We start from the raw sequence: 115343 nt of genomic DNA on the forward strand, positions 1-115343 counted from the left end.
CATTTTCTTTATCCCTCGTATCGTGTGATTTTCAAAACCAAGCACCTGATCTATGCGGCTATTTACTCGTTCAACTGCTGTTCTTTTGTTGTATTCTCTTTTCCATTTGTAGCTGGCACGGTCAATTGGCGTAAATATTCTCCGGTCTTCTGAAAGCGGAATTCAAACGCCATTTACCACCGGGCACTTTCCCATCCCCTCACAATTCATGCCATATTGTTTGGCGGGACAAAGTTTTCTTATGGTATTTCGATCTTTATCAAATCCACCACATGCCATTTCTCGTTCGATTCCTGTTGATGGACAATGACAAAATACATTCCCTTTATAATTATAGGTTACATTTTGTTTGTTATTTAACAAACGGGTACTTTCTCCATCTTTCCACATGTTCCGAATATCAATAACCGGTTTAATGGCATGCTGATCCCAACAGTTGATGATTAGCTTCGAATCATCATATCCTCGATCTCCCGTTAGTATTTCAGCTTTTTTCAGTATTTCAGGTTGGCGTTCTTCCATTTTTTCGAGTAGATGATGTGCTTCGTTTATATCCGGTACAGATGCTTTTGTTACCGAGAACATAATCGGTAACTCATAGCTGGCATCAACGATGAGATGAAGTTTATACCCAAACCATTTTACAATTTTCTCCCATCGTGTACCATCTTCCCTCGTCCCACGATATACTTTTTTCCCATAATCTGCATCTAGGTCCCGACGACCATCCTCTTTTTCGTTTTTATTTTTATTTGCTGCATAGGATTTAATGGCCTTACTATCTATAGCCAAGCGTTTCCCAAAATCCAGTACTATCTTTTTGAGCTCTCTGACTAAATCGTCAAACATCTCTTCTACCTCTGCTTGGTGCATCAACACTTTATGTAAAAATCGGCTGAATGCCCAAGGCGTAGGCACTTTTCCATTAAATCCGCAAAGGGAACGCAATTGCCCATTTCTGGCTAATTCTCTTAGGAGTTTTGCATCACGATCATGTTGGAACACAATTTGGTATAGCCTGTTATACCAAATTTCATTTGGAACAGGCTCTCCGAGGGTGTGTTGTCGATGGTATCGACAAGAGAAAACGTGCTGAATCGCACATTGTTTTCTCAAAGAAAAGAGCAAAAAAATAGTGCTAGTTGCGGAAGAAAATCATTTCCGCAGCTCGCACATTTTTCTCAATATCAAAACCTTTAAAACCATGCCTTTTTTGAAAAAAAGGCAAACCCAAAAAACTAACCATTTAACTCCCCCAACTCCCTCAATTTTGAGGGGGCTCCCTCGTCGGTAGGCAGCCTCAAAAGGTGAACTTTTGAGGGAACAAGAGGGTGTAAATCATTGCACGTGTCAACTCCTTAAATTCTCACTCCATGATCGGCAAGACCAGCCGATCCTTTCGTTGCGATTTACCGTTGACACTAATCAAAATATTATTATTTATATCTATCACATGCTGCTTTTTTAAACGCATAACTACAAGCAAGATTACATAAGAATTTTGCTGGACCACAAGCAAGTGTTGCAGTTTGACATGCTAGAAATCCAGAAAATCGACAAGCCCAATAAATATATTTATCTGGTACAGCTCTTGGCGAAATTTTATTTGAATCTACTGGAATACCAGTTTCAACAAACTCAATTTCTCCATTTTCAACTTCCTCTAGTGTACCTTTAGCTTTTACTCGTAAATTTCCATCTTCATCGTAATCATAGTATGAAAGTACATCCTTAGAAGTTTCTCCCGTAAGTTTACTAACTAATAATCTTACCACTTCATTTGTCTCTGGATTAATAAAAATTTGAAATTCATTAAGTTTATTATTTTTTTCCGTTGCTGAAATAATAACTAATTTAGAGTAAATTTCATTTTGTGTAGTAGTTACTTCTTGAACCAAACTATCTTTACCTAATTTTACAGGCTTATTATTAAAATTATTTTTTATTACATTTTTAAATACATTAGATTTTTCAGCAATCTTAATATAATTTGATCTTTCTTTACCTGCTAATATTTTAGTATTAGATAGTTCATCACCACTATCAGAAACATATGGAGCACTAGCTAAAGCAGGATTTACTAGTGAAGAAAATACCATAACTAATAAAAAAGCGAAAATTGAAGCTTTTAAAAACCCTTTTTTATTAAATTTCAACTCAATCATCTCCTTAAATAACGTTTAATCTACTTTCAAAGATTACTTGTTTTTTAATTTATAATTGTACAAACTAAATTGAATCAAAGTTAAAATGATTACAAGAATACTAACTAAGACATAGTTAACAGTAATGCCATTTTTGAAGAATCCAAAAAGAATTACTAGAAGCCCTACACTCCAAACACCATGTTTAGCAAAAAATAATTCCTTTTTTTCAGAATCTAAATTAATTTTTCTTTTTAAAAGCCAAAAATTAGATATAGCTAATAAAAGTATTGAAATAAAAATCCAAATTAATGAGAATTCTTTATCTAGAAAAGATATAAAAAGATTTACTGTACTAGCAATTCCTAAAATCAATCCCATTTGAAATTTATAATTACTCCCCTTGTCATTCTGATAAATTTTATCTTTCAACACTTCATCACCTCCTTTAACAGCTCCTCATTTTGTGTCTAGTTTTATGGGTCCATTATACTTTTTTCTTTCCTGTTTTAATCTTTCACCAAAAAACATTTTTCATCGCCTTTCTAATTCAAATATTAGTAATCTTAAATATTTAAGTAGGGCTTGCTGAACGAATCAAATTTGGTCAGATACAAGCCAAATTCCGATTATCAAAATATAAAATAGTGTTGTGTAAAAATTTCAAAAAAAGAACCCTGAGCTTGCGCTCCAGATTCAGTATGAGGAATTGAAGGGCTACTACTGTTTCGCTGGTCTCCTGAAGGCGTGCTCGAATAAGGCCCAGCCCATACTTGCGCTTGCCTTCGCCAAATTTGCCTTCAACGGCATTACGTTTAGAGGCATCCTGCCTTGCGACATGTTCTAAGGTTTTGTCTTCCGTTTTGGATGGGCGTCCTAACCTAGGCCCATTCAGACGAATGCCAAGAGATTTGCAGTATGCCAGATTATTAAGGCTTCGGTAAATTTTATCTGCCAAGATCGCTTCCGGATAAAATCCGAACCGGTTGTAGTAGTTTTCAACAAATTCCTTGAGAGTGGTCCCTTCATTGTAATTTTCCCAGTCGAGGTGCTCAATCAAGGCATAACCATCTACGACACTGATGGCGACTTTTGAACCGAACTCCACGTTCGCTTTTGCCTTGCCGCGCACAATTGGACGGACATGTGGCTGGGAAATGCTTACAATCCGGTGGTCAACCCGGTGTGTTTTCTTTTTGTACATTTCTGCCTGTTGGCGGTAAAGTTCATGAATCACGAGAAGTTGCCTGTATTCATCTTTGCTTAAAAGAGACAGAGAGCTTTGGGAAACAAGATTTTTAATGATCTCCAGATCTCGTTTCACATATCCGAGCTGTTTGCCTACAGCTTTCCGGATTTTCCGGGCGCCAGCTTTACGTTGCTTAGCGACAGAAAGATAGTCCTTGCGGGCTCTTTTTCTGTAGGTCCGTGGCTTACGTAATTTCCCTTTGTGTGGTTCATGCAGGACATCAATGATATGTTCCAATTTCTCACGGGCTTCGTTCAACAACCCGAGGTCTGTAGGGTAAGCAATATCAGCCGGTGCACAGGTTGCGTCCAAAATGAGCTTTCCTCTGTTCTTCGTTTTGGGAGAAGCCGATTCAGTTGAATGCTTTTCTGAATCGGAACCGGAAGGCTGAAGATCGCCACGATCATGATCATGATCATTACGATCTTCATCATCATGATCGTCATCGTCGTGATCCTGATCATCATTGTTGTCGTTTTCCTTAGATGCTTCTTCCAATTGGCGTTTTTGTTCTTCCAGAACGATCCATTCATTCAGTTCGTTGATGATATTTGCGCCCAAACGTTTTCTAAAACGAGTCATCAGAGAATGGTCGAATGGGGCTTTTTCCTGGAATTCAGGCAAGCCGATAAAATACTGAAGATACGGGTTTTCTGTGATCTGTTCGACTGTTTCCCGGTCAGACAGCCCAAGCCGTTCTTTGATATAAAGAGCCCCAAGAGCGATTCTGACAGAATAAGCCTTTTCGCCTTTGAATTTCTTCTTGAAGGACTTGGCATACTTTTCTTCGGCCATCCACCAAGGAATCATTTCAGCAAGACGGACCCAGCGATTTTCTTTATTTCATTTCCCACCGAATGGTAGAAAAAAATCATCTACAAAAGTTAATTGATGTTCGGTCTTTTTGTACATCGTAACAGCCTCCAAGTGCAAGGTTTTTTACGTGTTTCCTTTGAAATCCTTACACTTTATATTCGACAAAAGTAGCCAAAATCCTTGTCAAATCTGGAATTTTTGCTTATTCAGCAAGCCCTAAATAGAAAACAGCAATTTCAGCCCGAACACAACCAGGATCGTTCCCCCGAGCACTTCGCCGTACGCCCCGATCCAGCCTTGGAATTTCCTGCCGATCAATAGACCGAGCCAGGTTAAAAGTGCAGCAGCCACGCCGAAGCAAATCATGACGGCAACAGTCCGCACGCCGAAAATGCCGAGTGACAGCCCGGCAGAAAAACTGTCCAGGCTTACGCTCAACGCAAACAGCATCGTTCCCCATCCGGACGGGCTGACAGCTTGTGCCCCCTCCTTTCTGAAGACCCATACAATCATCTGTATCCCCATGATAACAAGCAATATGCCGCCAATATACTGGGCAAACAGGCCAAAAGTATGGGAGAGAAGATGGCCCACAAAAACACCGAGAACCGGCATCAACACATGAAAAATGCCGACCGTTAAACCTATGTAAAAGATTTGCCTCAGTCTGGGCTGCATCATGCCCACGCCGAGGCTTACCGAAAAAGCATCCATGCTGAGCGCCAGAGCCATGATCGCCAAAGTTACCATTTCTGCGAGGACTGCCATTCTTTTTCCCCCTTTGGACGTGCCTATTCCAACTTATGCACGTCCGGGGTGTTTTAGAAGCCGCAGATCTCCCGGCACCCCCCCTCCCGCGCACACAATCCGTAATGAAGCAAGACCAAGTGATAAGGGTGGTTTGGAAACGTCCGGGGTTACTGAACATCCTTTTCTTTTACATAACGATGCCCCGCTGCTTTTTCAAGCCGGTTCATAATCGCCCGGCCGATGCCTTCACGCGGGAAAATTTCAGAAAATATCACGTCCACTTTTTGCGCATCAAATGATCGGAGTGTATCATACAAGTGCCGGGCAACGGTCTCAAGGGATGACCGCCTGCCGCACACCGCGACCACATCAGCACGGATTTCACCGGATGTTTCTTCCGTCACAATCGCCCCTGTTACTTCCCCTTTTTTCCGGTGTGCATCGATCATTTGCTGCATAAAAGCCGCGCTGCCGTCCACAAGATAAACCGGCGCATTCGGCGCATAATGCGTATATTTCATGCCGGGCGCTTTCGGCCGGGCGCCGGTCCCCTTAAGCCCCGGATCAAGACTGACCTTTCCGATCCGTTCTTCGAGCTGTTCTTTCGTAACACCGCCCGGGCGCAAAATCACAGGCACTTTCGCGGTCACATCGAGCACGGTCGATTCCACTCCGACACCCGTTTCTCCCCCGTCCACAATCCCGGCAATTTTACCGGCAAGATCTTCCCGGACATGGCGGGCCAATGTTGGGCTCGGCTTGCCGGACCGGTTGGCGCTCGGGGCGGCAATCGGCAGCCCGGCCAGGCGGATGAGCGCCAGTGCAACCGGATGCCGGGGCATGCGGATCCCGACCGTGTCCAGCCCGGCCGTCACCTTTTTGGACAATGCCCCCTTCTTCACCTTTACAACGAGCGTAAGCGGGCCCGGCCAAAAAGCTTTCATCAGCACTTTCGCCGTTTCCGGTATTTCTTCCGCCAATTCTTCCAGCTGCTTTTCCTCCGCAATGTGGACAATCAGCGGATTATCGGATGGCCTTCCTTTTGCCTTGAAAATCTTATCCACCGCTTCATCGCTTGTTGCATCGGCTCCTAAACCGTATACCGTTTCAGTCGGAAAAGCGACTGTCTGCTTCTCTTTCAGTAACTGTGCTGCTTCTGCAAGTTGTGGATAAGACCCGGAATTCTCCACAGTTTTATCCACAACCCAGTATTTTGTTTCCATCCTTTTCACCTTTCTTCATCCAATCATCGGCCCTGCCAGGATATTTATTTATCAAGTTTTCTCCAGGCAAGGATACAAAAGTTTGAAAAATGAAACAAGTATTATCCACATCTTGTGGATAATACTTTGCATTTTGTTGATAACCCGACTTCGTTCCAGCCCGTTTGTCCGGCTTTTCCACAAACCGGGCGAAAAATGTTAAAACAGTTCCTTGATCACTTTCACAATCAGCAGCTTTTTCTCCACCCCGCCATCATCGCCGGCGTAAACAGAGCCGTTGCGGTTTGCTGTTTCACCGGCTGGCTGCTTGGTTCCGTGGTCTTGTGCCCCTGCCTGGTTTTCGTGCGGTTTCCGGTTCACTTTTTCAGCTGCCTCTTCCGCAGGTTTTGTGCCGGCATTGGAAGCCGCAACCTTCTTTGTTTCCGGTTTCTTTTCTTCACCCCCGCTACTTGTTGCAATGCCGTTGGAAAAATCGAGAAAACAGAGGGGCGGATACAGGACGCACCACCAATTGGCGCCCTTGCCTTCCCCAAGCGTAATCAGAACTGCTTCATACTTCCCGGCCGGATATAAGTACTGGCCGTATAATTTTGTCGGAAAGGCGACCTTTCCAAGTTCTGCCTTGACCGGTTCGTTCAGGTGTTCTTCCGCCATCACCCTTCTTGCAATGTTTTCAATTTCCGGCAAGCGGGAGCGGATGACTTTTTCCGCTTCTTTTTTGGACGTTAAGTGGCCCACCCATTTGGTAATGTTCGCATTCACTTCATCGCGGATTTTCCGTTTTACCCCCTGGTCTTCCGGCTTGTCGCTGTTTGCCAGAATCCGCAGCCGGATCGCGTCTTTCGGAATGACGATGGTTTCAGCCTCCGCCGCTTTTTGTTTCGGTGCATATAAACTGATGATCGTTGCGATCGATAACATGAAAATATACAATGATACCACTGTTTTTCTTTTCATTTTCTTCTCCCCGTCCCTTCGTATTCTCATTGTGGGCAGGAACAGGGGATTTTAAACTATGAATCTGAAAAAAATCTAATTTTTTTCGCAAAATACCATCCGCTCATGGCCGTTGAGATCGCGGACCACTTCCACAACGCTTTCCGGGAACGTATCCCGCAGCAGGCAGGAAACGCGTTCCCCCTGGCCTGAACCAATTTCAAAACCGACGAGCGCCCGCTTATTTAAAACATACGGCAAGGTTTCCACCAAGCGCCGGTAAAATGCAAGGCCGTCTTCTCCGCCAAACAGGGCCGTTTCAGGATCATGATCGCGCACCACAACGGATAACGAGCTGCGGTCCGTTTCCGGGATATACGGCGGATTGGATAACACAATGTCCAATTTTTTGCTGCCCATGAACGGCTGGAGCAGATCCCCGTGCACAAACCGAATATCCGCATGCAGGGCTTCAGCATTTTTTTCAGCGACGGCAAGCGCTTTTTCCGAAATATCGGATGCGTACACAAAAAGCTTTGGCAACTCCAATTTAATTGTGGTTGCGATAATGCCGCTGCCTGTCCCGATATCTGCCAATGTAAGCCCTTTTGTTTCCCCGAAATGGCGGCGGATCCGTCCGATTGCGCCCTGCACCAGCTCTTCCGTTTCCGGGCGCGGAATGAGCACATCCCGGTTGACAAGAAATTTCCGGCCGTAAAAGTATTCGTAGCCTGTGATATGCTGGACCGGAACCCCTTTTGCATGGGCTTCTACCGCTTGCCGGAACTTCACCCCCGCATCCGGGGGCAAAGCCATCCGCAAGTTGGAAAGCAGGCGGGTTCTGTCCATATCCAGAAAATGCCCGAGCAAAAGTTCACCCGCATTCGCGTCACGGCCGTTTTCCGTTAAAAAAGAAGAAGCCCACTTTAAGGCTTCATACACTTTTATGTTCCTTTCCATCAGCCATTCACACTCTCCAGTTTTTTTGACTGGTCTTCAAGGATAAGGGCATCAATGATTTCATCGAGTTTGCCATCAAGCACCTGGTCAAGCTTTTGGATCGTTAATCCGATCCTGTGGTCTGTCACACGGTTTTGCGGAAAATTGTACGTACGGATCCGCTCGGAACGGTCCCCCGTTCCAACAGCGGATTTCCGGTTGGCATCATATTCCGCCTGCGCTTCCTGCTGAAATTTATCATAAATGCGGGCACGCAGCACTTTCATCGCTTTTTCTTTATTTTTGATCTGCGATTTTTCATCCTGGCAGGACACAACAATCCCGGTCGGAATGTGGGTCAGGCGCACAGCCGACATCGTCGTGTTGACGCTTTGCCCGCCCGGCCCGCTTGATGCAAACGTATCGACGCGGATATCTTTTTCATTGATATCCACTTCGACTTCCTCCGCTTCCGGCAAAACCGCAACCGTTGCCGTAGACGTATGGATACGCCCGCCCGATTCCGTTTCCGGCACACGCTGCACCCGGTGGGCCCCGTTTTCAAACTTCAATCTTGAATACGCGCCCTTGCCGTTCACCATGAAAACAATTTCTTTGTACCCGCCGATCCCCGTGACATTGGCTTCAATCACATCGATTTTCCAGCCTTGCGATTCGGCATAACGCGTGTACATACGGTACAGGTCGCCTGCAAACAACGCGGCCTCATCCCCGCCGGCAGCCCCGCGGATTTCCACAATGACGTTTTTTTCGTCATTCGGGTCTTTCGGCAGAAGCAAAATTTTCAGGCGTTCTTCATATTCCGGGATTTTTGACTCGAGTTCATGGATCTCTTCTTTCACCATGTCCTTCATTTCAGGATCGAGTTTTTCCGACAGAAGCGACTTTGCATCCCGGAGCTGTTTCTGCACTTCTTTATATTCACGGTACACCTGCACGGTTTCCTGCAAATCCGACTGCTCCTTCGAATACTCCCGCAGTTTTTTCGGATCATTGACGATCTCAGGATCACTTAACAACTCATTCAGCTTTTCGTACCGGTCTTCCACGGCCTGCAACCGATCGAACATCGAACCCCACCTCATTTCACAACGTATTCCCATTCCGGTAACAGCAAAACCCGCCCTTCAGACATAACAAATTTATTATAGTATACGCACGGGGAAACTTAAAGCGGAACATGGGAGCAGCGCTTTTGAAACGCCTTTTCCTATTTCACGTCTATTCGGACATGAATATCGTAGCGGGGCGCCACTTTCAAAAGCCGGCTGCGGATGTCCGCCGCTTTTTTCATTCTTTCCCTGTGGTTCAGCTGTTCCTCCGTATGGACATTGACCCACATATCTTTCCCGTTCACATATACCGAATGGGGGACAGCACTGTCCATTTTCCAAACCGCTTCCCGCACCCTCTCGATATCCGCATTTACAGCAGCTGCCCCGCCAGCATTCCCGTTTCTTTGCCCTGCCTTTTGCGTATCCGCCGTGCTTAACGGCTTCGTTTCAATGTGATCCGGCGCAGCTTCACGGGTCCGGCTTTGGGCCATGCAACCTGAAAGCACCATCATTAAGCAGAGGAAAATCAGCTGTTTTGCCATAAAAAAAACCTCCTTTTCCAGTAGGTTTCCCTTCGGATGGAGGTTTATTTATGCATCACATGCCGTCACAGCGGCGGATGGTCGTGGCATTTGCGGCAAACAGGATAATACGTGTCGTTCCCGCCAATCTGGATCTGGTCCCCTGTATACACCGGCTTCCCGTTCTCGTCGACGCGCAAATTCATCGTCGCCTTCCGTTCGCAAAACCAGCAGATCGTTTTCATTTCTTCGATTTTATCGGCATACAAAAGCATGTACTTGCTGCCCTCAAAAAGCTCATTTTGAAAATCATTTTTAAGGCCGAACCCCATTACCGGGATATGCAAATCATCAACAATGCGAGCAAGCTGCAGCACATGCCTTTTTTTCAAAAACTGGACTTCGTCGATCAGGACGCAGTATGGCGTGGGATTGTACCCTTTCACCATTTCAAAAATATCCGTATCATCGTAAATCGGGATCGCTTTCCTGCGCAAGCCGATTCTGCTCGAAATATAGCCTTCTTCATCGCGCGTATCGATGCCCGATGTAAAGATGAGAACCGGTTTATTCTGCTCTTCATAGTTATGGGCGACTTTCAAGATTTCAATCGATTTGCCGCTGTTCATTGCGCCGTATCTGAAAAATAGCTGTGCCATCATCCCCGCTCCTTATTTCAACAAATATGGTTTTTAGACCCGAAAAATCCGTCCGGGCAAACCGGCATCCCATAAAAAAAACAGGCAAACGCATCGCCTGTTTTTCATGGATTCTTTTATTTAAGTCCGTATTTTTTATTAAAGCGATCAACACGTCCGTCAGCAGTCGCGAATTTTTGGCGTCCTGTATAGAATGGATGGCATTCGGAACATACTTCCACGCGCAGTTCATCTTTTACGGAACCACTTTCGAATTCGTTGCCGCACGCACATTTGACCATTACTTTTTTGTATTCCGGATGAATTCCTGGTTTCATGCTTTTCATCTCCTTCAGCCCTGAGTCATTGCGAAACAGAGTTCTATTGTTTTACAGGACACGCCCTGTAAAATTTCATAAACACACTGTCATTATTATAACAAGTCCGGAGTGGAAATGCAACATCACTGCCTGAAAAAAAGTTCTTCCTTATTTTTCCTTATACTACACGCCTTGACGATGATACTTTCAAGTCTGCTTTGATCATTTCCACAAACTCGTCGTTTGTTTTGGATTGTTTCAGCTTGCGCAAGAATTTTTCGACAAAATCCGGAGAATCGGACATCGATTTGCGGATCGCCCACAGTACTTCGAGATGGTCTTTCGAAAGCAGCAGTTCTTCTTTCCTTGTACCGGAACGGCGGATGTCGATGGCCGGGAAAACGCGCTTTTCGGCGAGGGAGCGGTCAAGATGGAGCTCCATGTTCCCGGTGCCTTTAAATTCTTCATAAATCACATCATCCATGCGTGAACCGGTATCGACCAGCGCGGTGGCCAAAATCGTCAGGCTGCCGCCTTCTTCAATATTACGTGCCGCCCCGAAAAACCGTTTCGGACGATGGAACGCAGCCGGGTCAATCCCGCCTGAAAGCGTTCTCCCACTCGGCGGAATCACAAGGTTATAGGCGCGTGCGAGGCGCGTAATGCTGTCCATTAAAATGACGACATCGCGCTTATGCTCGACAAGGCGCATCGCTCTTTCCAATACGAGTTCCGCAACCTTGATATGGTTTTCCGGCACTTCGTCAAAGGTCGAGCTGACGACATCCGCATGCACGGAACGTTCAATATCTGTTACTTCTTCCGGCCGTTCATCAATCAACAGAACGATCAATTCCGCATCAGGATGGTTCACGGTAATAGAGTTGGCAATTTCTTTCAGCAGCATCGTTTTACCGGCTTTCGGCGGCGCCACAATCAAACCGCGCTGTCCGAAACCAACCGGGGTGATTAAATCCATAATCCGGGTGGACAGTTTTTCGGGAGCCGTTTCAAGGATAATCTGCCGGTTCGGATAAAGCGGCGTCAGAGCCGGAAAATGAACCCGTTCCTTAGCGGTTTCCGGGTTTTGGCCGTTTACCGCTTCCACATGCAGCAAGCCGTAATAACGTTCGTTTTCTTTCGGCGGCCGGACTTTGCCGGAAACCTTATCGCCGTTTCTTAAATCAAAGCGGCGGATTTGCGAAGCAGAAATATAAATGTCCTCCGAACTTGGGGAGTAGTTGATCGGGCGCAGGAATCCGAATCCTTCCGACTGGATGATTTCGAGCACGCCTTCCATAAAGAAATACCCTTCTTGCTCTGCCCGTGCTTTTAAAATCGCAAAAATTAACTCTTTTTTCGTCAGTTTGCTGTAGTAGGATACTTTATACTCTCTTGCAAGGGCATAAAGCTCTTTTAACGTCATATTTTCCAGACTTGATATTGATAAACTTTCCATAAAAACACCACACTTTTTCAATTTACAGTCGGGTAGAGCAGGCTGTTTCTTCCGTTACATCAAAATTTTCCATTTGTTCCCGGCGCTTAAAACTATACCGGTATACCAATGGAACAGAACAGGCTAAAAATAAAGGAATGTGAAGGCAAGATATGAACATCCACAGTTTTGCTTTGCGCATAGATAGAAAACATGAGCTGTCTGCAAAGAGGCAATGTTGCAGCACGTGCATCTATGGAGCCGCACCATGTACGGAAGAAAAAGAAGACAAACAATTGAATATTTATAAACAAAACCATAATCATTTTAACCCTGAAACAGAAGAGAAATCAACTAAAAATAGCATAAGAGGTAAAAAACTTTGTTGAAAATGGGAGGAAAGGCGGCACTTCCGCCCTTCCCCCGCCGCTATAGCTGCATGTTCCCCCGGAGATTTACGCTTTGATCACAAGGTTCGGCTTTTTCTTCAGACTGTGCTGCCCTTCAATAAAGCGGACCGTCCCCGACTTTGCACGCATGACGACAGAATGGGTGGATCCGTACTGGCCCTTAAATTGGACACCGCGCAAAAGTTCCCCGTCGGTTACGCCGGTCGCAGCAAAAATAGCGTCATCCCCGCTCACAAGGTCGTCCATCATCAGCACTTTATTGATGTCAACCCCCATGCTCAGGCAGCGTTCTTGCTCCGCGTCGTTTTGCGGCAGGAGGCGTCCCTGGATCTCGCCGCCGAGGCATTTCAGCGCAACTGCTGAAATAACCCCTTCCGGCGCGCCGCCCGATCCGAACAAAATATCTACACCGGTATGGTCGAATGCCGTGTTAATGGCAGCTGCCACATCCCCGTCATTGATCAGTTTGATCCGGGCGCCTGCAGCACGGAGCTGCGCAATAATTTCTTCATGGCGCGGACGGTTCAGAACTGTTGCCACCACATCCTCGATATCTTTATTTTTCGCCTTTGCCACAGCCTTTAAATTATCGATAATCGGTGCATTAATATCAATCATGCCGACTGCTTCAGGGCCGACAGCAATTTTATCCATGTACATATCCGGCGCATGGAGCAAATGTCCGTGATCTGCTATCGCCAGCACACTGAGCGCATTCCAGCCGCCGGATGCCAGGATATTCGTTCCTTCCAGCGGGTCAACTGCAATGTCAACGCGCGGGCCGTATCCGTTCCCGAGTTTTTCCCCGATATACAGCATCGGCGCTTCATCCATTTCCCCTTCGCCAATGACGACAGTGCCTTTCATCGGAATGGTGTCGAACACATCACGCATCGCGGACGTTGCCGCATCATCCGCTTCATCTTTCAATCCGCGCCCCATCCATCTTGCGGATGCAAGTGCTGCTGCTTCCGTGACACGGACCAATTCCATTGACAAGCTTCTTTCCAATTTTACTACCCCCATAAATAGATTTTTAATTAGTATAACACATTTAAAAAATTATTGTGTCATAATTTATTCGTTTTTTTCTATTTATGGGGGAGCCGGCAATTGCCCGCTAGGAATGGTTCAGGTGTTCCATCTCCTTTTCGGACATGCCTTCCCGCCAAACAGCGGCACCAAGACCGGTTAATTTTTCCACGAGGCAGCTGTATCCGCGGTCGATATGTTCGACCCCTGTCACTTCTGTCACCCCTTCTGCCATCAGGCCGGCAATGACAAGGGCGGCACCCGCACGCAAATCACTCGCTTTTACCTTTGCCCCCTGAAGCCGGGCCGGGCCGTTGACAATCGCAGACCGTCCTTCCACTTTAATATTGGCGCTCATTCTCCGCAACTCGTCAATATGTTTAAAGCGGGCGGAATAGATTGTATCGGTTACGATAGACGTGCCTTCTGCCCTTGTCAAAAGCGTGGTGAACGGTTGTTGCAGATCTGTCGGAAACCCCGGATAAACGAGTGTTTTAATATCAACCGGTTTCAGCTTGTCTGCTTTTCCGATAAAAATCTGTTCATCCCCGGTTTCCACCGGTATGCCCATTTCCCTGAGCTTTGCGGTCAGCGACTCGAGATGATGAGGAATGACATTGTCAACCAGTACCCCTTCACCCGCCGCCGCCGCCAGGATCATAAACGTACCAGCTTCAATTCTGTCCGGGATAATCGTATGCCGGCAGCCGCTCAAATGGTCCACGCCTTCAATCCGGATGACATCTGTTCCCGCGCCTTTAATTTTTGCGCCCATATTCGTCAAAAGTGTGGCTACGTCAATGATTTCCGGTTCTTTTGCAGCGTTTTCAATGACTGTCTTTCCCTTTGCTTTGACGGCAGCCAGCATAATATTGATCGTTGCTCCGACACTGACAACGTCCAGATAAATACGGGCACCTTTCAATTCATCCGCCCTTAAATAGATGGCACCCTGCTCATTTGTCACTTTTGCGCCCAATGCTTCAAAGCCTTTAATATGCTGGTCGATCGGCCGCGGTCCGAGATGGCACCCGCCCGGCAGCCCGATGACAGCTTTTTTGAACCTTCCGAGCATCGCGCCCATCAAGTAATATGAGGCACGCAGTTTCTTCACCCTGCCATTGGGCAGCGGCATCGAGATCATATGGCGGGGATCCACCGTAATTTCCCCGTCCTCTGACGTAACCGTTGCCCCGATCTCTTCCAGCAAGCCGGTCAATGTCCGGACATCGGAAATTTCAGGCAAGCCTTCTATTGTTACAGGAGATTCCGCGAGGATGGTCGCAGGTATTAAAGCGACAGCGCTATTTTTTGCGCCGCTCACTTTAATGGTGCCTTTCAAAGGATATCCCCCGGCAATTTTTAGCTTTTCCATATTAAGCTCCCTTCTTTAGCGGGTATGGATGTACATTCCGGTTGTAAATGGCCGTTCGCAAACTGGTCCGAAAGCTCCGTAAAACAATATGAATCCCAGCAACAGGATTGCCGAACAGGCGGAAAATCAAACTGCCCCGGAGAAAGCAAGAAATAAAGAGCAATTTTAAATATTTCCGTTATTTTTCTGTACGGCTGTTCCAGTCGCGTGTAAATTGTTCAATCCCTTTATCCGTTAACGGATGTTTGAACAGCTGTGTGAGCACTTTAAACGGGACGGTTGCGATATGCGCCCCTGCGAGCGCCGCTTGTGTAATATGCTGCGGGTGGCGGATCGAAGCTGCGATGATTTCCGTATCAATTTGATGAATGGAAAAAATTTCGGCAATCTCGGAAATAAGATGAATGCCGTCATGCCCGATATCATCCAGCCTGCCAAGGAACGGCGAAACATAAGTTGCACCTGCTCTTGCTGCCAAAAGCGCCTGGTTGCTGCTGAAAACCAGGGTGACATTTGTGCGGATGCCTTCCTGTGCCAATTGATGGACAGCTTTCATTCCTTCCGGCGTCATCGGCACTTTGACCGTAATATTCGGGGCAATAGCCGCGAGTTCCTTTCCTTCTTTTACCATGCCTTCCGCATCTTCGGACACGACTTCGGCACTGACAGAACCGGGCACGAGCGCCGTAATTTCTTTTAACCGGTCATGGAATGAAACATTTTCCTTGGCCACGAGCGACGGATTTGTCGTTACACCGGACAAAATCCCCCATTCATTTGCAGTTTTAATTTCCTCGAAATTGGCAGTATCAATAAAAAATTTCATTCTGCTTCCATCTCCTTTTATGGTTCCTATGTATCCATTTCCACTATACCACGGAACGAAAAGAAAGTTCAGAAAAACAACCATTTTTTTCACAGGCGCCTACCCAAAAAACGGCCGCAAACCCTCTTGTTCCCCGGGCGTTTGAACCGGTTTCCCGAAAAAAAGCACAAAGGTAAAACGCTTAAAGCCGCCCGTATTTTAAAGCAACCAAAAAAGCCCGGCACGCACGGGGCAGCGCCAGACTTTTTTATCGTGAACACCCATCCTTAAGGCATTGCGTGTTCACGGTTAATCTAAAACAATCATGCTTTTTGGTTAGAACCGAACTCGCGGATTTTGCCGATAACGGTTTGTTTAATCGTTTCGCGTGCAGGCCCAAGGTATTTGCGCGGATCGTATACATCCGGATCAGCGGCCAATACTTCACGAACCGTTTTTGCGGAAGCAATTTGGTTTTCCGTATTCACGTTAATTTTTGCAGTACCTAAAGAAATGGCTTTTTTGATGTCAGCTTCAGGAATGCCTGTCCCGCCGTGGAGCACAAGCGGAATGCCGGTAATTTTGCTGATTTCTTCCATTTCTTTGAAGCCAAGGTTTGGTTCGCCGTGGTAAGGGCCGTGAACTGAACCAAGAGCCGGCGCCAAAGCATCGATTTTGGTTGCGTCAACCAGTTTTTTGCATTCTTCCGGGTCCGCATAAATGATGCCTTTTCCGACAACATCGTCTTCCTGGCCGCCGACAGTGCCGAGTTCTGCTTCCACAGATACGCCGCGGGCATGGGCATATTCCACCACTTTAGAAGTAATTTCCACGTTTTCGTCAAACGGATGGTGGGAAGCATCGATCATTACAGAAGTAAAGCCTGCATCGATAGCTTTCTTTGCATTTTCAAAGCTTGAACCATGGTCAAGATGGATCGCGACCGGAACCGTGACATTCAAGTCTTCCATTAATCCTTCAACCATTTTTACAACGGTTTTAAAACCGCTCATGTAACGGCCTGCTCCTTCGGAAACACCGAGGATGACCGGGGATTTTTCTTCTTCTGCAGCCATCAGGATGGCCTGGGCGTATTCAAGGTTATTGACGTTGAATTGCCCTACCGCATATTTCCCTTCTTTTGCTTTATTCAGCATTTCAGTCATGGAAACTAAAGGCATGAATTTTCCTCCTTATCATTTGTGTTAAAAAGATTGCCCGAGGTTATCATTTTTATGATATACAATCTTGATAACATCATACTAGCCTATTGATCATTCCTTAACAATCATAACAAACAAAACCGGGATTTACCAATGAACTTTATTTGTCGGTAAAAAGAAATAAAATTATCAAAATTTTACGGTTTAGCACTTTTTTCACTTCATGCGCTTACATCGCCAAATATTTTTTCACTGCCTTGCGGATGTCGTCAATATCAAACGGCTTTGCAAAATGGGTCAGCGCCCCGAGCTCCTTCGCTTTCTCAATCAGATCCAGTTCGCCGTAAGCGGTCATAATGATGGCCCGGATATCCGGTTTCATTTCTTTCAGCTTTTTTAAAATTTCAATGCCGTCCATGCCGGGAATTTTCATATCCAGCAGGACAAGGTCGATTTCATGGTTTGCAGCCAGGGAAAGCGCCTGGGGGCCGTTTGCCGCCTGAAAGGTTTCATAGCCTTCTTTCTGCAGCACTTCCGTAAGCAGAACCCGGATGCCAAACTGGTCGTCAACAATTAAAATATTCGGCTCTCTCATTTTTCCCCTCCGTCACATGATCATTTTTACCAAAATTTGTATGTACTTTTGGTAACTCCCACTTGCCTTTATGATATGTAAAACTATTTCTACTCCCGGTTGCTTTTTTCCTGCTTATGCAAGTGGCAAATTCAATGATCACAGACGGATTCCGAAAGACGCGGAAAAGCGGTGATAAAATAAGGGGGAGGGCCCCTTTATTTTATCGTCAACTCAACTCCCTCCACATACCGGGCTTTCACTCCTTTCCCTTTTTGAACCACTTTTCCGCTGTACAACTGCTTGCCGCTTGAAATGTCGAACACATACAGGAGACACGCTTTTTCCCGGGAATCGTTCGGGATAAGGAAGTACAACCTGCCGTTTTTGATTTCAGGGATGGGGTTGCCCGTACTCTGGTACTTGATAGCAAATGTCTTGTCTGCTTTCAGCTTTCCGTTCCCGTCAAAGGTTAAAAGGCGCGCGCCTCCGTTCTTTTTTGTGATTGCCATATAAACCGTCTTCCCGTTGTAAACAAACTTCCAGTTATCGCTGTCCCGCAACGAAATGTCTTTTGGCAACCTGAGTTTTTTCGTTTCATTTGTATGGTAATTGTAAATAAAGGTAGTCATTTCCTTTACTGTACCGTCGTCGTCCACTTTCTCTTCTTGATATGCCAGTATATGGTTGGGCTTGTTCACGTCGGTTTCTGCGAGCTGGGTATATTGAGCCATTCTCCCCGTCTGTCCTCTTTGTGTAATCCATTTGCCTCCGGTTATTTTCTTATCCGGCAGGCTGACACGATATACGCGGATATCTCCATCTGTGGCTGCCGCTACTTTCAGCTCATTCCCAGTTTTTTGCACATCCCAAACCGATGGAAAAGATTGTTTTGAAAAACCTTGCACCTTCCTCTTCATTGTTTCTGTTTTTCTTGTTTTCTTATCCAGCACCTCGACATACAGTTCTTTATCGAACCGGTGAAGCGGCTGCGGAATGATGTCCGCATAAGCAATCATTTGTCTATCCTCATAAAAGCCGCCATGATTGGTCTTTCCCCTCATAAATCGGGGATACTGCTTGACATACTGCTTGTACCAATCCGGGTCTTCATCTAGTAGCGAAAAAGAAGATTCCCTTCCTAAATAGCGGCTTCCAGATGAAGTAATCGAAAACATGCGATTCAAAAGGTTATCTTCCTGGTTATCCAGAGCAGTAATTTTAACATTCCGGATTTCTTTTTCATTTCCGCTTATCTTTTTCAGCACAAGCCCCGGATCCTTGTCAGCAGCCAATGCGGTATAAAAAAGGGGGATCGCTGCCACAACCGCAACCAAAATCACCAATAAATTTATATAACGTCTCATCGTATCTCTCCCTTACACCGTTACTTTGTATTTGATCAAGTATCCCCCCAGCAGGATAGAATACCCCGCAATGATGGCCGTCATGGCCACTTCCATCCATAATACTTCCGTTTCGTATAAAACACCGGGCAGCAATATATCAAAGAGCAATTCCGGCGTCCAAAATAAAACGAACGAGAGAAAACCGAAAAGCAGGCCGAGCAAGACCCCCTTCATGCGGAAACTTCTTTCCAATAAGATGGCCGTAAAGATCACAAGGACCACTGTAAACCCTAACCCGTAATGTAAGAGAAAGTCTATCACTGTACTAGGAAGGAGCAGGTTAAACAAGGGAAAACTTAAGACAGCATCTATGACCGTCATATCCATCCTGTAAATGCCCGGTGTAATGGCATTAAAAAAGAAATGTTCAACCGGCAGTAAAACAATCTGAACAGCAACAAATCCAAACACCAACAGCAAAATGCTCGCCGCTTTCGCCAAATAGAGATTCCATCTTTCAACAGGAAGCATCAAAAGCCGGTAAATGAACGTATGCTTGCCGTACCAGTCCCTGTACCAAATCAGAAATATATAAAACATCATGGCCGCCGCACAAAGCGCGATTGGTCCCAAGAACCAAATCGAACCAAAGCAGTCGATAAAGCCGATCGAACCATAATGCTTTACGTATGCGAGCTTTGGCAGTGACTGGTGATACATGGTCTCATTTGCTTGCGTGATGTAACGATGCACCGTCAAAAAAACGGACGTAAATTGTGAAAGGATGGTGATTGCAACCAAAGACCAGTAGATTTTCGCAAAACGGTTAATTTCGAAGTTGACGAGTTTTACAAAACTTTTCATTGCCGGTATACCTCCCTCATTATATCGACAACGGATTTCCCTTCGCTTTGGCGAATGTCTTCCGTGTAAAATTCCTTTAAAACCTTCCCATCCCCGAGCAGCACCACTTTGTCCAATAGATGCTCAATATCATTGATTTCATGTGTGGTAATCAGCACCCCGCGGTTTTCTACCAGGCCGCTTGCGAACACATCTGCAATTTGTTCCCGGCTGAAAATATCAATGCCCGAAAAAGGTTCATCCATCAGCACATAATCGACATCGAGCGATAGCCCGAGCAGCAAATTCACTTTTGCCATGTTTCCTTTTGAAAGGTCGCCGATCCGGTCATTTTCATTCAGTTTGAAAAAATAAAGCAAGTCTTTTGCGCGCAATGCATTCCAGTCCGGATAATAATCTCGCATAAAAAGAATGGCATCTTTGATTTTCATCCGCGGCAGCATGATGGGCGCATCCGGAATGAATGCCAGCTTCTCGTAAATATGTTTGTTGTACGGTTCCCCGTCGATCAGAATCTTTCCTTTGCTGACCGGGACAAGCCCTGCAATCGCTTTTAGAGTGGTCGTTTTGCCCGTCCCGTTCACCCCGATCAAACAGGTAATTTCCCCTTTTTCTGCTGTAAAAGAAAGCGAATCGAGCACTTTTTTTCGCCCGTATTTTTTCGTCACTTCCATAACTTCAATCATGCCCGGCCCCCCCTTTGCCCCTGTATTGCCTTTTTACCAGCTCCAACAGCTCCTCCAGCGGAATATCCATCGGGCGGATCGAATCCAGAAAATCAGCCAATGCTGACTGGATCAGTTCTTCCCGTACCCCGGCAAGCACATCCCGGTCTGTTGTAATCCGGCTCGGAAGATTGCGTTCTGTGTGGATCAAACCTTGCTCCTCCATTTCTTTATACGCTCTTTGCGCGGTATTCGGATTGATTTTTAACATGGCTGCAAGTTCGCGCCGCGATGGAATTTCCTGTCCCGCCTCAAGGCTCCCTGACGCAATCCGGGTTTTAAAATAACGGATAACCTGAATGTAGACAGGATCGCGGTTATTCCATTTAATCTCTGCGATGATCTGAATCGCCCCCATCCTTTTTCATCTCTCCATGTGTATGAAGCCCTTCATACACAAACGCCAAAATGATCGTATTAATACATTGATACAGCTGATATGTGTATCATACCGTTCATACACTTCTCCGTCAATGGATTTTTATAAAAAAGCCTGGAAAAATTTCCGGGCTTTTGCATTCAAAGAAAACGGGATGCAAAAAAGCGGCGGGAAACCAAATACAATGGCTTCCCGCCGCTTTTTTATCAGTACCTCCGGAAAAAACGGGGCATTTTCCGAAGGGTACAGGTTTATTGTTTACCCTTGATCGACGCTTCAATAAATCCTTTAAACAAAGGCTGCGGGCGTGTCGGGCGCGAGGTAAATTCCGGGTGGAACTGGGAAGCAACGAACCACGGATGGTCCTTCAGCTCCACAATTTCAATGAGCCGGCCGTCCGGGCTTGTTCCCGAGAACGTGAACCCGGCATTTTCCATGCGTTCACGGAATTGATTGTTAAATTCATAACGGTGGCGGTGGCGCTCATAAATGACTTCATCCTGATAAGCTTCATACGCTTTCGTGCCTTTCACAAGCCGGCAAGGATAAAGCCCGAGGCGGAGCGTACCGCCGAGGTCTTCAATTTCTTTTTGTTCCGGCAAAAGGTCAATCACCGGATAAGGCGTATCCGGGTTGATCTCCGAGGAGTGCGCATCTTTCAATCCGAGGACATGGCGGGCAAATTCGACCGATGCAAGCTGCATGCCAAGGCAGATGCCAAGAAACGGAATCTTAAGTTCCCGGGCATACTGGATGGCAAGAATTTTCCCTTCGATGCCGCGGTCGCCGAAACCGCCCGGCACTAAAATGCCGTCCGCATCTTTCAGCAGGTCCGCCACATTTTCCCCGTCCACCTCTTCGGCATTGATCATGTCAATATCAATATCTGCATCAAACTGGTAGCCGGCATGTTTGAGTGCTTCTGCAACGGAAAGATAGGCATCTTGGAGTGCCACATATTTGCCGACAAGCGCAATTTTCACCGTCTTTTTCAAATTGCGCACCCGGTCAACAAGCCCTCTCCATTCGGCCATATCTGCTTCCGGGCACTGCAGTTTTAAATGGTCGCAAACAAGCTGGTCCAGTTTTTGTTCCTGCAGCATGAGCGGAATGGCATATAACGTATCGGCATCGATGCATTCGACTACTTCACGCGGCTGGATATCGCAGAACAATGCAATCTTGTCCTTCATATCCTGCGAGATCGGCATTTCCGTCCGGACGACAATGATATTCGGCTGGATCCCGAGGCCGCGCAACTCTTTTACGCTATGCTGGGTCGGCTTCGTCTTCATCTCGCCCGATGCTTTTAAATAAGGAATTAAGGTACAATGGATGTACATGACATTGTCAATGCCGACATCCGTTTTGATTTGCCGGATTGCTTCAAGGAACGGAAGTGATTCAATATCACCGACCGTCCCGCCAATTTCCGTGATGACGACATCTGCATTGGTTACTTTTCCGGCACGAAAGACGCGTTCTTTGATTTCATTGGTAATATGCGGGATGACCTGTACGGTGCCGCCGAGATATTCGCCGCGGCGTTCTTTCCGGATGACTTCGGAATAAACTTTGCCGGTCGTAACGCTGCTGTATTTTGTTAAGTTAATATCAATAAAACGCTCATAATGGCCGAGGTCAAGGTCGGTTTCCGCGCCGTCGTCCGTTACAAACACTTCCCCGTGCTGGTACGGGCTCATCGTACCCGGATCAACATTAATATACGGATCAAATTTCTGGATCGTAATATTCAGCCCTCGGTTTTTCAACAACCGCCCGAGCGATGCTGCAGTAATCCCTTTTCCCAGCGAGGAAACGACCCCGCCAGTTACAAAGATATATTTTGTCACGTGTTGTCCCCTCCTGTAATGTAACATTATTGTTGCCCCAATACATGGCTTCATCCATTTTTAAGAGCCGGATCTGTTCCGGGCCGTTCTCCGGATCTGCCCCGTAAAAAACAAAAAGCCCCTCTTGCAATACGGGTTGCAAGGGGGAGCTTGATTTATTTTGCGATATTCCGTCCTTCTCAAAGGAGCCCAAACATAATACTACCGTTGTCCCGGAAAGAAGTCAAGACTAATCTTCTTTGTCGTTAACGTCTTCCTCGTCTTCGTCTTCGGTAACGTCGAAATCATCCGTGAGCAGTTCTTCGTCTTCGAAAGTTTCATCATCATCATCTTCGTCGATATCAGAAAACTCATCGTCAGCCAAATCTTCGTCCTCGGCCAAATCTTCATCTTCCTCGTCTTCGTCGGCGAAGTCCTCTTCTTCATCTTCGGCGACATCATCGATATCCTCAAGGTCAAGGTCTTCATCATCTATAAAGTCCTCTTCTTCCTCGACAACTTTCGCTTTTTTCCGCTTCGTTTTCACGGTGTGGGTCACTTCTTCGTCAATCTGGTCAACCGGGTACCAGGCACGGAGACCCCAAGTGTTGTCCCCCAGGCTGATAAATCTCCCGTCAATATTTAAGTCCGTATAGAACTGGATCATTTTGCTTTCGGTTTCTTCTTTCGGCAACCCCAAAATGGCGCCGATTTCCGCAAGCAAGTCCTGGAAGGAAGTCACTTGTTTTTTTTCCTCCAATATTTGTTCCGCCAACTCGATAAAAGACATTTCCTTCAGCTCTTCTTTCGGCAACTGTCGCAAGCTCACGCGTCGCACACCCTTTCTCATTGATCAAAACTGCTATATGGCAGGCAAATGCTAAACTTTGCATGATTTAATAGAAAACATATTTACCATTATATACAAAAAGCAAACGTTTATGCTAGCCCCGCGGCCTTTTCCGGCTGTTTTTATCCCGGGTTTTTAGGCGGCCCGGCGTCCTCATCAGCCGGTATGCAAGATAAAACAGAAAAAACGAGAGGAGCAGAAAAGGGATGGCACCGAGTTCTTTACTGTATAAATAATACCCGGCCAGCAAAAAAACGATCATACCGCTGCATGATAGTAAAATTTTGATAAAAGAATACAAACAGTCCACATCCCTTGAAAAAATAAGCGATTGACGAGTCCTACTCCCACCTTCTGCCTATTCAAGCACATCTCCTATATCCTTGTCCATTTTACATCCATCTGGCAGAAAGAAACAACAGAATTCTATGTGGAGTATGTGTCAAGTTTTTCTCGACAAGGTTTAAATATCGGGTATTCCAAGACACTCTTTTTGTACACTTTCGGCTACCGTGCTTTACTTGCTCGGTGTAATTTTCGGAAAAGATGTAATATTTCCGTATAAAGATGGATAACGGGGATGTTGAGGCGCGCGAAATTCACTCGCTTTCCGCGGGCGGCCGGCGAGCCTCCTCGCTCGTACCTCGCTGCGGGGTCTCTCCTGGCTCGCTTTTCCCGCAGGAGTCTCGTAAATTTCGCGCGCCTCAACGATCAGTCCCCACTGAGCCAAGCTTAAAACGAAAGCTCTAATATTTTGCTTAAATGTCCCATTGCCGATGAACTGCTTGAATGCAGGGCAACTGATCCGTGCTTTACGCCCACTGACGGGCGTACAGGCTGCTTGAGTAGTTGAGACATCCTGATTAATTGTTTCAAGTTCCGTTGCTTTCTCTCGCTTCTTGAACGGTGTTTCAGATAGACTTCTCTCAATGTCCCATTGAGTATGCCTTGTTTGATTTTCACCATGGCTTCTGCGCCAAGTTCACTCCAATGCATGCCCCTTTTTTTCATCCTGAAGGAGATATGCCTTTGATTCGATTCCATCGCTCCTAGGCCTCTCGCACCTTCCGGCACGTTTTTCACCCTGTCTCTCCAGTCAAAAATGCGGTCCCAGTTTTTCAAGATATACGAACGGAATTCCTTGATTTTCTTGAGAGCCTTTTTATCCGTCAAGGTGCTTTCGTGCGTATCCAAATATAACGTGAATTGGTCCAGGTCATGCGTTCTAATCGCTTTTCTAATTTGCTCCTTGATCTCGCTCTTTCCGCCCCCAAATGTCCTTATGATGGCTTGTGCAACGTGGTAGGTATCCAGCTGGTTGAGCACCGGAAATTCCGACTGTGAGAAAGCTGTTTGAAACCGTTCAGCTGTGTATCCCGCACCTCCATCACTGTTTGTAATGACATGCGTTTTTTCGAGGGAGTAGGTGTTGGCAGCTGTGGCTTGGACTTCATCCCAAAATGTCTGGATGGCTTCCGTTGTCATGATGACTGTGGGCTGACGCAGGGAGACCCTTTTACCATTGGTTTGCCATCCCTCATAGAGAATGGCGTGGTGGACTTCCATACTCTGTTTCTTTTTTAGTCCCCGAACGAATACACCATCTGCTTCAGAAAACAGGTAGTCTACCTTCTTCCCCTCAGGCAGGGAAACAGCTATTTCTAGCTCTTCTACAAGTGCCTTATCGGCTTCCGCCTGAGTTTTCCCTACGTGTTTTACCATGTTCCCTACAGTTGTGTGACTAAGACTCACTGCTGTCCACTCTTTTAAAATATCAGCTACTTCCCGATAGGTGTTCTCACTTGCCAACTCTGCCACCTTTAATTCCACTAACGGGCTGTATCGTTGGTATGGTAAAAGCCCTAACCATTCATCCAGAGGATAATGTGAATTCCCTTTCTGGTCATGCATTAGTGAACGTTTAAAGGTCACATTTCCAAATAAAAACTGAATGCTTCTGTTATCACTCCGGCAGTACTCCCAGCCATCCTCCAGCTTTTTCTGCTTAATTGTTTTATCTAACGTCTCAAATATTTCCCCAACCCATTGCGTAAAGGCATTCTGAATCAGAATTTTAACTTGTTCTTCAAATTCAATAAGACTTTTTGTATCCTTTAATAATCTAGCAATTATTGATATAATATCCATAGGAAGACCTCTTTCTAAATGTATTCGCCCACAAGCGTACATTTAAATGATAGAGCGTCTTCCCATTTTTTTCCACTCATCTGCCCTTCGAGTAAAATTTTACACATACCTATGTGGAAAGAAAATTTATTTTCGTACTTGCCATTGAGCGAAAGCAAAAAGCCGGCATTTAGCTGCCGGTTTTTTGCTTTTGGAAGCACACGCTGCATTTTTGTCCAGCGGCGACTCCTAGCGGAAAATGCTATTTGGGTCGTTCAGCTTAGCATCCCGATTTTCCATTGTCGTTGATAATAAGGTGGATTTTTTTAAAGCTCGGATTTTCCACCAGAGTTACTGTCGCCTTTTAGAATATAACCGCCTTTTGAAGATGTTTACAAGAAAATAGCCTAAGATATACCCTATGAAATTAAGAATTACATCGTCTATATCTACAGATCTAGTACCAAATTTGAGCAAGTATAGAATAAACTGTCCACCTTCTATTACTATTGGAATCATCACACCTAACATGATAATTTTTTTAATCGATAATTTGCTAAATTGAAGCGGGAGTAAAAAACCAAGCGGGAATAATAACAATACATTACCAGCTAGGTTTTTCACGATAACGGAAACCGGAATAGTACCATTCATCAGACTCATCACATAATTCCCTATCGTTTTAAATGGGATTAAATTATATGGCAAATAACCAAAATTTGCAGTTGGAATCAGCCATACAACCGCACCCAGCAAAATGATATATATAATAAATACAAACCTTATAGTAACCGTTTCCAAAACTAAGCGTTCTTTCTTAACATATTTCCCATACAGGAGTAAGCAGATTAAAATAAGTATTAGTATGATGATTAAGGCAATAACCAATAAACTGATCATAAATTCACTAAATCCTTTATTGTATAATTTTCCCGGAGCCTTTTACTCTATACCCTGTTGCAGAATGCTTGTTGACAACCACAACATATGAACCGGAGCTAACTTTACCAATTGTTTTTGTATGTGAAAATCCATCTGCAGCAATAGGATCAGTGTAAGTGGTTAACAATTTTTGTAAACCAACTGTAAATGTAGATTTGCTTGAGCTTACATTTCCAGCTTGATTATACGTATTTCCTGTCACTGTAGTTTTAGCTGTATCATTATTCAATTTATGCTTTTTTGTTCCGGTAACGCTTGCAATAATATTAAAAGAATAGCCGAAACTCGTGGCACTTGCAATAGTTGGAATACATAATGCAAAGATCAACATATTGGTATGAGCAAACTCTTTTTCCTCATTCTATACATCTCCTTCGCAATTTTTATACTTATATTATAATTGGAATATTTGTTTAATCAAGTCTTTTTTTTTAAAAGATGGCACAATTATAATCATACTGGAAAGATGAAAACTTGAAGTGGAGTTTTATATTTCTTCCATGAATAATTGGTTGTGTCATATTTATTAGATAAACGTCACTGCCTAAAAATAACAACAATGATCGATAACTCAAAAAACTATAATATTATAGTTTTATTAAAGGAGAATATTTATGGGTGCCTTAATTGAAGCTAACCGAATTTGTAAAAGATATAATCCTGGATTACGAGAGTAAAGCAGAAGCTTAAAATAAAAAGGTGCCCCGAATCTCTGGTATAATTGGGTTTGTATAGAACTACCAAACCAGAAAGGAGGGCACCTTTAAGGTGAATTATATCACTTCTGTCTCGAAAATCAAATATGCGTTTCGTTTAAAGAAGAGTACGAATTTTAGCGGGCTGCTCCCGATTTTGCAGTTTCTGGAAAGAATGAAGATTGAACAGACCTTCCGGGATTTTGACTGCTTGAAAAAATACAATGCCAAATATCCTTTAAGCAAAATCTTTATATACCTGGTGATTGGCTGGCTGTCCAATTGTTCCCGGCTATCTCATTTCCGGACTTTGCAGGATGATCCTTTAATCATGGCATTTATGGGCGGGAAATGCCCGCACTATACCCTTTTAAATAAAGACCTGCTAAGAATTGAAAAGTTGGAGGGCGCTGATCTTGAATTCAAAGAACGCATGATGGATTTGATTGAACCCTGGCTTGACAAGGAGCTCATTCTGGATTTTGATTCAACCGTGGAAACCGTCTATGGGGGCCAGGAAAAAGCAGGGGTCGGAGTAAATCCCTACAAGCCGGGAAGAAAAAGTTATCACCCTCTTCTTGTATTTGAAGGGAAATCCCGTCTTTGTTTAAACGCCAGGCTGAGGGAGGGAAATTCCCATTCTTCTCAAGGGGTACTCGGTTTTGCAGAAGAGACCTATCAGCTGCTTTCTCCCCATTACCCTATTCGTTATACCCGTTTTGACAAAGGATTTGGTGGAGAAGATTTCTACAGTTACTGGGAAAACGGTGGGATTGGCTATACCGGCAAACTGAGGTGGACTTCGAGACTTAAAAAAAGGGTTGAAAACGATGATTCACCGTGGATCCGCTATGTTGACGACGAATTGACCGTGATAGAGGGAAAAGCCGTTGATTACCAGGCAAGTTCCTGGAAGAAGCCAAGAAGAGTTGCGGTAATTCGTAAAGCTGACAAATATGAGGAAAGTCAGCTTCAAGCTTGTGATTTTTTATGGAAGTATGAAGCGATTGTGACGAACATGGACTGGGAACCCATTGATATTTGGAGATTCTATAACCAAAGGGCTTGCATGGAAAACTACATCAAAGAGTCAAAATATGGATTCTCGATGGGCAAGATTTCAACGCATTCATTTGACGCCAACCAAATGGATCTGCTGATTAAACTGCTGGCATACAATTTATTCGAGATCTTTAAAAAAGAACACTGTCCGCCAGCGTATCGCTCTTATACGATCAGGAGATTCCGGAGGGAATTCATCTACGCGGCTGGCGTGCTGGTCTATCACAGCCGAAGTGTCATTTTAAATATTTGTGAAACATACGCCCATAAAAAGGCATTCCGGCAAATGATTCAAAGTGTACGGCTGATTGACTGAGTGTGAAGGCTGAAACAGAATACTGGAAATTGAAACGCCCGCAAATGTGGGGAGGGGGCAACTGTGGCCTTAATAACCCAAAAATAGGCAGTTGTGATTCCATTTTTGATAATATTATCCATTTATTTTCCATATGATTCCAATTACCTGCATCAATCTAGTAAAGTTTTGCACTTTCTTAATTTGGGATAATCAAAAGAGCAATAACATGGAATTGAAAGAAACATCCCTTTCTATTGAAAAAGGGAAGATTTATGTTATTGAGGGGAAAAGCGGAGCAGGAAAATCAACTTTGTTAAATATTTTGGGAGGAATGGAGAAACCTACATCTGGAAAGGTATATTACAAAGGAAAATCCTTTTATGATCTGAAGGATTCAGACCAGGCTGCTATTAGAGGAGAAAAATACGGATTTGTATTCCAATCTTTTCAGCTAATTCCGGAATTGACTGTCAAAGAAAATATAGAACTTCCCCTCATATTTACAAATAGACAAGAAAAAATGGATAAGATAGCAGAATTAGCCAGACATTTAGGGATTGAAAATCAATTACATAAACTTCCTGACTTTTTATCAGGAGGGGAACAACAAAGAGTAGCTATTGCCAGGGCACTTATTACTGAGCCTGAAATTATATTTGCCGATGAGCCCACCGGTAATCTTGACTCAGCAACAACTAAAAAAATAATCCATCTTTTTACAAGATTATGTAATGAAAAAAATATAACACTCGTTGTAGTTACACACGAAAAGAATTTATTTGAATTTCCGGATAATTTATTCCTCGTAAAGAACGGAAGATTGCAGGTGGCACAAGAAAATGTTTAATTTAGAGCCCTTGCCAAAATGCTATATCCCCTGAAACTGTAAGCAGTCAGACAATTAAAGGTCGTTGATTTATTCCACTAAAGAAAAAAGACGTTTGTAGGAACATTATGACAAATGTAAAAATAAATTGTGAGTTTTTGATTTTAATGGGGTAAATTTATTTATTATAAGTGTCTAAATTTTTCCACTTTGGTCGGTTTTGGGCGGGTTTCAATAGATTAAGCTACTCATTCCTGTGGTAAATATTGTAAAACGGAAAAGGATGATTTTTTTTGAAAAAAAAGAGCCATGAAAGCCACTCCTTTGTTAAGACGCATATTCCGCACGTAAATTTTTCCATTTTAAGATTTTTTTAAAGGAATTTTCTCCTTCTTTGTAGAATTGAATGATTATCTAAACTAGGGGAAGACGAGGAAATTTTTATGTCAGATCAAATTTTAACCTTACATGTGGGGCCGTCTCAACTTTTATCTAAACTGTGTGATGAAATAGAACTCGAAAAAACCATTAATGATTTAGTCAAATGGGATTCTGTCCGTTGTCATATCTCACCCGGAACAAGGATTAAAGCCCTTGTCTTAAACATTTTATGCAGTGGCAAGCCCCTTTATAAGGTTCATGAATTCTATCAAAACCTAGATTCTGAGATGCTTTTCGATACATCGGTTTCACCCGATCAATTAAATGATGATGCATTAGGAAGAGCATTAGATTACTTGTATAAAGCCGAAGCATGGAAAGTATATTCCACCCTTGCATTAAAAGCATTAAAAAAATTGAATCTTCCTATTGGTGTACTCCATAACGATACAACATCAATTTCTGTTTACGGTGAATATAAACAACCGAAGGAAGATGGACTGCAAATTACGTACGGGTATAGTAAGGCCCATAGGCCTGACTTAAAACAAATCGTTCTGGGGATGGGGGTCACACCTGAACGAATTCCTATTCTTGCAAAAGTAGAAAATGGGAATACTTCGGATAAATCTTGGAATGTGGAATTCATTCAAAAGATGAGAAAAATCCTTTCCCATGAAGATTGGAAAAATCTCATTTATCAAGCCGATTCTGCATTAATCACAACGGAAAATCTAGCGGAAATTCAACAACAAAATTTATCGTTTATTTCCCGTTTACCTGATACATTCGGTTTAAGCACAGAACTAAAGAAAGAGGCATGGTTGCTCAATAACTGGGAAAGGGTAGGCTCACTTAGCAATAAAAAAGACGCAGCTATTTACCAAATTCAAGCTTTTGAAAGACAAATTCAAAACCTTCCTTACCGGTTTCTTGTTGTCCACTCAAACAATTTAGATCAACGAAAAGAGAAAACCCTAAATCGGGCGATCGAAAAGGAAGAAATAAAATTAAAAAAAGAGATAGAAAAACTAAGTAAAGTTATCTTTCATTGTAAAGAGGACGCACTAGAAGCAATTCAATCTTTTAAGAAAAAACAAAAGGCTTCATATTTCTGTTATAAACTAAACGTCCAGATGAGTGATCAACCTATCAAACGAAAAAAGAGAGGAAGACCTAAAAAGGACGAACAGACAAAACGAGAACAAATCTATCAGATACAACTGGAATCGTTTGAAAAAGATCATGATTTTATCGAAAATAAGAAAAGAATGCTCAGCACTTTTGTTTTAATCACAAATAAATTAGACGAGGAGACACTATCCAATCAAGAAGTTTTGAGGGTTTATAAAGGACAGTCGGCCGTTGAGACCCGTTTCCGATTAATCAAAGATTCACAAATGATTGATGCCATTTACTTGAAAACCCCGGAAAGGGTTGAGGCCTTAGGGATTGTGTATGTGATGGCTTTATTAATCTATGGAATTTTAGAATATCGAGTTAGAAAAGAACTGAAAGAAAAGAACCTATCTCTAATCTTGAAAGGAAAAAGGAAACTCTATCAACCCACAGGTCAAGCATTGTTAGAGCAATTAGAAGATATCACCGTGATCCTTATAAATCAAAATCGACAAAAATTAAGGCTCTTACCCGATAATATTGATTCACAAGCCAAAAAAATCATTGAATTATGCGGGTATGATCTATCAATATACGTGTCAAAAAATGTCGAAAACAAAGGCGAATAACACACAACAGGAGGAATTCATGAAAAGAATGTCGAATTCAATAGAACTTTATCGAAAATTCCTCAAAAATAAGAAGATATCATCTCACCAAAATGTTTAAATATAGTTCATTCAAAAATTAAAATGAATTTTATTTAAGACGTGCGAAATGTGGGTTAAGATATAAGTACGACCAAATATCCAGGGAGTGATTTCATGACTATTTCTATTCTAACACAAACCAGAGACTTTTCAATACAACAAAATTTGATTCCCCACAATTGGCAAGACTATGCCGATATACCATTTGTCATTCCAGCCATGTGTTTCCCATGGGAGATTTTTAAGCCGATTGAACGAGAATACTACACCCTTTTATATTTGCACCTAAAAAATGAAAGAGCACATGATCCTTCTAATGAAATACAACCGGCACTATTTTCAATAACGGAGGAAGAAGACAAGTCTGCGTCTTCATTATTTCGTCCCTCTCCCGCAGGGAGAAAACCGCATCCTTTCATGCCCTTTTTTCGTGCTTTTGAACTGGCCTCTTTACAGTATATTGAAGTGATGGTGGAGAGTGTCTATTTGCAAGTGAAATCAAACCCGCTATTTGCCACCATGTGTGGATTTACGGAGAAAATTCCGAGCTACCGTTCCTTTGCTCGTTTTGATCAAATCATGACAACAAATGGTCTTTGGGAAAAAGCCCGGCTATTGGTTGTTGAATATAATAAAGGGGAAGGCGTGGTTGAAACGAATGAGGAAGCAGCCGCCGTGGATACATCGCATATAGAGGCAGAAGCAACCTTGAATAAAACAAGGAAGACGTGTTCTTGTGAGGGTAATTGCGATTGCCCCAGAGTCCTTACGGACGACAATGTAGGGGTAATGCGTAAAAGTAATGCAGTCTCCTATATTGCGCATAAATTATCAATGGTATGCGGGGTGAGATCCGGTTTGCCTTTGACGCGGGAAGTATTTAAAGGAAATACACCCGATGGGAAAACATTAGAACCGACATTGGAAACGTTTAAGACAGAGCACCCCGAGATGGCTGAGCAGTTGAGCTTTATCCTGGCAGATGGAATCTACCAAACGCCGGAAAATCAAAAAGTGACAAAGGATGTATTACAGGCGAAATTGGTGGCACCGATCAATCCACGGAACCGTAAAGATAAACCAACTACCGCCCGAGGGATTGAAAAAATCAACCGGTACGGCACTCCCATCTGTATCAGTGGGCATAAAATGGAACTTAGAGGATCTGATCGGGAAAAGGGGCAATATATTTACACTTGTCCTGTATTTCATCCAAATGCCAAGCAAGAAGGTCTCACCTGCCCGCTAGCGAATCACGCGGAATGTTGTAATGGGGCAGCACAAGGAAGAGTATTTAGGATAGACTTTGATCAAACGCCTCAAGTAGATGTCGAGTTGCCTCAACATGGGCGCACATTTGAAGTGTTATATAGTGCCAGGACGATCATCGAAAGAATCTTTGGCATTCTAAAAGACGGATACAGTCTCCGTCGTGTTCACAAGCGTGGGAAACAGGCAGTTGAAGCTCATGTAGATCGATGCATGATATCTATGCACATCATGGCAAATATGGCGTACCATCAGACAGGAAAGGCCAATTGTGGATGGACACGCAATCGGCTGCAAAGAGCAAATTAAGTTATTCACAGGTGGATATGTGAATAAATAAAATGAGCGTTTCCTTTCCACAAAGGGTAGTGAAAAAAACCCATTTTGTGAAGGCGGGATACGTATGCCCTTTTTTTGAAGGAAAATGACCGTTTTACTTCTATTGAATTGAAAATCTGGATGAAAAGGCAAAAAAACCGGGATAATTAATTTTCCAGAGCCTCGCTCAAGGGTATATTTTTATTTTGGCAGAGGCTCTTAAGCATAAAAGTTCTTTTATCGCGAAAAAAATGGTTATTTCTGATCGCTGGTTCAATTGCCATTGTTCTATCATCAGTAGCTTCTATTTTCACTGCTTCTGCATCTGTAAGATCGGCAATTAAACAAAAGGCCCAGAATACTTACGGAGAACATACCGGTGTGTTAACAAATATTTCAGAAACGAAAACATCATTGCTGAATAAAAACAAAGAAATAACGGCAGGGGTATATCAAATTATAGGAAAAACTAAAGTTAGTAACGATAGATTTGCAACAGTTGGTTGGATGGATAAAAAGTCAATCAGATTAGGGCATCTAAGATTAATAAATGGAAAATTTCCGGACAAGCCAAATGAAGTAGCTATAGAATCTGCGTATTTACAAGGTTCATTAAAAAATTGGAAAATTAGTGAAAATAAATCAATCAAAATTGGAAACAAGATAAAAAAAATGCGTCTGGTTGGGATAGTAAAAAACTATTCTTCACAGTGGTCGGTAGCGGAGGGTTTCGAGAAGGGAGTCAATGATTTTCCCAATATATTTATATCTAAACAGCTAGCTATCGAGTACAAAAAAAATAATAGTTTTTTATTTAAATATAATGAAAGTACAAAAGATTCGTTTGAAAAATCATTAAATCTTATAGATTACTATGACCAACAAGGAACCGTTAATAGCCGATTATTTAATAACGGACTGAATCGATGTGATACAATCAAATTCTTATCGAATATTTTTCAGTTATTAATTGTGATTCTTTCATTATTTTCTATAAATAGTCTCATTTTACATTTTACCCGGGATCAACATAAAAAAATGGGAATTATGAGATCCGTAGGTGCAAGTCAACGAGCATTATACCGTATGTATATTTACCAAGCTGTTATTATTTTTGTATTAAGCGCCCTCATTTCAATACCTATTGTGTTTTTTATTCAGTCACTAATCATTCATTTCTCATACAGAGAGAATTCAACTAACTTTAAGTTGATTATTGAAATGATTGGAATTAGTGCACTGCTATATGTTGTATTATTTTTTATGATCTTAGTTTTATTCCTTAAAAATGTTAAGAAGACCGGCTCATTGCATATAAAAGAACTATTGGGCCAGCAAAATAGTGTAAATTTTAATGAACGATATAAAAGGGTTTTAAAATATTTTCAATCTATCCATGTAAAATTATTAGTGAAAGAATTGTTCTCGAATCCTAAGCAATTTTGTCTTACTATATTCATTTTAAGCTTCTCTTCTTTAATATTCACATTTACAAACTATATTCAAAAAGATAATTTATATGGTTGGGAAGGACTTAAATCCAAGTATTATTTAACCTCACAAGAAGCTTTTAGCTCTAAATCAAAACAAAATCTAACAGTACTAAGCCATCAGGGATTAACCTTTACAGAGACTGACGTGAAAAAACTGGAAAAAACGCCCGGCGTTTTATATATAGATAAAACGCCATTCATGGATGATGTCGAGACATTAATGGATCAGAGAATGATTACTCCTTCCATTAACAGTTGGATATTTAAGGAAAACTCAGCTTATAAAACTTATCATAATAAAATTATTATTCCAGATGTAAATTACGTTCTTCTGAATGAAGACGACTGGAATAATATTGAAACCCCAAAGAAATATAAAAATCCGGGTGGCAAAGTGTTAATATTTAATCCGATTAACAATAAAAGAAAAAACGAGGATAAAGCCTTGGCTGGAAATACATTAACTTTAGTCAGACTATATAAAATGCCATCTGGAATGAAAATCAGCCAAAAAAATTTAACAATTTTAGATGTTATCCATAAACCATTTAAATATAGGGCCAGCCGTTCTGTTGGAATAAAGAAAGATGGCTTTATTATTGTAATGGACACTAAAACCGCAGTAAAATCTGGTTTGTTCCATGGATTTAGTGACCTTGAGATTTACACGAAAAAAGATATTTCCCATAAAGACAAAATAAACCTTGATAAACAAGTAAAATTATTATCAGCAACATTCCCTGGCAGCTTAGTACAGAACATTTCTCAATTAATAAAAGACGATAGTAAAATTTATAATTATCTCAAGGTTCTTGGCAATCTTTTGTTTTTTGTCTCTCTCATTCTCACTGCGATTTCAGTCACAATCATGATCTTTAGCAAATATCAGACACAGAAAAGACATTGGGGCATTTATTTATCTCTTGGAATGAGCAAAAATAACATCATGCAATACGTTTTCAGTGAAATATTTATTTATGTTTTGGTCTCTATGATGTTGAGTATGGCCATTTGTTGTATTGGATTGTTCATGTTGCCTCACCAGTATCCGCTTGTTTTTTACTTTAAGTATTTTCTGTTGTCGATTTTAATTGAAGTCAGTTTTCTCATTATCGGAGGATATATAATACATAGTTCCTTGCAGCGTCAATCAATTGCTGCTTTTCTAAGGAGGGATGAGTAACATTCCTTAGAGAAAATAAAGAAGCGAAAAGCTATCGTCATATTATTCAATAGCCTTTCGCTTCTCTTTCTTTTTGTATTTTTTCAGACATACGTTGTAATAACGTCTAATCCATTCTCAATGAACAGAACACTTAAAATAAAAATCAGCTTACATACACAATTTTGTAATTGACATTGTTCTATCGAGACATTTGTCAGCTTTTTAAGAACCATAAGCTCTACGCAGTCGCCTCCGCTTTTCTATTCACATATTTCTTCTGTATTGCCCGCCAATTTGGTAGAGGGTGTTGGTGATTTGGCCGAGACTTGCGACTTTGACGGTTTCCATAAGCTCGGCGAAAATATTGCCTCCTGAAACCGCGGTTTGCTTTAATTTTTCCAGTGCGGTTTCCGCTTCTGCTTTGTGGCGGGCCTGGAAATCACGCAAATTTTTGATCTGCAAATCTTTTTCTTCCTTTGTTGCGCGTGCAAGCTGCATATTGTTCAGCTCGTCCTCGCTTTTCGGGTTTGGATTCAGGAAGGTGTTGACGCCGATAATCGGAAGGGCGCCGGAATGCTTTCTGACCTCGTATTCCATGGACTCTTCCTGAATTTTCCCTCTCTGATACTGGGTCTCCATTGCGCCGAGTACCCCGCCGCGGTCATTGATACGCTCAAATTCCTCCAAAACGGCGGCTTCGACAAGGTCTGTCAGTTCTTCAATGATAAATGAACCTTGCAGCGGATTTTCATTTTTCGACAATCCGTGCTCTTTTGTAATAATCAGCTGAATCGCCATCGCGCGGCGCACCGATTCCTCGGTCGGTGTCGTAATCGCTTCATCATATGCATTGGTATGGAGCGAATTGCAATGATCCTGAAGGGCCATCAGCGCCTGCAGCGTCGTGCGGATATCATTGAAATCAATTTCCTGTGCATGGAGCGACCGGCCGGATGTCTGAATATGGTACTTCAGCTTCTGGCTCCGCTCATTCGCCCCGTATAAATCGCGCATCACAACCGCCCAGATTCTTCTTGCAACACGCCCGATCACCGTGTATTCCGGATCAAGCCCGTTCGAGAAAAAGAATGAAAGGTTCGGGGCAAAATCATCCACCTTCATGCCCCTTCCTAAATAATACTCAACATACGTGAAACCGTTTGCGAGCGTAAACGCAAGCTGGGAAATCGGATTCGCGCCCGCTTCTGCGATATGGTATCCGGAAATGGAGACTGAATAATAATTGCGCACTTGATGGTCAATAAAATACTGCTGGATATCGCCCATCATCCGGAGCGCAAATTCAGTTGAAAAAATGCATGTATTCTGGCCCTGGTCTTCTTTTAAAATATCTGCCTGCACGGTGCCCCTGACCGTCTGCAGCGTCTTTTCGCGCACCTCCGTAAATTCCTCCACGGTTAAAACGCGCCCGAGTTCCGCTTCTTTCTGTTTCACCTGCTGGTCAATCGCCGTATTCATGAACATGGCCAGAATGACCGGTGCCGGGCCGTTAATCGTCATGGATACAGAAGTCGAAGGCGCACAAAGGTCGAAACCCGCATACAGTTTTTTCATATCATCGAGCGTACACACACTTACCCCTGACTCGCCGACTTTTCCGTAAATATCCGGTCGTTCGTCCGGATCTTCGCCGTACAGCGTCACCGAGTCAAAAGCCGTGCTGAGCCGCTTTGCCGGATCATCTTTTGATAAATAATGGAAGCGCCGGTTTGTCCGTTCCGGTGTCCCTTCCCCCGCAAACTGCCGCTTCGGATCTTCTTCCTTTCGCTTAAACGGGAAAACACCGGCCGTAAAAGGAAATGCTCCTGGCACATTTTCTTTATACAGCCATTTTAAAATTTCGCCCTTATCTTCCCAATCCGGCAGCGCCACTTTCGGGATCGGCAGCCCGGACAAGCTTGTTGTTCTAATCCTGGTTGTGATTTCTTTATTGCGGATTTTGACAGTGACAGTTTCCCCGCTGTATTTTTGCTTAACATCCGGCCAGCTTTTCAAAAGGGTTTTCGATTCTTCTGTCAGTCCTTTTTCCGCTTCCGCACGAAGCGCTTCAAGCGATGCGATCACATCCTCTGCTGCCCTGGACTCCTTTGCGGCCATAATGGCGCCTTCCAGTTGAAACATTCTCCGTGCGAGCGTTGCCTGCGCCTCCGCCTTTTTATGGTACCGGCGGGCGGTTTCCGCAATTTCTCGCAAGTAATGGCTGCGGCTTGCCGGAATAATTGTATGCCGGTTTCCCTGTTCCTGTTTCTTCGAAAAAGACGGGCGAAAAGCCGTTCCGCTCTTTTCATTGATTTTTTCCATCAGGGCGCCATATAAGGCGTTCGTGCCCGGATCATGAAACTGGCTGGCAATCGTACCGTACACCGGCATCTCATCCGGACTTTGGCCAAACAGCAGATGGCTCCGCTGGTACTGCTTTTGCACCTGCTTTTTCGCGTCCTCTGAACCTTTGCGCTCAAATTTGTTTATGACAATGAGGTCCGCATAATCGATCATGTCAATTTTTTCAAGCTGGGAAGGCGCCCCGAATTCGCTCGTCATCACATACATTGCGACATCGGAAATATTCGTGATTTCGGCATCCCCCTGGCCGATTCCGCTTGTTTCGATCAAAATCAAATCAAAGCCGGCAGCCTTTACAATCCGGATAGCATCATGAATGGCAAGAGAAAGTTCGGAACGGGATGCCCTTGTAGCCAGGCTCCGCATAAATACATTCGGATGAAAAATCGCATTCATCCGGATCCGGTCGCCAAGCAATGCGCCCCCCGTTTTTTGCTTCGTCGGGTCGACCGAAAGAACGGCAATTTTACTTTCCGGATGGTCATGCAAAAAGCGGCGGATCAGTTCATCTGTCAAGGAACTCTTTCCCGCTCCCCCGGTACCGGTTATGCCCACGACCGGCGCTTTCTTCACGGCCGGAATGGCAGATTCAAGGGCAGCAAGCGCCTCCTGATGGTTCAAATGGTTCTCGGCATAAGAAATCAGTCTGGCAACAGAACTGATCCGCCCTTCGCTTAAGCGCCCGGCTTCTTTGGCAAAATCCGCTTCCGTTACCGTCGGGTGGTCGCACTCCCGGAGCATCATATTGATCATGCCCTGAAGGCCGAGCTTTCTGCCGTCCTCCGGTGAAAAAATACGCGCGATCCCGTAGTCATGCAGTTCTTTCATCTCACGCGGGATGATGACGCCCCCTCCCCCGCCGTAAATGCGGATCCCGGAGGCGCCGTTTTCCTGCAGCAAATCATACATATACTTGAAAAACTCAAGATGCCCTCCCTGATAGGAAGAAACGGCAATACCCTGGACATCTTCCTGAATCGCCGCCTGGACAATTTCTCGTGCCGAGCGGTTGTGGCCGAGATGGATGACTTCCGCGCCGCTTGCCTGCAAAATCCTCCGCATAATGTTGATGGAAGCATCGTGGCCGTCAAACAAACTGGACGCTGTGACAAAACGGACCGCATGTTTCGGGCGGTAAACCTCTGTTTCAGCCATCATATCCCCCTTGTCTTCATCAGGATTGGAACTTAAAACGCATGAATGAACCCCGGGATGGAAAAACGGAAATGGCGCCAAAAATTTATGCCATCATACCCCTTGTCTCAAGGCCGGAAAACAGCAAATGGGTTTGCAGACGGATATAATCCTCAATTGTAAACTTCTTTTTAAATGCCCAGCGGCGGAAAGCCCACATTTCACCCTGGACAAAAATATTATGGGCGAGCATCTCAATCTCTTTTTCTTCCAGATCAAGTTCGCCGTTTTCCGCACATCTTTTAATCATTTTTTCAAATATGCCGACCATTTCCATTTCCTTTTTTAATACGTAAGGCAGTGCTTCTTTTGTCAGTGATTTTGCTTCCTGGTACATGACAAGCACTTCATCCTGCAGTTCATCAACAATCCGGAAATAATGGGCAATTGCGAGTTTCAAACTTTCAAGCGTCCCCTGGCCGGCATCAATGCGCAGCAGCCTGTCGCGCACTTCATCATAAATCCGGTCGCACACCAAATAGAGGACATCCTCTTTTGCCCGGATATATTCGTAAAGCGTCCCGATGCTAAAGCCGGATTTTTTGGCAATTTCCCTCGTTGTCGTCCGGTGGAACCCCTTTTCCTTAAAAAGCGCGACGGCGGCATTGATCATTTGGTTTCTGCGCTTTTCAATCAGCCTTTCGTCCCTGACCGATGCCGGCACAAACTTTTTTTGGCTCACAAACGGCCTCCCCTCTCCGTCAGTCCCTTGTCAGCATTCTTGAAATGACAAGCCGCTGGATTTCCTGCGTCCCTTCGTAAATTTGCGTAATTTTGGCATCGCGCATGAACCGCTCAACCGGATAATCTTTTGTATAACCGTAGCCGCCAAAAATCTGCACGGCTTCTGTTGTGACTTTCATCGCCGTATCGCCGGCAAATAGTTTGGACATGGCAGATTCTTTCCCGTACGGCAGCCCGTTTGACTCAAGCCAGGCCGCCTGGTACGTTAACAGCCTTGCCGCTTCGACTGCAGTGGCCATGTCGGCGAGTTTGAAAGACACGCCCTGGTTTGCTGCGATCGGTTTGCCGAACTGTTTCCGCTCTTTCGCATAAGCTGCAGCCGCATCGAGCGCGCCCTGGGCAATGCCGACTGCCTGGGCTGCAATGCCGTTGCGCCCGCCGTCCAGCGTCATCATCGCGATTTTAAAGCCCTGTCCTTCTTCCCCCAGCCGGTTTTCTGCCGGCACCATGACATTGTCAAAAATGATTTCCGTTGTGGTGGAAGCCCGGATGCCCATTTTCTTTTCCTTTTTGCCGGTTGAAAACCCGGGAAAATCTTTTTCAATGATAAATGCGCTTGTACCATGGTGTTTGCTTTTCGGATCGGTGAGGGCAAACACGATGTAAATATCCGCCACGCCGCCGTTTGTAATGAAAATTTTGGAACCATTTAAAACATAATGGTCTCCTTCACGCCTGGCCGTTGTCACCATCGCGCCCGCATCAGAACCCGACCCCGGCTCCGTCAAGCCGTACGCGCCGATTTTTTCCCCGCGGGCAAGCGGAACGAGGTATTTCTGTTTTTGTTCTTCTGTGCCGAATTTAAACAGCGGCCAGCTGGCAAGGGAAGTATGTGCCGAGAGGGTCACGCCGGTTGAGGCGCACACACGCGACAGCTCTTCCACCGCGATGCAGTATGCCAGAAAATCGCTCCCGATCCCGCCGTACTGCTCCGGCCATGGAATCCCGGTCAGGCCAAGCGCCGCCATCCGGTCAAAGATGCCACGGTCAAACCGTTCGTTCTCATCGCGTTCCGCTGCTGTCGGCGCTACTTCCTTCACGGCAAAATCGCGTACCATTTTCCGGATCATTTCATGTTCTTCACTTAAACGAAAGTCCATTTTTCTGCCTCCAATTTTTTTATCCAAGACAACTTAAAGCCTTTTCTCCCGCAATAATTGATTGCTGATCACGATTCTTTGGATTTCACTTGTCCCTTCATAAATTTGCGTAATTTTCGCATCGCGCATGAACCGTTCAACCGGATAGTCTTTCGTGTATCCATATCCGCCGAAAATCTGAACGGCTTCAATCGCTGTATCAACAGCTGTTTGGGAAGCGAGCAGTTTGGCCATCGCCGCTTCTTTTTTGCAGCCCAGGCCGTTGCTCCGCAAAAAGGCTGACCGGTAGACAAGCAGTTTGCTGGCTTCGATGTTTGTTGCCATGTCGGCAAGTTTAAAACCGGTACCCTCAAATGCGTGGATGGGTTTTCCGAACTGGCGCCGGTTTTTTGCGTATTGAAGTGCCAGTTCATAGGCGCCTTCCGCAATCCCGAGGGCCTGTGCCGCGATCCCGATCCGGCCGGCATCCAGCACCGCCATTGCGATCTTAAACCCTTCCCCTTCTTCCCCCAGCCGGTTCTCAGCCGGAACCTGGAGATTTTCAAAGTGAAGCTGGACAGTTTTTGACCCGTGCAGCCCCATTTTTTTCTCATCCTTGCCGGTCCGGAAACCCGGCATGGTCTTTTCAATAATGAAAGCGGTGATGTTGCCGTCTTCCGTGCGGGCAAATACAATATACGTATCCGCCTCGCCGCCGTTTGTAATGAACATTTTTGAACCATTGAGCACATAATGCCCGCCCTGTTTTACCGCTTTTGTTTTTAAATTCTTCGCATCCGACCCCGCCTCGGCTTCCGTCAGGCAAAAAGCCCCCAGGTATTCCCCGCTTGCAAGCTTTGGCAAATATTTTTGTTTTTGCGCTTCACTTCCGAAATATAAAATCGGCGCGGTCCCGACGGATGAATGGACGGAAAGGATGACGCCAATGGTCGCGCTGGCTTTGGAAATTTCATGAACAGCTATAACGTATGCAGTAAAATCCAGCCCCGCACCGCCGTATGTTTCCGGAATGGTGATGCCCATCAGACCGAGGGTTGCCATTTTTCCAAGTATTTCACGCGGGAACATGCCGCGCTCCATGTCGCCCATAGCCGGCAAAATTTCTTTTTCTGCAAAATCCCGTACGGTTTTCCTTAGCAAAAGCTGTTCTTCCGTAAACTGAAAATCCATGATCAGGTCCCCTTTTTTGGGTGGTCATACACGTTGAAGTTTTATTGCACTTCAATCATGACGGCATCGCCCTGGCCGCCACCGGAGCAGATGGCTGCGATCCCGGTCCCGCCGCCGCGCCGTTTCAGTTCGTATGCAAGGGTTAAAATAATGCGCGTGCCGCTTGCACCGATCGGATGGCCTAACGCAACCGCGCCGCCGTTTACATTCACCTTATCCAAATCGAGCTGTGCGATTTTGCTGCTGGCAAGGGCCACAGCGGCAAATGCTTCATTGATTTCAAACAAATCAATGTCATCAAGCTTTCTTCCTGTTTTTTTCAGGATTTCGTTGATCACAAGCCCCGGCGTCTGCGGAAAATGCTGCGCCTCCACCGCCACTTCCGCATGCGCCACAATCTTTGCAAGCGGCTTCAACCCTGCTTTTGCAGCCCGTTCAGCGCTCATTAAAACAAGTGCAGCCGCCCCGTCATTCACACCCGGAGCATTGCCGGCCGTGATGGTGCCGTCTTTGTCGAAAGCAGGCGGCAGCTGGGACAGTTTTTCAAGCGTCGTATCCGCGCGCGGCGGCTCATCCTGTTCAACAAGCAGTGCAGAACCTTTTCTTTGCGGGATTTCTACCGGAACAATTTCTTCGGCAAACTTGCCGGAATGGATCGCTTCCAATGCTTTCTGGTGGCTTCTTAATGCCCAGCGGTCCTGAAAATCGCGGGTCAGCCCGAACGCTTCCGCCGTGCGGTTTCCGTATGTGCCCATATGGACGCCGGAAAATGCGCAGATGAGTCCGTCATGGGTCATCATGTCTTTCAGCTGGACATCGCCCATTTTCAATCCCCATCTTGCCTTGGGCAGGAAGTAAGGGGCGTTTGACATCGACTCCATCCCGCCGGCTACAATGACTTCCCCGTCTCCCAAACGGATGATCTGATCCGCCATGGTCACGCTCCTCATGCCGGAAGCACACACTTTATTCACCGTTTCCGTTTTGACTTCCCACGGAATGCCGGCGTGCCTTGCCGCCTGCCGGGATGGGAGCTGCCCCTGGCCGCCCTGTAGGACATTCCCCATAATCACTTCATTTACTTCCCCGTTTTCAACGCCCGCTTTTTCCAATGCATGCCGGATCGCAATCCCGCCTAACGCGGACGCCGGAAGTGCAGCCAGTTTTCCCCCGAATTTCCCAAATGGCGTACGCGCCCCGTCGATGATCACCGTGTTCAACCATCTTCTCCCCTTTTACAATGGATTTATGATAAGCGCCGGCCATTTGCGCGAACGCTAATCATCGTTCATTCATCGTTCCTTTGCCATTCGTTGCTAAAATTGTGGCGAGCCTCGTATGAACGAAAAGCGCCTCCCAATCGAGCGAACGCTCAATCATCGTTTAATCATGGCCCTTTTGCCATTCGCTACTAAAAACAGCAGTAAAGTCTTGTTATACTGCGTGATTTATTTAAAAGCGCCAGCAATCTGCATGAACGCTTACATTCCTAACACCCTTTGTGATCTGCCGCAAAAAAGCGGCGGAGAACCAACCCAAACTTTTACATATCCCGTTCTCCGCCGTTTTTGCGCAGATGATTTGCCGGTTTAAAATCTACCATGATCTGCTTTTCCTGCCGAGCATCCCGTTTTGCGGCGGCATCACCCGCTTAAGAAACTGCATCCGTCTGCCCCGGCGCCCCGCAGACCGAACGTTCAAGTATTTCGGCGACATCCAGGGTTTTCACGGTGTCTTCCACTTCTTTCGCTTTTGTACCGTCAGACAGCATTGTCAGGCAGTACGGGCATTCCGTGCTGATGACTGTCGGATTCACGGCAAGCGCCTGTTCAGTCCGCGCCACATTAATCCGGTGCCCGGTATCTTCTTCCGTCCACATTAACCCGCCGCCGGCCCCGCAGCACATCGCGGTTTCACGGTTCCGTTCCATTTCCACAAGCTTTACGCCCGGGATCATTTTTAAAATGTCACGCGGCTGGTTATAAATGTCATTGTACCTGCCGAGGTAGCAGGAGTCATGAAAGGTAACCGTTTCATTGACTTCGTACTTCGGCTTTAAGCGTCCTTCTTTCAGCAGCTCATAAAGCACTTCGGTGTGATGGTACACTTCCCCTTCAAAACCAAAATCTTTATATTCTTTCTTAAACGTATTGTATGCATGCGGATCGATCGTCACAATTTTTTTCACGCCGTTCTTTTCAAACTCGGCGATGTTCTGGCCGGCCAGTTCCTGGAACAAAAATTCATTGCCAAGCCTGCGTGCTGTATCTCCGGAGTTTTTCTCCTTGTTGCCGAGAATGGCGAATTTCACACCCGCTTCATTCAGCAGTTTCGCAAACGACTGCGCGATTTTTTGGCTGCGGCTGTCGTAAGACCCCATTGATCCGACCCAGAATAAATACTCGAATTCCTCATCCGATTTTTTCATTTCTTTGACCGTCTTGACCTCGATATCTTCGCGCCCTTCACGCCACGACTCGCGCTCTTTCCGGTTCAGCCCCCAAGGATTGCCCTGGCGTTCAATATTTTGGATTGCCCGCTGTGCATCTGGTTTCATTTTTCCTTCGGTCAAAACGAGATAGCGCCGCAAATCAATGATTTTATCGACATGTTCATTCATAACCGGGCACTGGTCTTCGCAATTCCGGCAAGTCGTGCATGCCCAGATCTCTTCTTCGGTAATGACATCGCCGATCAGGCTCGGATTGTAATCAAGCGCTACAGCTGCCTCTTCTGCCCCACGGGTTGCACTCTCCCGGGCGAGCCGGTTCCCTGTCGTGTTGGCAAAAGCAAATGCCGGAACCCACGGTGCTTTGGACGTAACGGCCGCGCCGTAATTGGTCAGATGGTCCCTCAATTTAATGATCAAGTCCATCGGTGAAAGCATTTTTCCTGTTCCGGTTGCCGGGCACATATTCGTGCAGCGGCCGCACTCCACACAGGCGTAAAGATCGACAAGCTGAAGCTGCGTGAAGTCCTCGATTTTCCCGACGCCGAAACTTTCCTGCGATTCGTCTTCAAAATCGATCGCCCGTAATTTCCCGGTATCCCCGAGCCGGTTCAGATACACATTCGCAGGCCCTGCAATCAAATGGGCGTGCTTCGACTGCGGGATATAGACAAGGAAAGTAAGCAGAAGCAACAGATGGATCCACCATGCCACGTAAAACACAACGGCCGCCGCGGTGGGCCCGATCCAATGAAAGGCGGCTGCAATCCCGGCTGCCACCGGTTCCGTCCATGAAGGCTCCTCAAAGTGCCAAATGATTTCCATACCGCCCCCGACCAGGACAGAAACCATTAGCCCGCCGATAAAGATGAGCACAAGCCCCGCTTTAAAATCGCGTTTTAAGCGGACGAGCTTCTCAATGTAGCGGCGGTAAAACGCCCAGCCGACCGCAAATAAAATCACGAGCGTGACGATTTCCTGAAAGAAAGTAAATCCGGGGTAAAGCGGCCCGAGCGGCAAGTGCGAACCCGGCGCAAGCCCCTTCCATATGAAATCAATTGCGCCGAACTGGACGAGAATAAACCCGTAAAACATCATCACATGGATGGCGCCGCTCTTTTTATCCTTGAGCAGTTTTTTCTGCCCGAAAACGTATACCCATATTTTTTTGAGCCGCGCCTTGACATTGTTGTCGAATTCCTGTTTTTTCCCCAATTTGATATACTGGATCCTTGTCCTTACCAAATACGCAAAAAGGCCAATGCCGTAAGCGGTTACAGACAGAAACAACAACCAGTTTAACCATAATAAGATGTGCATTTTTCTCCCGACGCTCCCTTCGTTCATTCGTGCTCGCACAAAAAAGCAGATAATTTTCCGAATCTTGCTTACCTATATTATATAATGAATGAGCATTCAGTCAATCCTTTTTTCTTTATTTTTTTGAATTTCTTTGTGCCTGTTTCCGGCTTTTGTAAGTAGAATCGGCCGCATTTGGGAAAGAATAAAGACATGGACTCGACCACGAAAAAAATCGATTGAAGCGGGGAAAAAAGATATGATTTTGCTCTTATTCCTTTCTGCCGTCATAGTACTCATCATCTGGCTTTTCACCGATTACACGCTTGGAAAAAGGCATTTCCGCAAAACTCGCAAACAGCGCCAATATCCCGTACGGCACGGAGATTTTACTGTTTTTACATGCGGAGAAAATCTGTTTCCCCACTACTTTTCCGATATCCTGCATGCCAAAAAAAGCATATACGTCCTGTTTTATATTGTAAAAAATGATGAAATCAGCCGTGAATTTTTCAGCCTGCTCGCAAAAAAAGCGCGCGAAGGGAAAGAAGTAAAAGTATTGCTCGATTGGGCGGGCAGCCGGAAGGTCAAAAAACAGATGATTGCACAGCTGAAAAACGCTGGCGTCTCGTTTGCCTTCAGCAACCGGCCGAAGTTCCCTTTTTTCTTTTACACGCTCCAGCAGCGGAACCACCGGAAAATAACCGTCATTGACGGGGAGACAGGCTATCTTGGCGGTTTCAATGTGGGGAAGGATTATATCGATGGCAACAAGTCGCTTTCTCCTTGGCGAGATTACCATTTCCGCTTAACCGGCGGAAGTATCCGCGACTTGCAGCAGGAATTTATCAGAAACTGGGAAACGGCTACAGGCGAAAAAATGCCATTTGAAACGCCAATCTCTCCCGAGGAGGAGAAAAGCGGATGCCGCCACCGGATCATCCCGACTGCGGGCGATGAGCTTGAACGCCTGGTTTGCAGCCTGATTGAGGAAGCCCGCGAATCGATTTTTATCGGTTCCCCCTACTTTATCCCGACTCCGGCCATCCACAAAAAACTGGTACAGGCTTTAGCGCGCGGCGTAAACGTTACAGTGCTCGTCCCAGATAAAGCGGACCATCCGCTTGTCAAAGAGGCCGCAAGCCGCTATTTCCGGCAGCTGCTTGAAAATGGCGCAGACATTTATTTGTTCAAGCCCGGATTTTATCACGCGAAAATTATGATCATTGACCGGACCGTCTGCAATATTGGAACGGCTAATTTTGACCGGCGCAGTGCCCGTTTAAACTTTGAAGTCAACTGCCTTGTATACGACAATGTGTTTATCCAAAAAATGTGCGCGGTCGTGAAGGATGATATGCGCCACGCTGCCCCTCTTACATCAGACGGCCTGAACCGCCCCGGATTGGCAACGAGGCTGGCCGAATGGGGTGTGAGGGCAATTGAAGGATTTTTGTGATGAAAAAGCCGGCTCTGGGCCAGTCGGCGCAATCAGGAAAATATTGCCTTCCGGAAGACCGGAGACACTGCGAGGGATGATGGGTGCTTGGCCGGCCTTGAATACCATCTTGCGGGCTGTAACGCATTTTGTTGCCCAGTAAATTTACCACACGTTGACTGAAAAAAGCACTGAACCCCGGGCTATCTTGCTGCCTGTATCCCAATTTGCTTTTCTTACACCCGGCGGCAATCGGCCACCGGCTTACGGAAAAGCCGGTCCCTGGGACACTGAACTGAAACACCATCTTAATAAAAAAAGCCGCCCTGAACCCGGAAACGGATGAGGACGGCTTTTGTCTTTACATTTTTTCAGGTGCGGAAACGCCGATCAGCTGGAGCGCGTTTTTCAGCGTAATTTGCACGGCCTTCACGAGGGCAAGGCGCGCTTTGGTGGCGTCCGCATGCGCCGGCTCGATCACTTTCACAGCATTGTAAAAGCTGTGGAAGTTGGCGGCAAGTTCGTTAATATAATTTGTAATGCGGTGCGGGATCCGCTTTTCGGCCGCATCAGCAATCACCTGCGGGAATTCTCCGAGCTTTTTCAGGACATCCGTTTCCTTTTCAGACCGGATCACGGAAAAATCGGCGCCTGTATCCGGCACAAACCCTTTTTCTTCCGCCTGGCGCAAAATACTGCAAATACGGGCATGGGCATATTGCGCATAGTAAACCGGGTTTTCATTGGACTCTGAAACGGCAAGATCAAGGTCAAAGTCCAAATGCGTATCCGAGCTTCTCATCGCAAAGAAGTACCGGGTTGCATCAAGCCCGACTTCGTCAATGAGTTCACGCATCGTGACCGCTTTCCCAGTCCGCTTGCTCATTTTCATTTTTTCGCCGTTTTTATACAAGTGAACAAGCTGGATGATCTCCACTTCAAGATTGCCGCTGTTATAGCCGAGCGCTTCCATTGCCGCTTTCATCCGCGGGATATAGCCGTGGTGGTCAGCGCCCCAAATATTAATCACCGTATCGAAGCCGCGGTCAAATTTGTCTTTATGGTAAGCAATATCCGGGGTCAAGTACGTGTAAGTCCCATCGTTTTTGATGAGCACGCGGTCTTTGTCGTCGCCGAAAGCCGTCGAGCGGAACCACGTTGCCCCGTCCTTTTCATAAATATGGCCTTTTTCGCGCATCAGTGTCAGCATTTCGTCAATTTTTCCGCTCTTATAAAGAGACGTTTCCGAATACCAGACATCAAAACGAACGCGGAAGTCTTCAAGGTCTTTTTTCAGTTTCGCCATCTCGTAATCGAGGCCGTACTGGCGGAAAAATTCGTAGCGCGTTTTTTCATCCGCGTCCACAAATTTCCGGCCGTATTCATCGGCAAGTTTTTTTCCAAGGTCAATAATATCCTGGCCGTAATAGCCATCTGCCGGCATTTCCTTTTCCATCCCGAGCGCCTGGAAGTAGCGCGCTTCGACTGACAAGGCCAGATTGTGGATCTGGTTGCCGGCATCGTTAATATAGTATTCACGGGTCACCTCATACCCTGCTTTTTCAAGAATATTGCACAGTGAATCCCCGACAGCGGCGCCGCGCGCATGTCCGAGGTGAAGATCACCGGTCGGGTTCGCCGATACGAATTCAACCTGGATTTTTTTGCCCCTGCCGGCATCTGAACGGCCGTAATCCGCACCATCGTGAAGGATAGAAGGGATCAGCCGGGTCAAATACGTATTGTCCAAATAAAAATTAATAAAGCCGGGGCCTGCGATTTCCACTTTTTCAATCGACGTTTTCGATTTGTCGATATGTTCGACAATCGCTTCCGCAATCTGGCGCGGCGCTTTTTTTGCCGCACGCGCAAGCTGCATGGCAATGTTTGCGGCATAATCGCCGTGCGCTTTTTCTTTTGGCTTTTCCAGCACAATAGCCGGAATATCCGCTTCCGCAACCAAGCCGGTCTTCATCACCGCTTCTTTGATTTCCGTTTTCAGCGTTTCCTGCATTTGTTCCGCAATGTTCATTTTGCTGCTTGTACCTCCTCATAATGGATCTTCATTTTATATGTACTGACCGAACCCCCATGCATATAAAGCCTGTATCCGAGGGAAAGCTGCCCAGAAAGCGGGCCTGTGCGCGTGTGCACAATCTCATCTGCCGCCGCTTCAATCGGGAATTGGCCATAGCCGTTTTCGTAAGTCCCCGGGCGCCTTGTCCCGGCACGCAAATCAAGCCGCATGGAGACCGCACCGCTTCTCAATACAAGCGCCCTTCCGCTTGCCATTTTGACAACCGTATAAATTTTGCCGGCTTCCTGCACTTCCTCGTACTTTAAATAGGCCGAACCGCCTTTTTCGTAATAATGGCCGAACAAAACCAGTTCGATTTTTTCCGCTTCTTCCTGGAAAATCTCCGTGGTCATATGTATTTTTACAGGGCAAGAAACGGTTTCCCCCGCCATTTTCCCACATCCTTTATTTCATCCATTATAACCTTTCCGGCGGAAAAATAATATGGTAACTCTCCTCATTTTATCATATATAATGGAGCTGCTATCCCGCAAGCTTAACTTTAAAAACCCGGCACCCGCCCCCGCAGCCGGTGCCGGGTTTTCCGTTACTTCACCCAGCCGAGCATCATTTCGCGCACGAGCTTGCTAGCCGTATTGGCTGTTTGCTCGGAATGATCATATACAGGTGCCACTTCAACAAGGTCACAACCAATGACATTCACGCCGGAACGGGCAATCACATGAATCGATGCCAGCAGTTCTTTTGAGGTGATCCCGCCGGCATCCACCGTCCCTGTCCCCGGCGCAAAAGCGGGATCGAGCACATCAATATCGACCGTCACATACACATGGCGGCCGGAAAGCGCCGGCAACACTTTTTTGAGCGGCTCAAGCACTTCAAACTTTGCGATATGCATGCCGTTTCTTTCCGCCCATTCAAATTCCTCTTTTAAGCCGGACCGGATACCGAATGAATACACATTCGCGGGCCCGATCAACTCCGCCGTTTTCCGGATCGGCGTAGCATGCGAAAGCGGCTCGCCTTCATAATCCGTGCGCAAATCGGTATGGGCATCAAAATGAATGACAGCGAGATCCGGGTATTTTTTGTAAACGGCGCGGATCACCGGCCATGTCACCAAATGCTCGCCGCCAAGGCCGAACGGAAATTTCCCGCCGTCGAGCAATGTCCCGACATAATTTTCAATCATATCAAGGCTTTTTTGCGGATTGCCGAACGGCAGCGGCATATCTCCGGCATCAAAATAGCTGATTTCAGCAAGTTCCCGGTCAAGATACGGGCTGTATTCTTCGAGCCCGATTGAAACTTCCCGGATGCGCCCCGGGCCGAACCGTGAACCCGGGCGGTAGCTGACTGTCCAGTCCATCGGCATGCCGTAAAGCACCACCCGGCTTTTTTCATAATCCGGGCTTGCCCCGATAAAAACATGGCCTGAATAAGCTTCGTCAAATCTCATCTTTTTCTCCTCTTTTTCACAATTTCGGACACATGGAAAAAGTATAGTGAAATTCCGAAAAAAAGCAAGAATCTTTTTACAGCGGGCCACCCTTCCCATCATCCTTTTTTCGGTTCCAGTGTTTAAAATTTCCTCTCTTACTAAATACTAAAGAAATAAGGAGAAAAAGAGGTGCGGATGATGGAGACACAGACAACACCAAAGATCCGGAAAGCCAAATGGGGCCTGCGCCTGATACTGTTTGCCCTGATTACTTTCGCCATCCTGCTGTCTGCCTTAACGGCAGCTGTCTATCTGTATGCAAAAATTCTCGGTCCGCCGCCGCTGTCCGTACCGCAATCAACGCTTTATTATGCACAAAACGGCAAACAAATCGGCGAGTCGAACAGCGGCCAGCAAAGATACTGGGTGCCGCTTGACGGCATCTCCGAAAACGCCATTGACGCGACCATTTCAATCGAAGACCGAAACTTTTACCATCACCACGGCTTTGATTACCGGCGCATAGCCGGGGCGGTCGCTGCCGATATGAAAGCAATGGGAAAGGTGCAGGGCGCAAGCACCATTACCCAGCAATACGCCCGCAACCTGTTTTTAACGCTTGATAAAACATGGGAAAGAAAATTAAAGGAAGCATTCTACACGGTCCGGCTCGAGTCCAGCTACAGCAAAGACCGGATTCTGGAAGGCTATTTAAATACGATCAATTACGGGCATGGAAAATACGGGATTGAAGCCGCAAGCCGGTACTATTTCGGGAAAAGCGCCAAACAGCTGACACTTGCCGAAGCCGCCATGCTTGCCGGGATTCCAAACGGACCCAGAGTCTACTCCCCTGTCATTTCGCCGGAAAAAGCGAAAAAACGGCAGCTTGCTGTTTTGCAATCGATGGTGAAAAACGGCTATATTACAAAAAAACAAGCAGCAGCAGCCGCCAATGAAACGGTAAAAATCATGCAAAAAGCGGATCCGGATACAAACCGGATCGCCCCTTATTTCCAGGACCTTGTGAAAAAACAGCTGAAAACAAAACTCGGGTTTGATGACCGGACGATTGCGCTCGGGGGATTAAAAGTATATACCACCCTTGATGTGAAGCAGCAAAAAATTGCCGAAGAAACAGTGAAGGAAATCATTCCGGCATCTTCGCAAATCCAGCTCGGTTTTGCGGCAATCAATCCGAAAAACGGCTTCGTAACCGCACTTACCGGGGGCCGCGATTATGCGGAAAGTTCCTTTAACCGCGCCACACAGGCAACGCGCCAGCCCGGTTCCACCATGAAGCCGCTCCTTTATTATGCTGCATTGAACCACGGATTCACGCCGGCAACGATGCTCAAAAGCGAACCGACCGTTTTCCGGCCGGGCGGATCTTCATACAGGCCGCATAATTTCAACAGCCAGTATGCCAATAGGGACATTACGATGATGCAGGCGCTCGCCGTTTCAGATAATATTTACGCCGTGAAAACCCATTTGCTGCTCGGGCAGGATGTGCTTGTCCAAACCGCAAAACAATTCGGCCTTACAACCCCAATGGAAAAAGTGCCGTCACTTGCGCTCGGCACATCCGGCGTGCACCTGCTCGATATGGTGAACGCCTACAGCCTGCTTGCAAACGGCGGCACTCAAAACGGGCCTGTTTTCATCACAAAAGTGGAAGATTATAAAGGCCGCGTCCTGTATGCATACGACAAACACGAGAAAGAACGGGTGTTGGACAAAGCGGCGGCGTTTGTCACCTCGCAAATGATGACCGGCATGTTTGACAAGCGCCTGAACGGCTATGCCCGTGTCACCGGCGCCTCCATTGTCAAAAACCTCACCCGCCCGTACGCCGGCAAATCCGGCTCCACCAACACGGACAGCTGGATGATCGGGTTTTCGCCCCAGCTTGTATCAGGCGTTTGGGTCGGATACGACAACGGGCAGGAAATCACGTTGGCCGCCGATAAAATGTACGCCAAAAAAATATGGGCCCGGTTTATGGAAAAGGCGCTTGACGGGCGCCCTGTAACGGAATTTAAGCCGCCCAAAGGCGTAACCGGTGTTGAAATCGATCCTGCCACCGGGAAAATCGCAACCGCTAACTGCCCGGTGGCAAGGCTGACATACTTTATATCCGGTACCGAACCGGCCGAGCCCTGCAGCAAACATCCCGCTGCAGGAGAAAATGAGTTGTACCCGAAAAAGCACCGGAACTGGCTTGAAAAACTGTTCCCGTTTTTTTAAAACAGCAAACAGAAAGGCCTGGCCGCTGTGCGGTCAGGCCTTTCCTGCTCCTTCAATGCATCGTGAAATTTCGGCCGGTTCCTTACGCAAAAATAAATGCGCGGGGTCAGGCCTTTAATGCTTCTTTCAATTCATCGCTGGATAAGTTCCACATCTCGCTGCTGTGGCCTTTTAAAAAGTCTGCCAGCACTTTTTTGGACCGGTCGTCCATATGGTCTACAATGATATGGCCCTTCATCGACTTGTCGAGGCGGTTGACATGTTCCGGCAGCGATTTGTAGCCGCGGCGTTTTTCCTTGTTGACCACCATTTCGCAGGCTGTCACCCCGTGATAATAAGGCCCTTTTTCGCCGCGTTCAATTGTCACCCACACAAGCCAGTACGGTTTTGCCCCCTCTTCCGGGACTTCCGAACGGTCGGGGAAAAATCTCACCCGTTTTTCCACGGCGCTCCTTGCATGCATCGCCCCAATATCGACAACCGCCGTGCCTTCATTGACATCAATGATCACCGGCGAGACATTTTCAAGGTTCAGCGCCCCGGTGCCAAAACTTTTATGGCCGTCAGTCGGCGCATTTTTAATAATATTAAATTCTGCTTTTTTCTTTTTTTCAGCCATCTTGCACATCCCCTTTCTCTCAATGGCAATCTATCCGAATACGGAAACAATGGTCTGGAATCCCTTCATAATCGACGGAACCGCACTGTTAAGCAGCGGCGAGATCGTATACCGGCCAAGCGGCGTGACCAAAAGGACCAGAAATACAACGATGCTGTACTGCTCGTACTGCGTCAATTTTGCCCGTACCCCCGGCGAAACCAAATCTTCTATGATCCGGTACCCGTCCAGCGGCGGAAGCGGAATTAAATTAAAAATAAACAATACGAGATTCAGCCAGACAAAATAATTGAAAAAGGAAAGGACAAACCATGGCAGGCCTGCGCCAAGCCCGGTTGCCACCAGCACATAAAAGATGATTTCCCCGATAAACGCCATCAAAAAATTGCTGGCAGGGCCCGCAAAAGATACCGCCACCCCTGTCAGGCGCGGATTTTTGAAATGGTAGCGGTTTACTGGGACAGGCCGCGCCCAGCCGAAGCCGGCGACAAAAATAAGCAGCGCGCCAAGCGGGTCAATATGCTGCGCCGGGTTCAATGTCAGCCGCCCCTCGCGTTTGGCAGTCGGGTCGCCGCACAAATAAGCTGTATAAGCATGGGAAAACTCATGGACGGTAAAAGCAATGATCAGCACCGCCGCGACAATCGGGATATCCCTTAACGGATATGCCAAAAACTGTTGTAATTGTTCCACGTACCGGTCTCCTTTAAAAACAATATATTGACTATAGTATACAAAATTTTCATTCGGTATTCACTTGTTTTAAAAGTGCCACTTGCAGGCGGGCAAAAAAGACTTTACAATTTTTAAATGAAAACATCCAAAAGGAGATGCACCATATGCCATATGTAACTGTCAAAATGCTGGAAGGCCGTACAGACGAACAAAAGAAAGCGCTGGTCGAAAAAGTAACGGCCGCGGTCAGCGAAACCGTAGGCGCCCCGAAAGAAAACATTACCGTTTTTATTGAAGAAATGTCAAAAAACCATTATGCTGTCGGCGGCGTCCGCAAAAGCGACGAATAAGGGAGAAAAAATCGCTAAGCCTGCTGGACGGGCCTGGCGATTTTTTTCAATTTTTCTATGTAATCGTACGCCTCGTTGATTTCCTCCTCTGTATAACGCTGCTTCGCTTTTAATGTAAAGATTTTCTCTTTTACTTCCTCTTTCGGAAGCGTGTCAAAATACATGACGGTTGAAACAAGTTCAAGGAAACGCGCATTTTGCCCGTTCATTTCTGCCAAGCACGCATCTAGCCCCGGCAGATCCGGTTCGTACATTTCCAGAAATTCCCGGCCTTCGTCTGTCACCGTATACCGGTATTGGACATATCCGCCTTTTTTCTCTTTTACTTCGTTTACAAACCCGAGATTGGTCAGTTCCTCTACTTTAAGCGTCAACTCTTCAGAATACGGGCCGTAAAAGTGGAACTCGAATTTTTCCTGAAACGGGAAGGATAACTTTTTCGCAATATAAATCATTTTTTGCAGCTTTTTACGCCCGACAATCTCTCCGCTTATGGCAAGCGCACCCATTATTTTCACATGATCTTCTAACACAAACCATTCACTCCTGACTAAATTTCCGAACTCCGGGGCAGTTTCAGCAAAGCGGCAATTTCCCTTTTCTTTTCCCCGTGTGTCGTTTCGTCTTCGATCAAATCAAGCGGAAAATACAATTTATGATCCGTTCTTCTTTTCCCCGAAATGGCGTCCACAATATCCGATTCCCTTGATAATTCCTTCAGGTCGCCGTTTCGCATCAGCAAATTGATCGGCAGCCGTTCCCCTTCCTCGCCCGGCCGGTAAAAATCGTACGGAAGGTCTGAAGACGAATCAATGACCAAATAATAGTTCGGGTCGATCCCGGCTTCTTCAAAAAGCTTTTCAAGCCGGCTGTGCACCTTAAATTCTTTTGCCGGGTCAAACTCAATGTATTTAAACAGATTCCGGTTTACAAAGCGGGCGCAAAGATCCCGCAAAACCGGGTCATCTTCTTCCTGCCAAACTTCAATATAATACAGCATGATGTGCTCATCCAGCTTTAAATAATCTCGCAGGGTAAGCCTGCCTTCAAAAAGCGATTGGAAATGGCTGGGCCCGTGTTTGAACGGATAACGGGCATCGTACAACGTTTTCGCGCGCTGCAAAATTTTTGTTAAAATCACTTCCGCACTTCTTGTCACCGGGTGGAAATACACTTGCCAGTACATTTGGTAACGGCTTAAAATGTAATCTTCGACCGCATGCATGCCGCTATATTTAAAAACGGCCTGGTCTTCATGCGGGCGCATGACGCGGAGCAGCCGTTCAATGTCAAAATGGCCGTAGCTGACCCCTGTATAGTACGCATCGCGCAGCAAATAATCCATCCGGTCCGCATCAAGCTGGCTTGAAATCAGGCTGACCACCAGCTTGTTTTCTGAAGTTTTCGCAATCACTTCCGCCACTTTTTTCGGGAAATTTCTGCCGACCCGCCGCAATACTTCATTGACTTCCGTCTCCCCGAGGATGATTTGCCTTGTAAACTCCTCATGGTCCATACCGAACACTTTTTCAAACGAATGGGAAAACGGGCCGTGGCCAAGATCGTGCAAAAGCGCAGCGCAAAGCGACAGCAGCCTGTCCTTTCCGTTCCAGTTCACCCGGTCTTTAAAAACATCATCTGTAATTCTCCTGACAATTTCATAGACGCCGAGCGAGTGGCTGAAACGGCTGTGTTCCGCCCCGTGGAAAGTCAGGTAAGTCGTGCCGAGCTGCCGGATCCGGCGCAAACGCTGGAACTCTTTTGTTCCGATCAAGTCCCAGATCACCCGGTCACGCACATGGACATAGCGGTGGACAGGGTCTTTAAACACTTTTTCCTCACTGAGCTTACGTTTGGCGTATTCCATGCTTTACCCTCTTCCTGATGTCGTAATTCTATTATACCGGGACAAGCCCGAGAAAAAAAGCTTGTTATATGCGGACGGGCAGCTTTTGGAAATGCCCGGGGGCTAATGAATACCCCCCGATGGAAGACCGCCTCTTTCGAAAATGCTTGATTTTGCCGTTTCTATAGGGGAACCAGCTTGTGGCGCTGCATTTTTTTAACACCGGCCGGGCGCGGTAAGCGTAAAACAGCGGCTCGCACCAGCTTTGACTCTGCACTTTTTAAACCGGCCAGGTGGTTGGAGAGCATTGGCGGTCTCCATGCCCACAGCTTGTGGCGCTGCACTTTTTAATTAGGAAACCCGTTCTTCTCTTGCCATATTTTCCAATCCCCGCCAGCGTGTGGCTGCGCTTTTTAAACCCCTTGCATTTATCCGTGCCCGGGCAGACGCTAACGGGGCTTTTTGGCTTCCCCCGTGTACCCGCCTGTCTGTGTTGTCGAAAGCAAAAATCCGTTTGCGCGCTAAAATTCTATTATTTTTTTACCATATTGGTATAAATTGCGTGTTTTTTGTCCATTCTCTTAGTACAAACAAAAAATTTACATTTGGGGGTAATGAGAATGAAATCACGCCAAGATGCGTGGAGCGAAGAAGATGATTTGTTGCTGGCGGAAACAGTGCTCCGCCACGTGCGCGAAGGAAGCACACAGCTGAATGCTTTTGAGGAAGTCGGCGATAAGCTGAACCGTACATCCGCCGCCTGCGGTTTCCGCTGGAATGCGGTTGTCCGCCATAATTACGAACAGGCGCTGCAGCTTGCAAAAAAACAGCGCAAACAACGCCAGCGCCTGCTTGGAAAAGACCAGGGCGGGAAAAAGAAACTGCTGTACCAGCCGCCGGTTCCAACACTCGAGGAAATTGGCGAAATGCCGCTTGCTGAATTTCCAGAACAACCGGCTCCGGACGGGGAAGAAGCTGAAAACGGCAGCCCGCAAGTTTCACAGCCGACCGAAAGCAACGGGGATATGAGCCTTGTCAAGGTCATCAGCTATCTGCAATACTTGAACAATACGCAATTCCAAAGCACGATTTTAAAAAGTGAGAATGCAAGATTGAAGCACGAAAACCAGGAATTGAAAAAGGAAACGGAAGAATTGAAAAAACGTGTCCAAGAGCTCGAAGAAGGTTCGGTTACCATGCAGGAAGACTACGAAACCTTGATGAAAATCATGAACCGCGCGAGAAAATACGTCCTTTTCGAAGAAGACGAAACCGGCGCGACTAAGTTCAAAATGGACCGCAACGGCAACCTCGAAAAGCTGGCAGAATAAGTTCCGGGCGAGCAAACAACAAAACCCATTGGGCGGTGCATGCTCAATGGGTTTTTGGCGTGCAAGCCGGCAATCTCCCGGCTTTTGTTGCATGAAAGGATAATTGGGACGTTCCCTAGGTGCCTTTTGGCTTTTAAGATGTTCTAAAGGACAGTTTGTTTGATTCACAGGCGCTTTTTGTCTTTTTGAGATGTTCTAAAAGACAGTTTGGACGATTTCCAGGTGCGTTTTGTCTTTTTGAGGTGTTCTAAAAGACAGTTTGGACGCTGTCAAGGTGTCTTTTGGCTTTTTGAGACGCTCTAAAGGACAATTGGCATGTCTCCCCAGCATCTTTTGTCTTTTTGAAACGTTCTAAAAGACAGTTTGGACGATTTCCAGGTGCGTTTTGGCTTTTTGAGATGTTCTAAAAGACAGTTTGGACGCTACCAAGGAGTCTTTTGTCTTTTTGAAACGCTCTAAAGGACAATTGGCATGTTTCCCCAGCATCTTTTGTCTTTTTGAAACGTTCTAAAGGACAGTTTGGACGATTTCCAGGTGCGTTTTGTCTTTTTGAGGTGTTCTAAAAGACAGTTTGGACGCTGTCAAGGTGTCTTTTGGCTTTTTGAGACGCTCTAAAGGACAATTGGCATGTCTCCCCAGCATCTTTTGTCTTTTTGAAACGTTATAAAGGACAGTTTGGATGATTTCCAGGTGCCTTTTGGCTTTTTGAGATGTTCTAAAAGACAGTTTGGACGCTACCAAGGTGTCTTTTGGCTTTTTGAGACGCTCTAAAGGACAATTGGCATGTCTCCCCAGCATCTTTTGTCTTTTTGAAACGTTCTAAGGGATAATTGGGCTGATTTCCAGATGCGTTTTGTCTTTTTGATCTACTCTAAAGGGCCAAAACACATGGCAGAGGCAGATCTTTTGTCCAATTGGAAATCCTAATTGGACAGTTTAACATGACCCGCTTGTTCTTTTGTCTAATTGAAACTTCTATCGGGGGTCGGTTTGGCTGACACGAATGTTTTTTGCCTTTTTGAAATGCTCCTAAAAGGAAAGTTTGGTCGCCGTCCAAGTGTCTTTTTGGATCCACGTCTTAAAAATGTTTTTCATTCGTTTTATGAAAGACAATGCCAACCCGCCGCGCTTCAAAATGTCTTTCATCCGCTTCATGAAGGATAAAACAGAGGCCATCACCGGCCCCAAATGTCCTTCATCCGCCCCATGAAGGACAAAACAATCTCACCACAACCTCCAAATGTCCTTCACTCGCCCGATGAAAGACAAAAACGGGCTACCGCCACTTTAAATTGTCCTTCATCCCGCACATGGAAGACAATGGACTCCGGCCACACCTCAAGAATGTCTTTCATCAGATCAAGGAATGGCCCATTATCATCCATTCTTTACAAAAACCGGGCGTTTCTTTCCAGCATGCGTTCATAATATTTGCCGTACCATTTTGTTTCCTGTTCCGAAAGCGGGCGGGACACAAGCCGGCTCCCCAGCGTCTTCAGCGTTTGCAAAAGCCGCATGAAAACGTCCTGGACCGTGAGTATTTCCTGTAAAAGCTCCGACAAAGAAGCCATCACTTCAGGACGGACACACGGGTATTGCAACTTTGTCTCCGCGCCCTGTTTTGCCCGCTCATAAAAATCCTGAACGAGTTCTGCCCTGTCGGCGCCGCTGCCCGTCACGCATAAATAAATCTGGACAGCCACCCCTCTCCTGACCCGCCGCTGGGAGATGCCGGCGAATTTTTTCCCGCCAATGCTCAAATCATAACTCCCCGGGCAGTACGAGCCTGCTATTTCCCCCGCTTCAATTACAACCGGAAAATCCGAAAACATCATTTGGACCAGCTTAAACATCGCTTCGTATCCGCGGTTGATATCCATCCCCTTTTCCGTATCCGGCATAACAAGCGAAATGTTCAGCACGCCCGTATCCAATACAACGGCAAGCCCGCCTGAATTACGGACAATATACCGAAATCCTCTATTTTTAAGAACAGCCAGCCCCTCCTCAAAAAAGGGCAATTTTGTATCCTGAATGCCCAGGCTGACGGTGTCGTGATGCACCCATGTCCGGACAACAGCCGGGGAGGCGTTTGCCCCTACAGAGGTGCACAATGTGTCGTCCATCGCAAATGACTGGGCCGCTTCAAACTGCGGGCCCAACCCGGACTGGTCCATCACCCGCCACTCGGGCTGCTTCAGCAATTGCAGCGCTTCTTCCATGTTGATCCTTCCCCCATTTATTTTACTACTATCATATCATGCCGGATTGACTACCAAAAAGCTACTCTCGAAACCCCTCTATTGGCAAGGATTCGAGAGCAGTGCTGAACCATCGGCTATCGCATGCCTTAGTAAAAATTGCCCCGGCTGCACATAAATTCCCAATACGATCAAATTCAGCCTTTTCCCTTTTCTCCCCAAATTCTTCCATTATAAAATGCCTTCCCTCCGGCCGTATAAAACATAAAAAAAGGTTTGGCATCATGCAAAAGCCAAACCAAAAGAAGGCAAGCACTCTAATCCCCGGCGCTTCCGGGGGGTGCAAGCCGGAAAAGAGGAGTCCCGGCCACATACCAAAGGCCATTTTCCCCCGCAATGTCCAACAGCTTTACTACTGTGCCGGCTGTTTGCCACTTTTCCGCTCATGCCGAATCATTGCGGCATGGATACACAGTTTTATTTCATTTTGTTAAAAAAATTACAATGCTGCCGGACGCGGACATTGCCGGCAATTTGCCTGCCGGGCTGCTCCCAAGGATCAACCCGCTCTCCTCCAAACTTTGTCCACCCAACAGCCGGAAGCCTGGCAACTCCCTTACAAACTTTGTGCCGCGGAAATCAAAGCCAAATGATAAACATCTTCCGCATTGCAGCCGCGCGACAAATCATTGACAGGCGCATTCAGCCCTTGCAAAATCGGGCCAACTGCCTCAAAACCGCCAAGACGCTGGGCCATTTTATAACCGATATTCCCCGCATCCAGATTTGGAAAAATAAACACGGTTGCATTGCCCTGAATCACGGAATCCGGCGCTTTCTTTTGTGCAACAGCCGGCACATACGCAGCATCAAACTGCATCTCGCCGTCCACCACAAGCTCCGGATCGCGTTCTTTTGCCAACCGGACAGCCTGCGCCACTTTCTCCGTCTCATCGGAATGGGCGGAGCCTTTTGTTGAAAAGCTCAGCATCGCAATCCTTGGTTCAATATCAAATGTCCGGGCAGTTTTTGCGCTCTCCGCGGCTGTTTCCGCCAAATCCTGGCTGTCCGGTGAAATATTGATTGCACAATCTGCGAAAACAAATTTCTCTTCGCCCCTCACCATAATGAAGACGCCGGAAACTTTTTTCACGCCCTGCTTTGTTTTAATGATCTGCAATGCCGGCCGGACTGTATCAGCCGTCGAATGGATGGCACCGCTTACCAGACCGTCCGCCTTTTTCAAATAGACAAGCATGGTGCCGAAATAATTGACGTCTTTTAATATTTGGCGCGCATCTTCCTCCGTCGCCTTGCCTTTTCTCCGTTCCACAAAAGCCTGCACCATTTCTTCAAAACCGGCATAGTCTTCCGGGTCATACACTGCAACGCCCTCGACGGAAACACCGATGTCCCGTGCTTTTGCCTGGATTTCGTCCTTGTTCCCGATTAAAACCGGCCGGATCACTTCATCGGATGCAAACCGTGAGACAGCTGTTAAAACTCTTTCATCCGAACTTTCCGGGAAAACAATCGTTTTGTTGTGCCCCCGCACTTTTTCTTTTATCCCGTCAAAAAATGTACTCACGCTCAACACTCCTCGTATAACGGTATCCATTTTAAGGATAATCCATTTTTCCGGAAAATCAAAGGCAAAAGAAGGCTTCTTTTAGACAATTTCGCGGCAGCCGTAATATTTTTTCCTTCTTCTAACCTGTGTTATAGTAAGGGAAGAGAAAAACATTTGGAGGGAAAAAAATGAGCGAAGCAGCAGAAACACTGGATGGCTGGTACTCACTGCATGATTTCCGTTCTCTCGACTGGGCGGGCTGGAAGGCGCTGCCTGCGGAAGAAAGGGATGCGGCTGTGAAAGAATTCCGGCAATTTCTTCAGCAACTGGATGCCATCCAAAGCAAACACGAAGGGGCTTATGCTTTATACACCATCACCGGCCAGAAAGCCGACTTTGTTTTATGGACGATGCGGCCGGCCCTGGAAGACCTCGAAGAAATTGAAACAGCCTTAAATAAATTAAGGATTGCTGATTTTACAATTCCGGCATATTCGTACATCGGTGTAAATGAACTGAGCAACTATGTGCGCGGCGGGAAAGCGGACGAGTCTGCATATGAAAATCCACGTGTCCGGGAGCGTCTCTACCCGGCATTGCCGAAATCTAAATACTTCTGCTTCTACCCGATGGATAAACGGCGCGAAGGCAATGACAACTGGTACATGCTGCCAATGGAGGAACGCAAGGAGTTAATGAAAAGCCACGGATTGATCGGGCGCAAATATGCCGGCAAGGTAAAACAATATATTCTCGGTTCCACCGGGCTTGACGACTACGAATGGGGTGTGGCTTTATTATCCGATGATGCCCTGCAGTTTAAAAAAATCGTCTATGAAATGCGGTTTGACGAAGCCAGCGCAAGGTACGGAGAATTCGGCCCGTTCTATGTCGGCAGCCTGCTTGACGAAGAACGGTTAACCTCCTATTTGCATATTGGTTAAGAAAAATCCTTCCAGCCTGCTGGAAGGATTTTTTCACGAGAGATCTTAAGCATAACCCGTTTCCGGCCGGCATACACATAAATGTAGTGAATGCCCTTGTTTTTTGTGCATTTTACAAAAACCAGGGCAGACCGATATGCAAAATGGAGGGGGAAATCAGTTGGAAAACGGCAATTACACACCGCCCGTATACGGATATCCTTATTATTACCGGCAGTCCGCACAGCCTTATTACGGAGGATATTATCCGCCGTACCAGGTTCCCGGGGGGCAGCAAGCGCAGGCACCCTCACAGAACCTGCCCGGCCAGCTTCCGCTTGAACAATCGTATATTGAAAATATTTTGCGGCTGAATAAAGGAAAACTGGTCACGCTGTACGCCACGTTTGAAAACAACCGGGAATGGAATGCTAAAGTGTTCAATGGCATTATTGAAGCTGCCGGACGGGACCATGTCATTCTCAGTGACCCGCAAACCGGGCAGCGTTATTTAATCCCGATGGTCTATGTTGATTATGTTGTCTTCTCTGAAGAAATTGAATATGAATACCCATATGGCAGCACAACGCAGGCCGGTCAGCCGCTGGCAACCTATCCGCCACGGGGATAAGCGAAAGAAAAAACAGCTCCGAAACCGGGCTGTTTTTTCTTACATCCACTTTACCGCCGCTATGCCGAGCAGTATCCAGGAAGCAAGGAACGCGACGCCTCCGATTGGCGTAATCGCACCAAGCACACTGATTTTCGTTAAGCTTAAAACATAAAGGCTGCCGGAGAAAAGGACGATGCCAATCAGCATCAACCATCCTGACCAGCTGAGCAGTGCGGATGATTTGAGGGTGCCGGAAAGAATGCCGATCGCAATCAATCCGAGCGCATGGTACATTTCATAACGGACGCCGGTCTCCCAAATATCCAGATACTTCTGATCCATGATCCCTTTCAACCCGTGGGCCCCGAAAGCCCCGAGCGCAACAGATATACACGCGTTCAGTGCTCCCAAAAAAACAAAAATATTCATGCGATGCACTCCCATTTTTTAATGTAAAACGCTGTAGAAGCTTAAAAACAAGTCAACATAAATGTTCATGATAAAAAGCTAGATACCATGATAGGTGTACAAACCGTATAAGAAGCTGCAGAGAAGACAGGAACGCCCGCTTTGGTGGACGCTTGTTTCAATTGTTTGCGATTAAAAATCAAAAATAGAGTCTCCGTTTGCACCACCTTCCATTTTCAACGGCTCCGGTTTCAGCACCGTTTTCGGCACAGAAGGACTGGCAGGCAATGGCTCTTCTGGCTGTACCGCCTTTCCGCTTTCCAATAAAACTTCACACAAAGCTTTTACCGCATAGATATGCTCCCTGAATTGTTCCGCCGGCATTGCCTGTTTTGCCTTTGCCAATTCCTGCTCCATTTTTTTCAAAAGCATCTCCGTTGTAATGGACATCTCCGCACCTCTGTTTAATTTCTATATAAAATAAATGAAATCTGTTGCCTACTGCAAAAAAGTATGAGCAATGAATATAAGTTTTTCCCCCAAGCCCGCGTTCCATTTGCACGATGACATTTTTTCCGAAGGCAACAGAACTGCGATATTTTATTCATTTTATATAGCCTGAAAATTTGTTTTCATCCCGCTGCTGTGATGCGTTCCCTGTAGCATAGGCGTCCAACCTGAAATTTGTAATCGCTAGGTTCATGACTTCCGATCGCATCATGGCTGCAGGGTGCCGGTCCTGACAATGTTTCCTTCCTTTGCTGGCCCGCATTTGTCGTTTGCTTACATTTATTTTAACAGAGGACAATTATCCGAACAATGCGGAACGCTGTCATACCTTGCAAAAAAATCGCCATGTTTCACGTGGAACATTGTCGGATTTCCGCGATGGAATGCGTTTTATATCTTTTCCTGTTCCGGTAGCTGCCAGTCCACTTCTTTTTCTCCCAACTTGCGCAAAATATTATTGGTTTTTGAAAACGGGCGGCTCCCGAAAAAACCGCGATGGGCGGACAACGGGCTTGGATGGGCAGCGGTTAAAACGAAATGTTTGTTGGTGTCGATCAGCGCTTTTTTGCTCTGCGCAGGCCTCCCCCATAACAGAAAAATGACAGGTGTTTCTTTCGCATTGATTTTCCGGATTACTTCGTCTGTAAAAATTTCCCATCCCATTCCTTGGTGTGAATGGGCCTGCCCCTCCCTGACAGTCAACACGGTGTTTAACAGCATCACGCCCTGCTTCGCCCAGCTGACCAGGCACCCGTGCTGCGGAATCCTGCATCCAAGGTCGTCATGCAGCTCTTTGAAAATATTCCGGAGCGAAGGAGGAATATCCACCCCCGGCTTTACTGAAAAACTGAGCCCGTGTGCCTGGCCCGGTCCGTGATAAGGGTCCTGGCCAAGGAGGACAACCTTAATATCCCGGTAAGCCGTATAGTGGAAGGCATTAAAGATATCGTACATATCAGGATGGATCCGCTTTGTTGCATATTCTTTTTTGAGGAACTCCCTCAATTTTAAATAATATGGTTTTTGGAATTCCTCCTTTAAAAGCGGGCCCCAATCATTTTTAAAAATGTCCTTCATTCCATTTACAGCCCCTTTCTTTCTTATACTATAATTTTAACAGTTTCCCTGTCCGGCGGCTGTAAAACTTTTTTTGTTTAAGGACGGCAGGAAGCGGTTATATAAATGTCAAACAGAATCATCACCATTTTTCGGAAGGAGGAAAACAGATGCATAAAGTAGAAGTTGTCGAAAACGGGCTCGAAGCGACGAATAAGATAACAGAGTTTGAAAACGAAGGATTTTCGAAAGACAATATTTATATTTTCTCGCATGACAAAAACCGGTCAAAAGATTTAACCGATGCAACGGAAACGGGATCGGTCGGCATGGAAGAACAAGGGGTCATTGATTCGGTCGGCAATCTGTTCAGGGAGCGTGGGGATGAACTGCGTTCGAAAATGCAGTCGCTCGGACTGTCGGAGATGGAAGCCGTACAGTATGAAAAAGTACTCGACGAGGGGCGCGTTGTCGTCATCGCCACGGATAACCAGGAGGAGCCTGAACACCTGCTGTAAGACCGGACCGGGCCGGCGTTCCTTAAGCCGGCTTTTTCTGCTTTTATCAGGCTAAGTGGCTCTCACTTTTTCGATGCATAGCTTTTGGCAGCAACAACTCATTCAGGCGCGGAAAGTGTTTAATCGCTATAAAAACAAATGATTTAAAAAATACAAAAAACGTTCAATGGGTAAGTCGAGTCTGTATAGTATGTAAAAAAAGGTAAACAGGTTGGGCAATACCTGGCCGTTCTCAATCCTCCGAATCGTTCTCTCGGATAAAGTATCGCCGGCCAGGTCTTTTTGGGTCAATCCTCTTTCCAATCTGGCCGTTTTTATGAACAAACCAACATTTTCGGCGGTTATGATTTTTTGTAAAGGCACCTCCTCCGAATGATATTGTTTATCTTGCATCAGCCGCCCCACCCCATTTATCATTCAAAATAAAACACACACGGTTTGCTGCACAAAATACAAAACGATCAATTTAGAATTCGAATTAAACACGAAATCTTTTGATACTTTTTATTTTAATAAACCATGAGCTGTTGTCAACGAAAAAGTTTTTCGATATTCCTGTTATACCCGGATTTTTTAAGCACTGAATTCAAAGCTGCGTTATTTTCCGGTTGTTAAGCTGGACATTCAAGTATCTCTTCAAACTGAAGGTGGTTTTCTAAAAAAGATATAATAGCCGAAATAAAGTAAAAACGCCCCTCCCAATAAACCTAAAATATTATCCCAATAAAAAAAGAGCAATGGAATTGGTATCAATAACAAATAAAAAATCCCCCACAAAATTCTTTGCCATCTCGGCATATCAGTATCACTCTCTCCAAAAATATATTATACCTGGAATACAATTGAATTGAGAATAAACGTATTACACCACGTGCAACTATTCCCTTTAATGCCGCACTCGATTTTGTAAATATGAATGCTCACAACTAGAAAGCGTTACAAGACCACAATATCATTTATTTCTCCATATTTTTCAGCCTTAAATGTATGTTATGAAAATATCATTCCATTGACAAGGGACATGTTTGTCCGGTTATGTCCTAGGAACGAAAGAAGGGCAAAACCGGGAATGGCACAACCCTCAATTCAGAAGTTTTCCATCCGAAAATCAGTATGAAGCATCTTAATTGGTCCGGGATCCCTCTATCATCTTACGGGATGCCGAAAAAAGATTTCGGTCATACCGAAAAAAATTTTCGTTGACAACAACTGCCAGTTCATTAAGAGCCTCTGCCAAAATAAAAATATACCCTTGAGCGAGGCTCTGGAAAATTAATTATCCCGGTTTTTTTGCCTTTTCATCCAGATTTTCAATTCAATAGAAGTAAAACGGTCATTTTCCTTCAAAAAAAGGGCATACGTATCCCGCCTTCACAAAATGGGTTTTTTTCACTACCCTTTGTGGAAAGGAAACGCTCATTTTATTTATTCACATATCCACCTGTGAATAACTTAATTTGCTCTTTGCAGCCGATTGCGTGTCCATCCACAATTGGCCTTTCCTGTCTGATGGTACGCCATATTTGCCATGATGTGCATAGATATCATGCATCGATCTACATGAGCTTCAACTGCCTGTTTCCCACGCTTGTGAACACGACGGAGACTGTATCCGTCTTTTAGAATGCCAAAGATTCTTTCGATGATCGTCCTGGCACTATATAACACTTCAAATGTGCGCCCATGTTGAGGCAACTCGACATCTACTTGAGGCGTTTGATCAAAGTCTATCCTAAATACTCTTCCTTGTGCTGCCCCATTACAACATTCCGCGTGATTCGCTAGCGGGCAGGTGAGACCTTCTTGCTTGGCATTTGGATGAAATACAGGACAAGTGTAAATATATTGCCCCTTTTCCCGATCAGATCCTCTAAGTTCCATTTTATGCCCACTGATACAGATGGGAGTGCCGTACCGGTTGATTTTTTCAATCCCTCGGGCGGTAGTTGGTTTATCTTTACGGTTCCGTGGATTGATCGGTGCCACCAATTTCGCCTGTAATACATCCTTTGTCACTTTTTGATTTTCCGGCGTTTGGTAGATTCCATCTGCCAGGATAAAGCTCAACTGCTCAGCCATCTCGGGGTGCTCTGTCTTAAACGTTTCCAATGTCGGTTCTAATGTTTTCCCATCGGGTGTATTTCCTTTAAATACTTCCCGCGTCAAAGGCAAACCGGATCTCACCCCGCATACCATTGATAATTTATGCGCAATATAGGAGACTGCATTACTTTTACGCATTACCCCTACATTGTCGTCCGTAAGGACTCTGGGGCAATCGCAATTACCCTCACAAGAACACGTCTTCCTTGTTTTATTCAAGGTTGCTTCTGCCTCTATATGCGATGTATCCACGGCGGCTGCTTCCTCATTCGTTTCAACCACGCCTTCCCCTTTATTATATTCAACAACCAATAGCCGGGCTTTTTCCCAAAGACCATTTGTTGTCATGATTTGATCAAAACGAGCAAAGGAACGGTAGCTCGGAATTTTCTCCGTAAATCCACACATGGTGGCAAATAGCGGGTTTGATTTCACTTGCAAATAGACACTCTCCACCATCACTTCAATATACTGTAAAGAGGCCAGTTCAAAAGCACGAAAAAAGGGCATGAAAGGATGCGGTTTTCTCCCTGCGGGAGAGGGACGAAATAATGAAGACGCAGACTTGTCTTCTTCCTCCGTTATTGAAAATAGTGCCGGTTGTATTTCATTAGAAGGATCATGTGCTCTTTCATTTTTTAGGTGCAAATATAAAAGGGTGTAGTATTCTCGTTCAATCGGCTTAAAAATCTCCCATGGGAAACACATGGCTGGAATGACAAATGGTATATCGGCATAGTCTTGCCAATTGTGGGGAATCAAATTTTGTTGTATTGAAAAGTCTCTGGTTTGTGTTAGAATAGAAATAGTCATGAAATCACTCCCTGGATATTTGGTCGTACTTATATCTTAACAAAGGAGTGGCTTTCATGGCTCTTTTTTTTCAAAAAAAATCATCCTTTTCCGTTTTACAATATTTACCACAGGAATGAGTAGCTTAATCTATTGAAACCCGCCCAAAACCGACCAAAGTGGAAAAATTTAGACACTTATAATAAATAAATTTACCCCATTAAAATCAAAAACTCACAATTTATTTTTACATTTGTCATAATGTTCCTACAAACGTCTTTTTTCTTTAGTGGAATAAATCAACGACCTTTAATTGTCTGACTGCTTACAGTTTCAGGGGATATAGCATTTTGGCAAGGGCTCTAAATTATATAGTTTAATAATGGGGGGCTATTAAACTATATATATAAAAATTAAGATTGGAGTGAAATGTATGGTAAACAGCTTATCTAACAAAAAAAGGGTATTTCTGTTTGTGGTAATTGGGCTGGTACTCGCCACTCTGTCATCGGTTGCGTATATCAGTACACTACAAATCACTATTCATCAAACTGCAGTTTTGCCTGGCAATGCTTACTTAGCAAGCAATCTTGGCATTTCCACCGCCGCAGCAAAGAAGGCTATCGATATTATCGATACTGCTTCAACGATTGCATCAATTATATCTTTAATTGGTGTTGTTACAGGCGCTGGAGCTATCTCTTACGCTGTTGTCGCTACTGCTAAAAGGTTGGCAAAAAAATACAGTAAAAAGTACGCGGCAGCTTGGTAATTAGCATTGCCTCCCCTTTTTTTAGTTTGAAGAAAGAGTTGACGAGTTTATGAAAAATAATAATTATAGTATACTGTATTATATTGTGAAATTTAATATGCTCTCAAAGACAAGAAAAAAATTAGACGATTGGAATCTGAATCATATTGGGGTTAAAAAGGCCTTTTATGCTTTATTATCCTTTATCTTTCTCACTTCATTACTAGTGTTTATTTTGTCGTTTTATATTAGTAAGAAATACATGCTCCCACATACATATTTACAGTTACTGTTGGTATTCATTTTCATTGAACAAATCGCTTCGTCCCTAAGTTTTTTCAAAAACAATAGAGACTATTTTTTAAAAGATGAAAGAAAGATAATCCATCAAAATAGAAGGATTAGGATTGTTCAGTTGAAATCTGTTTTAGTATATAAAACTATTGAAAAAGCAATGCTAACAAGTATTTTAATATTAATACCCGTTTTATTAGCTTTAAACCTAACCCAAAACTCAATTATCGGTATATTTGATTTGCTTCTCATATTACTTATGTATTTCTTTGTTAACTTTTTCTTTTCGTTGTTATTCTCTTACATTCCATATATTTTATCAATTTTATGGTCAAGAGCATTAAAATCATTCATTATAAAAATAATTGCATTAATTATTAACCTATTGGTACCTGTGATTATTGGCTTCTTCGGATTTTATTTGCTGAATAAATTTAATATTGTACAGTCCCTGTATAAATTATCCCATACTAAGATATTTTATTATTTTAAAGTGGCAAACCCTTATCAAGTAATTTGTAAAAATAACATTTCCTCCGACCTAATCATTGTTTCAATTTTGGCGGTTTCATGTGTGCTTGTATATATAATATGGAGCAAAACTTTAGAGAGATTCGACTTAATAGAGTACACGAAATTAAATAATCGAGTTTACTCAAACACAATACCGCTAGCAAATAAAAAGAAAATATTTTATTGTATCTTACATAAAGATAGAGCTTTTTTATTAAGAATCGATGGTTTCTTTTTTAGAAATCTTGGCAACATGCTATTTTTGGTTATGTTTTTTCTTGGATTTGGTTTCCCTTTTATCTTAAGATACTTTAGTGGCTATCCTGTTCAAGCATCGATTATTTCCGCTTTTTTAATTTCTTCATTGTTCTATCAGCTTGTTGGAGATGCAATAAAAATGATTCTTTCCGTTGAATTAGATTTAAAAAATTACCATATTTTTTATTCTAATGTATTTAATTTATGGGAATTAGCAAAACCAAAATTAAGAAATTATAATCTTATTGTTTGGTTTTTAACGATTTTTCTAACCTTTATTTCTTTTTTCTGGCAACCTTATTTCATTCTGCTTCATTTTGTATTTTTTATTATATTTTTGTGTAACGGTTATTTATATAGCCTTATTCAAACAAGTAGTGTTTTACTGTATCCAAAAAAGAACTGGGAGCATTTCTATGAAATCGGGGAATCAAGTAAAGCAAAAACATTTCAACATATCTACGAAGGATGTATCTTTGTCATTATATTACAAATGATTTGTCTCGTCAGTTTCCTGTTAATGAAATTCAGTACTTTTTCTTCAGAGCCTCTGCCAAAATAAAAAATATACCCTTGAGCGAGGCTCTGGAAAATTAATTATCTCGTTTTTTGCCTTTTCTTCCAGATTTTTAAATTTAATAAAAATAAAATGGCTATTTTTCTCCAAAAAAGGGCATACGTATCCTGCCTTCACAAAATGGGTTTTTTTCACTACCCTTTGTGGAAAGGAGACGCTGCATTTGACTTATTCACATATCCACCTGTGAATAACTTAATTCAGTCGATGGCGTGTCCATCCACAATTGGCCTTTCCTGTCTGATGATACGCCATATTTGCCATGATATGCATAGATATCATGCAACGATCCACATGCGCTTCAACTGCCTGTTTTCCACGCTTGTGAACACGACGGAGACTATATCCGTCTTTTAGAATGCCAAAGATTCGTTCGATGATCGTTCTGGCACTATATAACACTTTAAATTTCCGCCCATGTTGGGGCAACTCGACGTCTACTTGAGGCGCTTGATCAAAGTCCAGCCGAAATACTCTTCCTTGTGCTGCCCCATTACAACATTCCACGTGATTCGACAGCGGGCAGGTGAGTCCTTCTTGCCTAGCATTTGGATGAAATACAGGACAAGTGTAAATATATTGCCCCTTTTCCCGATCAGATCCTCTAAGGTCCATTTTATGTTCACTGATACAGATGGGGGTGCCGTACCGATTGATTTTTTCAATTCCCCGGGCGGAAGTTGGTTTATCTTTACGGTTCCGTGGGTTGATGGGTGCCACCAATTTCGCCTGTAATACGTCCTTTGTCACTTTTTGATTTTCCGGCGTTTGGTAGATTCCATCTGCCAAGATAAAGTCCAACTGCTCAGCCATCTCGGGGTGCTCCGCCTTAAACGTCTCCAATGTCGTTTCTAATGTTTTCCCATCAGGTGTATTTCCTTTGAATACTTCCCGCGTCAAAGGCAAGCCGGATTTCACCCCGCATACCATTGATAATTTATGCGCAATATAGGAAACTGCATTACTTTTACGCATTACCCCTACATTGTCGTCCGTAAGGACTTTGGGGCAATCGCAATCACCCTCACAAGAACACGTCTTCCTTGTTTTATTCAAGGTTGCTTCTGCCTCTATATGCGATGTATCCACGGCGGCTGCTTCCTCATTCGTTTCAACCACGCCTTCCCCTTTATTATATTCAACAACCAATAGCCGGGCTTTTTCCCAAAGACCATTTGTTGTCATGATTTGATCAAAACGAGCAAAGGAACGGTAGCTCGGAATTTTCTCCGTAAATCCACACATGGTGGCAAATAGCGGGTTTGATTTCACTTGCAAATAGACACTCTCCACCATCACTTCAATATACTGTAAAGAGGCCAGTTCAAAAGCACGAAAAAAGGGCATGAAAGGATGCGGTTTTCTCCCTGCGGGAGAGGGACGAAATAATGAAGACGCAGACTTGTCTTCTTCCTCCGTTATTGAAAATAGTGCCGGTTGTATTTCATTAGAAGGATCATGTGCTCTTTCATTTTTTAGGTGCAAATATAAAAGGGTGTAGTATTCTCGTTCAATCGGCTTAAAAATCTCCCATGGGAAACACATGGCTGGAATGACAAATGGTATATCGGCATAGTCTTGCCAATTGTGGGGAATCAAATTTTGTTGTATTGATAAATCTCTGGTTTGTGTTAGAATAGAAGTAGTCATGAAATCACTCCTTGGATACTGGATATTGGGTAGTACTTATATCTTACCAAAGGAGTGACTTTCATGGCACTTTTTTTTCAAAAATAATTATGTTTTTCCATTTTACAATATTTACCAGGGGAATGAGTAGCCTAATCTATTAAAACTCGTCTAAAACCGACTGAAATGGAAAAATTCAGATATTGATAATAAGCGAATTTATCCACTGAAATTAAAACTCACCATTTTTTCTTTTATACTTGTCATAATATTCGTGCAAATACCTTTTTCTATAGTGGAATAAATCCACGATCTTTAATTGTCTGACTGCCTACTGCTTCAGGAGATACAGCATTTTGGCAAAGGCTCTAAAATAAAAATATGTCATAAGAATTCGCAATTGTCATTTTGTTTTTCCGGTTTGTCCAGCAAGCCATTGGAATTGCCGTAAGAAACGTGCCCTGTGAGAAAGCGATGCTTGGTAAAAACTCAAACCGCCAGGATCTGCAGTCCCGGCTGTTAAAAAAGCATTTTTTGTTAAAACTGTGGAGTTGTTATTGATGGGAATTTTGAAGCTCGTTATGCTATATATCATAAATACATACTCAACCCGGGGATTTTTAGTGAAAAAAATTTTGAAATTAAAAAGCACGAAAAAATATATACTATTGAGCTTCTTGTTCGAAGCCTGTATATCACTATTTTTAATTTCTGGTTTAAGCAAAATCTTTTTACCGGGCCATGAGCATATTCTTATTGGAGCGGCTCTGATTCTGACTGTTGGGGACCAAGTGAAAGCTGTTCTAACAACAAGAAAAACGTTAGATGAAAGGTACCTAGTCTATCATTTTAGCAGGTATCTCGGGAAGAATAACAATTTAATGAAAAAGGTTATACTGCTTGACTGGATGGTTAGCATGGTGCAAAGTTTAACCAAAATCGTGCCGTTTGGGGTGTTTTTTTATTTACACAGGATGGGAACGAAGTACATATTGATTGTGATTTTGTTCGAACTGCTCCTGTTTTGTATTCATTTACTTGGAAAATCGCTATCTTATCATAAAGGTTTCCGCATTGTGCTAAACCTGACAACAAAAGCTTTGTTATGCTGCTTCGTTTATACCGTTGCTTCCATCTTCATGCAAATCATTTATGAATCAAGACGTAACATATCCACTTATGGATATAAATTAAAAGCCATCACAAATTTAAATAATCAAGCAAAAGAAATACTTCTAAGCTCAAATTTGTTTATCATTTTTAAAAAAGCAGCCTTGTTTGTTGGCCATATGCATATTTTCACGGCTACTTTAACCGTGGTATTGCTATTCATCATTAGTATTGTCATTTTTGCTTTCTCAAAAGATACGAAGGAAGTTCATTATCAAACGCCTTTCTTTGGTTTTTTATATAAAACATTGAACAAGGGGCACTATTATACCTATGCTGACTACTATTCTTTAAAAGCAAACTCAAAAGAATTACCGAATAATCCTTTTGACCTGTTTATCACAGGAGAAGTTTCTGTCAGTACAGGAATTTCATTGGCTTCGGCACCTTATATTCATAATATCATCGTTATCCTTATTTTTATGTTTTTTCAGCTGCACACCATTCTGAAGGGAGCGATAAGCACTACAAGCTTTATCTACAAAAAAATTTTTAAGTTTGAACAAGAATGTTCTATGATGGAAATTTTTAAAATATATGAGATAAAAAAGAGTGATATTCTATTCTCAAAATATGAATTATTAAAAAGAACGATCAATATATATTTATTTTGTCATTTGGTTTTGTTCTTTATTGCAACTTTGTTTATTTCGTTTCAACAAAGTCTATCTTTTTTGATTTTAATTCCATTTTTTTATGCAATAAAAAACGAATATGTTTTATACTCACTTAGAACCAATTATGACGTTTTTGTTTTATTACTTAGCAAAAGTAATCCTCCCAAAATTAACAGGCTGAATGAATTCGATGGATTCTCTTTAATTGCTACAGCGAATAATGTATTATCTAAGCTTGTAACCCAATTTACAATATTAGGGTTGATCATAATAGCGATGTTCAAATTTATCTCGGGGATTTATTGGCTCTGCCCCTTCTTGGCTATCGCCTTTACTCTTTTTGGACAAGTAGTTTACAGCAACAAGGATTACAAAAAAATCAAACAGTCCTGTCAATAGGTTTATTAAAACAAAAAATAACTAAACACGGGGATTTAAGAATTTATGAAAAATATAATTACCACATATAAAAAATACTTTTTTGTTTCTTTAGCCGTTTATTGTATTAGTTTTATAACCGGAGCATTCTTATCAAAATTTTTAAGTTTCAAGTATACCGAAAATGAGCAAAGATTTGTTGACCTGTTTCTTCATAATTATACATTGGGGCTTAAAATCATGGTATTAGGTTGGATTAGTTTGGGTGTAATTAGTATAATATATTTGGGGTATAATGGGGTTTTTTTAGGTGCTTTCTCATTTGCAATTATAAGAAACCATGGGCTCAAACCTGTATTAACCGGAATAATCCCACATGGGATTATCAGCTCTGAGGAGTAAAAATTTTTCGTGATAATTTAACTATTCCCCCCCAAAAATGCGGCTAAATATGTAATAATTTAAATAATTAGAGCTTGCTGGACGAATATTTTGGCATGGCTTAGTGACAAGTCGAATACAAGCTAAAATTTGATTCGTTCAGCAAGCCCTAATTAAACTTGGCTGTTTTGAGGGGGTTTTTATTTTGGTTACTAGAAAAGAAAAAAGAAATCGTGAAAAAGAAGCAAATTATTTTTTCGAGTTCCTTAAAATTCAGAAGCATTTTTTCAAAGACCTGATGAATAACCTAAAAAAGGTAGCAGACCACCGACATCAAAGCTATATCACTTATGGTCCAGAGGTCCTTTTATTTACGATGATGTTGAAAAATATGACCGGCCTAAAATCCATGAGAAACATGAGTGAGAGTTTTAATAAAGAAGAATGTATTAAAAATGTAGGGAAGGTGTTAGGCTTAGATTCTCTTGAAGAACTTCCACATTATGATACAATTAACGACTTTTTATCTGGCTTAGATGTAAATGAATTAGAAAAAATTAGAACGTATATGATTAAAGAATTATTGAAAAAAAGGTCTCTCGAGTCTTATCGAATTGAAGGAAAGTACTGGGGTGTCATCATTGATGGAACTGGATTACACACCTTTCATGAGAAACATTGTAAACACTGCCTGAGACGGGCATATACAAATAAAGAAACAGGAGAAACGAACGTACTTTATATGCACCATGTACTTGAAGCCAAGCTTGTCGTGGGGGATATGGTCTTCAGTATTGCCTCCGAATTTATCGAAAATGAATCAGAAAATGTTTCTAAGCAAGATTGTGAATTAAAAGCCTTCGACAGGCTGGCAAAGAAAATAAAAAAAATATTTAAAAGACTACCGATTTGTATCTTGGGAGATAGTCTCTATGCATGTGAAACGGTATTTAATCTGTGCAGGGCGCACAAATGGAAATATATATGCAGATTTAAGGAAGGGAGAATTAAAAGTATCTCGACGGAGTTTAAGGCAATAAAAGAGCTGGAACAAAGTAAGGATCAGAATTCATTAGTTTGGGTGAATGATATTGCCTACAAAGACAGAACGGTCAATCTGATGGAGGCCACAATGAAAACAGAGGATGGGAAATCGAAAGAGTATGTATTTATAACGGATATTAAAATCACGAAAAAGAACGTGGAACGACTCATCGCTGCAGGAAGAAGCCGCTGGAAGATTGAAAATCAAGGATTTAACGAACAAAAAAATAATCGTTACAATATAGAACATGCCAATAGCCAAAACTACACAGCCATGAAAAATCATTATTTATTAGTTCAAATAACAGATATTATTAGACAGCTGTTTGAAAAAGGTTCGTCAATCTTAAAAGCACTCAAAAAAACGGCAAAAGAAAAATCCTCAAATCTGTTGGAATCGTTTCGGACACGCATTTTAACAGACGAGGATTTCACCCATTTAAGTAAGCCAATACAAGTAAGGTTTACTTAATGGTTATATTATAGCAAAGGATGTGATGTAAAAAAAGGTTTTTTTGAAGTTATCCACAATTTTAAAAAAGAAATTTGCAAATTCGGCTCTTTTTGACTTTGAAAGCAGAAAAAATAGATGGAAAAATTTTCTAAATGTGGATAAGTCATTTTATCATAAAACATCTAAAAATTGATGAATTTACTCTTCAGAGCTGTGGGATTATAGAAGTAATTGCATTTTTGCTTTTTGCAACAATTGGCTTTGAAAGCCTGCGTTGCATTAACATTTTAAAATTGAATTCTAAAAGTGAACAAGAGTTAAGATATAAAGTTGAAATTATAAAGTTAGTATCGATTTTTCTTTTCGCAACCATTTTATTGGTAATTGCTGCATGGATTGAAGCGGACATATCACATGTATAAACGGAAGTGAAATAGATATGGAAAGGATATCAATAAAGCATTTAACTTATGGTTATGAAAATCAACCCAGGTTATTTAATAACGTAAATATCGAGATAGATCAAAACAGTATTGTAAGATTATATGGAAAAAACGGTTCAGGAAAGACTACTTTGCTGAAAATCATTGCAAATATTATAGACGATCCTCATCTGTCTTATGAGTTGCGGTTTTTTGGTGAAAAGCTAAGTTTTGCAGACATTCGCAAGCGTAGAGTATTTGTTGGAGACTCTCCTGTATTTTATGAAGAATTAACAATGGAACAAAATATTCAATTTTACAATTTGTTATTTCATTACGGCCCTGTATTCAGCAAACAAGTATATGAATACTGTAAAAAGTTTGATGTTGATGCCTATAAGAATGAGCAAGTGAAAAATTTGTCATTAGGGACCCGGCAAAAAATCTTTTTATCCATTAACTTATCGATCCCTTCAGAATTGGTCTTATTGGATGAGCCGTTTAATTCCTTGGACACTTCCAGTAGAAAAGTTTTATCTGACATCATCACACAAAGTAAGCAAAAAACGTTTGTTATTGTGTCACATGAAAAGGAAGCAAGCCTGTCTTTCACACATGAATTAAATAGCGAAAATTGGCAGTTAAAAAGTTTAAATAACACGGATGGGGGTGTGGGAGAATGAAATCCGCCATGTTCACGCTGGTACTAATCGCCATTTTTGTTTTTGTCTATATTAAAAAAACGGGGATTTCAAATATATCTATTCCAAAGTTATTGTTTATACCGGCGATTTTTATCGCAGCCTATTTTATAGACAAAAAGTTGCAACAGAAATTACGAAAATAAGCATTCATACCAGCAATTTCCTGGGCCAGTTGCCAGATTAAACATAGGTAAAACAACGATGGGAATGCACTTTTAGAAGAAGCTGGTCCGGAATTGCGCAAATTCATCGTTGTGGAACGCGACGTGAAGCAGGAGCAGTTTCCTCCCATAAACTAAAAACGCCACACAAGATTGTTTCTTTTCACAAAGGGCATTGAAAAAAAACACCCATTTTGTAAAAGAAGGATACGTATGCCCTTTTTGAAGAAAAATGCCCTTTTTATTTTTATTGAATTTGAAAACCTGGAAGGAAAGCCAAAAATACGGGATCATTCATTTTCCAGCGCCTCGATTAAGGGTAATTTTTAATTCAAATAATAACATTTATGGAATCCTCATTTTTATCATTTTTTCAGTTATAAAAGCGCTTTTTGCATATAATGACGGAGACTATATAAGAAATACCAGCAGTTAATAAAACACAAAGCACAAAATAAAAACCTAATTTTAGGTTAGGAGATTGAAAAAATTTGAAATCTTTAAGGCTGAATGATTAACTTTGGAGAGTATAAAAGCAATCAAAATTATCAATATGACAGCAATAGTTAATCCGTTTTGATTGAACAAGTATATAAATGGAATTAAAATAAGCATATACATTAAAGAAATACACAGGGTTAAAAGCCCTATAAATAAGTAAGATTTTAAAGGCAAATTTTTATAAAAGACATATATAATTAAATTAACTAAAAAAGAAAAAATGCTTGAGATAAGACATAACGAAACACCCGTTAAATAACGTGCAAATACTATCCTATTGAAAGATACACCTGTTGTATTTAGAAAGTCTAAAAAGCCGGATTTATTATCATCATTAAATAGTGACTGAATACTATTTAGAAAAAGCATAGTTATAAATAGGGCTTGCTGAATAAACAAAAATTCCAGATTTGACAAGGATTTTGGCCACTTTTGTCGAATATAAAGTGTAAGGATTTTATAGGAAACGTGTAAAAAACCTTGCACTTGGAGGCCGTTACGATGTACAAAAAGACCGAACATCAATTAACTTTTGTAGAAGATTTTTTTCTACCCTTCGGTGGAAAATGAAATAAAGAAAATCGCTGGGTCCGTCTTGCTGAATTAATCCCTTGGTGGAAGGCTGAAGAAAAGTATGCCAAGTCCTTCAAGAAAAAATTCAAAGGCGAAAAGGCTTATTCTGTCAGAGTTGCTCTTGGGGCTCTCTATATCAAAGAACGGCTTGGGCTATCTGACCGAGAAACAGTCGAACAGATCACGGAAAACCCGTATCTTCAGTATTTTATCGGGTTGCCTGAATTCCAGGAAAAAGCCCCATTCGATCATTCTCTGATGACTCGTTTTAGAAAACGTTTGGGTGCAAACATCATCAATGAACTGAATGAATGGATTGTTCTGGAAGAACAAGAACGCCAATCGGAAGAAGCATCTAAGGAAAATGACAACGATGATGATCACCATGATGATGACGATCATAGTAGTGGTGATCATCAACCTTCCGGTCCTGCTTCGGAAGAGAATTCAACTGGATCGGCTTCTCCTAAAACGAAGAACAAAGGAAAGCTCATTCTGGACGCAACCTGTGCACCGGCTGATATTGCTTACCCTACTGACCTGGGGCTTTTGAACGAAGCCCGTGAGAAACTGGAACACATCATTGATGTACTGCATGAACCGCACAAAGGAAAATTACGAAAGCCACGGACCTACAGAAAAAGAGCCCGCAGGGACTATCTTTCTGTCGCTAAGCAACGTAAAGCTGGCGCCCGGAAAATCCGGAAAGCTGTCGGCAAACAACTTGGATATGTGAAACGGAATCTGGAGATCATTGGAAATCTCATTTCCCAAAGCTCCCTGTCTCTTTTGAGCAAAGATGAATATCGACAACTCCTCGTGATTCATGAACTTTACCGCCAACAGGCAGAAATGTACAAAAAGAAAACACATCGGGTTGACCACCGGATTGTAAGCATTTCCCAGCCACATGTCCGTCCAATTGTGCGCGGCAAGGCAAAAGCGAACGTGGAGTTCGGTTCAAAAGTCGCCATCAGTGTCGTAGATGGCTATGCCTTGATTGAGCAACTCGACTGGGAAAATTACAATGAAGGGATCACCCTTAGAGAATCTATTGAGAACTACTACAACCGGTTCGGATTTTATCCAGAAGCGATTTTAGCAGATAAAATCTACCGAAACCGTGATAATTTGGCATACTGTAAATCTCTTGGCATTCGTCTGAGTGGGCCAAGGTTAGGACGTCCATCCAAAATGGAAGACAAAACCTTAGAACATGTGGCAAGGCAGGATGCCTCTGAACGTAATGCCGTTGAAGGCAAATTTGGCGAAGGCAAGCGCAAGTATGGGCTAGGCCTTATTCGAGCACGCCTCCAAGAGACCAGCGAAACAGTAGTAGCCCTTCAATTTCTCATACTGAATCTGGAGCGGAAGCTCAGGGTTCTTTTTTTAAAATTTTTGCACAACACTATTTTATATTTTGATAATCGGAATTTGGATTGTTTGTGACCGAATCTGATTCGTTCAGCAAGCCCTATAGTAGCTAGGGAATTTAATAAGACCTTAAGCGAAATTTAAGAATTGGATAAGAATGCCAGCCTTTTTTAACAAACAATCAGGAGGCAATGGCGCAGCAAGTCCATCCCCTGTTCCATCAAGCATCCGGCCGCTTTTGTGCCCGTCCCCGGGATTTGTATTTTTTATGGCAGTATTATATTCTAAAATAGTGTAAAGCTTATTTTAAAGGAGATGGGTGCGTGATGGGTTTAAAGAAAACTTTTACGCTGGCCGGTTCTGATTCGAGCGGCGGCGCGGGACTTCAGGCGGACTTGAAAACATTCCAGGAACTCGGGGTTTACGGCATGTCCGCGATTACTTCCATCGTTGCGATGGATCCTAAAAACGGATGGCATCATCATGTTTTCCCGATTGATGTCAACATTGTTGAACCGCAGCTTGAGACCATCCTTTCTGTCGGAATTGATGCCATGAAAACCGGTATGCTCGGTTCAGTGGATATTATTGAACTGGCCGCCCGTAAAATAGATGAATACCATCTCGACAAAGTGGTCATTGACCCGGTTATGGTATGCAAAGGCGAAGATGAAGTAATGCAGCCGGAAAATACGGATGCAATGCGCGAGCTTTTGCTGCCGCGGGCGACGATTACAACGCCGAACTTGTTTGAAGCCTGGCAGCTGGCACAAACCGGCCCGATTAAAACCGTTGAGGATATGAAAGCAGCAGCGGTCAAAATCCATGAACTGGGCGCGAAAAATGTTGTCATCAAAGGTGGCAGGGGGCTGGATACGGATCAGGCCATCGACTTGTTCTATGATGGGGAAGATTTTGAAATTCTCGAATCGAAAAAAATAAAAACAACATATAACCACGGTGCAGGCTGCACATTTGCCGCAGCCATCACGGCCGAACTGGCAAAGGGCAACACAGTGTCCGGCGCAGTGAAAGTGGCAAAAGAATTTGTCCATATGGCGATTGAACACGGCTTTAAGCTGAACGAATATGTCGGCCCTGTGATGCACGGAGCCTATACCCGTTTTTCGCATACCAACTCTTAAGCCAAACCGGGTCCTGCCGGAACTTTCCGCCGGGGACCCGGTTTTTAATTTTTCCTTAAAGCGCCGCCGGTTGGTATAATGGAAAGAAACAGGAGCGGACGGCCAAAAGGAGGAAAAAAATGGAACCGATACAAAAACAAACAGCCCAAAAATGGCTGGACGAACTTGCCGGAAAACCGGTGTATATCCATTTGGAAACAACCAATGGCGCCTATGCCTCCCATGTCAATGAGTCATTTTTCTCTGCAGGCGCCTATATCCGCAATGCGCAAGTATCCTATGAACACGGAAAAATTGTTGGGGACGGCCCGTACCGGATCGGCCTGAAAATGAAAATTGGCTGGATTTATGCAGAAGGCCTGACCCACTTTGAAAAAGATGAATTCGACCGCTTGCTTTTTGCCGGCCACGGTTTTGACGGGAAGCTGGCCGTTGCCCTCGAATTGAGTACAACACCATTTGAGTGAGGAGATGAGAAAAATGGAAAAAGAGCGCCATGTTCTGGTGATTTTCCCGCATCCCGATGACGAGGCTTTCGGTGTATCCGGCACGATCGCAACCCATGTGAAAAACGGCACGCCGGTCACTTATGCCTGCCTTACGCTCGGGGAAATGGCGCGAAATCTCGGCTATCCCCCTTTTGCCACAAGAGAATCGCTGCCGCATATCCGGAAAAGAGAACTGCAAAAAGCGGCCGAAATCATGGGGATCCAGGATTTGCGCATGATGGGGTTGCGCGATAAAACGGTAGAATTTGAAGATGATGAGAAGATGGCCAAAATGGTACTCGACCTCGTCCACGAGCTGAACCCGTCACTTGTCATTACCTTTTACCCGGGCTACTCTGTCCACCCTGACCATGAAGCAACCGGAAGAGCCGTTGTCCGCGCGCTCCGCCGGATTCCTGAAGACAAACGCCCGAAACTCCACTGCGTTGCTTTTTCCAAAAACCATGAAGCGGAGATCGGAAAGCCGGATGTCCGCAATGATGTGAGCGGCGCAGCCGAGCAAAAAATCGGCGCCATGAAAGCCCACCTTTCCCAGACCGGCTGGATGATGGCGGAACGGGAAGAAAAACTGAAGCAAAAGGACCCGGAAACCCTGGAATGGCTCCATTATGAATACTTCTGGACGTATGACTGGGAAAACGACCGGGTCCGGTAATGGTAAAAAGCGAGCCCGTAAAGGCGCCATGGGCTGAGTGGTGCAAGGGGCTCTGACGCCGTCATTGCAATATAATTGCCCCCCGGTTTACCAATATAAACGGGGGGCAATTGTGTTCTAACACATTTCAAGCATTCTGTAAATCGCTTTTGCCACGCCGTCTTCATCATTTCTTTTCGTCCGGTAGCGGCAAATTTCCAATACTTCATTTTCGGCATTTCCCATCGCAAACGGGTAGCCCACCCTTTCGAGCATGGAAATATCATTTAAGTTGTCCCCGATGGCCATCGTTTTTTCCATCGAGAGCCCGTGTTTTTCCGTGTATTCCTTGAGCGCAATCCCTTTTTGCGCCGACACATGGTTGATTTCAATATTGCGGAATCCTGATGAAGTCACTTTAATATCTGGAAAGTCTTTTTCAAGATCCTTGCCGATTTTCCGCAGCCTTTGTTCTTCTTCATTAAAGGCCAGTATTTTGTAAAACAAAATGGACGGATCGTGAAAAATATCCTTTGTATCTCCAATATTATGGACGTATCTCCGGATGCCGCGCTGCTCAATATAATTTCGCACTTCTTCCACCGGCACTTCAGGGTTTGCGGAATGGAACAAATCGACCAGCATATCCATGTTTTCCTCGTAATCTTCCGTATAAGTGCCTTTATTTGTAAAAAATTCATAATAAATGCCGAGTTGGTCGAAAACATCAGCAACCCGGGAAGCTGTCAGGGGATCCAGCCCGCTTGTTTTGAGTAATTTTCCCTTTTCATCCCGCACTTCGGCCCCGTTCAGCCCGATGACCGTACAGTCAATGCCGACAGGATCGAGCACAAGCCGCGCTTCTTCATAAGACCGGCCAGTTGTCACGACAAAGTGAATCCCTTTTTTCTGTGCCAATTTAATCGCTTCGGCATTTGCCGGGCTGACTTCCTGCCTTGAGTTGAGCAAAGTTCCATCCATATCAGACGCGATACATTCAATCATGATGCCAATCCCCTCCAGAAATATATGATACTGTTTTTCCTTGGTCCGGATGATGCTTCCTTTCCTGTAAGAAAGCCCGGATCATAAAATAACTGACCTCATCCGGCAGCAATTCCTTTATCGGCGTAAGCCGCCCGGTACCTGCCCGGCTTGCGGCATCGGCGATTCGCTCCCGGTACCTTTCGGGAATAAAGCGGCTCCATTCTACCGGAAATCCCTCGTCTGAACATTTGATCACATGCGTTTCAATCGTTCTTTCCGACATGCCGCGGATTTCCGCAATTTCACGGATCGTTTTGCCTTCTTGTAACAGGCGGTATGTCACATGATGGCTTTTTTCTTTCCCGTCTTCACGCGCTTTTTTTGTATGCGGCAATGCTTTCGGCTGCGCTTGCGCTTGTATCCCTTCTTCTTCCATGTATGTCCGGATCACGTGCATAAACAGCTCGGCGTACTGTTCCGCCTTTCTTTCCCCAACCCCTTTCACCTGCAGGAAAGCCTCCCTGGTTACCGGCATCCTGGCACTCATTTCCCTCAGCGACTGGTCGGAAAAGACAATATAAGGCGGTATTTTTTCACGGTCAGCAATCTCTTTGCGAAGTGTGCGCAGTTTTTCAAATAAAAGGTTATCGGTTGCAATTTGCTGCGCCCTGACACTTTCTTTCCGGAAAACCTGTTTTTTTGAAAGCAGGACTTCCACTGCCTTTTTTGTCAGCATAAGCACCGGGTATGTACCGTCTTTGGCACGCAAAAAACCGTCAGCTGTCAGAAAATCAATCAGTTCAGCCACTTCTTTTTGCTTTTTGTCTTTCATAATGCCAAAAGTGGACAGCTTGTCAAAACCGAATTGCCTGATTTTCTGGTCGTTTGATCCGGCCAGCACTTTTGCAATCATGGTTTTGCCGAACCGTTCCTGCATCCTTTTGACACAGGAAAAAACCATTTGCGCTTCTTTTGTCACGTCTGTTTTTGCGCGGGTATCCAAGCAGTTGCCGCATTTGCCGCACGGCTGTGCCTCTTTTTCGCCGAAATAATGCAAAATGAACTGCTGAAAACAGCCTTCCGTATGGCAGTAGTCAATCATTTTTCGCAACTTGGCATACTCGCCCAGTTTTCTGTCTTCGTTGGCTGACTGCTCAATTAAAAAAGTTTGCGTATGGATATCCTGGGGAGCAAACAACAAAATACAGTCGCTTTCTTCCCCATCGCGCCCGGCCCGTCCTGCTTCCTGGTAATACGCCTCCATATTTTTCGGCATATGATAATGGATGACAAACCGCACATTGCTTTTGTCGATCCCCATCCCGAAAGCGGAGGTGGCGACCATCACGGAAACATCATCGTATAAAAACCGGTCCTGAAAGCTGCCGCGCTCCGCTTCTTTCATCCCTGCATGATATTTTCCCGCACGAATGCCATTTTTAACAAGAAAATGATAAATGCGTTCGGCCTCTTTTCTCGTTGCCGTGTAAATGATCCCGGACTGGTTTTTATTTTTCAGGATGTAGTCCAGCACAAAGGCATCGCGGTCCTGGCCTTTCACCACTTGGAAATGCAGGTTCTCACGGGCAAAACCTGTAGCCACTGTGTTTTCTTCCGGAATCATGAGCAGCTGGCAAATGTCTTTCTTTACCTGCGGCGTCGCTGTAGCGGTTAAAGCAAGCGTCACCGGTTTTGGCTTGAATTGTGAAATTAGTTTTTCGATTAAACGGTAGCTTGGGCGGAAGTCGTGGCCCCATTGTGAGATGCAATGCGCTTCATCGACAGCGATAAGGGAGACATTGATGTTTTCGAGAAGATGCAAAAAAGGAGGAAATTCGAGCCGTTCCGGTGCGAGATAAATTAATTTGTATGCGCCCTTTGATGCAGCCGCAAGCCGCTCATTGATTTCTGTCGGATCCAGGGAGCTGTTCACATATGTTGCCGGTATACCCATGCCTGAAAGTGTATCCACCTGGTCTTTCATCAGGGAAATCAGCGGCGAAATGACAAGCGTGACCCCTGATAAAAGCATGGCCGGCACCTGGTAGCAAACCGACTTCCCCCCGCCGGTCGGCATCATGCCCAGTGTATCCTTGCCATCCATGATCCGGCTGATAATGGCTTCCTGCCCGCGGCGGAAATGATCATAGCCATAATATTGCTTTAAAACCTGTTTGGCTTTTTCCATTGCTGCCACAAGGCTCCCATCCTTTCCGCAAAATTTGCCTCTATTATAACAGATTTTGCCGGGGTGGTATACGGAGAAAACCACCCCGGCAGTTGTCCGGCCGGTATATATTATTTTTTCAGCCCCATCGCTCTCAGCAAAGCATCATGGATATATGTGTTTTCATAAGTGCCTTCAAACAACGATGCGCCGCTGCCTATCGCCGTGAGCGGGATATCGACTGCCGTATGGTGGGAAGTTGTCCAGTCCACAACAAATTGCGCGCTGGAACCCGCCACCTGGAACGGTCCGTCTTCTTTTGAAATGCCGTCCCCGGATTCGTCGCTGTTATCGACATTTTCAACCGTCATGCCGCCGCAGTCATGGTCGGCCAGGACGAGCACAAGTGTATCCGGGTGCTTTTTCGCATAATCCTTTGCCACTTTTACCTTATGATCCAGTTGCCGGCCCGCCTTGATCAGCTGGGAGGCGTTATTTTCATGGGCCATTTCATCGATGGCTTCTTCTTCAACCATCAGGAAAAAGCCGTTTTTATTTTTTGACAGCGTGCTGATTGCTTTTTTTGTCATTTCCGGAAGTGAAACAACCGGGTCATACTGGTCGCCATGGCCCTCCTCTCGCTGTTCAAACATTTCTTCATTGGCAAAAAGGCCTAAAAGCTTATTCCCGCCTGCCTTTTTCAACCCGGAAGCATTTGTCACATACTGGTAACCGAGCCGTTTCGCTTTGCTGACAAGATTTCCTTCCGTGCCTTTGCTTGCTTCGGAAGGATCTTTTGCCGGATGGTCTTCATAAGCGCCCTGTGAGCCTTTCGGGTACCAGTAATCTTCCCCGCCGCCGAGCAGCACGTCCACTTTGCTGTTTTCCAAGTATTGCTTTGCAATTTTGCTCTGTTCGGAACGGTTTTTGACATGGGCACCGAAAGCGGCAGGCGTTGCATCTGTGATTTGGCTTGTTGTGACCAATCCTGTTGCTTTGCCGGCTTGCTTTGCTTCTTCAAGAACGGTCTTTTTGCTTACTTTGTTGGCATCAACACCGATTGCCCCGTTATACGTTTTGACGCCTGATGCCATAGCGGTCGCAGCTGCAGCCGAATCGGTCACCACGGAGGTGGAGCTTGTATGTACGACCCCCGCATACGGCATTTTGTTCATCTCAAGGTCCCCGCTCAGGCCGGTTGAAGCAAGGCGGATCGCATCCCGCTGCGCAGCCCCCATACCATCCCCGACAAACAGAATCACATTCTTCGCCTTCGCGGAAGCTACATGACCGGTGTGCTTCGAAGGCTTGTAAGCTTTTGCATCTGTAATGCCGTATACCCCCAATGTCGCCACTGCAGACAAGGCAATTGCCGCTTTCATTATACGGTTCTTTTTACCCAATGTTCTTCCTCCCCTTTTCGTTTTGTGCTTACACCTCCATTGTAAAAAAGGATTTTGAAGGAAGTATGTTGAATTTGTAAAAGAAAGATATAAATCCTGTGTACGGGCCTTTACAAAATGCCGGTTATCTTCTCAACCTAAGGTATTCGTTTCTCGTTTCATTGTAATACTTCAAAATGTCTTCCCCTTTGCGCTGAAAAACACTTAAATAAAGCGCATCAATGATATTCAGCTGCGCCATTCGCGAAGATGTTGTTCCGATCCGGAAATCTTCCTCGGATATCGGCGTACAAAGCCTGATATCCGCTTGTTTATACAATGGAGATTTCTCCATATTCGTGATGGCAATCACTTTTGCCCCTTTCCTTTTCGCAAAATCAGCGAGTTCGAGCACATCCTTCGTCCGCCCGGAAACGCTGAGCGCCACAAACACATCCATCTTATTCATGTAAGGGATTAGGGAGATTAGATAATGATAATCTTGGGAAAAAATGGACTGGCACCCCAGCCTTGTAAATTTATAGCATGCATCGACAGCGGCAGTTACCGACCCGCCGACACCAAAAAACACCACTTTTCTAGCATTTTCAAGCACGTTGGCGGCTTTTTCCAGTTCTCTCCTGTCAAGGGAAGAAACACACGATTCTATCGCCTTCTTATTCCCATACGTAACTTTTTGGAATAAATCATAAGGAGAATCTTTTTGTTGCAAAATTGAAAAGTCTGTCATATGACTTTCGGTTAAAGTTAAATTTTTCACAAGCTCCAGCTTAAACGTTTTAAAACTTGCCATGCCGATTGTTTTGCAAAACCGGACAACGCTTGACTCACTTACGCCGGTTTTTTCTGATAAATCTTTTGTGGTCATCGTCGGAACCATCTCAGGATGCTCCAAAATATATGTGCCAATTTTCTTTTCAGTGCCCGTAAAGTGATGCATTTCCTTTTGAATTCGTTCAAGTATTGAATCCACAACTTTTCCTCCATTTATAACCATCATCGTATACACGAGACAACAGGAGTTTTCCCTCCTTTACGCCTGCCTATTCACCAGTAAAGAAAACAGCGCTTTCCAACATCATAGAATGAAACTTTTTCTCCGTCAATGGCATCGGAAAAATTCTGTTACAACCGCTTTCTCCCTATTCCCTTTCGCTACTTTGTATGATAAAATAAACATCATTTCGCAGGAAAGTTACACCATGACTTCCATCAAGGGGTGTTAGCATGCCATATATCCAGCGTCGGAATGCGATTCTGGCCATGATTTGTTTGTTTCTTATGCTCAGCCTTTCAACTGTATGGTTTTCCTATCGTACGGACAAAAGCAATGCCGCTGCGGCCCCGCCGGCACAAAAACCCGTTCCGACTGTGTTCGTACACGGCTATAAAGGAACGGCCCGATCGTTTAATGGGATGCTCGGTCGGCTGGAAAAAAGCGGAACCGCTGAAAAAGCAATGGTGATTCGCGTTACAAAAGACGGGATGATTGTGGTCAATGGGGAAATTTCCAACCGGGCCCGGCATCCGATGATCCAGGTCATTTTTTCCGATAACCGTGCAAGTTTCCGGCAAACGACCGGCTGGCTTGAAAAAACCATGCACATTCTTTATACGAAATACGATGTGAAAGAAGCCAATCTCGTCGGGCATTCGATGGGCGGTTTGATTTGCACAAAATATATTGAAGACACTTCCGGCAGGCGGCAATATCCGGACATTCAAAAGCTTGTCACGATTGGCAGCCCTTATGAAGGCGTGCTGACTCGTGTTTTTAAGCAAAATCCGAATAATACCGGCGATGCGGCGCGCGACCTGCTTCCGGGTTCCGTTGCGCTCAAAGCTTTGTATGCCAACAAAAGCCGGTTCAACCCGCATATTCAGGTGCTTGCCATTGCAGGCGTTGTGGAAAAACCGGCATTGGGGGATTCCCTTGTTTCCCTGGACAGCGCGCTTGGCGGCAGGTTCATCGTGCCGAAAAAGCAGTATACGTCCAAAATTGTTTACGGAAAAAATGCGCAACACAGCAGCCTTCATGAGAATAAGCGCGTGGACCGGATTGTCACGGACTTTCTTTGGGATGCAAAAAAATAGAAAAAAGCGGCGATACCTGCATAAAAGCAGCATTTGCCGCTTTTTTTGCTTAAACCCGGGGAAACCGTTTTTCCTTTTCTGCCGGAACCGGCTCTTGCAATCTTATTAAAGTTGGGGTGATCCGGTGAAAAAGCAGCAACCGCCCCTTCTTTGCAAGCAAAGGATTAAAAGCGGTCCAGTTGCTGGTACAGTTTCTTTAATGCCTGTTCAATCTCCGCGAGCTGTTTTTCGAGCGGGTGGAGATTCCCTTTTACATACTCAAGTTTTTCCAAATCCTGCTGCAGGCGGACATAATCCGCTTTCAAATCGGCAATTTGGTATTCCACTTCCAGTTTATCCATGATGCACCTCCTTTAAAGGAATGAAAATGGTAAAAATGGTGCCTTCTCCCGGCTTGCTTTCCACCTCAATCCTGCCGCCATGTTTTTTCGCTATGGTCTCCGCAATCGACAAGCCGAGACCGGTTCCGTCACGCACCCTTGCTTTATCTCCTCTGTAAAACCGTTCAAAAATACGGGGAAGGTCATGGGCGTCAATGCCGATTCCGCTGTCCGCGATTTCAATCGCGGCAAAGCTGCCTCTTTTGTACAACGACAGTTTGATGAACCCTTTTTCCGTGTATTGGCGCGCATTTTCAAGAAAAATATAAACCAGTTCCTGCAGCCTTGTCGGATCCCCCCAGACAACCGGGCAGTCCTGCAGGTTGTTCACAAGCAGAATCTCTTCCGGCAGCCCGGACTGGAACCGGCGGGCGATGGAAGTGCATAAATCATAAAGCCCTACTTCTTCGAAACGGTACGGCTGCACGTTCTGGTCGCTCCTTGCGAGGAAAAGCAAATCATCGAGCATGGCTGCCATTAATTTGGCTTCCGTTTTTAAATCGGCGACAATTCCCCTGCCGAACGCGCTCAAATTCTCCCCCTCTTCCCGTTCCAGCAGCTCAGCCGAACTGTAAAAAACGCTGACCGGCGTCCGCAGTTCATGCGATGCATCCGACACAAATTTCCGCTGCTTGTCAAAAGCCTGCTGGATGGGCACAATTGCTTTTCCGGCCAGAAAATAACTGAGCAGCGCAAGCACCCCCGTAAATACAGCAGCCAGGAATAGAAACAGCAAAAGCAGTTTTTTCAAAACAAGATGCGCGCCTGTTGTTTCAATTCCAATCACCGTGTACACACGGCCTATGCCCGGGACGGTTCTCATCCCGGCATGGTACATTGCATGCCGTTCTTTATATTCCGTTTCATACATGCCAGATGGGGAGCTTTTCTCCGTAACAAATTTTTTCATCTTTGTGTGGAAGCCGGGAATCAGTTCCTCTCCCTTGAGCAGGGTGCCGTCCGGCTTAAAAATATAGTAGAAATACGGATGGTCCGCTTCCTTCACCTTTTCGGCAGGTTTTCCTTTTAAACGTGCGATCCCGCTTTTGCTGATGGCCGCCTCCTGTTTCATATACTGGCGGATTTCTCTTGCTTGTTCCCTTTCCGCCACTTTTTGGACGGTTACATACATGACGGCAAGAATAAAGATAAGAAACAGAAAAAAGGTCAATATGTAAACAATGGTTAAGTTTTTCCGGATCGGTTTAAACATGGCCATCATTCATTCTGTATCCGAGCCCCCGCACAGTTTCAATCAAGGACCTTTCCCCTTCTCTGTCAATTTTCTTACGTACGCGTTTTACCAGGGCATCGAGCGCGTTATCGGAAATATCTTCGTCCAGCCCCCAAATATGCTCGATGATTTTTTCGCGCGGCAAAACAAGGTTTTTATTGCGCATGAAATATTCACAAAGCTGGTATTCCTGTCTTGTTAACGGGATCATTTTGCCATTTGCTTCCGCCTGCTTGGATTCAAGATGCAATGCCAGATAAGCGCATGTGATGGTTTCCTGATATGTTTTCAACTTCCTGCGGCCGAGCGCATCAATCCTCGCCACCAGTTCATCAAAGGCAAATGGTTTGACAATATAATCATCTGCGCCTGCCCGAAGCCCGGCAACCACATCATCAACTGCATCCCGTGCCGTCACCATGATAATGCCCCCCTGGAAACCCTGTCTCCTCAGTTTCCGGCAGATCTCAATCCCTTCCAGGCCGGGCATCATCCAGTCCAGCACCAGCATGTCATAAGACCCGAACACCGCTTCGTCATAAGCGCGTTCACCGTCCTGTTCCCATGCGACCTGATGTTTTTCTTTTTCCAGCATATGATGGAGCAATTTGCCGAAACGCCTATCGTCTTCCGCCAGTAAAATTTTCATATTTCATCCCCTCGTCCGAAAGGATTTCTTATTTTTATCATACCATGCGGGTAGAAAAGATTCTAAGTTAATTTTGTTTTTTCAGTTTCATTTCAGATACGGCTTGTATACTGGGCCTGTAAATTAAAGAAGAAGGGGATTATCAAAATGGGAACACCGATACACCCGTTACTGGTGCATTTTCCGATTGCCCTGCTGATATTCGGGGTTATCTTTCAGTTTGTTGCACTGTGGAAAAAAGAATTTTTCAATAAGATGGCGCTGTATTTATTCGGCAGCGGTTTTGTGATGGGAATCGCCAGTTATATGACAGGCGACTCCGCGATTCCGGATGCAAGGGAAAAATGGGGGCAGGCGGTACATTCGATGGTCGAAACACATGAACATTACGCCCTGATTACCATGGCGATTTTCGGCGCCGTCCTGTTTTTCAAACTGCTCGCCCGTTTCAAACCGTATAAATGGATCATGCCGCTTGTGCTTGTCCTGTGCATTGCTGGCACAACCACGCTGGCTTTGACCGGCCATTACGGCGGGAAAATGGTCTATAACATGCCGGGCGAAACATCTGCACCGGCAAAATAAAGGATATGCCGCTTTATCGCGTTTCCTGCGTTAAAGCGGCATATCTTGCATGGGCAGCTTCCAGCAATCCTTGCGGGGAAAGGGTGATCTGTGTCCCAATTTTTCCTGCGCTTACAACGATTTCATCAAGCGTTGCTGCGCTCTCATCGACAAATGTCACATAGTGCTTTTTCATGCCGATCGGGGAACAGCCACCGCGGATATAGCCGGTATATTTTTGGATATCTTTCACATGGATCATTTCGATCTTTTTCTCGCCCGCTGCTTTTGCGGCTTTTTTCAGGTCGAGTTCTGCCGCAACCGGGATGACAAACACATAAAGTTCACCGCTGTGCCCCTGCGTGACCAAGGTTTTATAAACGGCTTCCGGCGGTTTGCCGATTTTTGCCGCAACGGAGATGCCGTCGATTTTCCCGTCCTTTACCTCATACGACAGCATGCCGTACGGGATTTGCTGCGCATCAAGCAGCCGCATCGCATTTGTTTTTGCTATTTTTGCCAAATTCACCACTTCCTCCAGAGGCCTGTTACTATCATTGTACCGGTTTCGGGGCGGATTTTCCATCAAAACAAAAAAGCCGGCCTGCACGGGGCGAGGCCAGCTTCCTTTATTTACGCACACCTTTTTTCTTTTTCTGGTCGATTTCATCTTTTCTCCCCGTGGAGAATTCCACGAGTTCTTCTGCAACCTCATTTCCAAGCTTGGCATTTTTATTCCGCTCAGCATTCTGGTTTCCGTATTTTTGCCTGCCCATTTGCACGCTCCTTTCCTTTTTTACAGCTATATTTTGCATTGAAAAAGGAAGAATATGCGGCTTTCAGATTAATGAATGATATGGGATACCATCCACGGCGTAACAAAAATGGAAATGGCCGCAACGATAATCATGCTGACGCTGGAAATGGCGCCTGACCGGGCGCTGAGTTCGAACGCTTTAGAAGTGCCGATCCCGTTCGCATGCGTTCCAAGCAAGATGCCGTGGGCAATTTCGTTTTTAATGCGCAGATGCTTGATCAGCCACGGCGCCATCACAGAACCGATAATCGCGTTCAAGATCACAAAGACAGCCGTTATAGACGGCACGCCGCCGATTTTTTCAGATACGCCCATTGCAATCGGGGTTGTGATCGTAAACGGGATGATACTGTGCTCCAGGCTTTTGCTGAAATGGAAAAGCGTGGCGATGGCCGAGGAAAGGAATACTGCCATCAGCCATCCCGCCCCGATGCCGATTAAAATTTCAACCGCATATTGGCGGACGATTTTAAAATGGCGGTAAAGCGGCACAGCAAAAGCAACAATGGCCGGCTGCAGCAAATCCGTTAAAACAGAGGTGCCTTTCTGATAGTCCCGGTACGGTATATCTTCCCCGAGTAAAAAGGCGCCTAATAATACCGGCGTGACCAAGAGCGGGGAAACAAAGATTTTTTTATATTTCCTGTGCAGTTTTTTGAAAATCCAGTAACTTCCAACCGTTAACAGCAGGCACACAATTTTAACGATCACGCATCTTCACGCTCCTTCGATTTGCAATTTTGTCCGCAAGCCATCCCGAACAAGCCATCGCGGCAATCAGGCTGATCAGGATCACAACCAGGATTTCCGGGCCGTTATGGACAAGCAGGTTTCTATACTTTACCATGCCGACTGCTGACGGAATAAAAAACAACAGCAGCTCCGCCATCAGGAAATTGGCCCCGATTTCAATCCAGCCCATTTTTACAATGCCGAATTGCAGCAGAAGAAAGAGGACAATCATTGCCAGCATGCTGCCCGGCAGCGGGATGCGCAACAGTTTTGCGACCGCGCCCATGGCTTCAGCGAACAGATACAAACCGGCAATCTGTAACATTCCGATCAGGATTTTTTTCAATATTTTCACCTTCTATAACTAGTTTACCGCGCCTGCGATAATAGGTAAAATGAATATATAGAATGGTAAAAATGCCTTTTATCTATACAAGGAGGGTTCCAGTTGGATATCCAGCATCTCCAGTACTTTGTTTCCGTTGCCACCCACGGCAGCTTCACGAAAGCCGCCCGGGAATGTTATGTATCGCAGCCGACAATCAGCAAAATGATTAAAAGCTTTGAAGCAGAACTCGGCGTCCCCTTGTTTAACCGCGCCGGGAAAAAAATCGTCTTAACCGATGCCGGGCAGGCCGTTTTTCAGCAGGCGCAAAAAACGCTGAAAGCTTTCCGGCAGCTGACAGATGCGATCAATGATGTGGCCGGCCTGAAAAAAGGCACGATCCGGATCGGGCTGCCGCCAATGATCGGGTCGCGCTATTTTCCCCGGGTTATTGATGAATTTCATCATGCCTACCCGGATATTAAAATCCAGCTCGTGGAGGATGTCACAAGAAAAGTAGTCCATGATGTCGAAAATGGGACATTGGATCTCGGCGCCGTCGTGATGCCGGTTGATGATGAGGTGTTCGGGCATTTTTCGTTTGTCCATGACCGGCTTGTGCTGCTTGTGCACCCGTCCCATCCGCTTGCAGGCTGCACAAGCGTCCGGCTGACACAGCTGAAAGAGGAGGAATTCATTTTTTTCCACAGAGATTTTGCCCTTCACGACCAGATTATAAAGGAATGCCTGAAGCTCGGGTTTATGCCGAATATTGTTTACGAAAGCACGCAGTGGGACCTTATCTGCGAATTGGTGGCGTCCAATCTCGGCATTGCCCTGCTGCCGAGTACGATATGCCATGCGTTTAACCCGGAACGCGTCAAAATCATTCATCTGGAAGAACCTGTCCTCCCGTGGAATCTGGCAATCATCTGGCCGAAACACCAATACCTTTCTTTTGCGGTAAAAGAGTGGATCCGGTTTACAAAGAATTTATTCGGCCGCGGGATCCCGCCTGCCGTGCCGCAACCGGAAGAAGCAACGAAAAAAAGAAAGTAAAAAACAGGCGCACGGGTTCAGCAACAGGGAAAATCGGATCAGCAGGGGCGGGGTTTGAGGCACCTGCGAAATTTGCCTGAACCGGGACTTCTCCTGATGATCCGGTTGGACTATTTCACGTTTTAAAGCACTTGTGAAGCTCCCTGAAATCCAAAAAAACCGGCTTGAAGCAGCCGGCTAAGCTTTGATGTCAATCCTGTATGTTTCAAACCAGTAATGGATCTGGGCGAGGTAGGCAAGCAGCTGCGGGCCCGTCATCAGCTGTCCGAACCACGGTGTCCGGAATGCTTTCCCATCTGTCTCCATCAGCTCCATTAATTGATCGCGATGCAGAAATTCATACAAAATGGAATCTTTCTGTTCCAAAACTTCACTAAGCCACCGCTTCACCGCTGCCGTGTAAGCCGGATGGTGCGTTTTCGGATACGGGCTTTTTTTCCGGTATAAAATCTCTTCCGGCAAAATGCCCTCCAGCGCTTTCCGCAAAATGCCCTTTTCCCTGCCGCCGTACATCTTCATCTCCCACGGGATATTCCAGACGTACTCCACAATCCTGTGATCGGCAAACGGTACGCGCACCTCGAGGCTCGCCCCCATGCTCATCCGGTCTTTCCGGTCAAGGAGTGTTGCCATAAACCAAAGCATATTGATGTAAAACAGCTGGCGGCGCTTTTTTTCCAAATCGGTTTCGCCGTCTAAAAGCGGCGTTTCTGCAACAGACGCTTCATATTTCGACATCACGTAATCTTTTAACTGCAATTTTTCCTGCCAGCCTTCTTTTAACAGGCCGATCCGTTCATCGAGGGACCGCATCCATGGGAAGCCTTCACGGTTCAAATCATCTTCGCGCCGGAACCACGGATACCCGCCAAAAATCTCGTCTGCACACTCACCTGAAAGGCTGACGGTAAAATCCTTTTTGATCTCGCGGCAAAACCAGAGCAGCGATGAGTCAACATCCGCCATTCCCGGCACATCCCGGGCGAGAACAGCCGCTTTTAAAGATTCGGCCAGTTCTTCCTGCGTGATCACGCAATGATGGTGGACTGTATCAAATGCTTCTGACATCTTGCGGATAAATACCCCGTCAGCATCCGGCTGAAAATCATTCGCTTTGAAGTATCGGTCGTTCCCTTCGTAATCAATGGAAAAAGTATGCAGCTGCCCTTTTCCTTCCCTTTGAAAATGGCCTGCGGCAATGGCGGTAATGGCGCTTGAATCGACGCCGCCGGATAAAAACGTGCAAACCGGGACATCCGAGACAAGCTGGCGGACAACCGCATCCTGAATGAGCGAACGGACCGTTTCTGCCGTTTCTTCTGCTGTCTCCGTATGCGGCGCGCTTTTCACGTTCCAGTACCGCCATACTTTTAATCCGTTACGATCCATCTTCAGCGCATGTGCCGGGCGCAGTTCCGCCATGCCGCGAAATATTCCCGTCCCAGGTGTCCTCGACGGCCCGAGCCCCCATATTTCGGCAAGCCCTGCCTCATCCACTTCCGCTTTCACGTCCGGGTGGGCGAGCATCGCTTTTACTTCCGAGCCGAACAAAAGCCCGCTTCCGTGTGCTTTGTAAAAAAACGGCTTTACCCCGAGGCGGTCGCGTGCCGCAAATACCTGTTCCTTATTCCCGTCCCAGACCGCAAACGCAAAAATGCCGTTTAGGCGGTCCACACATGCCTCTCCCCACTCGATATAAGCGGTTAAAAGCACTTCCGTATCCGAGTGGCCTTGATAAGTATAGCCTTTTTTCAAAAGCTCCGCGCGCAAATCTTCCGTATTGTACAATTCGCCGTTATAGCAAATTGTATACATCTTTCCGTCCTTTTGTCGCGTCATCGGCTGCACGCCGCATAAAGGGTCAACAACGACGAGCCGTTTATGGCCGAATGCCGCATGCGGCGAAAGCCAGTAATTCGTATCATCCGGTCCCCGTTTGGTCAACGTCTCTGTCATTTTTTTGACCGTTTCCAGTTCACTCCGCAAGTCTTTTTGAAAATCGACCCATCCGGTTATTCCGCACATTCCGGCTCACCCTTCCTGAATTTCTCTACTTCCTGCGGCCCATAAAAGCCGCTTTGCCGTGCCATTTTTCTTACCGGCTGTATTAGTATATAGGTGCATGCCCCAAAATGTGCATGGTTCTGTAAAACGAAGTAAAAAAGCGTTTTGTGATAAAATGATAATAAGTTTTTGGACAGAAAGGGTTGAGCCGATGATTTCCGCTTTGATCATCATACTGGCGCTCGTCTTGTTATTGCCTTTTTTTGTGCCGTTAGTCGAGCGCAATTTGGAAATATTTTTGTTTATAATGGGGTGGGCCGCGGCCATTGCCGGCGGTGTCCTGGACAAACCCCTGTTGAAGAAGGCTTTGGAAGACCCGGTTAACATCACCATTGCCGTATTTGTAGCCGGCCTGTTGTTCCGCTGGCTGGAGCGGCCGCTTGAAAAAGTGATTTCCGCCATTAACCGGGGGATACCGTTTCCGCTTCTGGCTGCCTTGACTGTAATCCTTCTCGGGTTGCTTTCGAGTGTCATCACGGCCATTATTGCCGCTTTAATTTTAGTCGTGATTGTCAGCGTGCTGCGGCTTGACCGGAAATCGGAAACACAGCTCGTCGTCTACTCCTGCTTTTCCATCGGGCTCGGCGCCGCACTGACGCCGATCGGCGAACCGCTCTCCACCCTTGCGATCAGCAAACTGGGGGAGGACTTTTTCTATTTGCTTCGCCTGATCGGGCCGGAAGTCATTTCCGCTGTTGTGATTTTCGGCATTCTGGCTGCCGTTGTGATCAAACCCGAACAGTCGGCGATCGGGCTGAAAACGGCGCATACACGAGAGTCTTATGTGGAGATTGCGGGACGGACAGTGAAAATTTACTTGTTTGTGATGGGGCTGACCTTGCTCGGCGCTGGGTTTGAACCGCTCATTAACCGCTTCCTGCTCGATTTGAGCCCGTTTATTTTGTACTGGATCAATATGATTTCAGCCGTGCTGGACAATGCGACACTGGCAGCAGCAGAAATCAGCCCGAAAATGGCGGACAAAACGGTACAGGCCATTTTGCTCGGACTGCTGATCAGCGGAGGCATGCTTGTACCCGGCAATATCCCGAATATAATCTCCGCCGGAAAACTCCGGATCACAAGTCGGGAATGGGCCCGGTTCGGCCTCCCAATCGGTCTCGCCGCCATGGCCGTTTATTTTGTCGTGATTTTGTTTGTATAAGAGGGTTGAAGACAGGTTTACAAAAGGATAGGGATGGCTGCCGCTTTTTCTTTTTCCGTTATGGAAGACAGATTGTGCGGCGGGCGATCCCCTTTATCCCTGCCACGAAAGGCAGACTGGGGCACCATTCTTATAAACCTATTAGAACACAGTACCCGGCAAAAACTATCCTCCCCATAGTCCCATCTTTATACCTTTGGTCAAAATTATCTTATTTATTAAAAAAATAAACATACGTTCGTTTTTTGGTTTATAATTGTATTATCCCATTCACTTTATATAACAAGATATTTACACAGGGGGGATAAAGAGTGAAGACGATCACAATTCGGTTTCATCCTACTGTCTGCCATAAACGCAGGCGGCTTTATTTTTCTTAACTTCCATAATGTTGTACATCAGTTCCTGCGCCAAATTTTTTCCGTCTGCCAGTCCGGCTGCTCTCAAAATCATTTGGTTATGAATGAATGACAGAGACGCGTGTCGGCCGTGCCAATGTCCAAAATGTGCCGGAATCAAAATGCCGGGCCGCCTGTCAGCAAGCCCGGCAACAATGCTATTTGGACATTCTCGGCCGTTTATCCGGCAGTTTTTTGATCAACTGGTTCGCGACTTCCGAAGCCACCAGCCCGATCGCAATTGCAACAGAGAGAAGCAGCACTTTTGCGGCAAGCGATACGGCGCCGTTATAATCGTTTTGGACGAAGTGCCGCATGGCGTCATACGCAAGGCCGCCTGGCACAAGCGGGATAATCCCGCCGACCGTAAAAATCAAGATCGGCGTCTTATAAAAACGGGCAAACACCTGGCTGATCACCCCGACGAAAAAAGCAGCAATAAACGTGCCATACACGACGTTCTGCTCATACAAGTAAAATAGAAAATAAATGCCCCAGCCGATCATGCCGGTAATCCCGCACTGGATCAACAATTTTCTCGGTGCATTGAAAAGAATGCCAAATCCCGCCGAAGCCAAAAAGCTGGTTAATAGCTGCTGGAACAACTTCCGTCACCCTTTTGAAAAACTGTAATCATGGAGATGTGTAAAAGCGCAGGCATCTTTAAAAAATTGTGAGTATAATCGCGATCCCGGCACCGATGGCAAATGAGGTCAAAAATGCTTCTGCGCCCTTTGTGACGCCGGAAAAAAGATGCCCCGCCATCAGGTCGCGCAATGCGTTGGTAATCGCCAGCCCCGGAACAAGCGGCATGACAGAGCCGATAATGATTTTGTCCAGTTCCCGGCCGATGCCTGCATGGACAAGGATGTAAGCTGTAATCCCGATCACAAGCGAAGCGACAAATTCAGCAAAGAAACGCACCTTTACGAATCGGTGGATGGAATGCGTGCTGAGAAAGCCAAGGCCGCCTGCAATACACGCAGGCAGAAAATCAATCCAGCCGCCTAAAAAAATGATGACAAAACAGCCACTTGAAATCGCCGCAGCCACAAATTGCAGCCAGAGAGGGTAAGCTTCCTCTTCCGTTTCAATTTTTTTCAACTGTCCATACGCTTCCTCGAGGGTGATGCCCCGGTTGCTGATTTGCCGCGAGATGCTGTTGACCTGGTCGACTTTTCTCAAATCCGTTGAACGTTCGGAGATGCGGATCAACTTTGTCAGTTCCGCCCCGTCCAGTGAAAAAATAATGGCTGTCGGGGTGACAAAGCTGTGCGACCCACTGATCCCGGCAGCTGCAGCAATTCTCGACATCGTATCTTCCACACGGTACGTTTCCGCGCCGCTCATCAGCATGATTTTTCCGGCTAATAAGCAAACCCTCATGACCTGCTGGGCTTCATTCTGATACATGCTCATTTCTCCCTATCGATTCACCTGCAATTATTTAACCACAGTTTGCCGGCCATTAAAATAGCCGGCTCCATTTTTCAGGGCCGGCTTTTTATTGAAAAACTGGCTAAACGCGCCGTCTTCAATGTCAAAATTATTTAATTTCGACGGTCCAATTGAGCGGATCTTCCGTTTTTCCGAGCTGGATGCCGGTTAAAGCATCATAAAGCCGGTTTGCAACCGAATCCGGCGTTTCAGCATTTGGAAGCTTCATCGCAATATCCTTCCAGCCGAGTTCGCCAACAGGGGAAATCACAGCTGCCGTTCCTGTGCCGAACACTTCTTCCAGATGCCCTTTTTTATAAGCGTCATAAATTTCATCAATGGAAATTTTCGTTTCCTTTACAGGGACATTCCAGTACTTCAGCAGCGCGATAACGGAGTCTCTTGTGACACCGCCGAGAATGCTGCCGTTCAGTTTCGGAGTGACGACTTCTCCGTTGATTTTAAAGAAGATGTTCATGCTGCCGACTTCTTCAATATATTTTCTTTCCACACCGTCCAGCCAGAGCACCTGGTCGTAGCCCGACTCCTCTGCTTTTTCCTGTGCTTTCAAACTTGCTGCATAATTGCCGCCTGTTTTTGTAAAGCCGACGCCGCCCGGGACAGCCCGGACATATTCGTCTTCCACATAAATGCGGACAGGTTTCAGCTGGTCGCCGTAATACGAACCAACAGGAGAAAGGATAATCATGAATTTATATTCGTGTGCCGGGTGTACGCCAAGGCTGGGCTCCGTTGCAATAATGAACGGGCGGATGTAAAGCGATGTCCCTTCCCCGTCCGGAATCCAGTCCTTTTCAAGCTCAACAAGCTGCTTAATGGCATCAAGCACAATGGTCTCGTCTATTTGCGGGATGCTTAACCTCGCGCAAGACACATTCATCCGGGCAACATTTTTTTCAGGCCTGAACAACAGAACCCTGCCGTCCTTTGCGCGATAGGCTTTTAATCCTTCGAATACAGACTGGCTGTAATGGAATACCATTGCTGCCGGATCCAATACAAGCGGTGCGTACGGTGTTATTCGTGGTTGGTGCCAGCCTTCTTCGTCATTATAGTCCATGACAAACATATAGTCCGTGAAATGTTTGCCAAAACCCAATGATTCAACAGCCGGTTTTTCTTTTTTCACATCTGCTTTCACTAATTCGATAACCTGATTCAAACCGATAGCATCCCTTTCTAATACGTGAAATTATTATTTTCGATCTATTATAACAACTTTACGGAGAAAAGACCAGAGGCTTTATGAAATTTTTAAAATTTTTTGAGTGAAGCGCTTTCCGAACCAATAGCAGATACAACTTTAGACTCCCCCTGTAAAACAGGCTGCATACATGATAAAAGCGGCGGGGCCACGGTAAATCGTGTCCCGCCGCTTTTATCTGATATCCCCCCCAAGAATGCCTGTGCATTAAACCAGCTGGTGCATGCAAAGTTTTTCCTTTAAAGCGGATTCGGCAAGTTTTGCATCAAGCCTTCCTTGCCGATGCCTCCAAATCCGGCAGGGCAGGCGTTCTCAGCAGGCTGTACCAGTTCTTGAAAGCGGAGATCATAATGACGAGCCCGAGAATGAGCATAATGATTGACAAAATGCCGTTCAGTACATTGTAGCCCGGCGCGGCATGGTTCAGGTAAACATTTTTCACCATCCAATAGCCGGCATAGTTCACCGTAACATACAAATACGCAAGCGGAATCAGGCAAGTGAACATATACCGTTTTTTATCGGCAATTTTCAAAATGACGGTTGCCCCGACAATCAGCCCGATCGAGGCCATCAGCTGGTTCGATACGCCGAACAGCGCCCAGACTGAACCGATATCGCCGGAGTAAAGCAAATAGCCCCACATGAAGCAGGCCGCGGCGCTTGTGAGAATGGATCCCGGCAGCCAGTCGGTCTTTTTGAGCGGTTTATACAATTCCCCTAAAAAGTCTTGCAGCAGGTAGCGCGCGACCCGTGTCCCCGAATCGATCGCCGTCAGGATAAACACGGCTTCAAACAAAATGACAAATTGATAGAAATAGGGTGCAAGATTGCTAAACCAGTGGATTTTTGTAAAAATATACGTCATGCCGACTGCAAGCGTTACCGCACCCCCGGTTCTGCCGGCCAGGTCCATCCCGATTTCACTGCTTAAATGCGGAAGATTGACAACATGCATGCCGAGCGTCTTAAAGACTTCCGGCGTGGAGTTGATGGCAAAGTAATCGGCGGGCTGCAGGGCGGTCGCAGCGACAAGCGCCATCACGCCGACAAGCGATTCGACAAGCATGGCGCCAAATGCAACCGGCTTGATATCCGTCCATTTATCGAGCATTTTCGGCGTTGTGCCGGAGCCGATAAAGGCATGGAAACCGGAAATCGCACCGCAGGCAATCGTGATCGAAATAAACGGCCAGACCGGTCCTGTCATCGTCGGGCCGCCGCCGTGGATAAATTGCGACAGCGCCGGCATATGAATCGGCGGATTAATGATAAATATACCAATAATGAGGGCAATAAATACGCCGATTTTCATAAAGCTGCTCAAATAATCACGCGGCGCCAACAGCAGCCATACCGGCAGGGCCGCGGCAAAAAATGCATAAGCCGGAAGAATAATGGCCAATGTTTTCGGATCAAACGTAAGCCATTCGCCAATTACCGTATGGCGGATCCACGGACCGGCAAAAACGCCCGCTACGATCAGGAGGAAACCGATCGTTGTGGTCAGCTTCAAATTGCCGGTTTTTTTGTAAAACAAGCCAACGCCCATTGCAACCGGGATCGTGATCCCCACGGAAAAGGTGCCCCACGGGTTATTTTGCAGGGCATTTACGACAACCATGGAAAGGCCGGCCATCGTAATCACAATAATAAACAGCATGGCAAGGCCTGTACAGAACCCGGCAACCGACCCCATTTCCTCTTTTGCCACTTCAGAAAGCGATTTCCCTTTCCGGCGCATGGAGGCAAAGAGCACAACAGCATCGTGTACGGCCCCGCCGATAACAGCGCCGATCAAGAGCCATAAGAGGCCTGGCAAATAGCCGAACTGCGCTGCCAAAATGGGTCCGACAAGCGGGCCTGCAGCCGCAATCGCCGCAAAATGGTGCCCGAACGTCACCCATTTATTGGTCGGCACATAATCTTTACCGTCGTTAAACTCATGTGCCGGCGTCGGCGTATCATTGTTCAGCTTTAACACCTTTACGGCCATAAACGTACCATATAAACGATAAGCAATCATTAAGATACAGATGGAGCCGATTACAATTGTAATCGCATTCATTTGGTGAAAGCCTCCTTTTTTGTCATTCTCAACGCTTATATTTTATAAGTTATGCACGCTGTAAAAGCGGTTTTCCGGCAAAATGCAAATATCCAAGGATAAGAGGGCGAATCCAGAATAATATTCCACTTGGCTCGCCTGCCTTATAGGTAAATATATTCTGATAAGATTTGAAAGTCAATAACTTTTGCAACTTCTATAACTTATTTTCAGCAGTTAGCAATCCCCCCTTTGTTTTTCCACCCGTCCGTATTGAAAACCCTTTCTTCCATTATAGATGACTTCCCCGGTTTTAGGAAAGTAAAAAAAGCAACGGTCCAAAACCCAAAATCAATTAAAAAACGGCGGGATACCGGTCTAACCGTATCCTGCCGTTCTTTCTGCCATGGGGCGGATAAACCGCCTGTCTGAAAGCCCGCTGTTTTTAGGGGGCTGCTGTGAAACTTTTTGCCGTCATTGTGTTTGCTTATAGTCTTTTAAATACGATACCGGTTTATTGACCGGGACGGCTGCGCCTTTATAATGCTTTTTGATAAAGTCGGAGACTTCTTTTGAATGATAAATGTTTACAATTTCTTTCAGCGTTTTGTCATTCTTGTCTTTTGTCCGGGCTGCGATAATATTGATATACGCTTTGTTGCCCGCATCTTCACGGAAGATGGAGTCATTCGTCGGGTTTAAGCCGGCATTAATGGCCATATCGCAATTGATCACAGCGAGTGCCGAATCATCCAGGCCGCGCGGTGTTTGGGCGGCATCCACGGCAGTAATTTTCAAATGTTTCGGGTTTGAAGCGACATTTTCAAGCCCGCCTTTGCCTGTGAAACCTTTTTTCGTCGTAATCAAGCCGGCTTTTTGCAGCAAAAGCAAAGCCCTTCCGAGGTTCGTCGGGTCTTTCGGAATCACAACCTGGTCGCCGTCTTTTACTTCGCTGATCTTTTTATACCTTTTCGAGTAGATCCCCATCGGCCAGATATTCGTTGTGCCGATCGCCGATAGCTTCAGATTGCGTTGTTTTATAAAGTCATCGAAATAAACAACCGTCTGGAATGCGTTAATATCAATTTCCCCGTCGCTTAATGCGAGGTTCGGCTGAACATAGTCGTCAAAGCGGACAATCTTGATATTGATATTTTTCTTTTTCGCAAGTTTCTGGATTAAATTCCATGTCGGCACTTCAGAAGTGGTTGTCCCGACTTTGATTGTCTTTGTGCTTGTGCTGCCCGAATTGTTTTTGGCCCCGCATCCTGCCAAAACCAGGATGAGCCCCAATAATAGAATCGCAAATTTTTTCATCGCTCTAAGTCCCCCTGCACTTAATTTTTTATAAAAAGATGTAACCCTTTTTTTCGAGATTACTTTCTCCGAATTTTTTTGGAGAGAAAGTTGCCCAATGTCTGGACAAGCTGGGTGAAAATGACCAGCGTGATAACGGTAACGATCATGACGCCTGTCTGAAACTGGTTGTAGCCGTACGTGATCGCCAAATCCCCGATCCCACCGGCACCGACCGCGCCCGCCATCGCGGAAGCCCCGATCAGCCCGATGGTGGCAATCGTTAAATTGAGCACCATGGACGCCTTTGCCTCCGGAAGCAAAAACCGCCAAATAATCTGCCAGTTCGTCGCCCCCATTGACTGCGCAAGTTCGATTGTCCCTTTGTCGACTTCAAGCAGTGAACTTTCAATGAGCCGCCCGATGTAAAAAGCAGTGTACAAAACGAGCGGCACAATCGCTGCCGTTGTTCCGATCGCTGTCCCGACAACCCAGCGCGTAAACGGAATGATCGCGACAACGAGAATAATAAACGGGATCGACCGGAAAATATTGATAATCACATTTAAAATATTAAAAATCCATTTGTTTTCCCAAATGCCGTTTTCCCGGGTAATAACGAGGATCACGCCGACCGGAACGCCGATGATGATGGAAATGATTAATGATACAGCCACCATATACAGCGTCTGGCCCATTGCCGTGAAAAATTGCGGCCAAAACCATGACCAATCAAATGCCATTTTTCTCCACCTCCCGAATGATGGCTTCGTGATCGTTAATGTACTGAATGGCCCGCTTCATTTCTTCCGGGTCGCCTTTCAATTCGACAAGCAGGTTGCCGAAAGGAATGCCTTGAAGTTCGGTGATCATGCCATGAAGCACATTCAGGTCGATTGAAAAATGTTTTGCCGTATTGGATAACAGCGGCATATTGGTGGAAGCTCCTTTAAATAGGATCCGGTAAATGCCGTGCGGATTGTCTTTGCTGCTTTCATCGATCAGTTTTTGCACCGACGGCGGAATCGAATCATTCAGCACGGTTTTCACAAAGCTTCTTGCAATTTGCGTTTTCGGTTCTGTGAAAAGGTCGAGCACCGGGCCCTGCTCTACAATTTTTCCGCCGTCCAGTACCGCCACTTTATCACAAATGTCACGAATGACGTTCATTTCATGGGTGATCATCAGGATCGTGATGCCCAGCTCATCCCGGACTTTCCGCAAGAGGTCGAGCACGGCTTCGGTCGTATTCGGGTCAAGGGCCGATGTTGCCTCGTCACAAAGCAGGATGTCGGGATCCGTCGCCAGGGCCCTTGCAATCCCGACCCTTTGTTTCTGGCCGCCTGACAACTGGCCAGGATAGTGGTGCATTCTGTCTTCCAGCCCGACAAAAGACAATAACTCTGCGACTTTTGCCTTAATCTCTTCCTTCGGCCGGTGTTCCAGCACAAGCGGCATGGCCACATTTTGAAAAATCGTCTTAGACTGGAGCAGATTGAACTGCTGGAAAATCATGCCGATTTTTTTCCGCTCTTTGCGCAGCTCTTTCGGCGGCAGGCGCACAAGGTCGACCCCGTTAACGAGCACTTTCCCGGAAGTCGGCCGTTCGAGCAGATTTACGCACCGGATCAGCGTGCTTTTCCCGGCGCCGCTGTAGCCGACCACCCCGAAAATTTCCCCTTTTTCAACACGCAGATTGATGCCTTTTAACGCTTCAACCTTTTTGTCCTTCCCTTTGCCGTATACTTTATGAATATCTTCTAATACCAGCATGTTGAAATCTCCTTCTGTTCCTTTTAGCAAAAAAAAACCCGCTTTCATTCGAAAGAGGTTTGCCGGTCAAGTGACTTATCTCTCAGAATGAACCATTCTGCAGGAATTAGCACCTTTCAAAAAAAGATTTGAAGGTTGCTGGACGTCATCGGGCCTGTCCCTCAGTCTCTCTGGATAAGTTATTCATTTGTTATATTTAAATATTAGTGGACGGCTCGGGATTTGTCAATTCATTATTTTATATTTTTTTGTTTTCCAATCATCAGACAACTTGAAACAAAGCCCGGTTTCCGCGCCACTCCACCTGAATTTCATGCTCAAAAAAGCGGGAAAGCACTTGTTTTTCAATCATCTCGGACGTGCGGCCCTGCCGGAAAACTTCCCCGTTCCTGATCAGCAATGTCTTTTGGAAAGCGGGGGAAATTTCTTCCGGATGGTGCGTCACATATACAAGCGCCGGGCCGTTCTCATCTTTTGCCAGCTCTTCCACACTTTCCAGCAAAATTTCCCGGGCAAATAAATCCAGCCCGTTGCAAGGCTCGTCCAAAATTAAGATGCGCGGTTCCGCCATTAACGCGCGCGCGATTAAAAGCTTCTGCCGCTCTCCTTGCGAACAATGTCCATAAGCACGGCCATAAAGGGCGGCACAATGCAATTGTTCCATCAAGCGCAAGGCTTTTTCTTCGTCTTCTGCATCCACCGCTTCATACAGCCCGATCGATGCATATTTGCCGCTGATGACCACATCGCGTGCAAGCTGGGTGCGCGGTATCCTTTCCTGGATGGAGGAGCTGACCCAGCCGATTGATTTCCGCAGTTCCGGCAGGCTTGTTTTTCCGAACGCTTTGCCGAGCACCTTGATGCTGCCCTTTGTCGGCCAGATATACCCGTTGATCATATTGAGCAAAGTGGTTTTGCCGGAACCGTTTAAGCCGAGGACAGCCCAGTGCTCCCCTTTTTTGACCGTCCAGTGAATGTCCGAGAGCAGTTTTTTGCCATCGCGCACCAGGCTCACACCAGCAACTTCGATTATATTTTCCATCTGTTCCATCCCCTTACATTTCGTACAAGTTTTCAGGCGCACAGGGGTTCACCCTGCGCCCTTCATTTATTCATGCTGGCGAGAAAATCCCCGAGCAGGTCTTCCGCATCTTCTTCTTTTTCCGGCGCTTCCGCTTCAGGGGGTGCCGGTTCGGCGGCGGCAGTTCTCCAGTCGAACGCATCAAGATCATCCGAACCGGGCGGCTCACCACCGGATTGAACCGGTTCCGGGTCTGCTTCTCCACTGGTTTGCGGCAATTCGTCTTCCTGTAAAAAAAGCGTATCATCCATAGAAACAGGTTGTTTCGAGAGGGCAGCAAAAAGCGAAGTCGCCCGGAGCGGATCCTGAATCAGCTCGTAAACAATGCTGCCGAGCATTGCTTCCGAATGTTCGTGCTTCAGCCAGTCATGCTGCACTTTTGTCAGTTTGCGCGGCAGCGGAATTGTAATCGTTTCTTTGTCTTTTACGAGCGACTGGTTCACGCCCTGTATCACATACCCGGCTATTTTGGCGGAGAAGTTCCGTTTCTCTTTTTCTTTTAACTTTGACAACTCTTTTAAAATATGATCGGGCGTATCCTGGGGGATCCGGAACGCAATCGTCTGGCCCCGCTTCATCCCGCTTTGATTTTCCATATTTTTTCACCTTATTTGGATTCGACCGGTTTCTTTCCTTTGTCTTCCGGTTTATTGTTTTTCCTCACATAATCCGAAATTAATTTGTAGTAAGCATTGGCCATCATCCAGATGCTCTCTTTTTCATCTTCAAAGAAATCGATATTGTAGCCATCAAGGCTGTTGTTCAACGTTTTTAAGTAATCTTTTAGGACAACAGAACCGCCGCCGACAAAATAGCAAATCTCTGTTTGCGAGTTTTTCTGCCAAACGTTCCGGAGCAGACGGTATTGTTTCTTCGCAAGGTCAAACAGGATGCGGTCTGTAATGTCGTGCACGCTTGTCCGGCTGCCTTTCACCATAATATGGTTGCGGTCATGCTTTTTCGTGATAATATCGACCACATCGCGGCGGCTGTCCAGTTCGACCCCGTATTTGACGCGGATTTCTTCACGGATCTGTTCAAGCGCTTCTGATACGCCGAGATTAAAGCCCTGCGCCCGGTCATCATCGACTGTCCTGTTTTTGATCACGGCGATATCCGTTGAGAGGCCGCCGATATCCTGGATCAAAATGCGTTTATCAATCAAATCGCGGTTAATGATGTTTAAATCGTTATCCATGACGAGATTGATAAAAGCGGCAAAGCCTTCCGGATACACTTTGATTTCGTCAAATTTCAGGTTGACTTTCAATCCCTGGTATTTCGGCGTGACAAGAAATTCCACCTGGTGGACGGATCCAAGCAACTGCGACCGGTAGCCCGCATCTTTCCCCTCTTTTACTTCGCGGAGCGGCAGGCCTGTCCCAAGTGTGTAATTGGCATCAATCACATTCTGGTTGCGAGTAAAAACTTTGGCGTTTTCTTCCCTTACTGCGTCAAGCGCAAGGCTTGTAAAAAGCAGGACGAGGGTCTGGTCCTCTTCCGATTTGCTGCTCCCAGGGTCCAGTTCGGTTGCATTATCACTTTTGGTTGCGAGCTCCCCGACACGGTAAATCACGTTATTTTCCTTTAAAGCAGGGGAGTGGACTTTTACATGGATGCCTTCAAGCGGATCTTTGCTGTCCAGTTCCTCAATGCCGATTACCGGCCGGTCTTCTATATCCCGCGCGATGACGTTCGGGATATTGAGCTCATACTCCATTTTTCCAAAAATGCCTTTTAAAGAATCATTGCCTACATCGACTGCGGCAATCCGCGTCTTTCCCATTCATTTTTCCTCCCTGTATCGCTTTCTTTGGCTTACTCTAAGAATATCTGAGTCTATAAAAATAATCAATACTCTGAACTTTTTTAACGAAAATGTAAACTTGTTTGCGGCTTGTAAACTTTTGAAAAATGTTGCCATAAAGCCATGTTTACAGCTTTGCAAACAAGTTTGCATTTTTGTATACAAGTGTTTGCGCTTGTGTAAACATGTAAACAGATTTGAAAACATGCAAACAAATACGCAAATAGGAGCAATATCCGCTCCTCCATAAAAAATTCACGGGTTTTTCCAAAATTCCAATTGACAGTGCGGCAATAAAGGCTACAATGTTTCATAGTATTGAAGAATGAACATCCACCAGGCCTGGCAACAAAACCGGTATAAAAGGCTGGGGGTATCATATAAAAGGGGGGAAATTGTTGACAACACAACAGCAATATTACAAAGACCAGACCCTGTTTCAGATTTCTTGGCCGCTCTTTATTGAGCTTTCTTTGCATATGGGGATCGGGATCATCGCAACCCTTATGCTCGGCCACTACGCCGATGATGCGGCTGCCGGGGTGGGCGTGGCCAACCAGCTGTTGAATATGTTTATTCTCATTTTTAATGTCACATCCGTCGGCGCAATTATCCTGATCGGGCAGAATCTTGGCGCCGGGAAAATGAAAGAGGCGCGCCAGGTCGCCCATTCCGCTTTCGGGCTGAATTTTTGGTTCGGCCTTGCCGTTGGGCTTTTTGTTTTTCTGTTTGGGCAACTGCTCCTCGGGTTTTTCGACATTCACGGAAGGGTTTATCAATACGCGCTGACATTTGTCAAAATTTGCGGGGCTTCCCTGTTTCTCGAGTCCATCTCCCTTGCTTTAAGCGCAGTGCTGAGGAGCCACGGTTATACAAAAGAGTCGATGCTTGTCACCGTTATAATGGATTTAATCAGCATCTTCGGGAACATTTTGGCCATTACGGGCATTTTCGGGCTCCCGGTTACAGGCGTCATCGGGGTATCGTGGGCCATTGTGGTTGCCCGCGTTTTTGCGGTATCGGCGCTTCTTTTCCTTGTCTACCGCAGGCTCACATTGAAAATGGGCATCCGTGATATCATTTCTATAAAGAAAGAAGATATCCGTGCATTGCTTGAGATCGGAATTCCCTCGGCCGGCGAAAATTTTTCCTACCAGTTTTCCCAGCTGGTGATTACCGGGTTTATCGCCGTACTCGGGGAAGCATCCCTGGCTGCGCGCGTTTATTTAAATAATATTTCGATGATCTGTTATCTGTTTACCCTTGCCATTGCATCCGGCACCCAGCTGCTTGTCGCCCGGTATGTCGGTGCGAAAACGTATGAACGCGCCCTGAAGCGCGGGATGAAAACTTTAAAGATTGCAATGATGGCTTCTTTTTTTACTTCGCTTGTGATTGCGCTCATCGGCTCGCCTGTTTTGCACGTGTTTACGAAAAGCGAAGACATTCTCGCCGTCAGCATCCCGATTCTTTGGGCCATTGTTTTTACAGAACCGGGGCGGGCCATGAATATCGTGCTGATGAGTTCCCTGAAATCAGCAGGCGATGTCCGCTTCCCGGTCATGATTGGCATTTTTTCCATGTGGGTATTTGCAGCCGGTTTAAGCTATGTCCTTGGGGTGCATTTCGGGCTTGGGCTGCTCGGCATTTGGATTGCCCAGGGCATTGACGAATGGTTCCGGGGCATCTTTGCCACCCGGCGCTGGCTTTCAAAGCCTTGGGAAAGACTGTCGCTTCTCAGAGCCTGACCATTTTAATGGCAGGCTTTTTTTCTGTGGAAACGCCGGAGGGTGCAATGTTTTCTCACCTATAAGGGCACGAGCGGGCAGTGATGATTGTACGATGAAAAAGGCCCGTACCCGGAACCCAAAAGGATTGTTAGCAGAAAAAGAAACCTGTATCATGGAAGTAGTTGAAACTACAGCCAAAAGGTGGAAAAGCCATGAATATCCTTGTTACGTTAAATGAAAATTACCTCCCTCCCCTGAAAGTGTTAATAAACTCTCTTGTCCAAAACAATCCTGAAGAAGCGTTTTCGATCTACCTGCTACATTCCACCATTTCTGAAGAAAAACTTTCCGGGCTGCATCACTATATTGAAGAGAAAGGGCACCATTTTTTCCCGGTGCGGATTCCGCCGGATCTGTTTAAAGATGCGCCGGTCCTCAGGCATTACACTTCAGAAATGTACTACCGGCTTACTGCCCACTTGTTTTTGCCGGCGCATCTTGACAGGATTCTTTATCTCGATCCCGATATCGTCTGTATCAACCCCGCCGCCGCATTTTATTACTCAGATTTTGAAGGGCATTTTTTTATTGCATCCGAACATGAGCACTCGGCAAAAAAGACCCGCCTGATCAATAAACTGCGCCTACGGACCCCGAATGCAAAAGGGTATTTTAACACCGGCGTCCTCCTTATGAATTTGGAATTGATCCGGCAGCATGTGAAAGTGAAGGAAATCTTTCAATTCATTGAGGAAAATAAACTGAAGCTGCTCCTGCCCGACCAGGACGTATTCAATGCCCTGTTCTGGAACAAAATAAAACCTGCCGAAAGCTACCGGTATAACTATGACGCCCGTTTTTTTGAACGTGCCGCATTTATTAAAAAACAGGACATAGAGTGGATTAAAAAGCACACCGTATTTATCCATTATTGCGGAAAAGACAAACCATGGCATCCCAACTACAAATATGCGCTCGGAACGTTTTACCAAAAATATTGCGAATAAATACAAGCTTTTGGGCCGGGTTTGGTAAAATATAGACATACCGAAAATGAGGAGTGAAGATAATGAAAGAAGCGTTAATGAAAAGATTTACTACATACGTTAAGGTCGACACACAGTCTAACGAAGAGAGTGTCCATTGCCCTTCCACAGACGGGCAATGGACACTCCTTCGCATGCTTCGCGATGAGCTGGAATCGATCGGCATGGAGGAAGTCCATCTGGATGAAAACGGCTATCTTTTTGCCACTTTGCCTGGCAATACAGATAAAGAAGTCCCGGTCATCGGATTTTTGGCACATGTCGACACGGCGACAGATTTTACGGGAAAAAACGTCAACCCGCAGATTATCGAAAACTATGACGGGAAGGCCATCGTTTTGAACAAAGAGCAAGGGGTTGTCCTATCTCCGGATGAATACCCGAACTTAAAAAATTATATCGGCCAGACTTTGATTACAACGGACGGCACGACGCTGCTCGGCGCCGATGACAAAGCCGGCGTGGCGGAGATTATGACGGCCATGGACTATTTGCTGAAGCACCCTGAAATCAAACACGGCAAAATTAGGGTCGCCTTTACCCCGGATGAAGAGATCGGCAGAGGGCCGCATAAATTTGATGTGAAAACGTTCGGTGCCGATTTTGCCTATACGATGGATGGCGGCCCGCTCGGTGAACTCGAATATGAAACGTTTAACGCCGCTTCCGCTAAAATTACAGTCCGCGGCAATAATATCCACCCTGGGAGCGCAAAGGGGAAAATGGTCCATTCGGCAAAAATTGCGATGGAACTGCACAACCTCCTGCCCGAGGATGAAGTGCCGGAACGGACGGAAGGTTATGAAGGATTTTATCATCTCCTGTCCATCCACGGAGATGTCGAGCAAACAAAACTGTACTACATTATCCGCGACCATGACCGCGAAAAATTCGAGGCAAAAAAGGCAAACCTCCAGTCGATTGTCAACCGCTTAAAAGAAAAATACGGCGAAGATAACATTACGCTGGAATTGGCTGACCAATATTACAACATGAAAGAAAAAATTGAACCGGTAAAGGAAATTGTCGATATTGCGCATGACGCCATGAAGAGCCTTGGCATTGAGCCGGTCATCTCTCCTGTCCGCGGCGGCACGGACGGGTCACAGCTGTCTTACATGGGGCTGCCGACGCCAAACATTTTTGCCGGCGGGGAAAACATGCACGGCAAATACGAATACGTTTCAGTGGAAACAATGGAAAAAGCCGTCCAGGTCATTGTTGAAATTGCAAAACGGTTTGAAGCAAGAGCGTAGCCAAAATAGCCGATATTTCGACTGCCGGGACTTTTAAAAAGACCAGAAATGAAAAAAACCGTTGGAATAGGTGAATTTCCAGCGGTTTTTTTGTATTTAGGGCTTGCTGAATAAGCGAGATTCCTAGATTTGGCAAGGATGCTGACAGCTTTGGCGATCATTTAAATGCAAGGGTTTACAACAAATCCAGGGAAATGCCTGCACGCGAAAGCCGATTCAACGTCCGGAGAAGATCAAATCACCCCTTTTCGCAAATGGATTCTTCTATATTTTGAGACAGAGGTTGCAGATAAATTGGGCACAAACTCAGCGTCGGATTCGTTCAGCAAGCCCTATTTATATTTTTCCACCAAAACCAAACAGGCATTTGCAGAGATTTTAAAATCATTTCAGAGAGGGCTAGTTTGAACACCCCGCTGCACCAGAATAAAAAGGCAGGCCTCTTTCATGCCGTTGGACAAGATAAAAAGGTGTCCTTTCGCCAGCTACTGCCGGCTTTAGGACACCGCGTTTTGATTATGATTCCGTTATCGGTTTTACCTGCTGGGCTGTATTTTCCGGAAGGCTGTCGCGCGGGATGGTTTTCCGGATAAAGAAAGCAAGAATAAAGGCAATCACAGCCAGGTAGGTGGCAACCATAAAGGCATCATTGATCCCCATCACCGTTCCCTGCCTTGCAGCAAGCGCCGCATGAATTTTATCCGCAGGGGAAATTTGACTGGAGACCATAATATCCTTCGTATGCGCAATCCCTTTATTCGTCATGACCGAGACAAAAAAGGCCGTCCCGACAGCGCCTGCTACCATCCTGAAGGTGTTCACCATCGCAGTGCCGTATTTATTCATCGCAAGCGGCAGGTCATTCAACCCGGCCGTAAAGATCGGCATCATCAAAATAGAAATCCCGAAACTACGGATCGTATAAATGGTGACGACATAAGTAAAAGATGTATCCAATTTCAGACGGGTCAATGCAAAAGTAGTCACAATGGTAATGGCAAGCCCGATTAAAGCAAGCCATTTTGCACCATAGCGGTCAAACAGCCGCCCTGTAATCGGCGACATAATCCCCATGATGACCCCGCCCGGCAAAAGCATCAGCCCGGACATAAGCGGCGAGAAACCACGCACGTTTTGCATATAAATCGGCATTAAAATCATACCCGAAAACAATGCCATCGTCACAATAATATTAATCACCATCGTTAACGTAAACACCGGATAACGGAAAATGCGGAATTCCAAAATGGGATGGTCTATGACCCACTGGCGCCAGACAAACAAGCCGAAAGCAATCACCCCGACTGCCAGCGTCGTCATTACTTCCACACTGTCCCAGCCTTTCGTGCCGCCGGTTGAAAATCCGTATAAAATACCGCCGAAACCGAGCGAAGACAAAATAACACCGATTTTATCAAGTTTCGGCCGGCTCGTTTCCGTCACATTTTTTACAAAAACAAAAGCGAAGATCAAGTCAATGATTGCGATCGGCAAAATAATGAAAAACAGCGTCCGCCACGAGTGGTTTTCCACAATCCACCCGGAAAGCGTCGGCCCGATTGCCGGTGCAAAGTTCATGGCGACCCCGAAAATCCCCATTGCAAAACCGCGCCGGTCAGGTGGAAACAGCACGAAAATGACGTTTGTCATCAGCGGAAAAATAATCCCCGCTCCGGCCGCCTGGACCACCCGGCCAATGAGCA

Annotated in this window: 100 protein-coding genes, 2 pseudogenes and 1 riboswitch (2 of these 103 cut by a window edge); of the genes and pseudogenes, 30 read left to right on the forward strand and 72 right to left on the reverse strand. The window is 45.3% G+C overall.

What is annotated here, in order from left to right; genetic code table 11:
• The 28 genes and pseudogenes from NST20_RS15305 to NST20_RS15440 all read right to left on the reverse strand — a co-directional run.
• Positions 1-162 carry the 5' portion of a transposase gene (locus NST20_RS15305; RefSeq protein WP_342400433.1) on the reverse strand. The gene continues 66 nt to the left of window position 1, outside the view, so only the first 162 of its 228 coding nucleotides appear in the window; its start codon is at positions 160-162; its stop codon lies beyond the left edge, outside the window.
• On the reverse strand, positions 163-1005 hold the full coding sequence (locus NST20_RS15310) for a transposase (RefSeq protein WP_237348683.1): 843 nt from the start codon (positions 1003-1005) through the stop codon (positions 163-165).
• Positions 1006-1436: 431 nt separating this feature from the next.
• Positions 1437-2156 (reverse strand): hypothetical protein, encoded by a 720-nt coding sequence (locus NST20_RS15315; RefSeq protein ID WP_342399776.1) that lies wholly within the window; start codon positions 2154-2156, stop codon positions 1437-1439.
• Positions 2157-2198: 42 nt separating this feature from the next.
• Complete coding sequence (locus NST20_RS15320) at positions 2199-2579, reverse strand: hypothetical protein (protein WP_195850682.1); 381 nt, start codon at positions 2577-2579, stop codon at positions 2199-2201.
• Positions 2580-2751: 172 nt separating this feature from the next.
• A pseudogene (locus NST20_RS15325) lies at positions 2752-4305 on the reverse strand (IS5 family transposase).
• 120 nt (positions 4306-4425) lie between these two features.
• Entirely contained in the window at positions 4426-4977 is a 552-nt protein-coding gene (locus tag NST20_RS15330) for a manganese efflux pump MntP family protein (protein WP_019721020.1), read from the reverse strand.
• A 149-nt stretch (positions 4978-5126) separates the two neighbouring features.
• A complete protein-coding gene (locus NST20_RS15335; protein WP_342400434.1) occupies positions 5127-6182 on the reverse strand; it encodes an L-threonylcarbamoyladenylate synthase in 1056 nt (351 codons plus the stop codon).
• 198 nt (positions 6183-6380) lie between these two features.
• On the reverse strand, positions 6381-7139 hold the full coding sequence (gene spoIIR, locus NST20_RS15340; RefSeq protein WP_342399777.1) for a stage II sporulation protein R: 759 nt from the start codon (positions 7137-7139) through the stop codon (positions 6381-6383).
• A gap of 75 nt (positions 7140-7214) precedes the next feature.
• Positions 7215-8078 carry a peptide chain release factor N(5)-glutamine methyltransferase gene (gene prmC, locus NST20_RS15345; protein ID WP_019721023.1) on the reverse strand — a complete coding sequence of 288 codons (864 nt, stop codon included), beginning with the start codon at positions 8076-8078 and terminating at the stop codon, positions 7215-7217.
• Positions 8078-9148 carry a peptide chain release factor 1 gene (prfA, locus tag NST20_RS15350; RefSeq protein WP_019721024.1) on the reverse strand — a complete coding sequence of 357 codons (1071 nt, stop codon included), beginning with the start codon at positions 9146-9148 and terminating at the stop codon, positions 8078-8080. The genes prmC and prfA overlap by 1 nt, the downstream gene beginning before the upstream one ends.
• A gap of 140 nt (positions 9149-9288) precedes the next feature.
• A complete protein-coding gene (locus NST20_RS15355) occupies positions 9289-9675 on the reverse strand; it encodes a hypothetical protein (protein WP_019721025.1) in 387 nt (128 codons plus the stop codon).
• A gap of 65 nt (positions 9676-9740) precedes the next feature.
• Positions 9741-10313 carry a thymidine kinase gene (locus tag NST20_RS15360; RefSeq protein ID WP_017554518.1) on the reverse strand — a complete coding sequence of 191 codons (573 nt, stop codon included), beginning with the start codon at positions 10311-10313 and terminating at the stop codon, positions 9741-9743.
• A 116-nt stretch (positions 10314-10429) separates the two neighbouring features.
• Complete coding sequence (rpmE, locus tag NST20_RS15365) at positions 10430-10630, reverse strand: 50S ribosomal protein L31 (RefSeq protein ID WP_013860746.1); 201 nt, start codon at positions 10628-10630, stop codon at positions 10430-10432.
• A 160-nt stretch (positions 10631-10790) separates the two neighbouring features.
• Positions 10791-12071: a transcription termination factor Rho gene (gene rho, locus NST20_RS15370; protein WP_019721026.1), complete on the reverse strand. Its 1281-nt coding sequence runs from the start codon at positions 12069-12071 to the stop codon at positions 10791-10793.
• A gap of 434 nt (positions 12072-12505) precedes the next feature.
• Positions 12506-13471 carry a class II fructose-bisphosphatase gene (gene glpX, locus NST20_RS15375; RefSeq protein WP_014096744.1) on the reverse strand — a complete coding sequence of 322 codons (966 nt, stop codon included), beginning with the start codon at positions 13469-13471 and terminating at the stop codon, positions 12506-12508.
• Positions 13472-13580: 109 nt separating this feature from the next.
• The gene (locus NST20_RS15380) at positions 13581-14867 is read right to left on the reverse strand and encodes a UDP-N-acetylglucosamine 1-carboxyvinyltransferase (protein ID WP_017554520.1); all 1287 of its coding nucleotides are present in this window, start codon (positions 14865-14867) and stop codon (positions 13581-13583) included.
• A 178-nt stretch (positions 14868-15045) separates the two neighbouring features.
• Positions 15046-15693, reverse strand: a complete 648-nt coding sequence (gene fsa / locus NST20_RS15385) for a fructose-6-phosphate aldolase (RefSeq protein WP_013860750.1) — start codon at positions 15691-15693, stop codon at positions 15046-15048.
• A 302-nt stretch (positions 15694-15995) separates the two neighbouring features.
• A complete protein-coding gene (locus NST20_RS15390) occupies positions 15996-16853 on the reverse strand; it encodes a class II fructose-bisphosphate aldolase (RefSeq protein WP_013860751.1) in 858 nt (285 codons plus the stop codon).
• Positions 16854-17064: 211 nt separating this feature from the next.
• Positions 17065-17430 carry a response regulator gene (locus NST20_RS15395; RefSeq protein WP_013860752.1) on the reverse strand — a complete coding sequence of 122 codons (366 nt, stop codon included), beginning with the start codon at positions 17428-17430 and terminating at the stop codon, positions 17065-17067.
• A 197-nt stretch (positions 17431-17627) separates the two neighbouring features.
• A complete protein-coding gene (locus NST20_RS15400; RefSeq protein ID WP_328197799.1) occupies positions 17628-18776 on the reverse strand; it encodes a hypothetical protein in 1149 nt (382 codons plus the stop codon).
• 12 nt (positions 18777-18788) lie between these two features.
• Complete coding sequence (locus tag NST20_RS15405) at positions 18789-19622, reverse strand: hypothetical protein (protein WP_340703097.1); 834 nt, start codon at positions 19620-19622, stop codon at positions 18789-18791.
• A complete protein-coding gene (locus NST20_RS15410; protein ID WP_014096738.1) occupies positions 19619-20308 on the reverse strand; it encodes an ABC transporter ATP-binding protein in 690 nt (229 codons plus the stop codon). The genes NST20_RS15405 and NST20_RS15410 overlap by 4 nt, the downstream gene beginning before the upstream one ends.
• On the reverse strand, positions 20301-20705 hold the full coding sequence (locus NST20_RS15415; protein WP_017554526.1) for a GntR family transcriptional regulator: 405 nt from the start codon (positions 20703-20705) through the stop codon (positions 20301-20303). The genes NST20_RS15410 and NST20_RS15415 overlap by 8 nt, the downstream gene beginning before the upstream one ends.
• 272 nt (positions 20706-20977) lie before the next feature.
• Complete coding sequence (locus NST20_RS15420) at positions 20978-22579, reverse strand: CTP synthase (protein ID WP_342399778.1); 1602 nt, start codon at positions 22577-22579, stop codon at positions 20978-20980.
• A 229-nt stretch (positions 22580-22808) separates the two neighbouring features.
• Entirely contained in the window at positions 22809-23387 is a 579-nt protein-coding gene (gene rpoE / locus NST20_RS15425; protein WP_133537291.1) for a DNA-directed RNA polymerase subunit delta, read from the reverse strand.
• 753 nt (positions 23388-24140) lie between these two features.
• Entirely contained in the window at positions 24141-25556 is a 1416-nt protein-coding gene (locus NST20_RS15430) for an ISLre2 family transposase (protein WP_342399779.1), read from the reverse strand.
• Between the two features lie 330 nt (positions 25557-25886).
• Positions 25887-26435: a VanZ family protein gene (locus NST20_RS15435; RefSeq protein WP_133537289.1), complete on the reverse strand. Its 549-nt coding sequence runs from the start codon at positions 26433-26435 to the stop codon at positions 25887-25889.
• Between the two features lie 16 nt (positions 26436-26451).
• Positions 26452-26808, reverse strand: coding sequence for a hypothetical protein (locus tag NST20_RS15440; RefSeq protein WP_328005357.1), 357 nt, complete (start codon positions 26806-26808; stop codon positions 26452-26454).
• Between the two features lie 437 nt (positions 26809-27245).
• On the opposite strand from NST20_RS15440, the gene NST20_RS15445 reads away from it, so the two are divergent.
• The 5 genes from NST20_RS15445 to NST20_RS15465 all read left to right on the forward strand — a co-directional run bounded on the left by NST20_RS15445 (position 27246) and on the right by NST20_RS15465 (position 35831).
• Positions 27246-28550, forward strand: coding sequence for an IS1380 family transposase (locus NST20_RS15445; protein WP_342399525.1), 1305 nt, complete (start codon positions 27246-27248; stop codon positions 28548-28550).
• A gap of 208 nt (positions 28551-28758) precedes the next feature.
• Positions 28759-29379 carry an ABC transporter ATP-binding protein gene (locus NST20_RS15450; protein ID WP_342399780.1) on the forward strand — a complete coding sequence of 207 codons (621 nt, stop codon included), beginning with the start codon at positions 28759-28761 and terminating at the stop codon, positions 29377-29379.
• A 422-nt stretch (positions 29380-29801) separates the two neighbouring features.
• Positions 29802-31487, forward strand: coding sequence for an IS1634 family transposase (locus NST20_RS15455; protein ID WP_342399513.1), 1686 nt, complete (start codon positions 29802-29804; stop codon positions 31485-31487).
• Between the two features lie 195 nt (positions 31488-31682).
• On the forward strand, positions 31683-33146 hold the full coding sequence (locus NST20_RS15460; RefSeq protein WP_342399478.1) for a transposase: 1464 nt from the start codon (positions 31683-31685) through the stop codon (positions 33144-33146).
• Positions 33147-33536: 390 nt separating this feature from the next.
• Entirely contained in the window at positions 33537-35831 is a 2295-nt protein-coding gene (locus NST20_RS15465) for an ABC transporter permease (protein WP_342399781.1), read from the forward strand.
• Positions 35832-36077: 246 nt separating this feature from the next.
• On the opposite strand, the gene icmF is transcribed toward NST20_RS15465, so the two are convergent.
• The 5 genes from icmF to NST20_RS15490 all read right to left on the reverse strand — a co-directional run bounded on the left by icmF (position 36078) and on the right by NST20_RS15490 (position 43605).
• Positions 36078-39332 (reverse strand): fused isobutyryl-CoA mutase/GTPase IcmF, encoded by a 3255-nt coding sequence (icmF, locus tag NST20_RS15470; RefSeq protein WP_342399782.1) that lies wholly within the window; start codon positions 39330-39332, stop codon positions 36078-36080.
• 85 nt (positions 39333-39417) lie between these two features.
• Positions 39418-40053, reverse strand: a complete 636-nt coding sequence (locus tag NST20_RS15475; RefSeq protein WP_019721034.1) for a TetR/AcrR family transcriptional regulator — start codon at positions 40051-40053, stop codon at positions 39418-39420.
• 19 nt (positions 40054-40072) lie between these two features.
• On the reverse strand, positions 40073-41215 hold the full coding sequence (locus NST20_RS15480) for an acyl-CoA dehydrogenase (protein ID WP_017550325.1): 1143 nt from the start codon (positions 41213-41215) through the stop codon (positions 40073-40075).
• 33 nt (positions 41216-41248) lie between these two features.
• Positions 41249-42385 (reverse strand): acyl-CoA dehydrogenase, encoded by a 1137-nt coding sequence (locus NST20_RS15485; RefSeq protein ID WP_195850239.1) that lies wholly within the window; start codon positions 42383-42385, stop codon positions 41249-41251.
• A gap of 41 nt (positions 42386-42426) precedes the next feature.
• The gene (locus NST20_RS15490) at positions 42427-43605 is read right to left on the reverse strand and encodes an acetyl-CoA C-acetyltransferase (protein WP_342399783.1); all 1179 of its coding nucleotides are present in this window, start codon (positions 43603-43605) and stop codon (positions 42427-42429) included.
• Between the two features lie 118 nt (positions 43606-43723).
• On the opposite strand from NST20_RS15490, the gene NST20_RS15495 reads away from it, so the two are divergent.
• The gene (locus tag NST20_RS15495; RefSeq protein ID WP_342399784.1) at positions 43724-43978 is read left to right on the forward strand and encodes a hypothetical protein; all 255 of its coding nucleotides are present in this window, start codon (positions 43724-43726) and stop codon (positions 43976-43978) included.
• A gap of 58 nt (positions 43979-44036) precedes the next feature.
• Here the strand turns inward: NST20_RS15495 and NST20_RS15500 are convergent, their stop codons facing one another.
• Positions 44037-46181 carry a (Fe-S)-binding protein gene (locus tag NST20_RS15500; protein ID WP_342399785.1) on the reverse strand — a complete coding sequence of 715 codons (2145 nt, stop codon included), beginning with the start codon at positions 46179-46181 and terminating at the stop codon, positions 44037-44039.
• Positions 46182-46392: 211 nt separating this feature from the next.
• Here NST20_RS15500 and cls point away from each other — a divergent pair, with 211 nt between their 5' ends.
• Positions 46393-47592, forward strand: a complete 1200-nt coding sequence (cls, locus tag NST20_RS15505) for a cardiolipin synthase (RefSeq protein WP_342399786.1) — start codon at positions 46393-46395, stop codon at positions 47590-47592.
• Positions 47593-47932: 340 nt separating this feature from the next.
• On the opposite strand, the gene argS is transcribed toward cls, so the two are convergent.
• The 3 genes from argS to speB form a co-directional block, all read right to left on the reverse strand.
• On the reverse strand, positions 47933-49603 hold the full coding sequence (gene argS / locus NST20_RS15510; RefSeq protein ID WP_013860769.1) for an arginine--tRNA ligase: 1671 nt from the start codon (positions 49601-49603) through the stop codon (positions 47933-47935).
• Positions 49600-50040 carry a DUF1934 domain-containing protein gene (locus tag NST20_RS15515; RefSeq protein ID WP_342399787.1) on the reverse strand — a complete coding sequence of 147 codons (441 nt, stop codon included), beginning with the start codon at positions 50038-50040 and terminating at the stop codon, positions 49600-49602. The genes argS and NST20_RS15515 overlap by 4 nt, the downstream gene beginning before the upstream one ends.
• A 155-nt stretch (positions 50041-50195) precedes the next feature.
• Positions 50196-51068 (reverse strand): agmatinase, encoded by an 873-nt coding sequence (speB, locus tag NST20_RS15520; RefSeq protein ID WP_342399788.1) that lies wholly within the window; start codon positions 51066-51068, stop codon positions 50196-50198.
• A 180-nt stretch (positions 51069-51248) separates the two neighbouring features.
• On the opposite strand from speB, the gene NST20_RS15525 reads away from it, so the two are divergent.
• A complete protein-coding gene (locus NST20_RS15525; RefSeq protein ID WP_342399789.1) occupies positions 51249-53300 on the forward strand; it encodes a transglycosylase domain-containing protein in 2052 nt (683 codons plus the stop codon).
• A gap of 106 nt (positions 53301-53406) precedes the next feature.
• Here NST20_RS15525 and NST20_RS15530 read toward each other — a convergent pair whose 3' ends face one another.
• Positions 53407-53919: a YwhD family protein gene (locus NST20_RS15530; protein WP_342399790.1), complete on the reverse strand. Its 513-nt coding sequence runs from the start codon at positions 53917-53919 to the stop codon at positions 53407-53409.
• Positions 53920-53949: 30 nt separating this feature from the next.
• Positions 53950-54612, reverse strand: a complete 663-nt coding sequence (locus NST20_RS15535; RefSeq protein ID WP_342399791.1) for a site-2 protease family protein — start codon at positions 54610-54612, stop codon at positions 53950-53952.
• Between the two features lie 146 nt (positions 54613-54758).
• Between NST20_RS15535 and NST20_RS15540 the strand changes: the two genes are divergently transcribed.
• Positions 54759-54944: a 2-hydroxymuconate tautomerase gene (locus NST20_RS15540; RefSeq protein ID WP_013860775.1), complete on the forward strand. Its 186-nt coding sequence runs from the start codon at positions 54759-54761 to the stop codon at positions 54942-54944.
• Between the two features lie 14 nt (positions 54945-54958).
• Here NST20_RS15540 and NST20_RS15545 read toward each other — a convergent pair whose 3' ends face one another.
• Entirely contained in the window at positions 54959-55477 is a 519-nt protein-coding gene (locus tag NST20_RS15545) for a hypothetical protein (protein ID WP_019721043.1), read from the reverse strand.
• Positions 55478-55494: 17 nt separating this feature from the next.
• Positions 55495-56811 (reverse strand): HD domain-containing protein, encoded by a 1317-nt coding sequence (locus tag NST20_RS15550; protein ID WP_017552678.1) that lies wholly within the window; start codon positions 56809-56811, stop codon positions 55495-55497.
• A gap of 599 nt (positions 56812-57410) precedes the next feature.
• Here NST20_RS15550 and NST20_RS15555 point away from each other — a divergent pair.
• A complete protein-coding gene (locus tag NST20_RS15555; protein WP_017550339.1) occupies positions 57411-58121 on the forward strand; it encodes an RsfA family transcriptional regulator in 711 nt (236 codons plus the stop codon).
• Positions 58122-59509: 1388 nt separating this feature from the next.
• Here the strand turns inward: NST20_RS15555 and NST20_RS15560 are convergent.
• Entirely contained in the window at positions 59510-60343 is an 834-nt protein-coding gene (locus tag NST20_RS15560) for a biotin/lipoate A/B protein ligase family protein (protein ID WP_013860779.1), read from the reverse strand.
• Positions 60344-60938: 595 nt separating this feature from the next.
• Complete coding sequence (gene pta / locus NST20_RS15565; RefSeq protein WP_100228779.1) at positions 60939-61940, reverse strand: phosphate acetyltransferase; 1002 nt, start codon at positions 61938-61940, stop codon at positions 60939-60941.
• A 140-nt stretch (positions 61941-62080) separates the two neighbouring features.
• Between pta and hemQ the strand changes: the two genes are divergently transcribed.
• Both hemQ and gerQ read left to right on the forward strand, forming a co-directional pair.
• A complete protein-coding gene (gene hemQ / locus NST20_RS15570; protein ID WP_342399792.1) occupies positions 62081-62836 on the forward strand; it encodes a hydrogen peroxide-dependent heme synthase in 756 nt (251 codons plus the stop codon).
• Between the two features lie 160 nt (positions 62837-62996).
• Complete coding sequence (gene gerQ / locus NST20_RS15575) at positions 62997-63446, forward strand: spore coat protein GerQ (RefSeq protein WP_029143103.1); 450 nt, start codon at positions 62997-62999, stop codon at positions 63444-63446.
• 39 nt (positions 63447-63485) lie between these two features.
• Here gerQ and NST20_RS15580 read toward each other — a convergent pair whose 3' ends face one another.
• The 3 genes from NST20_RS15580 to NST20_RS15590 form a co-directional block, all read right to left on the reverse strand.
• Complete coding sequence (locus NST20_RS15580) at positions 63486-63857, reverse strand: DUF423 domain-containing protein (RefSeq protein WP_342399793.1); 372 nt, start codon at positions 63855-63857, stop codon at positions 63486-63488.
• A 171-nt stretch (positions 63858-64028) separates the two neighbouring features.
• Entirely contained in the window at positions 64029-64286 is a 258-nt protein-coding gene (locus tag NST20_RS15585) for a YwdI family protein (protein WP_061087044.1), read from the reverse strand.
• A 450-nt stretch (positions 64287-64736) separates the two neighbouring features.
• Positions 64737-65423 (reverse strand): uracil-DNA glycosylase, encoded by a 687-nt coding sequence (locus tag NST20_RS15590; RefSeq protein ID WP_026684560.1) that lies wholly within the window; start codon positions 65421-65423, stop codon positions 64737-64739.
• 149 nt (positions 65424-65572) lie between these two features.
• On the opposite strand from NST20_RS15590, the gene NST20_RS15595 reads away from it, so the two are divergent.
• A complete protein-coding gene (locus tag NST20_RS15595) occupies positions 65573-65920 on the forward strand; it encodes a general stress protein (protein ID WP_046721728.1) in 348 nt (115 codons plus the stop codon).
• A 126-nt stretch (positions 65921-66046) separates the two neighbouring features.
• On the opposite strand, the gene NST20_RS15600 is transcribed toward NST20_RS15595, so the two are convergent.
• Both NST20_RS15600 and NST20_RS15605 read right to left on the reverse strand, forming a co-directional pair.
• Positions 66047-66313, reverse strand: coding sequence for a helix-turn-helix transcriptional regulator (locus tag NST20_RS15600; RefSeq protein WP_342399794.1), 267 nt, complete (start codon positions 66311-66313; stop codon positions 66047-66049).
• Positions 66314-67372: 1059 nt separating this feature from the next.
• Positions 67373-68836, reverse strand: a complete 1464-nt coding sequence (locus NST20_RS15605) for a transposase (RefSeq protein ID WP_342399478.1) — start codon at positions 68834-68836, stop codon at positions 67373-67375.
• A gap of 412 nt (positions 68837-69248) precedes the next feature.
• Here NST20_RS15605 and NST20_RS15610 point away from each other — a divergent pair, with 412 nt between their 5' ends.
• Both NST20_RS15610 and NST20_RS15615 read left to right on the forward strand, forming a co-directional pair.
• Positions 69249-69587 carry an uberolysin/carnocyclin family circular bacteriocin gene (locus tag NST20_RS15610; RefSeq protein WP_342399542.1) on the forward strand — a complete coding sequence of 113 codons (339 nt, stop codon included), beginning with the start codon at positions 69249-69251 and terminating at the stop codon, positions 69585-69587.
• A 394-nt stretch (positions 69588-69981) separates the two neighbouring features.
• Complete coding sequence (locus tag NST20_RS15615) at positions 69982-71193, forward strand: hypothetical protein (protein ID WP_342399541.1); 1212 nt, start codon at positions 69982-69984, stop codon at positions 71191-71193.
• Positions 71194-71403: 210 nt separating this feature from the next.
• On the opposite strand, the gene NST20_RS15620 is transcribed toward NST20_RS15615, so the two are convergent.
• The gene (locus NST20_RS15620) at positions 71404-72858 is read right to left on the reverse strand and encodes a transposase (RefSeq protein ID WP_342399540.1); all 1455 of its coding nucleotides are present in this window, start codon (positions 72856-72858) and stop codon (positions 71404-71406) included.
• Between the two features lie 539 nt (positions 72859-73397).
• Here NST20_RS15620 and NST20_RS15625 point away from each other — a divergent pair.
• The 8 genes and pseudogenes from NST20_RS15625 to bshB2 all read left to right on the forward strand — a co-directional run bounded on the left by NST20_RS15625 (position 73398) and on the right by bshB2 (position 82925).
• Positions 73398-75023, forward strand: a complete 1626-nt coding sequence (locus NST20_RS15625; RefSeq protein WP_342399795.1) for a hypothetical protein — start codon at positions 73398-73400, stop codon at positions 75021-75023.
• Positions 75024-75068: 45 nt separating this feature from the next.
• Positions 75069-75404 carry a stage II sporulation protein M gene (locus tag NST20_RS15630; RefSeq protein WP_342399796.1) on the forward strand — a complete coding sequence of 112 codons (336 nt, stop codon included), beginning with the start codon at positions 75069-75071 and terminating at the stop codon, positions 75402-75404.
• Positions 75405-75588: 184 nt separating this feature from the next.
• Positions 75589-76899, forward strand: a complete 1311-nt coding sequence (locus NST20_RS15635) for a transposase family protein (RefSeq protein WP_013858128.1) — start codon at positions 75589-75591, stop codon at positions 76897-76899.
• Between the two features lie 421 nt (positions 76900-77320).
• The gene (locus NST20_RS15640; RefSeq protein WP_013860792.1) at positions 77321-77986 is read left to right on the forward strand and encodes an ABC transporter ATP-binding protein; all 666 of its coding nucleotides are present in this window, start codon (positions 77321-77323) and stop codon (positions 77984-77986) included.
• 1184 nt (positions 77987-79170) lie between these two features.
• Positions 79171-80691: pseudogene (locus tag NST20_RS15645) on the forward strand (IS5-like element ISBco3 family transposase).
• Positions 80692-80942: 251 nt separating this feature from the next.
• The gene (gene pdxK / locus NST20_RS15650; RefSeq protein WP_342399797.1) at positions 80943-81761 is read left to right on the forward strand and encodes a pyridoxine/pyridoxal/pyridoxamine kinase; all 819 of its coding nucleotides are present in this window, start codon (positions 80943-80945) and stop codon (positions 81759-81761) included.
• Positions 81762-81880: 119 nt separating this feature from the next.
• Positions 81881-82228 carry a YojF family protein gene (locus NST20_RS15655; RefSeq protein WP_017550997.1) on the forward strand — a complete coding sequence of 116 codons (348 nt, stop codon included), beginning with the start codon at positions 81881-81883 and terminating at the stop codon, positions 82226-82228.
• Positions 82229-82241: 13 nt separating this feature from the next.
• The gene (gene bshB2 / locus NST20_RS15660) at positions 82242-82925 is read left to right on the forward strand and encodes a bacillithiol biosynthesis deacetylase BshB2 (protein ID WP_019720390.1); all 684 of its coding nucleotides are present in this window, start codon (positions 82242-82244) and stop codon (positions 82923-82925) included.
• A gap of 117 nt (positions 82926-83042) precedes the next feature.
• Here the strand turns inward: bshB2 and NST20_RS15665 are convergent, their stop codons facing one another.
• From NST20_RS15665 to NST20_RS15680, 4 genes are all read right to left on the reverse strand, one after another.
• Complete coding sequence (locus NST20_RS15665) at positions 83043-83909, reverse strand: Cof-type HAD-IIB family hydrolase (protein WP_029142597.1); 867 nt, start codon at positions 83907-83909, stop codon at positions 83043-83045.
• The gene (gene recQ / locus NST20_RS15670; RefSeq protein WP_342399798.1) at positions 83902-86088 is read right to left on the reverse strand and encodes a DNA helicase RecQ; all 2187 of its coding nucleotides are present in this window, start codon (positions 86086-86088) and stop codon (positions 83902-83904) included. The genes NST20_RS15665 and recQ overlap by 8 nt, the downstream gene beginning before the upstream one ends.
• Before the next feature lie 101 nt (positions 86089-86189).
• Entirely contained in the window at positions 86190-87461 is a 1272-nt protein-coding gene (locus NST20_RS15675) for an alkaline phosphatase (RefSeq protein ID WP_342399799.1), read from the reverse strand.
• A gap of 124 nt (positions 87462-87585) precedes the next feature.
• Positions 87586-88434, reverse strand: a complete 849-nt coding sequence (locus NST20_RS15680) for a MurR/RpiR family transcriptional regulator (protein ID WP_328013836.1) — start codon at positions 88432-88434, stop codon at positions 87586-87588.
• Between the two features lie 254 nt (positions 88435-88688).
• On the opposite strand from NST20_RS15680, the gene NST20_RS15685 reads away from it, so the two are divergent.
• Positions 88689-89555, forward strand: coding sequence for an alpha/beta hydrolase (locus tag NST20_RS15685; protein ID WP_342399800.1), 867 nt, complete (start codon positions 88689-88691; stop codon positions 89553-89555).
• Positions 89556-89719: 164 nt separating this feature from the next.
• Here NST20_RS15685 and NST20_RS15690 read toward each other — a convergent pair whose 3' ends face one another.
• Genes NST20_RS15690 through NST20_RS15700 form a run of 3 tightly spaced genes read right to left on the reverse strand, consistent with a single transcriptional unit; the run spans position 89720 to position 91818 of the window.
• A complete protein-coding gene (locus NST20_RS15690) occupies positions 89720-89896 on the reverse strand; it encodes an SE1832 family protein (RefSeq protein WP_013860804.1) in 177 nt (58 codons plus the stop codon).
• Positions 89889-91157, reverse strand: coding sequence for a HAMP domain-containing sensor histidine kinase (locus NST20_RS15695; protein WP_014096693.1), 1269 nt, complete (start codon positions 91155-91157; stop codon positions 89889-89891). Before NST20_RS15695 ends, NST20_RS15690 begins: the two co-directional genes overlap by 8 nt.
• Entirely contained in the window at positions 91141-91818 is a 678-nt protein-coding gene (locus NST20_RS15700) for a response regulator transcription factor (protein ID WP_013860806.1), read from the reverse strand. Before NST20_RS15700 ends, NST20_RS15695 begins: the two co-directional genes overlap by 17 nt.
• A 147-nt stretch (positions 91819-91965) precedes the next feature.
• Between NST20_RS15700 and NST20_RS15705 the strand changes: the two genes are divergently transcribed.
• Positions 91966-92403: a DUF2231 domain-containing protein gene (locus tag NST20_RS15705; protein WP_013860807.1), complete on the forward strand. Its 438-nt coding sequence runs from the start codon at positions 91966-91968 to the stop codon at positions 92401-92403.
• Positions 92404-92416: 13 nt separating this feature from the next.
• Here NST20_RS15705 and ybaK read toward each other — a convergent pair whose 3' ends face one another.
• The 4 genes from ybaK to NST20_RS15725 form a co-directional block, all read right to left on the reverse strand.
• Complete coding sequence (ybaK, locus tag NST20_RS15710) at positions 92417-92905, reverse strand: Cys-tRNA(Pro) deacylase (protein WP_133536477.1); 489 nt, start codon at positions 92903-92905, stop codon at positions 92417-92419.
• A 106-nt stretch (positions 92906-93011) separates the two neighbouring features.
• The gene (locus NST20_RS15715; RefSeq protein ID WP_013860809.1) at positions 93012-93158 is read right to left on the reverse strand and encodes a hypothetical protein; all 147 of its coding nucleotides are present in this window, start codon (positions 93156-93158) and stop codon (positions 93012-93014) included.
• A 68-nt stretch (positions 93159-93226) separates the two neighbouring features.
• The gene (locus NST20_RS15720) at positions 93227-93910 is read right to left on the reverse strand and encodes an LrgB family protein (RefSeq protein WP_328193134.1); all 684 of its coding nucleotides are present in this window, start codon (positions 93908-93910) and stop codon (positions 93227-93229) included.
• Positions 93900-94277: a CidA/LrgA family holin-like protein gene (locus NST20_RS15725; protein ID WP_019720397.1), complete on the reverse strand. Its 378-nt coding sequence runs from the start codon at positions 94275-94277 to the stop codon at positions 93900-93902. The genes NST20_RS15720 and NST20_RS15725 overlap by 11 nt, the downstream gene beginning before the upstream one ends.
• Positions 94278-94379: 102 nt before the next feature.
• Between NST20_RS15725 and NST20_RS15730 the strand changes: the two genes are divergently transcribed.
• Positions 94380-95315 carry a LysR family transcriptional regulator gene (locus NST20_RS15730; protein ID WP_237348704.1) on the forward strand — a complete coding sequence of 312 codons (936 nt, stop codon included), beginning with the start codon at positions 94380-94382 and terminating at the stop codon, positions 95313-95315.
• Positions 95316-95492: 177 nt separating this feature from the next.
• On the opposite strand, the gene asnB is transcribed toward NST20_RS15730, so the two are convergent.
• On the reverse strand, positions 95493-97340 hold the full coding sequence (gene asnB / locus NST20_RS15735) for an asparagine synthase (glutamine-hydrolyzing) (protein ID WP_237348705.1): 1848 nt from the start codon (positions 97338-97340) through the stop codon (positions 95493-95495).
• 190 nt (positions 97341-97530) lie between these two features.
• Here asnB and NST20_RS15740 point away from each other — a divergent pair, with 190 nt between their 5' ends.
• The gene (locus NST20_RS15740) at positions 97531-98544 is read left to right on the forward strand and encodes a DUF1646 family protein (protein ID WP_041819559.1); all 1014 of its coding nucleotides are present in this window, start codon (positions 97531-97533) and stop codon (positions 98542-98544) included.
• Positions 98545-99100: 556 nt separating this feature from the next.
• Here NST20_RS15740 and NST20_RS15745 read toward each other — a convergent pair.
• The 10 genes from NST20_RS15745 to NST20_RS15790 all read right to left on the reverse strand — a co-directional run bounded on the left by NST20_RS15745 (position 99101) and on the right by NST20_RS15790 (position 109587).
• Positions 99101-99547: a threonine/serine exporter family protein gene (locus NST20_RS15745; protein WP_342399801.1), complete on the reverse strand. Its 447-nt coding sequence runs from the start codon at positions 99545-99547 to the stop codon at positions 99101-99103.
• Between the two features lie 58 nt (positions 99548-99605).
• Entirely contained in the window at positions 99606-100355 is a 750-nt protein-coding gene (locus tag NST20_RS15750; RefSeq protein ID WP_258922172.1) for a threonine/serine exporter family protein, read from the reverse strand.
• Between the two features lie 133 nt (positions 100356-100488).
• The gene (locus NST20_RS15755; protein WP_013860817.1) at positions 100489-101562 is read right to left on the reverse strand and encodes a branched-chain amino acid aminotransferase; all 1074 of its coding nucleotides are present in this window, start codon (positions 101560-101562) and stop codon (positions 100489-100491) included.
• Positions 101563-101869: 307 nt separating this feature from the next.
• Positions 101870-103672 carry a carbon starvation protein A gene (locus NST20_RS15760; RefSeq protein WP_342399802.1) on the reverse strand — a complete coding sequence of 601 codons (1803 nt, stop codon included), beginning with the start codon at positions 103670-103672 and terminating at the stop codon, positions 101870-101872.
• Positions 103673-104125: 453 nt separating this feature from the next.
• A complete protein-coding gene (locus tag NST20_RS15765; protein ID WP_013860819.1) occupies positions 104126-104968 on the reverse strand; it encodes a MetQ/NlpA family ABC transporter substrate-binding protein in 843 nt (280 codons plus the stop codon).
• 59 nt (positions 104969-105027) lie between these two features.
• Positions 105028-105690 carry a methionine ABC transporter permease gene (locus NST20_RS15770; RefSeq protein WP_017552056.1) on the reverse strand — a complete coding sequence of 221 codons (663 nt, stop codon included), beginning with the start codon at positions 105688-105690 and terminating at the stop codon, positions 105028-105030.
• Positions 105680-106720 (reverse strand): methionine ABC transporter ATP-binding protein, encoded by a 1041-nt coding sequence (locus NST20_RS15775; protein ID WP_019721649.1) that lies wholly within the window; start codon positions 106718-106720, stop codon positions 105680-105682. The genes NST20_RS15770 and NST20_RS15775 overlap by 11 nt, the downstream gene beginning before the upstream one ends.
• Before the next feature lie 72 nt (positions 106721-106792).
• Positions 106793-106901: riboswitch (SAM riboswitch) on the reverse strand.
• Between the two features lie 81 nt (positions 106902-106982).
• Positions 106983-107762, reverse strand: coding sequence for an ABC transporter ATP-binding protein (locus NST20_RS15780; protein WP_017553481.1), 780 nt, complete (start codon positions 107760-107762; stop codon positions 106983-106985).
• A gap of 62 nt (positions 107763-107824) precedes the next feature.
• Positions 107825-108397: a hypothetical protein gene (locus NST20_RS15785; RefSeq protein WP_029142457.1), complete on the reverse strand. Its 573-nt coding sequence runs from the start codon at positions 108395-108397 to the stop codon at positions 107825-107827.
• A gap of 11 nt (positions 108398-108408) precedes the next feature.
• On the reverse strand, positions 108409-109587 hold the full coding sequence (locus NST20_RS15790; protein ID WP_017553483.1) for a ParM/StbA family protein: 1179 nt from the start codon (positions 109585-109587) through the stop codon (positions 108409-108411).
• Positions 109588-110006: 419 nt separating this feature from the next.
• Here NST20_RS15790 and NST20_RS15795 point away from each other — a divergent pair, with 419 nt between their 5' ends.
• The 3 genes from NST20_RS15795 (at position 110007) to pepT (ending at position 113640) form a co-directional block, all read left to right on the forward strand.
• Positions 110007-111356 (forward strand): MATE family efflux transporter, encoded by a 1350-nt coding sequence (locus NST20_RS15795; protein WP_327076496.1) that lies wholly within the window; start codon positions 110007-110009, stop codon positions 111354-111356.
• A gap of 194 nt (positions 111357-111550) precedes the next feature.
• Positions 111551-112345 (forward strand): glycosyltransferase family 8 protein, encoded by a 795-nt coding sequence (locus tag NST20_RS15800; protein ID WP_342399803.1) that lies wholly within the window; start codon positions 111551-111553, stop codon positions 112343-112345.
• Between the two features lie 62 nt (positions 112346-112407).
• A complete protein-coding gene (gene pepT / locus NST20_RS15805) occupies positions 112408-113640 on the forward strand; it encodes a peptidase T (RefSeq protein ID WP_026104792.1) in 1233 nt (410 codons plus the stop codon).
• Positions 113641-114156: 516 nt separating this feature from the next.
• Here the strand turns inward: pepT and NST20_RS15810 are convergent.
• On the reverse strand, positions 114157-115343 hold the 3' portion of the coding sequence (locus NST20_RS15810) for a DHA2 family efflux MFS transporter permease subunit (RefSeq protein WP_340703880.1). Its footprint extends 316 nt past the window's final position; only the last 1187 of its 1503 coding nucleotides appear in the window; its start codon lies beyond the right edge, outside the window — the gene reads right to left on this strand; its stop codon occupies positions 114157-114159.

It is taken from the genome of Weizmannia sp. FSL W8-0676 (assembly GCF_038593015.1).
GTDB classification, from domain to species: domain Bacteria; phylum Bacillota; class Bacilli; order Bacillales; family Bacillaceae_C; genus Weizmannia; species Weizmannia coagulans.

Coding starts and splice junctions, on each gene's coding strand:
- NST20_RS15330 (WP_019721020.1), bottom strand. CDS start 4,977: ATGGCAGTCCTCGCAGAAATGGTAACTTTGGCGATCATGGCTCTGGCG.
- NST20_RS15335 (WP_342400434.1), bottom strand. CDS start 6,182: ATGGAAACAAAATACTGGGTTGTGGATAAAACTGTGGAGAATTCCGGG.
- spoIIR (WP_342399777.1), bottom strand. CDS start 7,139: ATGAAAAGAAAAACAGTGGTATCATTGTATATTTTCATGTTATCGATC.
- prmC (WP_019721023.1), bottom strand. CDS start 8,078: ATGGAAAGGAACATAAAAGTGTATGAAGCCTTAAAGTGGGCTTCTTCT.
- prfA (WP_019721024.1), bottom strand. CDS start 9,148: ATGTTCGATCGGTTGCAGGCCGTGGAAGACCGGTACGAAAAGCTGAAT.
- NST20_RS15355 (WP_019721025.1), bottom strand. CDS start 9,675: ATGGCAAAACAGCTGATTTTCCTCTGCTTAATGATGGTGCTTTCAGGT.
- NST20_RS15360 (WP_017554518.1), bottom strand. CDS start 10,313: ATGGCACAGCTATTTTTCAGATACGGCGCAATGAACAGCGGCAAATCG.
- rpmE (WP_013860746.1), bottom strand. CDS start 10,630: ATGAAACCAGGAATTCATCCGGAATACAAAAAAGTAATGGTCAAATGT.
- rho (WP_019721026.1), bottom strand. CDS start 12,071: ATGGAAAGTTTATCAATATCAAGTCTGGAAAATATGACGTTAAAAGAG.
- NST20_RS15380 (WP_017554520.1), bottom strand. CDS start 14,867: ATGGAAAAGCTAAAAATTGCCGGGGGATATCCTTTGAAAGGCACCATT.
- fsa (WP_013860750.1), bottom strand. CDS start 15,693: ATGAAATTTTTTATTGATACTGCCAATTTCGAGGAAATTAAAACTGCA.
- NST20_RS15390 (WP_013860751.1), bottom strand. CDS start 16,853: ATGCCTTTAGTTTCCATGACTGAAATGCTGAATAAAGCAAAAGAAGGG.
- NST20_RS15395 (WP_013860752.1), bottom strand. CDS start 17,430: ATGAGAGAGCCGAATATTTTAATTGTTGACGACCAGTTTGGCATCCGG.
- NST20_RS15400 (WP_328197799.1), bottom strand. CDS start 18,776: ATGAGACGTTATATAAATTTATTGGTGATTTTGGTTGCGGTTGTGGCA.
- NST20_RS15405 (WP_340703097.1), bottom strand. CDS start 19,622: ATGAAAAGTTTTGTAAAACTCGTCAACTTCGAAATTAACCGTTTTGCG.
- NST20_RS15410 (WP_014096738.1), bottom strand. CDS start 20,308: ATGATTGAAGTTATGGAAGTGACGAAAAAATACGGGCGAAAAAAAGTG.
- NST20_RS15415 (WP_017554526.1), bottom strand. CDS start 20,705: ATGGGGGCGATTCAGATCATCGCAGAGATTAAATGGAATAACCGCGAT.
- NST20_RS15430 (WP_342399779.1), bottom strand. CDS start 25,556: ATGGATATTATATCAATAATTGCTAGATTATTAAAGGATACAAAAAGT.
- NST20_RS15435 (WP_133537289.1), bottom strand. CDS start 26,435: ATGATCAGTTTATTGGTTATTGCCTTAATCATCATACTAATACTTATT.
- NST20_RS15440 (WP_328005357.1), bottom strand. CDS start 26,808: ATGTTGATCTTTGCATTATGTATTCCAACTATTGCAAGTGCCACGAGT.
- NST20_RS15450 (WP_342399780.1), top strand. CDS start 28,759: ATGGAATTGAAAGAAACATCCCTTTCTATTGAAAAAGGGAAGATTTAT.
- NST20_RS15455 (WP_342399513.1), top strand. CDS start 29,802: ATGTCAGATCAAATTTTAACCTTACATGTGGGGCCGTCTCAACTTTTA.
- NST20_RS15460 (WP_342399478.1), top strand. CDS start 31,683: ATGACTATTTCTATTCTAACACAAACCAGAGACTTTTCAATACAACAA.
- icmF (WP_342399782.1), bottom strand. CDS start 39,332: ATGGCTGAAACAGAGGTTTACCGCCCGAAACATGCGGTCCGTTTTGTC.
- NST20_RS15480 (WP_017550325.1), bottom strand. CDS start 41,215: ATGGACTTTCGTTTAAGTGAAGAACATGAAATGATCCGGAAAATGGTA.
- NST20_RS15485 (WP_195850239.1), bottom strand. CDS start 42,385: ATGGATTTTCAGTTTACGGAAGAACAGCTTTTGCTAAGGAAAACCGTA.
- NST20_RS15495 (WP_342399784.1), top strand. CDS start 43,724: ATGAACGAAAAGCGCCTCCCAATCGAGCGAACGCTCAATCATCGTTTA.
- NST20_RS15500 (WP_342399785.1), bottom strand. CDS start 46,181: ATGAACGAAGGGAGCGTCGGGAGAAAAATGCACATCTTATTATGGTTA.
- cls (WP_342399786.1), top strand. CDS start 46,393: ATGATTTTGCTCTTATTCCTTTCTGCCGTCATAGTACTCATCATCTGG.
- argS (WP_013860769.1), bottom strand. CDS start 49,603: ATGAACATTGCGGAACAAATGCAGGAAACGCTGAAAACGGAAATCAAA.
- NST20_RS15515 (WP_342399787.1), bottom strand. CDS start 50,040: ATGGCGGGGGAAACCGTTTCTTGCCCTGTAAAAATACATATGACCACG.
- speB (WP_342399788.1), bottom strand. CDS start 51,068: ATGAGATTTGACGAAGCTTATTCAGGCCATGTTTTTATCGGGGCAAGC.
- NST20_RS15525 (WP_342399789.1), top strand. CDS start 51,249: ATGGAGACACAGACAACACCAAAGATCCGGAAAGCCAAATGGGGCCTG.
- NST20_RS15530 (WP_342399790.1), bottom strand. CDS start 53,919: ATGGCTGAAAAAAAGAAAAAAGCAGAATTTAATATTATTAAAAATGCG.
- NST20_RS15540 (WP_013860775.1), top strand. CDS start 54,759: ATGCCATATGTAACTGTCAAAATGCTGGAAGGCCGTACAGACGAACAA.
- NST20_RS15550 (WP_017552678.1), bottom strand. CDS start 56,811: ATGGAATACGCCAAACGTAAGCTCAGTGAGGAAAAAGTGTTTAAAGAC.
- NST20_RS15555 (WP_017550339.1), top strand. CDS start 57,411: ATGAAATCACGCCAAGATGCGTGGAGCGAAGAAGATGATTTGTTGCTG.
- NST20_RS15560 (WP_013860779.1), bottom strand. CDS start 60,343: ATGGAAGAAGCGCTGCAATTGCTGAAGCAGCCCGAGTGGCGGGTGATG.
- pta (WP_100228779.1), bottom strand. CDS start 61,940: ATGGATACCGTTATACGAGGAGTGTTGAGCGTGAGTACATTTTTTGAC.
- hemQ (WP_342399792.1), top strand. CDS start 62,081: ATGAGCGAAGCAGCAGAAACACTGGATGGCTGGTACTCACTGCATGAT.
- NST20_RS15580 (WP_342399793.1), bottom strand. CDS start 63,857: ATGAATATTTTTGTTTTTTTGGGAGCACTGAACGCGTGTATATCTGTT.
- NST20_RS15585 (WP_061087044.1), bottom strand. CDS start 64,286: ATGTCCATTACAACGGAGATGCTTTTGAAAAAAATGGAGCAGGAATTG.
- NST20_RS15590 (WP_026684560.1), bottom strand. CDS start 65,423: ATGAAGGACATTTTTAAAAATGATTGGGGCCCGCTTTTAAAGGAGGAA.
- NST20_RS15595 (WP_046721728.1), top strand. CDS start 65,573: ATGCATAAAGTAGAAGTTGTCGAAAACGGGCTCGAAGCGACGAATAAG.
- NST20_RS15600 (WP_342399794.1), bottom strand. CDS start 66,313: ATGCAAGATAAACAATATCATTCGGAGGAGGTGCCTTTACAAAAAATC.
- NST20_RS15605 (WP_342399478.1), bottom strand. CDS start 68,836: ATGACTATTTCTATTCTAACACAAACCAGAGACTTTTCAATACAACAA.
- NST20_RS15610 (WP_342399542.1), top strand. CDS start 69,249: ATGGTAAACAGCTTATCTAACAAAAAAAGGGTATTTCTGTTTGTGGTA.
- NST20_RS15620 (WP_342399540.1), bottom strand. CDS start 72,858: ATGACTACTTCTATTCTAACACAAACCAGAGATTTATCAATACAACAA.
- NST20_RS15625 (WP_342399795.1), top strand. CDS start 73,398: ATGGGAATTTTGAAGCTCGTTATGCTATATATCATAAATACATACTCA.
- NST20_RS15630 (WP_342399796.1), top strand. CDS start 75,069: ATGAAAAATATAATTACCACATATAAAAAATACTTTTTTGTTTCTTTA.
- NST20_RS15640 (WP_013860792.1), top strand. CDS start 77,321: ATGGAAAGGATATCAATAAAGCATTTAACTTATGGTTATGAAAATCAA.
- pdxK (WP_342399797.1), top strand. CDS start 80,943: ATGGGTTTAAAGAAAACTTTTACGCTGGCCGGTTCTGATTCGAGCGGC.
- NST20_RS15655 (WP_017550997.1), top strand. CDS start 81,881: ATGGAACCGATACAAAAACAAACAGCCCAAAAATGGCTGGACGAACTT.
- bshB2 (WP_019720390.1), top strand. CDS start 82,242: ATGGAAAAAGAGCGCCATGTTCTGGTGATTTTCCCGCATCCCGATGAC.
- NST20_RS15665 (WP_029142597.1), bottom strand. CDS start 83,909: ATGATTGAATGTATCGCGTCTGATATGGATGGAACTTTGCTCAACTCA.
- NST20_RS15685 (WP_342399800.1), top strand. CDS start 88,689: ATGCCATATATCCAGCGTCGGAATGCGATTCTGGCCATGATTTGTTTG.
- NST20_RS15690 (WP_013860804.1), bottom strand. CDS start 89,896: ATGGATAAACTGGAAGTGGAATACCAAATTGCCGATTTGAAAGCGGAT.
- NST20_RS15695 (WP_014096693.1), bottom strand. CDS start 91,157: ATGATGGCCATGTTTAAACCGATCCGGAAAAACTTAACCATTGTTTAC.
- NST20_RS15700 (WP_013860806.1), bottom strand. CDS start 91,818: ATGAAAATTTTACTGGCGGAAGACGATAGGCGTTTCGGCAAATTGCTC.
- NST20_RS15705 (WP_013860807.1), top strand. CDS start 91,966: ATGGGAACACCGATACACCCGTTACTGGTGCATTTTCCGATTGCCCTG.
- NST20_RS15715 (WP_013860809.1), bottom strand. CDS start 93,158: ATGGGCAGGCAAAAATACGGAAACCAGAATGCTGAGCGGAATAAAAAT.
- asnB (WP_237348705.1), bottom strand. CDS start 97,340: ATGTGCGGAATAACCGGATGGGTCGATTTTCAAAAAGACTTGCGGAGT.
- NST20_RS15740 (WP_041819559.1), top strand. CDS start 97,531: ATGATTTCCGCTTTGATCATCATACTGGCGCTCGTCTTGTTATTGCCT.
- NST20_RS15750 (WP_258922172.1), bottom strand. CDS start 100,355: ATGTATCAGAATGAAGCCCAGCAGGTCATGAGGGTTTGCTTATTAGCC.
- NST20_RS15760 (WP_342399802.1), bottom strand. CDS start 103,672: ATGAATGCGATTACAATTGTAATCGGCTCCATCTGTATCTTAATGATT.
- NST20_RS15765 (WP_013860819.1), bottom strand. CDS start 104,968: ATGAAAAAATTTGCGATTCTATTATTGGGGCTCATCCTGGTTTTGGCA.
- NST20_RS15770 (WP_017552056.1), bottom strand. CDS start 105,690: ATGGCATTTGATTGGTCATGGTTTTGGCCGCAATTTTTCACGGCAATG.
- NST20_RS15775 (WP_019721649.1), bottom strand. CDS start 106,720: ATGCTGGTATTAGAAGATATTCATAAAGTATACGGCAAAGGGAAGGAC.
- NST20_RS15780 (WP_017553481.1), bottom strand. CDS start 107,762: ATGGAAAATATAATCGAAGTTGCTGGTGTGAGCCTGGTGCGCGATGGC.
- NST20_RS15785 (WP_029142457.1), bottom strand. CDS start 108,397: ATGGAAAATCAAAGCGGGATGAAGCGGGGCCAGACGATTGCGTTCCGG.
- NST20_RS15790 (WP_017553483.1), bottom strand. CDS start 109,587: ATGGGAAAGACGCGGATTGCCGCAGTCGATGTAGGCAATGATTCTTTA.
- NST20_RS15800 (WP_342399803.1), top strand. CDS start 111,551: ATGAATATCCTTGTTACGTTAAATGAAAATTACCTCCCTCCCCTGAAA.
- pepT (WP_026104792.1), top strand. CDS start 112,408: ATGAAAGAAGCGTTAATGAAAAGATTTACTACATACGTTAAGGTCGAC.